The sequence below is a fragment of the Photobacterium sp. CCB-ST2H9 genome (assembly GCF_023151555.2).
Lineage (GTDB): Bacteria > Pseudomonadota > Gammaproteobacteria > Enterobacterales > Vibrionaceae > Photobacterium.
The window spans coordinates 2,188,985-2,304,327 of the sequence record NZ_CP100425.1; the positions used below are offsets into that span (position 1 = coordinate 2,188,985).

Genomic DNA, 115,343 nt, shown 5'->3' on the forward strand with positions numbered 1-115,343 from the left:
TTGGCTTTAACTGGGCATATCTGGTCTCTGCCATGGCTTCCAGTGCGGTGTTGGGTGTTTATGTTTCCGGTATCCTGAAACACAACCGGCATGGTGCAGTTTTCGCGGGGTGCATGCTGGTACTGTATGCCCTGCTGTTCGGACTGCTGCAGGCAGAAAGCTATGCTCTGCTGATGGGCACCCTGTTGTGCTTCGCCATTCTGAGTCTGGTGATGGTCATGACACGACACATCAACTGGTATGGCAAATCATCCATTCGTGAAGCCTCTGAGCCAGACAACGAGTCAAACACAGAACCCGATCCGACGGCTTAATCACACCACAATATCAACCGTTTCATCTCAGGAGCCGTTTACACAAAACGGTTCCTTTCCTCTGACCCGAATAAAACGAAGGATTCCGATGTTCCGATTTTCCCCTGCTCGCTGCCTGACCAGCGTCATATTGCTGGTTGTTCTGGTACTGATTGCCCTGTTTGTCCGTGACAGTTTTGTGCGCCCTTTCCTGGGTGATGTGCTGGTCGTAGTCTGGATCTATGCCTGCGTGACCTCGGTCATTCGCTGTCAGCCATGGCTCGCCAGCCTGGGCGTACTCGCATTCGCTTACGCCGTCGAACTGGCGCAGTATGTTCAGGTGCTTCAATGGCTGGGCTGGGAAGATCACACGGCCCTCCGGATCATTCTGGGCGCGACCTTCGACTGGCTCGACATTCTGGCTTACACCATCGGTTGCGGGATATGTCTGGTTGCTGAAATATCCTCCAAACCATCCCGGACTGACAGCTTGTCTGAGCAATAAACGCTGCAAACAAAAAGCCTCAGGCCAACTGCCTGAGGCTTTCAATGTCTGAAAAACTGAAGTCAGAAAACCAAACGAAACTTACAAACTGGCTTCCAGGTGATATTCACCCACCATGTCCCCGCTCTCGTTCAGGAAACGATCGTACAAGAACGGCGTGATATCGACGCTGGTCGGTTCGCCACGAACCAGTTCGTTCAGCAACTTACCGGTGATGGCTGAGGTCAGCATGCCGGTACGGAAATGTCCGCAGGCATTCATGTAACCTTCGATGCCGGGCATCGGACCGAGAATCGGCAGTTCATCCGGCGACCCCGGACGTAATCCGGCCCAGCAGCGTTTGATATTCATATCACGCAACTGAGGGATAGACTTCATCGCCCCCTGAGCCAGCTGCTTCAGCAGGGTCAGATCGGTGCTGGTGTCATAGCCCCGCTCTTCTGTCGTCGAGCCAATCAGGATCTCACCATTGTCTTTCTGCGCGATGTAGCAGTCACTGGTGGTAATACAGCCATTCAGGATCTTTGGCAGCTTTTCTGAAACCAGCACCTGGCCTTTCACCGGGAAGACCGGCATTTGCATGCCTGTCGCCCACAAGCTGATTTGTTCAGCCCAGGAGCCACCGGCATTCACGATCATCCCGCAGTCCAGTTTGCCCCGTGACGTCTGTACCGCCGTGACCCGGTTGCCCTGACGCTCAATGCCGGTCACCTTGGTATTGAGGTACAGGTCAACACCGTTCTGACGAGCCGCTTCAACATAAGCGTCGTTCAGCCGGTACGGGTTGATCTGATGATCCGTATCGAATTCCATGGCACCAATGGCTTCACGGGAAATGTTGGGTTCCTCACTGAGCAGGGTATCCCGGTCAAGCCAGCGAATATGCTGCTGGCGGTCGGGCACAGCCGAGGCAATGTGCTCAGCGTAAATCCGGTCATACTGATCGAACAGCACAAACTTCAGCCCGGTTTTTTCAAATTTCATATCGACGCCGTGCTTTTCCAGCAACTCCTGATTGAGCGCCGGATACATCGCGTTCGACATCATGGCCAGATCAAAAAACGGCTTTGGCATAATGTGCGGCTTCATGCCTTCGGCCTGCGAGACATCGGCGCCTTCCTGCAACTGCTTCGACAGAGTTTTAAACAAAATTACGCCGCAGCCCAGTCCGGTAGACTCGCCCATTGCCCATAAACCACCAGCGGAAGCCCGTGAGGCATTCCCCGGATTTTTATAATCGACTAAGGCGATCTTCAGGTCCTTATTCCGGCTGAGTGCATAGGCGACCGAACCGCCAATGACACCTCCTCCGCAGATCACCACATCATATTGACTCATGCTTCGTCCTCCATGGCTGAGAAAGGAATTGGATCGAGCGGGAAACGGGTCCTGAAATGTCCCTGCTCATTGTTGTAGCCCTCCTGGGCCAGCCGGTCATAACAATAGTGGCTGCAGGTTTTACCCTGACAGTCGCCCATGGTGACGCGGGTACGCATCTTCAGGCTCACGGTATCACGACAGCCTTCATTGATGGCTTTATCGATAGCTGAACGCTTCACCTGCTCACAGCGGCAAATCACGGTGTCCGACTCTGGCAGTTGCAGGAGCCCTTTTTTCCGCTGATTGGCGCGGTCAAATGCACCCCGGAAACGATAATAACGGCGCAGCGTTTTTTGCAGCTCGGGCAGTCTGGCTTTCACTTCGACCGCCTTCTCCGGCTGAAGTTCGGCCACCAGCGAGAGTGCAGCAATCTGCCCTTCAACGATGGCGACATCCGCGCCTGCAAACCGTGCTGAGTCACCGGCACAGTAAATATTCGGACGACTGCTGCGCTGATACTCATCCGTAACCGGAATCAGGCCGCTGAACTCATCCACACGAACTTCCAGCTCCATCAGTTGCGCCAGCTGAGAACGGGACGCAAAGCCGTACCCGACACCCAGCAGATCCGCGTCAATCCATTGAATATGCTGCTTATCGGCTTCCCAGTTGCGGTTATAAGGCGCCACTGCAACGCGCTCGAGGGCTTCGCCGCCTTCTGCTTTCACAATTCCCCAGCCATGTTTCACCGGGACATGATGCCGTTTGAGGTACGCCATCAGCGACATCCCCTCCAGCGCGACCTGCGGACGGTTCAGTAATGCCAGCACCTCTTTGCTGATCTCAGTGAATGGCGTCGCATCATAGACCCCTTTCACATCCACCCCGGCACGGTGGAGCTGGCAGGCCACCAGGATTAGCAGAGGTCCGGTTCCGGTCAGCACGGCCTGATGACCCGGGCGCACCAGCCCGCTTTTCAGCTGCAGCTGAATGCCCCCGGTCAGCATCACCCCCGGCAACTGCCATCCCGGAAATGGAATACTGCGCTCCTGACAGCCCGTCGCCAGAAACAAATAATCGAAATCCAATTGTGACAGCTTGTCCTGATGCGAAAGCAGCAGCTGATTTTGTGCCAGTGGCCCCAGCACCCGGGTTTCGGTCTGCAAATCAATGTTGTCCTGATGCTTCGCCACTAAAGCTTGCTGTAAATGAATCTTTTTCTGCAGGCTTTCATCCAGATGAGGCATGGATTGCGTCGTCCGCCAGGGACCACGGTAAATCACACCGCCAGCTTTAGGTGACTCATCCAGCACGGTTGAACGCACGCCATATTCAGACAAAGTCGCCGCAATCGACATCCCGGCAGGACCAGCACCAACAATCACAATTTTCTCAGACATTCTTATCCGCTCCCTCAACAACACGGTTACTGCATGTATTAATTTGCATGCCGGGCTGAACGATGGTCTGGCAGGCGCGTTTTTTGTGGCGCCCGTTAATTTTGACCATGCAGCAATGGCATACGCCCATGCCACAAAATGCCCCGGACGACTGGCCATAATCATTTTTCATTAATCGTCTGAATTCACTGGCCAGTAATGTACTCAGTACACTTTCACCCGGAACAGCGTCCACTTCGGTCTCGTTCACGCGTATCCGAAACGTCTCATCGATGATTGGTGTAATATCCTGCGTTCTTGTTATATGTGTCATTTATTATCTATCTCATGTAGGTATAGTAAGAAATATCACTGACAAAACACACAGCAGTGATACTGCATGCATATTGCGAACGCTATCATGTATTTTTTTTCAACGATTGTTTTCGATCAATCTTTCACGCAATTGTTACGTTTATTAACGAAAAATTCACAAAACTCTGAGCATACAATGCAAACGATTGCCAGTTTTGAGATCTAAAGATGGAATACGGCTTTACTTAGACAAGTCATACTTTTAGAATCGGTCGAATTTTTTTGGAGGGAGCTATTATGACGTCGATCACTATCACTCGTCCGGATGACTGGCACGTCCACCTTCGTGACGGAGATGTGCTAAAAGATACGGTTCGGGACATCAGTCGCTATATGGGACGGGCCATCGTCATGCCAAACCTGATTCCTCCCGTAACCGACACGCATGCTGCTCTGGCCTATCGTGATCGTATTCTGGCTGCCCAGCCAAGTGAAACATTCTCCCCTCTGATGGTTTTATACCTCACCGACAACACCACTCCTGATGAAATCCGCAAGGCCAAGGCAACCGGTCATGTTTATGCGGCAAAACTCTATCCGGCCGGCGCCACAACTAACTCCGATTCAGGGGTGACCGACATCAGCAAACTGCTGCCAACCATGGAAGCCATGCAGGAAGTCGGGATGCCGCTGCTGATTCACGGAGAAGTGACCCAGCACGATGTGGATATTTTCGACCGCGAGAAAGTGTTCCTGGAAACTGTCCTGGCACCGATTGTCGCCCAAATGCCGGACCTGAAAGTGGTGCTGGAACATATCACCACCAAAGATGCGGTCGATTTTGTGAACAACGCAGGACCGAACGTGGGCGCCACCATCACGGCACATCACCTGCTGTATAACCGGAACCATATGCTGGCCGGCGGTATTCGCCCGCACTTCTACTGCCTGCCGATCCTGAAGCGCAACACGCATCAGGAGGCCCTGATTGCAGCGGCTACCAGCGGCAGCAAAAAATTCTTCCTGGGCACCGACTCTGCACCGCATGCAAAAGGGAAGAAAGAAGCGGCCTGCGGTTGTGCCGGTTCTTATACCGCACATGCTGCCATTGAACTCTATGCGGAAGTCTTTGAGCAGGAGGACGCCCTGGACAAGCTGGAAGCGTTTGCCAGCCACAATGGTCCGGATTTCTATGGCCTGCCACGTAACAGCGACACCATCACCCTGACCAAACAAAGTTGGGATGTGCCGGAAACCATGGCATTCGGCGGCGATGTTGTGGTCCCGATCCGCGCCGGTGAACAAATCAGCTGGAAAGTGGAAAACTAAACCCCTCGTTTAGCCAGAATCATCTCTTTAAGGCTCCCTTGCGGAGCCTTTTGTTTGGGGCTTCGCGAATTCATGAAATTCGCTTGCTTCATTGCCCTTTCCGTTTAGAGTATAAAAATCAATCACTTTTCCGGAGAGACTTCAGTGACTGGCTACGAATCTATCCCCTCGCTGGTGATGTTTGCTGTGCTGGGCTGGATAGCACTCAACACGATTTTTTACTTTTCTCATCGCTGGCGGATGTTTTCCGATATTACCTGGATCCTCTTACTGGGTCTGACCTACGGTGCATTTTCCGCTATGCCGGACTCAAACCTGCCGGATCTGGTTCTGGAACCGCATGTCGTTCTGTATGTCTTCGTCCCGTTGCTGGTGTTTTCCTCAACGCAGTGCATGTGCCTGTTTCATTTCCGGCATGTACTGGTTCCGGCAACGCTGGCGGGGACACTGGGCATCGTCATCAGTATGGGGGTGATTGCCGCTGTGCTTCACTGGTTGCTTGGCATTCCATGGATGCCCGCGCTGCTGTTCGGCGTCATTATTTCTGCCACAGACCCGCTGGCAATCAGTGCCTTGTTTAAAGACAACCAGAGTGTCACGGAAGATCAGAAACTGCTGGTCGAAGGCGAATCTATTCTGAATGACGGCTTTGTCGTCACCGTTGCGGGGATACTCTCGCTGGTTCTTTTCAGCGAAACCGAGCTGGATCTGGCTATCAGCAGCCTGAGTTTCTTCACCCATATCGCCGGTGCACTGGCCGTTGGTGCCCTGCTGGGCAGAGCCGCACGCTGGCTGCTGGCCCTCTTGCATGAGCGGCATTATACCCTGACGACAAACATCACACTGGCACTGGCTTACGGCAGTTTTGTAGTTGCCGAAGAATTGCATTTCTCCGGAATTCTCGCTGTGTTCGCATCAGCCCTGGCCTATGGCTATAAGCCCTATGAAGATGATGCCGATCATCTGGCACATCAGGAAATCTGGGAGTATCTGGACTATGTCGCCAATGCCCTGCTGTTCTTCCTGCTGGGTTCCAGCGTGTTCACCCTGTTGTCACCCGACAACCTGTCCGTCAGCATTATCGTCCTGTCGATCACGCTGCTGTTTACCGCGCGGTTTATTTCTCTCTGGCTGATGCGCCCTATTCTGCATATTAACCACCGTAAACTGTCCCGGCTGGATTTCTGGCTGCTGAATTTCTCCGGCGCTCGCGGAGCAGTCTCAATTGCCCTGCTGCTGATGCTGCCGGCAGATTTCAGTTATAAGCCTCTGTTTCTGACCATGGCCGTGAGCATGATTTTATTCTCGCTCATTGTGTATCCGGTGATCACCAAATCAATGCTCGCCCGGCACACACCCGTCAACCAGCAGCCTTAAAAAAACAACCCGGCCAAAAGCCGGGTTGTTTCATCTGGTAGTCAAATCAGGCCTGCCTGGACGGCAAAGGAACACTGTGGAACAGACGGTAAAGCACCGGCACCACAACCAAAGTCAGCACGGTGGCAAACCCCAGACCGAACATGATGGTCACCGCCATTGGTTTAAAGAATACATCCGGCAACAACGGAAGCATCCCCAGAATCGTGGTAATCGCGGCCATACAGACCGGACGAACCCGGCTGACCGCCGCATCAACGACAGCCTCATATTTATCTTTCCCGCTGCTGATTTCGATCTCGATCTGATCAAGCAGTACGATCCCATTTTTAATCAGCATCCCCGACAGACTCAGGAAACCCAGCAATGCCATAAAGCCAAAAGGCGTATTCAGCAACAGCAGACCGGTTGCCACCCCAATCACCGCCAGCGGAACGGTCGCCCAGACAATCAGTGCCTCTTTCACTTTGTTAAACAGGAAGATGGTGATCAGAAACATCATCAGATACCCCATCGGCATTGAACTGAACAGCGAGGCTTTCGCATCACCGGACGATTCATATTCGCCGCCCCATTCCAGCGCATAACCTGGTGGCAGATCCAAAGCATCAATCGCAGGCTGAATTCGTTTCTGCACGGTCGCTGCTGTTTCATCCCCCAACGGATCCGGATCGGCCATCACCGTCAGTACCCGTTTTCTGTCTTTCCGGGCAATCAGCGGATCTTCCCAGCGAACATTGACTGCAGAAATCACCTGTTGCAAAGGCACATAACCCTGAACCGCGGGACTCCAGATTTTCATGCCCTCAATGGTACTGACATCAACCCGTTCCTGATCCGGCAAGCGCGCCACGATTGGCATCAGCGTGGTGCCTTCTCGGTAAATACCGACCGACAGACCTGAAAAAGCCATTTGCAGAAAGTCATCAACATCCTTCTTGGTAATCCCGTAACGCCGGGCCTGACTTTCATTGAACACCGGCTCCAGCACTTTGCTCCGTTCGCGCCAGTCATGACGGATATTGGCGGTTCCCGGGTCGGCTCGCATGATATCCACCACCTCTTTCGCGAGACCACGCAGCACTGTCGGATCCGGACCAATCAGTCGCGCTTCAATTTTCGCGCCGGAAGACGGGCCTAACATGATTTGCTTCAGCTTGTATTCCAGCTCCGGGAAGTCCTTCAGCATCACGGAATGCACCATCGACATGGTCGGAACAACATCTTCAAACTGTTTCACCCGGATAATCAGCTCACCATAAGCGGCATAACTCTTCTCCGGTGAATACGTCAGCATAAAGCGCTGTGAACCCTTGCCGGCACTGGTGCTGACAAACTCCACCATGTCGTCCTGCTCAATTTGCTGCTGCAAACGGTTCAGCGCATCATTGGTTGCGCGAATATCCGTTCCTTCCGGCATCCAGACATCCACCATGAACATCGGAGACGTTGAAGCCGGGAAGAATGACTGTTTAATCAGCGTGAAACCGTATAGGCTCGCCCCCAGCATCAGCACCAGTGCGACCACGGTCAGCCATGCCCGGCGCATACAGAATTCCAGGAACTTGCGATAAGCAACAAAGACAAAACCTTTGTACGGGTCATCCGCTTCACCGCCGTCCGAAATCTTCTGTGATTTGAAGAACAGATCGCCAAAGAAAGGCGTCAGGGAAATAGCGGTAAACCAGCTCAGCATCAGGGAGATCAGCAGGACGGTAAACAGGGTGCGGGTATACTCACCCGTTGAGTCCTGCGACAGTCCGATCGGTGCAAATGCCATCACTGCGATAACGGTCGCGCCCAACAGCGGCCATTTGGTTTGCGTGACAATATCAGACGCCGCCTGCAGCCGGGTTCGGCCTTTCTGCATCCCGATCAGGATGCCTTCCACCACGACAATGGCATTGTCCACCAGCATCCCGAGCGCAATGACCAGTGCCCCCAGCGAAATTCGCTGCAGATCGATTGCCATCCACTTCATGAACACGAAAGTCGCCAGAACCGTCAGCAGCAGGATCAGGCCGATCAAGAGTCCGGAACGCAGCCCCATGAAGAACAGCAGAACTACAATCACGATGACCACAGCCTGGCCCAGACTGATCACAAAACCACTGACTGACTTATCAACTTCCGAAGGCTGGCTGTACACCACGCCAATATCAATCCCGACAGGCTGCTGCTCTTTCAGCTCTGCCAGCCGGGCCATGACCCGTTTACCGCCGTCTACCACGTTGATCCCGGACACAAAGGAAACCCCGACATTCAATGCCTGCATCCCGTCATAGCTGACAAGATTGTCCGGAATTTCTTTAAAACCGCGTTTGATCGTGGCCACATCGCGCAGATAAATCAGTCCCTGAGAACCGGCATCTTTGATAATCAGATCACCCAGCGCATCCACATTCTGGAACTCACCTGTGGTCTGAACCCGGATATATTCGTCACCAACCCGGATACCACCAGCACTGGTCACCAGATTCTGCTGCTGAAGCGTGCCATAAATTGTTTGCGGTGAAATCCCCAGATTGCTCAGACGCTGCATGGAGATTTCAATGAAAACCTGCTCCTGCTGCGTTCCCGTCACCTGCACTTTGCCGACACCGTCAACCAGTTCAAGCTCGCGGCGCAGATAATCGACGTAGTCATTCAGTTCCCGATAGGAATACCCTTCACCGGTCACCGCCAGCAAAATACCGTACACATCACCAAAGTCGTCGATGACTTTGGGGGTGCCGACACCCGGCGGCAGACTCGGTTTGAGATCATTCACCTTACGGCGTAATTCATCCCAGATTTGCGGCAAGTCATTCGGACCATATTTGTTTTTCATGGTCACCGTGATTTGCGACAGATTCCGACTGGAAATCGAGTTGACCTCGTCAACGTAAGGCAACTGACCAATCGCTTTTTCAATCGGGTACGTGACTTCTTCCTCAACCTGCTGAGCCGTGGCCCCCGGGTAAGAAGTAACCACCATGGCATCCTTGATTGTAAACTCAGGATCTTCCAGCCGTCCCAGATCCAGAAATGACATCGAGCCCCCAATCAGAAAAATCAGGGTCAGCATCCAGCTGATAACTTTATTTTTAATAAAGTAGGTTGCGATATCCTGTTTCATGAGCTGGCTGCCTCCTGGTCGACAATATTCACTTGCTGACCATCACGGAGACGGTTCACGCCTTCAGTCACAATCACTTCACCTTCTTTTAAGCCGGAGACCAGACGCACGCCGTTCGGGACAACTTTATCGGTCACCACCTGGCGTTTAGTCACGGTATGATCCTCGTTTACAACCCAGACAAACTTATTCGCAGGGCCAATGTCATCTCCGTCTTCGTTAAACACGGCTTCCAGCGGGATCACCACTTCATCTGAGCGGTAAACCTGCACGCGCTGGGCATCCACTTTCACTTCCACGGCCGTCCCGTCCAGAATAAATTCGTCCTTCGGCATCGGCATGGTTAAGGTGACCTTGAACGACCCCAATTCAGGATCCGGTTCGGTGGTGTACTCTTTCAGGTAAGCGGTATATTCATGACCGGTATCCAGAACCACTTTGGTACCCGGATGTCGGTCCTGAACCTGTCTGGCCGTACTTTTGGAATAAATCATGTCCGGCGCCTGAATGAGAATATCGACATTTTTGGCACTGTGGATATTCATCACCGCTTCCCCGACCTGAACATTCTCAAATTGCTCCACAGGAACACGGGAAATAACGCCGCTAAACGGTGCATGCAGTTCGGTAAAGGTCAGCCGGAGTTTAGCCAGATTCAGCCTCGCCTTAGCGATTTGTCGCTGAGCCGCCAGCTCATCAAATTGTGACTGGGCAAGATATCCCTGCTTCACCAGCTTGGCAGAGCGGCGGTACTGGCTGTCGGCCACATTAAACTTGGCCTGCGCATCATTGACTTCAAGCTGGTAATCCGTCGGATCCAGTTGTGCCAGCAACTGGCCTTCCTTTACGAACTCCCCGGGCTTCACATTCACCTTGATGATTTCACCCGGCAGACGGAAAGACAAAACAGATTTATCGGCGGCGGCAGCAACAGCCGGAAAAGACAAAATGGGGGCGCTGTCTTCCATGGTTACGGTGTAAACCGCAACAGGCTGCGGCATTTTCGGTTCATGCTGCGCTTCCCGGCCGCATCCGGCCAGAACCAAAGCGAAAGCACAAGCGGACAAACGGACTAAAAAGGTACTCTTCATCTTAAAGACCCCGCTCCTTCACCCATTCCCGCACAACCTGACCTTCTTTCAACTCAGTCACGCCAGAAACGGCAATCGTCTCACCATCTTCCAGTCCCTCAAGAATCCGGTCATTGTCATCCAGCACAACTTCTACCTGACTGACTTTACCGTCTTCAGCAACCCGCCAGACATAGGTTTTATCATTCTGACGCAGGATCGCCCGCTCCGGCAGAGCACCAGAACCGGTAAACGGAAGCGCTACCTTCACCTGAGCCGCCATGCCCGGCAGCAGATTCTGGCCAATCGGTTTCTCCATGGTCAGCGTGACCTGATAGCTCGCTGTTTTGGTATCCGCTTCGGTGTCAATTTCCTTCAGCCTCGCCTCAAAAGCCTGATCAGGAATCGTATCGAAAATCACCTGTGCGGTGCGGTCATCACTGGCACTGAGGCGGGTCAGCAACTGTTGCGGCAGCTGAAACGAGACACTCAGCAACCCTTCACTCTGAATGTGCATCACCGGCTGTTTTGCCAAGACGTATTCATAATCATTTGCCATCGAAATGGAGACCGTGCCGTTGTAAGGGGCAATGAGCGTCGCATATTTCAGATTCGCCTGCTGTTTATCCAATTCAGCTTTGGCCTGATTTCTGGCCGCTTTCGACTGGTCAAAATCCAATTCAGACACCACATTGGTTTTCAGCAGTTCCGCATTTCGCTTGTACTGCACATTCGCCAGGCTGTAGTTTGCTTTAGCCTGATCAACCAACAGAGTCAGTTCATCCGTTTTCAGCTGAGCAAGCCGCTGGCCTTTTTTGACCTCTTCCCCATCACGCACATCCACACTTTCCAGCACTCCGGAAACCCGAAAGGCCAGTACAGCTTTATCCCCTGCCTCTACCTGAGCAGGAAAAGTTCGATAGGTCTGGCTTTCGCCAACCTCAACCACCATCAGCTTTACCGGCCTGGATGCCGGTTCCGGGGCGGATTGGTTCTTTTCGCTGCAACCGGTTAAACCAGCCGTCAGACACAGGGCCAACAAAGTGAGCCTCATTGATTGCTCTCCAATTCACGACGTCAAAATTTTTCAGCATGATGTATTTACATACACACTTTATAGCAAAAAAATGCCATTTTATTGGCTGATACCTTAATAAGAGATTAAACCAACATGAAAAAAAGGAGCCATACGGCTCCTTTGTTTTTCAAAATATTTCTGACTGAAAGTTATTTATTCGATCAGGCGTCCATTTCTGCAATTTTGACTTTCCAGATATCCGGACCTGTCTGGTGCGCATTCACACCGTCAGAATCTACAGCAACGGTGACTGGCATATCCTGAACGTCGAATTCATAGATGGCTTCCATCCCCAGATCTTCGAAGGCAACCACGCGGGATTTCTTAATCGCTTTGGCCACCAGATACGCAGCACCACCAACCGCCATCAGATAAACAGCTTTGTGATTCTTGATCGATTCAATGGCGATCGGACCACGTTCTGCTTTACCAATCATGCCGATCAGACCCGTGTCGGCCAGCATCATATCGGTAAACTTATCCATCCGGGTGGAGGTTGTCGGACCCGCAGGACCCACGACTTCATCACCAACAGCATCAACCGGACCAACGTAGTAGATAAAGCGATTGGTAAAATCAACGCCTTCCGGCAGACCCTGACCGCTTTTCAGCATCTCCTGAATACGCTTATGAGCCGCATCACGACCGGTCAGAATTTTACCGGACAGCAATACAGTTTCGCCGGACTTCCATTCCTGAATTTCTTCTTTGGTGATGTTGTCCAGATTTACACGGCGCGTATTCTGACCCACTTCCCAGGTCACTTCCGGCCAGTCTTCCAGCTTCGGCGGTGTCAGTTCAGCAGGTCCGTTACCGTCCAGTGTGAAGTGAACGTGACGGGTCGCTGCACAGTTCGGAATCATACACACCGGTTTTGACGCAGCATGGGTCGGCGCTGTCTTGATTTTCACATCCAGCACTGTGGTCAGGCCGCCCAGACCCTGAGCACCAATACCCAGCTTGTTCACGCGATTGAAGATATCCAGACGCAATTCTTCTTCCGCATTCTGCGGGCCGCGCTCCATCAGATCCTGAATATCAACGGATTCCATCAGCGATTCTTTCGCCAGTACCGCCGCTTTTTCTGCGGTACCACCGATACCAATGCCCAGCATGCCCGGCGGACACCAGCCAGCCCCCATCAGCGGAACAGTCTTCTCGACCCATTCTGCGATGTCGTCAGACGGGTTGAGCATCACCATTTTGGTTTTGTTTTCAGAGCCGCCACCTTTGGCCGCCAACTGAATTTCAACTTTGTCGCCCGGCACCATATCAATGTGCACAACAGCCGGTGCGTTGTCTTTGGTGTTGATGCGTTTACCCGCAGGATCAGCAACAACAGAAGCACGCAGCGGATTCACCGGGTTGTTATAAGCCTGACGCACACCCTCGTCGATCATTTCCTGCACGGTCAGATCGCTGTCCCACTGAACATTCATGCCGATCTTCACGAAACAGGTCACAATGCCTGTATCCTGACAGATCGGGCGATGGCCTTCAGCTGACATACGGGAGTTAATCAGGATCTGCGCCATGGCATCTTTTGCAGCCTGGCTCTGTTCTTTGTGATAAGCCTTTTCCAGGGCCTGAACAAAATCCAGCGGATGGTAGTAGGAAATGTATTGCAGCGCATCAGCTACGCTGCTAATCACATCGTCTTTACGGATGACGGTCATAGTTGCCCTCGTTGCTTATTGTCGTATTGCGCGCCTGCGATTTGACGGGTCTGACCCGGACTGGACAGTAGGGTGCCAGAGGCAGACCAGAGTCTTGAGCTGAATCATCAACAAACCGGAGAAAAGTCGCGGTGCAGGCGTCGCATTTTCATTTTTATGATACTCTTGCCCGCAATCTCGCGCTATGCGCCAATCGAACACCTGTCACAAAAAAGAAAATGAAATATTCTGCTGTCTCTCAACTTCAGGTTTTGCATCTGGACTATAGCAAGGATGCTATCCTGAGCTGGTTCGAACCCCTTTCTGCTTCGCCGTGGGCGATGTTGCTGCGTTCTGCGGCCGAAGGCCACCCGGACAACCGCTATGACATCCTGGTTGCCGATCCGCTGGCAACCCTCGAAACCCGCGGTGATACCAACACCATCACCTATGCCGACGGCACCCGGGAAATCAGACAGCAGGACCCGTTCGCCCTGCTGCAAACTCTGCAAGCGGATTTACTGCCCAATGCTGAACCTGTAGCCAATTTACCCTTCATTGGCGGTACACTGGGCTACTTCGCCTATGATCTGGGCCGTCAGGTTGAAAAAATGCCGTCGCTTGCCATACAGGATATCCATACGCCGGATATGGCTGTCGGTCTTTACGACTGGGCACTGATTGCAGACCATCAGACACAAACACTGACGCTAGTCGCGCCGGAAGTGGACTCTCGCCTTTCCTGGTTAGCGCAGCAACAGGCGCAGCAACAGCAGCAATCTGCCGGATTCCGGCTGACTTCTGAGTGGCAGGCCAATATGTCACCGGAAAGCTACCGAACCAAATTCGACCAGGTCCAGGCGTATCTGAAAGCCGGTGATTGCTATCAGATCAATCTGGCCCAACGTTTTCAGGCTGGCTACGAAGGCGATGCATGGCAGGCGTACCAAAAACTGGAACACAGTAATGGTGCGCCGTTCTCAGCCTTTATCCGTCTTGAGCAGGCCGCAGTATTGTCTGTATCACCGGAGCGCTTCCTGAAACTGGAAGCCAACCAGATTGAAACCAAACCCATTAAAGGTACCCGGCCGCGTTCTGAAGATCCGGCTCAGGATCAGGCCAATGCAGATGATCTGCGACATGCAGAGAAAGACCGTGCCGAAAACCTGATGATTGTCGACCTGCTTCGCAATGATATCGGACGGGTTGCGACACCGGGCTCTGTTCGTGTTCCCAGCCTGTTTGCCATAGAAAGTTTTCCGGCAGTCCACCATCTGGTCAGTACGGTCACTGCAACGCTGAACCCGGAACAGCATTCTGCCGCTGATCTGCTCCGGGCCTGCTTCCCCGGCGGTTCGATTACCGGTGCTCCGAAGGTACGGGCGATGGAAATTATTGAAGAGCTGGAACCTCATCGGCGCAGCGTTTATTGCGGCAGTATCGGTTATCTCAGCCGCTGTGGCCGTATGGACACCAGTATCACAATTCGGACGCTGATTACAGAAAACAGCCAGATCTATGCGTGGGCTGGCGGCGGTGTTGTCGCAGACAGTGAGGCAAACAGCGAATACCAGGAAACGCTGGACAAGTTGAGCAGGATTCTGCCAATCTTGTAACAGACCCTCAACATTTCGCCGGGAGGGGGCGCTGTCAGGATAGTTTCATGATCACTCAGCATCACATGCTCAGCCGTTTTCTGCTTGCCCAGCCCGGCCAGTATGACCGCAGCCACCACAGACGCATCAAACAACTTTTGCCTGACAGCAGCCGCTTCAAACCTGCGGCTGTGATGATTCCTCTGGTAGCCCGCAATGACGGTTATCATGTGATTCTCACCCGCCGTGCCCGTCATTTGAAACATCATCCCGGCCAGGTGGCCTTTCCGGGCGGCCGGTTTGAAATTGAAGACGGCGAACTGATGACCACAGCCATCCGGGAAACGCAGGAAGAAATTGGTATTCTCTGCGATAGAAAAGATATTCTCGGCCAGCTGCCTGCACTGCCGACGCTGAGCGGGTATATGGTGACCCCCTTCCTGTCAACCATCACTGCCGACTACCAGCCAGTTCTGGATCACAATGAAGTCGACAGCATCTTTGAAGTGCCCATCACCTTCCTCCTCGACCCGCGGAATATGCGCACGCAACATTTTATGTTCCGGGGACGATCACATACGATCTACGCGATCCCATACAAGGAATATGCCATTTGGGGTGCCACAGCGCAGATCGTCAAAGCTTTGTCACATCAAATATGGGTCGATATCCCAAAGTCAGTTCAGAATACAGACTCAAACTGCTGAACCTTTCGCCATCTGAAACAGATTTAAAAAAACTTTTGGTGATCAAACTCTCATTTCCTTGCAACAAATGTTAAATAGTGAGCCAGTTTTTTCACAGATCATTTTTTCATACGCCAAATAAGGGAAAATACGCCTGTTCCTGTTCCCTATCTAATTTGGATTTTCCTATGCAAACAAAAACTGCAACTGTATCTGCGGCGCCAAAAAGCCGCTGGACTGCGCAGGATACAACCTGGGTACTCTCGCTGTTTGGTACAGCGGTCGGTGCCGGTATCCTGTTCCTGCCAATTAATGCGGGTATGAGTGGTTTCTGGCCACTGGTCGCAATGACCATTCTGGTTGGCCCGATGACCTATTTTGCACACCGCGGTCTGGCCCGCTTCGTGCTGTCATCTTCCAAGCCGGGAAGCGACATTACTGAAGTTGTTGAAGAACATTTTGGCGTGAACGCCGGTAAACTCATCACACTCCTCTACTTCTTCGCGATTTATCCGATTGTGTTGATCTATGGCGTTGGTATCACCAATACCGTTGATTCTTTCATGGTCAATCAGCTGGGCATGGAATCCATGCCGCGCGCATTGCTGTCTATCATCCTGATTCTGGGCATGATGTCTGTGATGGTCGCTGGTGAGAAACTGATGCTGAAAGTGACCCAATTCCTGGTTTACCCGCTGGTCGGCATCCTGCTGTTCATGTCGGTCTACCTGATCCCGGAATGGAACCTGTCTGCCGTGAGCATGGACACCATGCCATCTCTGGGTGATTTTGCGGTGACCCTGTGGATCACCATCCCGGTTCTGGTCTTCTCGTTCAACCACAGCCCGATCATTTCTGCCTTCTCACAAGCGCAGGCTCGTGACCATGGTATCCATGCAGAAGAGAAAGCATCACGCATTCTGTCCCGTGCTGCACTGATGCTGTTGGGCTTTGTCATGTTCTTTGTATTCTCTTGCGTACTGAGCCTGTCTCCGGAAGATCTGGCTGCTGCGAAGAAAGCAAACCTGGCCATCCTGTCTTATCTGGCAAACAAACACGATAATCCGTTTATTTCATATCTCGGCCCGATCGTTGCGTTTGTTGCGATTGTATCGTCCTTTTTTGGTCACTACCTAGGTGCTCGCGAAGGCCTGAATGGATTGGTTTCTAAACAATTAAAGTCGTCTGGTAAGCAAGTTAACGAAAAGAAGATTGACAAATTTACTGTTGTCTTCATGATTGCAACTATCTGGTTGGTCGCGACAGTTAATCCTAGTATTCTGGGAATGATTGAAACATTAGGCGGCCCGATTATTGCGACTATTTTGTTCCTGATGCCAATGTATGCAGTGCATAAAGTCCCTGCAATGAAGCAGTACAAGGGCGCAATAAGCAACGTATTTGTCACGCTGATGGGCCTGATCGCTATATCAGCCATTCTGTACGGCCTGTTCTTCTAAGCGTCGCCTGTACAGCCTTACTGACAAAATACGTAAAAGAACCGATACTTAAGAGCAGGGGAGCTTTCATCGCCTGCTCTTTTGTTTTGACTATACTCGCCAAGGAAGGGGCGGGAGTTCATCAAAAAGATAACAGTCCTGGGCTGAAGCAAGACTGCTTCCCCGACTGAGGTACTACGCATGATCAGTATTTTTGATATCTTCAAAATTGGTGTGGGTCCTTCCAGTTCGCACACTGTAGGTCCAATGAAAGCAGGTAAAGAGTTTGTCGACGACCTGCGCGAGATGGGCACTATCAACGATGTCACCAAAATCACCGTTGATGTGTATGGCTCTCTGTCTCTGACAGGTAAAGGCCACCACACAGATATTGCCATCATCATGGGCCTGGCGGGCAACAGCCCCGAAACTGTGGATATCGACAGCATTCCTGGGTTTATCGCCAGTGTCGGCGAGACCGAACGTCTTCCAATTGCTGGTAACATTCACACGGTCGATTTCCCGCGTGACGGTGGCATGAATTTCCATAACACCAATCTGCCGCTGCATGAAAACGGTATGAGCATTCACGCCTGGGCGGGTGATGTAAAAGTTTACAGCAAGACTTATTACTCCATCGGTGGTGGTTTCATCGTCGATGAAGAACACTTCGGTAAAGATGAAGAATCTGAAGTTCAGGTTCCGTTCCCGTTTACGTCTGCACAAGAACTGGTGCAGCACTGTAAGGATCAGGGCCGCTCTATCAGTTCTGTGGTCATGGCAAACCAGCGCGCCATGCATACTGACGAAGAAATCAAAGACTACTTCTCCCGTATCTGGAAAACCATGCAGGAATGTATGGACCGCGGTATGAACGAAGAAGGTATTCTGCCTGGCCCGCTGCGTGTTCCGCGTCGTGCTGCGGCACTGCGTCAGCAGCTGATTACTTCTGAACGCACCAACAACGACCCGATGACTGTTGTTGACTGGGTGAACATGTATGCGTTTGCTGTAAACGAAGAAAACGCCGCTGGCGGTCGTGTTGTGACGGCACCAACCAACGGTGCCTGCGGTATCATTCCAGCGGTACTGGCGTACTACGACAAGTTCATTCAGCCTGTAGGCGAGAAAGAGTACCTGCGTTACTTCGCTGCTTCCGGCGCGATCGGCGGTCTGTACAAGCGCAACGCATCTATTTCTGGTGCAGAAGTTGGTTGTCAGGGTGAAGTGGGTGTGGCCTGTTCTATGGCTGCAGCTGGCCTGGCTGAGCTGATGGGCGCAAGTCCGGAGCAGGTCTGTATGGCTGCTGAAATTGCAATGGAACACAACCTGGGTCTGACGTGTGACCCGGTTGCCGGTCAGGTACAGGTGCCTTGTATCGAGCGTAACGGTATTGCTGCGGTGAAATCGATCAACGCATCCCGGATGGCTCTGCGTCGTGCCTCTGAGCCACGCGTGTCTCTGGACAAAGTGATCGAGACCATGCTGGAAACCGGTAAAGACATGAACGCCAAATACCGTGAAACTTCTCAGGGTGGTCTGGCGATTAAAGTGATCTGCTAAATCAGCAAATCATATAGATGAAGGGAGGCCATGCCTCCCTTTTTTTATTCTGAATTTCCCGGACAATTACGTTTTGGTCCAGATTCGGGTATTGAGCGCCAAATCTTCCACAATCCCGGTAATGAAATCCAAGTCCTGATAAATATCTTTCACGGCATCAAAATTGGCTGCAGACTGAAACAACTTGGGTTCAAAATACTCTTTTCGGGAAGGAATCCCGATATGTAAGCTGTCCCCAACGAAGGATAACGCGACACTTGCGTTGGCTTCTTTCCTGAAGGCAACCAGCCGCTGCATCAGTGAAGTCGAGATCAGATAACGTGCTTCAATCTGATCATCACTATACACCTCAAAATGACGTTCAAATTCAGGGTCCTCCATTGCAACACGTTCACCAAAACCACTCCCCCCCAACAGATTATTCAGCGATTTTCCAACCGATGACCAGAAGCCTTCACTGTCAGGCGTGATATAAGTTTTACCATTGAAGTGTTTATTGGCATCTGCAATAAATAACACCCCTTTGAAGATGGTGTGCCAGGTTGTCCGCCTCTTGCCTTTAGAGTCTGTCCTGGTCGTCTTATACTGGGTATGAAGCTCCGAAAACTCAATCGCGGTTTTTCCCACGACGCCCCGAACATAATCCTCCCCGTTGTAGCGGTGATAATGACGGCGATATAAGCCACTGGCTTTATACTTCTCAGGGGAAATATGATCGTTGGGTGAGTACTCAAAACTGTCGTTGAATGTTTTCAGCAGTTTTCCGACGACCTGTGTTTTGTAACCGTCCCGGTAGACATTCCATTTGAGGGAAACATAATAATACATCGCGAGTGACATCAGGCTGGGAAGCCAAAAGATGATCCACTCATTACTTTTTCCGCTAAACGCGAAATACATCGCTATCAATAGGCTGGTCAGGATAGGCACGGCTGACAAATAACAACGTTTCACAGCTTCTTTTCGGATCTTGTCCAAGTCCTCTAGCTGGTCTTTCAGCGTGGTGTCAAAGAGTGTTTTGAGTTCCACCAGATTCTCTCTGGTTTCCATTGAAGCTTCCATGACACTCCCGATTATTTGTGGAACAGTTGGCCAACATTGATATTTTGTCTTTCTTGCTCAGGAATTTCGAACAAGACACGCTGCTTCAGGTTCATTCGGCTGGCAAAAAGACTTGAAGGAAACATTTCGATCGCATTATTCAGGTCGGTCACCGAAGCATTGTAAGCGCGGCGCGCCGCTGAGATTTGCTCTTCAGCTTCATTGATCGAACGCTGCAGCATCACAAAATTTTCACTGGCTTTCAGATCCGGATAATTTTCAACAGCGATGTTGAAACGCGACATTGTGGCATTCAATTGCTTATCCAGCGTGACTTTTTGTTCGCGGGCCAAACCGTCGTGCTGCACCTGAGTCCGGAGTGTCGTCAGTTCCTGCAGCAATGAAGATTCATGCGCCATATAAGCTTTCACGCTCTCCACCATATTAGGAATCAGGTCAAAACGCTTTTTCAGCATCACATCAATCGATGCTTCAGCATTTTCCACCTGATTCTTCTTACCAATAAGGCCGTTGTAAACAGAAATCGCTGCGACGACAGCAACGAGCACAATACCCAGTATGATCCAGATTCCCAATTGAAGTCCTCCTGTCAGTTCAGATTCGTCGGTATGCTGCTCAAACATCAAACAGCATCCCTGTCTTTATTCTCAGACAAATCATCATAGCGACCAATTCGACGATTACCTGAACACAGGCCTATATTTCACGACCGAAGAGCCTTTTTTATGCGCCACAGAGCAAATCTGAACGCCCAGAGATGAGTAAAATTTCAGTCTGCGTCCGCGAATCAACTCACTGAAACATTGAGCGCATTGATGAAAACAACCAACGAGAGCCTGATCACCTCTCCTTATGGTCATGAACACGCATAAATGGCTCGCAAAAATGCAGTGCCTGACGTCATCTCTGCTGTCTGTCTACGCAAATCAGGATTTCCAGTTCAGGGACATTCACCGCGGGAAGATCTATCCGTCATCCTGTCGAAGCTGTCATCACATATCCGGCCCCTGCCTTCCCGCTTTATCTGCTGAGTTGCCTTGCAGAACCGGGATTCACAAACTTAAGCCACCCGACATCTGTCACCGTCCTGCCGATTCTCTGAGCGCAGATATAAAAAAGCCCCGCACATGCGTGCGGGGCAAATCGCAGTTATTCAACGATATCAAGAATTATGCAGCAGCTTTTAACGGCTCAGCAGCAACAACTTTACGCTCGCCAATTGGCAGGATCGTACGGCCGAACTCATTGTTCAGCACCTGAGCCATTGCAAAGTAAATTGCACTCGCACCACAGATGATGCCTTCAAAACCAGCGATCGTGCCGATCAGTTCGCTGCCTGTGAAATCACGCGCTGCCAGCAGGAAGAACAGAATCGTCAGCGAAGCAAAAACAAATTGTTTTGCACGCGGGTAGTTCAGAGAACCAATGAACAGGAAAGCCGTGAAGATGCCCCACAGCGTCAGGTACCAAGCCATGAATTTAGCTGGTGACGCTGGCAGACCCATTTTTGGCATCACAATCAGACCAACCAGAGTCAGCCAGAACAAACCATAAGAAGTGAATGACGTGGTACCGAAGGTATCGCCACGCTTAAAGCACATCAGGCCAACCAGGATTTGTGCCAGACCACCATAAAAGATCCCCATAGCCAGGATCATTGAATCGATCGGGAAAAAGCCTGCATTATGGATGTTCAGCAGAATGGTTGTCATACCAAAACCCATCAATCCCAATGGTGCCGGATTTGCAAAATTCGTAGACATTTTATTCCCCTACAGGAAAATTTAAATAAAAGTGATATGAATTAAAAAATTTGCGCAATATAGTGCGGCGCGAATTCTAATCCATGTCTGTAGGGAAAACAACGCTTTCTTTGTGCAAAAAACAACCTTTCAGGGAAAATAGCTGAAAAATCCGGATAAAAGTAAAGAACAAAAATATTCATTTACCGCGAAAGATGTTACCAAATGCATCTGAAGGCCGCCAAATCCCTGATGAAACCTGCATGTCAACCAACCTCTTTACGCTCGATGCATTCAGAGTGAAATACTGAGTTTTTGCAATAACCCAGCACCCTGAAAACCACATTTCCCTGAAAAAATCATAAAAAAACCGCTGCATAAGCAACGGTTTGAAAAGGACATCATGTTTTCAGTCATTTTCGCTGATTACTGAACCTGAGCTGGTGTTTCAGAAGACTGAGGCGACGCAGCCTGTGGTTCGGTTTCCGCTGCCATTTTCGTCTCCATCGGTGGTAGCGGAATTGGTGGCGCAACCTCGGTTTGTTCAGCCAGTTTACCTTTCAGCTGACTGATCTGACGCTGTTGCTGCATGACCAGTGCATTCAGTTCACGGATATATTTTTCCTTCCCTGCGAGCAGCTCTTCATCTGATGAGTTGTTCACAACCGCCAGCTTAACCTGCTCTGCATTGTCTTTAATCAGCCGCGCCTGTTCCTGGATCGGCTGGTCACGCCAGTCTTCATCCTTCAGCGCTTTGGAGATCCGCAGTAACTTATTCTCAAACTCAAGAATATAAGCTTCGTAATTGTCTTTGCTTAAATCCCGTAAGCGCTGCACTTCCAGTGAAATATGCTGAGCATGAGCCAGTTCGAAACGGATCACCCGAGTCGCCTGCTGAATGGCGTCAAAATCTCTGGGAGTGCGATCCACCAGCGCTTTCCCGGCTTCAATACTACGCTCGATTTGCGCATAGCTGGCAGGGGCATTGTCTCTGACATCCTGACGGCGCAATTCAATCATCATGGCTTCAAGCGGCGCAATGTAAATTCTCTTAATCGTTTTGACTTCCAGACTGTTGCTCCGGGAAAGGAACTCATCCTGGTCTTCCCGCGCTTCATTCAAGTCGCCGCTTTCAACAAGTGAGAACAGGCTCTCGTATAAACGATACAGTCTTGTGTATTCACTGCGGTAGTACTGTTTTGCGTCCAGCGACTCAAGATAATTCATCTGGGTAATCGCCGGCGACAACACCGTATCAGCGACTTTCTGTAATTTTTTCAGCTGATTCAAAGCACTTTCGGCATGTTCCAGCTCCAGTTCCAACTGCTGAAGATATGTCGTTGATGAAAACAGAGAATAACTCTTATAGGCCGTTGAAGGCGTTGCCGTAATTTCCTGATAGATCTGTGAGGCCTTCTCCCAGCTTGCACTCAGTACCTGATAATTATCCGGAGAGTAGATGGCCAGACTTTGCGACTTTTCTATCTTTTGCTGCCAATTGCGGTAAGCGGATGTAGCTCGCTGAAAGTCCCCTTGTTCCGAAATGACAGTCGTATCATCATTGTTTAATTCAGATGTACTCGAGCAAGCACTCAAAAATACAGCAGAGAGTAGCATCAGGGCTGAAAGGCCCGTTCTTTTCATAAATAATTCCGTAATGACTTGATTTGCCAGTAAAACCATTCAGACCTATGGATGGCTATATCAATAATGCGACAGAAGTCCAACCAGTATGAAATATCTGAATCCTGCGATTGGTGAGCGATTGGTATCCATCGTCTTCCATTAGAAGCAGATGGATGCCATTTCTTCAATCATGCAAAAACAAAAGTGAGTGAATGCTCAAATAGTTTAACTGAAGCTTAACGGGTACTAAAGCCTTTACTTGCAAGGAAATCCTTCATAAAGGGTCTCGCCTGTTTGGCCAGAGTCGCCGTAATTTGCTCAGACCAGCTCACCGCTTTATTTCCACCGGTGCGGGTCTGATAATAGCGGCGAACTTTCTCATCGTACTCCGCCAACAGCTGACGCGGCAGTTCATGCTGATAACTGTCCTGATGAACCACCAGCGACTGCGGTAAACGCGGTTTTAACTCCGGATTCTGATCAGGATGTCCAAGACAGAGTCCGAATAAAGGAATCACATGATCCGGCAGATCCAGCACCACCGAGACATCCGCCGGATGATTCCGGATCCCGCCAATGTACACCCCGCCCAACCCTAAAGACTCAGCTGCCAGTAAAGCGTTCTGCGCCATCAGAGCGGCATCAATCGAACCAATTAAGGTTTGCTCCGTAAAGCCAAGTTGCGCTTCGGGATGAATTTGCAGATGGCGATGGAAATCCGCACAGAACACCAGAAACTCAGCCGCAGCGGCGACATAAGGCTGATCGCCGGCCAAATGGGCAAGCTGCGCCCGCTTTTCTGTATCCACTACCCGAATAACACTGACGCACTGGATAAAACTCGAAGTCGAAGCAGCAATTGCACAATCCAATATCGTCGCCAGCATTTCTGCCTGAATCGGCTCAGAAGTAAAACGACGAATAGAGCGATGTGCGAGTATCGTTTCAATGGTCTGATTCATAATTCCTCTTCATCTGTTGGCATTGAATTGCAGACTCTATCATATGCCGAAAGTTCAGTCCCTTTTGACAGAGCGCTCAAATAATAATCAAAAGTTACACTTATCCCTTTGATTTGGCTGATGGAAATGTCACTAAAGTGACTTTTGAACAACATTTTTTTGTCATATTCCCCCTCTATTCTGCACCTCATCAAAACAGCCATAAAAGCACTCGTATATAAAGCAGGGAAATGACAATGAATAAAACAGTTTTAGCATCAGCGCTTCTGGTCGCGCTTGCATCGGGTACTGCCGCTGCCTCAACCACGGTGTATGAGAAAGATGGTCAGTCTGTCGAGATTAAAGGCCGTATGGTCGGTATGTACTACAGCTCTGACGACAAAGACGAAAAAGGCGATCAAAGTTATTTCCGCTTTGGCGCGAAAGGGAAAGCAGACATCAACAACGACCTGTACGGTGTTGGTGTTTACGAAACCGAAGTCAATGCATCTTCTAAGAAAGATGGCCTGCAAACGCGTCTGTCTTATGCCGGACTGGGCGGTAACTTTGGCGAAGCCACTTACGGCCGCCAGTATGGTGCATATACACTGATTTCAGACTATACCGATACTCTGGAAGAGTTCGGTGCTGATGCCAGTGGTACGGGCACAGACCGTTTCGGTACGGGTAAAGCCAGCTCTGTACTGAAGTACACCGGCGAGTTCAGCGGACTGGCAGTAGAAGCCAGCTACCAGTTGGACAACAACGAAGTGACCCAACCTGACGGCGATACAGCAACATCTTACGGCATCGCAGCTTCTTACTCGCTGCCAATGGGCTTTAAGGTAGGTGCCGGTTATAACCAGGGTGAAGGCGTTGACGGTTCTGACGATGCCAAAGTCGCTGCCGTGTCTGCTGCTTATGATGCCAACAACATCTACGCTGCTTTCCTTTACAGCACCGGTGAAAACTGGGAAGACAAAAAAGGAACTGAGTCAGACACAGACTATGATGGCTACGAAGTCGTTCTGGGTTATGACTTTGGAAATGGTTTCTCAGCACAGGCTGTCTATAACTTCCTGGAAGCTGATGCCGGTTCAAGTGTCGATGTAGAAGATTACTACGTTGTTGGTGCTTATTATAAGTTCAACAAACAACTGCGTACTTACGCAGAGTACAAAGCAGACCAGATCGACGGCAACGAAGACATTCTGGCACTGGCGATTCGCTACGATTTCTGATTTCGCTCTACCACTACTGCCACGCAAAGCCAGGCTGCCCAGTCTGGCTTTTTTCGTCTGTCTTGGAGGAAAGGTTGAGCACTTTGCTCCTCCCTGCTCTTCATCGGAATTTTCTATTGATGCAAATGATAATTCCGACTTTGACTGCTGACTGAGTCACGATATAGTAGCCCCACAAGACAAAGGAGAAGTTCTATGTTCGTCGTTATTTTTGGCCGCCCTGGGTGCCCTTACTGTGTTCGTGCAAAAGAGTTAGCAGACAAACTGAAAGAAGATCGTGACGATTTCAACTACCGTTATGTAGATATCCATGCCGAAGGCATTACAAAAGCGGATCTGGAAAAGACTGTCGGTAAACCAGTTGAAACCGTGCCTCAGATCTTTATTGATCAAGACCATATTGGCGGCTGTACCGAATTCGAAGCTTACGCGAAAGAAAACCTGGCTCTGTTTCAGTAATCACTGACGCAACCGGTCACCACATTGCGGGTTTTTACGTTTTTGTGAACCCCTGACAGAAAGGCTGTTTAATCAGCCTTTTTTGTGTCTCAAATCTCGAAAATCTATATCGCATTACATTTGTTTAAGATAAAATTCCGTCTCATATCTCTAGTAGAAAGCGCTGACTCCGGAAAAATTTGTTGTGAACATCGACGTTGCTGACCTGCTTCGCCAGAATGATATTCTGCTCCTCTTTGTAGTTCTTGCTGTGGGTCTTACGGTCGGAAAACTCCGAATAGCCCAGTTACAGATTGGGAACTCCATTGGTGTCTTACTCACCGCCCTCATCTTTGGAAATGCTGGTTTCATTTTTGATGCTGAAGCACTGAATATCGGCTTTATGCTGTTTATTTTCTGTGTCGGTATTCAGGCAGGCCCCAACTTTTTTGGCATTTTCTTCCGTGACGGAAAACACTATCTGCTGCTGGCATTAGTCGTCCTGATCTCAGCCATCACGATCACCATTACCATGTCGCACTATCTGGGTCTGGATCTGGGTCTGGCGACAGGTTTAATGGCCGGTTCACTGACCGCTACACCAGTTCTGGTCGGTGCGAAAGACGCTCTGAGCGGCGGCTTATCCAGCCTTTCTGACCCGTTAGTGATTCAGGAGCTGATTGACAGCCTGAGTGTCGGCTACGCAATGTCGTATCTCATCGGTCTGATCAGCCTGATTTTACTGGCAAAACTAATGCCAAAACTGCAGAAGCAGGATCTGGCCGAATCGTCGCAGCAAATTGCGAAAGAGCGCGGCATCGGCGAAGTTGCACAGCGAAAAGTCTATTTACCGATTATTCGTGCCTATCGCGTTGGTCCGGAGCTAATCGACTGGATTGACGGCCGGAATTTACGTGAGCTGGGTATTTACCGCCAGACAGGATGCTACATCGAACGCATTCGTCGCCACGGTATTCTCGCCAACCCTGATGGGGATGCCATCCTGCAGGAAGGGGATGAAATCGCACTGGTCGGTTACCCGGACAGCCATGCCCGTCTGGACCCGAGCTTCCGGAACGGGAAAGAAGTATTCGACCGTGATCTGCTGGATCTGCGCATCGTCGAAGAAGAAATCGTGGTCAAGAATGACAACATCGCCGGAAAACGCCTGTCAGAACTGAATCTGGCTGAGTATGGCTGTTTCCTGAACCGTGTGGTTCGCGCTCAGATTGAAATGCCGATGGATCACAGCACCCTGCTCAATAAAGGGGATATCCTTCAGGTCAGTGGCGAGAAAAGCCGGGTACTGGGACTGGCAGAACGTATCGGTTTTATCTCGATTCACAGCCAGATCGCCGATCTGCTGGCCTTCTGCTGCTTCTTTATCATGGGTCTGCTGTTTGGTTCGATCACGATGACATTCGGCCAGATCACCTTTGGCCTCGGAAGCGCCGCAGGCTTACTGCTGGCCGGGATCTCACTGGGTTTCCTGCGGGCAAACCACCCTACTTTCGGCTACGTTCCGCAAGGGGCGCTGAACATGGCAAAAGACCTGGGCCTGATGGTCTTCATGGTCGGGATTGGTCTGAGTGCAGGTTCCAACCTGTTTGAGTCCATTACTCAAATCGGTCCGAGCGTCTTTCTTGTCAGTATGATGGTCAGCGTCATTCCAGTCATGCTGGCTTACCTGTTTGGGGCCTATATCCTGAACATGAACCGCGCTCTGCTGTTCGGTGCCATTATCGGCGCCCGTACCTGTGCCCCGGCGATGGACATGATCAATGAACATGCCCGCAGTACCATTCCGGCTCTGGGGTATGCGGGCACTTACGCCATCGCAAACGTATTGCTCACCGTTGCCGGTACACTGATCATCATCCTCAGCTAGCGTGCTGATTGATAACCCGGCTGACTCGCTTTCCTCAGAGTCAGCCGAGATTCAGACGTTCAATGATATAATCCTTCACAATTTTCCGGATAGGTTTGTCCCCTGCAGTCCGCTTTGTTATCAATCGGACTTTCAGAGCCAAGCCACACGCTTTTATTGCCTCAGGTAACTAAATTATGATGCGCATCCTGATAGTCGAAGACGACCCAATTTTGTGCCACCATCTGAAAACTCAGCTCAGCGAACTGGGCAACCAGGTTCAATGTGCCAATACGGCTGAAGAAGGCCTGTTTTTTGCTGAAAACTACCCCAATGATGTGGCCATCGTCGATATCGGTCTGCCGGACCGTGATGGTATCACCCTGATTCGTGAGATCCGGGACAAGGGGCTGCGACTGCCAATCCTCATTCTGACTGCACGTTCAAACTGGCAGGACAAAGTCACCGGCCTGGAAGCTGGTGCCGATGATTATCTGGTGAAACCGTTCCAGAAAGAAGAGTTGGTTGCCCGCCTGAGTGCCCTGGTCCGCCGCAGTGCCGGCTTTATCAAACCGGAAATGATTGCGGGTGAAATCCGCGTCGACCTGCTCGCGAAACAGGTTTTTGTCAGCGAAAACTTGCTTGAACTGACGGCCTTTGAATACGAACTGCTTGAATACCTGATGCGCCACAGCCGTCAGGTTGTTTCAAAACAGCGTCTGCTGGATGTCCTGTATGAAGATCAGGAAGGCGATCCAAACACCATTGAGGTGATGATCAGCCGTCTGCGTAAGAAAATCAGCCAGACCGGACAAGAAAACCCAATCTCAACCATTCGGGGTCAGGGGTATATTTTTGAGATTGCCGCGCAATGAAGCTGGCCATCTTGCCCCGTCTGCGACACCGGGTCATGATTACTTCGATTGCAATCATTGCCCTGATCACTTCGGCCCTTGCCTGGGTGATCAATGAACTCTACAGCCAGAGTTACATGGCGGCCTATTCCACGGATCTGGTCGCCCAGATGCCGCTTGTCGTGGCCCAGCTGAACCGGGCCGGTCTGATTAAAGACGTCGATAAGTGGATTGACTCGCTGGATCCCTCTGCCACCGACTACATGTCTGTCCTTTGTGACCGGAGTGACAATACCATGTGGCTCTCGGATGAAGCGAAAGCCGCTGGCCTCAGCGAGATTTGCAGCAGCCTGCCGGATGCCATGCAAACCCCGACCCTGGTCAAAGCCGAGAACGATCAAAGCTATATCGCTTACGATATCAGCCGTGACCGTGAAAACGGCAATGCCTATCAGCTGATTGTGCTTCGCTCCGGGACGGCTTATGAGACATCATTAAGCCGGCTTCATCACCGCACGGCACTTTACCTCGGTCTCTTCGTACTGATCGCAATTGCATTTTTGATTGCCGCCTTTCACTGGAGCTTTCAGCCGCTGCGTAAACTGGCCCGGCAGCTCAATCAGGTCACTGATGCCAAGCGTGACCAGCTTGACAATAACTATCCGACAGAATTGCAGGACGTGACTCAGTCACTGAACCGGCTGATTCGGATCAGTAATGACAAAACATCCCGTTACCGGCATGCCATGGATGATCTGGCCCACAGCCTGAAAACCCGACTGGCTGCTGCAAATGCTCTGCTGGATGATCACTCTCTGCCCCGCTGCGATCTGAACTACCGGATGCTGGAGCAAATCAGCCAGATGGATGATTTAGTACAGTACCAGCTCAAGCGGGCGCTGATGGGCCAGCAGGGCCTTCAGAAAGACCGAACGCTGCTCAATCCGGTTGTCGAAAGCTTTGAAGGGATGCTGAAAAAGATTTACAGCAGCAAGGAAGTCACTCTGAAGCGACAGTTTGACGCAACCTTATGCCTGCCCGTTAACCGGACGGACCTGATGGAACTGCTCGGGAATCTGCTCGAAAACGCCTTTCGCTTCTGTATCAGCGAAATTCGTCTGAGTGCAACCCGGCATCAGGGCAAGCTCGTGATTCGACTGGAAGACGATGGTCCCGGCGTCAGTGATGATATGCGTGAAGCTATTTTCCAGCGGGGTATCCGGGCCGATCAACGCAATCCAGGTCAGGGAATTGGTTTGTCTGTCTGCCACGACATCGTGACCTGTTATGGCGGGCGCATCTATGTTGAGAAAGCCAGCATTGAAGGGGCTGCATTTGTCATTGAACTGCCGGAAGACAATAAAAGCTGAGGCAAAAAATGACTGACTGCTGATGAGCCTGTGACATTTCACCTCCAGAATCTCAACAGCAGTTATCTGCACCCATTGATCAATACCCATAAAAAAACCGCCTTTCACGGCGGTTTTTTCGTTTTGTTTCAGTGGCGCAATTATACGTCCTGAACGTCGAATTCAACAATTGGATTCACATCAGCGTCATAGTCCACGCCTTCAATGCCGAAACCGAACAGCTTCATGAATTCATCTTTGTACAGCTGATAATCAGTCAGCTCGAACAGGTTCTCATTGGTCACCTGTGGCCACAGCTTCGTACAATGCTCCTGAATGTCTTCACGCAGCTCCCAGTCATCCAGACGCAGACGGTTGTCGCTGTCCAGCTCTGCAGCAGTACCGTCAGCTTTGTACAGACGCTGTGAGAACATACGGAAGATCTGCTCAATACAACCCTCATGAACGCCTTCTTCGCGCATTTTCTTGAAGACCATCGCGATGTACAGAGGCATCACAGGAATTGCCGCACTGGCCTGAGTCACAACACTCTTCAGAACTGCCACGTTTGCAGTACCGTTAACAGCAGACAGTTTCTTGCTCAATTCATCCGCAGCACGGTCCAGGTCCATTTTGGCCTTGCCCAGTGCACCGTGCCAGTAAATCGGCCAGGTGATTTCTGTACCAATGTAGCTGTAAGCAACAGTCTTACAACCTTCAGCCAGAACACCAGCATCTGCCAGTGCATTGATCCACAGCTCCCAGTCCTGGCCGCCCATGACTTTCACTGTATCTTCAACTTCCTGCTCAGTTGCAGGCTCAACACTGGCTTCAATCAGTACATCTTTGTTGGTATCAACCGCGGTCGCCGTGTAGGTTTCACCCATAGGTTTCAGGCTGGAGCGGATCAGCTCACCACTGTCCGGCAATTTACGGACCGGAGAAGCCAGGGAGTATACAACCATATCAATCTGACCCAGATCTTCTTTGATCAGCTCGATAACTTTTTGCTTCATCTCGTGAGAGAACGCATCACCGTTCAGACTCTTGGAATACAGGCCTTCTTCTTTGGCGAATTTGTCGAATGCCGCAGAGTTATACCAGCCCGCAGAGCCTGGTTTTTTCTCGGTGCCCTGCTTTTCCAGGAAAACACCAATGGTTGCAGCACCGGAGCCGAAAGCAGCAGCGATGCGGGAAGCCAGACCGTAGCCAGTGGAAGAGCCAACCACCAGTACACGCTTCGGACCGTTCTCCAGTTTCGGCTGGGCCTTGGTGTACTCGATTTGCTCTTTGACGTTTGCTTCACAACCCACAGGATGAGTTGTTGTACAAATGAATCCACGAATTTTTGGTTTGATGATCATTTCGTTTTCTTCCTTTGTTCTGTTGCCCGTAGGATAAAAGGTTAGTCACTAATTCGCATCAGTTTTATGTTCGAAATCGACAAAATTAGCCAGTGGTTGGAGGTGTTGAGGCAGAATATTTGATATTGAGCCATGAGTTGCCGAAGAAAACCGCAGTCTGTCTGCATCTCATTTCCCCCGGAACAGAAGATATCATGGTCGATCGATAAAAAAATACCGCGCAAATGCGCGGTATATTTGACCACCAGGTTTATTCTTCGACTAAGCAATCAAATTGCTTATCAGGCGGCTTTCCCTGGCTGTAAGACGCCCTTTTTAAACGCTTCCGGTGCAAAGTGATCCACTTGGATCGCACGGGATCTCAATTGGTCAGCATTATGCACTTTCTCAACTTCAGCGTCTGTGATAACGCCCGCATCCAGAGCAATTTTCAGCTTCTCAGCCAGCGGCGCCTTGCGTGGCACGGTGCCAGCTTTCACTGCTTTCGCAATTTTACGCTCAACGTCACGCACACCATACATCGCAACAAATGCACGTTCCATAATCGCAACCGGATCGCCGTCTTTCTCACCGACGTAGCAATTGGTCGTCAGGCGATCACGCGCTACTCCCGGCGTCATCATGAGTTTTGAAATCGCCAGCTTCAGCTCATCCTTCGGCGCTTCATAATGAATCCCCAGCGGGAATGTCAGTGTACGCAGCACACGACCCACACCTTTACGCGGGAAGTTGTTGAAGACTTCATCGAAAGCAATACCACACTTGTGCAGGCAGTGTTGCAGCGCGTAATGCACCATAGGTAAGTCTTCCTGCTGACGCCCTTCCGTTTCAAAACGTTTCAGAACCGCAGAAGCCAGGTACAAATGACTTAAAACGTCACCCAGACGAGCCGAGACCATTTCACGGCGTTTCAGCTCACCACCCAGCGTCAGCATGGAGAAATCAGCTGCCACAGCCAGTGCACGGCTCATGCGGGACAGATGGCGGTAGTAGTAAGCCGTTTCACCTGCAACAGGTGCACGGTTGAGCTGAGAACCGGTAAACGCGTTCAACAGTGCCTTACTGACGTTACCCACGGCAAAACCAATGTGCTTGAACAGCAACTGGTCAAAATCTTTTGCCGCCTGATCGGCATCAGGATTCGCCGCAGCTTCCATTTCCTGCAGAACGTATGGATGACAACGCGTGGCCCCCTGACCGAAGATCATCAGGTTACGGGTCAGAATGTTCGCACCTTCCACGGTGATTGCCACCGGAATACCAATATACTGATTCGCCAGATAGTTCATCGGACCGGCCTGAATTCCGCGACCGGCATGAATATCCATCGCATCATTCAAAATGGTGCGGGCCATTTCTGTCATGTGGTATTTGGCAATCGCAGTCACAATCCCCGGCTTCTCTTTCATATCCAGTGAAGTCGTGGTCAGTGTGCGGGCGGCCTCCAGCATGTAGGTCATCCCGCCGATACGGCCCAGCGATTCTGCGACACCTTCAAAGTGACCAATCGACATGCCAAACTGCTTCCGGACATAAGCGTAAGCACCGGTAGTCCTTGAAGTCAGGTGGCCGACAGCAGTTCCCAGTGCAGGCAGAGAGATACCACGTCCTGCAGACAGACATTCCACCAGCATCCGCCAGCCGCGGCCAACGTAATCCTGACCACCGATGACCCATTCCATCGGAATGAACACATCTTCCCCCCGGGTCGGACCGTTCATGAATGCACCGCCCAGCGGGTCATGACGTTCGCCGATTTCAACTCCGGCATGATTTGCAGGAATCAGGGCACAGGTAATGCCGATATCTTTCTTGTCACCAATCAGGCCATCCGGATCCTGAAGTTTGAATGCCAGTCCCAGAACCGTAGCAACCGGTGCCAGCGTGATGTAACGCTTGTTCCAGCTCACACGGATACCCAGCACTTCTTCGCCTTCGTGTTCGCCGTAGCAAACAACACCCATATCCGGAATCCCACCGGCATCTGAACCCGCTTCCGGGCCAGTCAGGGCAAAACAAGGAATATCTGTGCCATCGGCCAGACGCGGCAGCCAGTAATTTTTCTGCGCTTCCGTACCATAATGAGTCAGCAGTTCGCCCGGACCCAGAGAGTTCGGCACCATCACAGACACCGCCGCACTCTGGCTGCGGGTCGCAATCCGAGTCACAATCGTTGAGTTCGCATGTGCCGAAAACTCACGACCACCATACTGCTTACCAATGATCAGTGAGAAGAACTTTTCTTTGCGCAGGTATGTCCATACCTCAGACGGCAAATCACGGTCTTCCCGAACAATCTGGTTGTCATCCAGCATCGCCAGCAAGGTTTCCAGCTCATTATCAATGAAATGCTGTTCTTCCTCGCTCAGCTTGGGGGTCGGATATTTCAGCAACGTGTTCCAGTCTGGTTTTCCGGCAAACAACTGGCCGTCCCACCAGACACTCCCCGCTTCCATTGCTTCTCGCTCTGTGTCGGATAGCGGCGGCAGTACTTTCTTAAAAACTTTGAAAGCCGGATCACTGATGTAGCGTTGTCTCAAGCTTTTGTTACTCATGGGTCACGTCCTTTTGTCTCTCTGCCTCATCTTGGCAACATTTATTGTTTTGCAGGGTTCAGTATGAGTTTTCTATTGCATTGCTGACTGGTGACGTCATCTCGATGGGGGCTGCAACTCCTGCAGCCAGATACGGCACCATACGATCAATTAAATCAGCAGTGGTGACTGTGCATTTGAAATCGTTCTCTGCAATTTCCCGCAGCGCGGTACTGGAAGCCATCGTGAATACTGAAGCGCCCAGGGTGAAATGCAGACGCCAGAAAAGTGTTTCCGGATCCAGAGAAGGGTTCGCACGGCAAACGGCTTTTGTGAACAGATTCAGCACCTGACTGTAGCGGGTGACAATAAACCAGCGCAGGTGCCCCTGAACATCTGTATAGCCACGGCCAATCAGAGACATAAAAATCGTCGCGCCATTCGGGCGGAAATCACTGAGCTTCAGCAGCGGCTGTTTAGTACAGCGAAAGACATCTTCCATCGAGAAATCATCGCGGGTCAGCAGCACTTCCAGCTCTTGCTTCAGGGCAGGCATGAACTCTTCCAGATAGCGGCTGAGCACTGCACGAATCAGGGTTTTCTTATCACCATAGTGATAGTTCACAGAGGCCAGGTTGACTCCCGCTTTGCTGGTAATAGTACGCAGCGAAGTTTCCTTAAAGCCATGCTCAGCAAACAGCAGCTCAGCGGCATCCAGAATTCGGCTTTTTGTATCAGCTTTGATTGCCATGTTAAGTCACCCGTATTAAACACATGTTTAAACTCTACACCCTGCTAACAGATTTAACAAGCGATGAACAGAGTCGTGAGATTGAATAACAGAAAAAAATATAAAAAATGAGAGATGAAATGGGAACCATGCTTTATTGACGTAGTCATACATAGTGCCACTGCTTTTTCTTAGAAGATTTTCTTCAAAGCCCGTTTCCATTTGGTTACGGGTTTTCTTTCATTTGAAGCCAGTGAACGCCACATCGCCAACCTTGAATGCATTCTTCAAACAAATATCAGTTTTATTCCCGCTTCGAAATCAGCCAGTTAGAAAAAAACATGAAAAAAGTAATGTGAATGCGGAACTAAGCCCATGCCCTCAGGTCATAACAAGTGACATTAAGATTAACGAATTGACTGATTCACCGGCCGCCCATGAATGGTTCATTGAACAGCTTTAATCGACAATGCCACTGCTGCTAAACTCCTAATTGTGTTAAGGATACATTCCTCCCGCTGACAATTCAGCGGGATTTTTTTATCTGCGTCACGAAGCAAAATTCAGTCTGCAAGTCGGCTGAAGTCAGTACTCCGGCGCCAGTGACAACAGATCCTCATGTTGCCAATCAAGTCCCAACTCGCGGGCAGTCCTTTCTGCATTGATCCATTTTCCGTTTTCACCTTCTTGCAGAAACTCAGGAACCGGTAACCCGGCCAGCCTTGCCATTTCACGGTAATAGAGCTCACGACTCGGATGCTGCGGTGCACATAAATGCAGGGTGGTCATTGTCGGCCAGCGTTTCAGCATTGCCATGACAGCACGAATGACGTCATCGAGATGTACCAGATTCACAGGCGCCCTGCCGTTGGCAATTGCCTGCCCGCCGGCCAGGTATTTAACCGGGTGGCGATGAGGGCCAATCAGACCGGCAAGCCGCAAGACGACCAGATCCTGTCCCCACATCTGACGCAGACTTTGCTCCAGATGGAAATGAGCCTGACCAGATATCGTCGTGGGAACAGGTATCTTGTCTTCAGTGACTTCCCCTTCTGCATCCCCATAAACAGATGTTGTGCTGATAAAAATCATCCGCTTGCAGCCCGCTTGTTTTGCAGCCTGCGACAAACCGGTAATTTTTTCGATATAAGAGGCAGCAGTCATGTTGCGGCGACCCGGCGGGACGTTCACGATGAGCACATCGGCCGACAAAAAATCTTCAAGGGGTGCAATATCAGCAGTACCTAACGGCAGCTGCAAGACAACACCATCGATCCCCGCTTGCCAAAGACTCTGAATACCTGCCTCACTCTGTTTTGTGCCTGTCACCGGAAAACCGGCCTGACTCAGAGATTTAGCAAGAGGCAGCCCCAGCCAGCCACAACCGCAAATACTGATACGCATTTTTGTTTTCATTGAGATATTCCTTGTCGTCAGCGGGCGTTGTATTTTTGTTGTACATTTAATTCAATCTGTAAATTAATTCCGCCACTTGAAAATTAATAACGCAAACCAGCGGAATACTCGGTATTTCATTCATTTTTCCCCTTTAAAATCATTTCAAAACTGAAAGGGAAAGTAGATCGTGATCAAACTATAATAAAAAGGAAAAGTGATTTTCAGAGATTTACTAGGAGGCGTGAAAAGAAAAGTAGTATAGTTTCATCATATTCGACATCGTTCCTACGATCTCGCCAATTTTGAAATTCAGTAACGAATCGCGGTTATCGCTATGAATACCCTTGAAAAAATACAAAACAATCTGGAAAACTTCAGTAAGTCCGAGCGTAAAGTTGCTGAAGTGATCATTGCTTCCCCGCAAACCGCTATTCATTCAAGCATCGCGACACTGGCCAAAATGGCCGATGTCAGTGAGCCAACGGTCAACCGTTTTTGTCGTCGCCTGGATACCAAAGGCTTCCCGGATTTCAAACTCCACCTTGCCCAAAGTCTGGCAAACGGTACACCTTATGTGAACCGTAATGTTGAAGAAGACGACAGTGCTGAAGCCTACACGGCAAAAATTTTCGAATCAACAATGGCTTGCCTTGATGTTGCGAAAAGTAGTCTGGATGCCATGCAGATAAACCGCGCTGTGGATCTGCTCACGCAAGCCAAGCGTATTTCTTTCTTCGGGCTGGGTGCTTCAGCGTCCGTCGCGCATGATGCCATGAACAAATTCTTCCGCTTTAACATCCCAATTGTCTGTTTTGACGATGTTGTGATGCAGCGGATGAGTGTCATCAACTGCAGTGATAACGATGTTGTGGTTCTCATTTCTCACACCGGCCGGACCAAAAACCTGGTAGAAATTGCTGCCATGGCCCGTGAAAATGGCGCCACCGTGATCGGGATTACCGCCAAGGACTCACCACTGGATCGTGAATGCTCGCTGTCTATCTGCCTGGATGTCCCGGAAGATACCGATATCTACATGCCGATGGCCAGCCGTGTCGTCCAGATGACTGTCATTGATGTGCTTGCCACAGGCTTTACCCTGCGCCGTGGCCCTGGCTTCAGAGAAAACCTCAAGCGCGTGAAAGAGTCGATCAAAGACTCCCGTATCGCGAAAGAAGGTCTGTTTTAAACGCAGAGCTCCGGCTACGGAAAAACAATCTCCGCAAGACCAATGCGCTGAAAATCCCTGAAAGCATGGCTTTATCGCCATGCTTTTCTTTTTTATACTCTCAGAGTTTGAAACAGAACATTCACATTCAATTTTCATGGATGAAAATGACGAACATGGACTGTTAAATTCATCAATTCATTGTCCTATGTCGCCTTTTCATCACAATCACCTGTAATAATATTACAGATAGTGATAACACTATATAGCCACGCATCCTCAGGATGCCTGGCTATTATAATTACCTCATCTCAACGTATCCTTTCGACTAGATGGAGAGCTTCATGTCTCAAAGGCTAAGACGTACCAAGATTGTAACCACACTCGGCCCTGCTACCGATCGCGACAACAACCTCGAAGCCATCATTGCGGCCGGTGCTAACGTGGTACGCATGAACTTTTCTCACGGCAGCCCTGAAGACCATATCCAGCGCACTAAAAAAGTACGTGAAATTGCCGCTAAACTTGGCCGCCACGTTGCCATTCTTGGCGACCTGCAAGGCCCGAAAATCCGGATTTCGACCTTTAAAGAAGGCAAAATTCACCTGGCTGTCGGTGACACCTTTACGCTCGACAGCGAGCTGCCAAAAGGCGAAGGCAGCAAACAGGCTGTAGGCCTGGACTATAAAGAATTACCCAAAGATGTCGGCCCTGCCGATGTTCTGTTGTTAGATGACGGCCGTGTTCAGCTTGAAGTCACTCAGGTCGAAGGAAACAAAGTTCACACCAAAGTGATTGTTGGTGGTCCGCTGTCAAACAACAAAGGAATCAACAAAAAAGGCGGCGGCCTGTCTGCCGAAGCCCTGACTGAAAAAGATAAAGCCGACATCATCACTGCTGCGGCAATGAATGTTGATTACCTGGCTGTCTCCTTCCCGCGTAACGGCGAAGACATGCACTACGCTCGCCGCCTTGCGACAGATGCAGGCCTGAATGCGCGTCTTGTAGCAAAAGTTGAACGTGCTGAAGCTGTGGCCAGTGAAGAAGCCATGGATGACATCATCCTGGCTTCCGATGCCGTTATGGTCGCCCGGGGTGATCTGGGTGTTGAAATTGGCGATCCGGAACTGATTGGCGTTCAGAAGAAACTGATTCGACGCGCGCGCAGCCTGAACCGTACGGTTATCACCGCCACACAGATGATGGAATCAATGATTACCAGCCCGATGCCAACCCGTGCCGAAGTCATGGACGTTGCTAACGCCGTGCTGGATGGTACTGATGCCGTAATGCTGTCTGCGGAGACAGCGGCTGGGGATTACCCGGTTGAAACGGTACAAGCCATGTCGAGCGTGTGTCTGGGTGCGGAAAAAGAGCACAGCGTCAATGTTTCTTCTCACCGTATGGACCGCACTTTTGATACGGCCGAAGAAACCATTGCGATGTCTACCATGTATGCCGCAAACCACATGGTGGGTGTGAAGGCTATGATTACCCTGACAGAGTCCGGCCGTACTCCGCTGATGATGTCACGCATCTCTTCTGGTCTGCCTATCTTTGCGCTGTCGCGTAATGAACAGACTCTGAATCGTGCGGCGCTGTATCGTGGCGTTACACCAGTGTATTTTGACCGTGAAGGTGATGCGGGTCTGGATGTTGCAAAACACGCCGTGAACGATCTGAAAGAACTGAATCTGCTCAAATCAGGTGATCTGGTCATTATCACGCAGGGCGACATCATGGATACAGTCGGCAGCACAAACAACATGCGAATTCTGACTGTAGAATAAAGCGCGCTGCATTCAGTAAAAGAAAAAAGCTTGCGTACACCGCAAGCTTTTTTTCTTTCAAACAGTCACGATTCTGGCTGTATCCAGTGCGGATTGATCCGGGCGGTCAGAATATGATCTTCCCATCGCCCATTAATCAGCAGATATTCTCTAGCCACACCTTCCTGTTCAAAGCCAGCTGATTTCAATACAGCTGCACTTCGCTGATTTCGAGGAATATACGCAGCCATCACCCGATGAAAATGCTGCTCCTCAAACATCCAGCGGATCGCGGCATTCAGGGCCCGTCGCATGATCCCCTTCCCCTGCAGCTTTTCATCCAGTGAATATCCCACATGGCAGGCATAAAAAGGATGACGGACCAGATTGCTGAAATTAATCACGCCGCAGACTTCGTCTGACCCTTCTCTGAAAATCACAAAATAATAGGCCAGATGATGCTTATGAAGCTCTGTCAGCTGTGCCAGCCGTCGCTCCCACCCCGCCACCGTGAAAAAAGCAGGATCCCGAAGCGGCTCCCAAGGCTGAAGAAAATTTTTATTGCGCTGATAATAAGCAGCAATCTGATGTGCATCTCTGTTGGTCACCAGACGAACTGTCAATTCATCGACTTTCAAAGAGGATGAGCGCTGAATAATTGAATGAAACAAGCTGACCTCTGCTTACTGCATCTATACTTTCTAGTTAACGCGACCGGCATTTTTTGTCGAGCGTTGAATGGCCTGACCCAGGCAGAATTTGTCGCTCTCTGACTATCTAAGGCAACTATGTACTATGATCTCATCCACACGGAGCTCGGCCTTATTTTTCTGCAAGCCGACCAAGAGGGGCTGAAATTACTCGCCTTTGCCAGTGACGGTTTCCAACCCTCTCCAAGCTGGATTCACCACCCTGAGAAAATGCACGAATATTCCAGTCAGGTAAAGGAATACCTCAGAGGCCAGCGCCAGCAGTTTTCTCTGTCCCTGGCACCAACAGGCACAGACTTTCAAAAGAAAGTGTGGCTGGCAATTCAGGAAATTCCTTACGGGCAAATCATGACCTGCCAGCAAATTGCTGCACAGCTGGGAAACAAAAAGGCACATCAGGCGGTCGCACTGGCAAAGAATGTGAATCCCATCCCTCTGGTCATCCCCTGCCACCGTGTGGCTTGTGACCATCCCAGATTAAGCTGTCGTTTCGGGCTGGATCTGATTCATCGCCTGCGAGAACTGGAAGCCGGTCATATTCAGCCTCAGCTCTTACCGCTCTGAACTGTCTTCAGTTACAGAGCGGTTCACAGGTTAAGGTTTATTAATACCGTACTCACGCAGTTTATTTGCGACTGCCGTGTGAGAAACACCCAGGCGTTTCGCCAGTTTGCGGGTTGACGGATAACTGCGGTACAGGTTTGACAGAATGCCGGACTCATACCGCTTCATGATGTCATCCAGTGTCCCGTCAAGCGTCTCTTCGTTGATCACGCTGGCAGACTCATGTTCCGGCAGATGAATATCATCCACCGTCATTTCATTACTTTCCAGCTGTGTCATCGCACGGAACAGCACATTGCGAAGCTGGCGGATGTTCCCCGGCCACGCATACTGACTCAGCATCTGAGACAATTTATCGGAAAGCGCAGGTTTCGGCTGCTGAAGTTCCTGAGCAAACTGAGACACAAAGAGCTCAGCCAAAGGCACGATATCCGCAGCACGCTCCCGCAATGGCGGTACAACCAACGACAGCACATTCAGACGATAGTAAAGGTCCTCACGGAACTGTCCCGCAGCCACCAGATCCGGCAAGCGTTTCTGTGTCGAGCAAATCACCCGGACGTCGACCTTCACTTCATGTTCTTCACCCACGCGGCGGAAAGTACCGTCTTGCAGGAATCGCAGCAGTTTCACCTGCAGATGAGAGGACATCTCACCAATTTCATACAGGAAAACGGTCCCGCCGCTGGCTTGCTCGAAAATCCCTTTTTTACCCGGTTCACCGCCAGTCCCGGCAACCCCGAACAATTCAGTTTCAGCGGCATTGTCTGGCATGGAGACACAGTTCACCAGCAAAAACGGTTTATCCCGTCTCAGAGAACGCTGATGACAGGCACGGGCAAGCATTTCTTTACCGGTACCGGTTTCACCCTGAATCAGCAGCGGAGCATCCAGCAGCGACAATTTCTTCGCCTGCGCTATCAGATGGCGGAAACGCGAAGACTGACCAACCAGATGTTCGAAACCGTTATCACCGCTAATCTGACGCATCGCCAGCGGCATTTTCGCTTCAGAAAGTGATTTCAGCAGAATCACAGCACTGGCCAGCACTTCATTTTCCGCATCATCCGTAACATAAACCGGCAGGACTTCCATCAGATAATCCAGCCCGGCCAGTACGACCATTTCGCTGTAATGTTTGGCGCCGTCTTTCTCCAGCCAACGGTTGAAGTTAAACCCCAGAACACTGTGTATGGTCTCACCGAGAACTGCTTCACGGGATTTCCCCAGAACCAGCTCCGCGGGCTGATTGGTCAGGTCAATTTTGCCGTGCAGGTTGACCGAGAAAAACGGATCCGGCAACGCTTCCAACAAAGCTTTCAACTCTTTGTGCTCACGCTCGCTGGGCATGAACTGTATTTTGCGAACATCTGTAACACCGTCCAGCTGACGGATTTGAGACATCAGCTGACGAAATTCTTCAAATTCGATTTCCGGACAATTGAGATAAATGATCCCGCTACGATCGATTTCGATACCGTGCAAATCCAATTCACGGCTGGCGAGAATATCCAGTAATTCGCGGGTCATTCCTAGCCGGTCGACACAAAAGACTTGTAGTCTCATAGCAATTGCCTATTCACTCCAGACTAACTGTCAACAATTCGTGACACGGAAGAAGTGTGCGCGGAAGTTTCCGGATCGTCAAGACAGTAAATGCACAAGGTGAGAGCTGTATCGTGATGATATGGCGGCAAAAAAGCCCAATTGATGATTCATGCCATAGATTGAATAAAAAACAACCAGCCTGAATCCCTGGCTGGTTGTCTGCAATATCCTGAATCAGGTCTTTGGTGTCTCTGATTGATCCGCCCCCAAGCGCCCGATTAAATCCCGGCGAATATCGCTTAATGCCGGTGCCTGATCCGGCTGCCAGGGCAATGGACGCATCAGATTCATCGCCTTCAGCCCCAGCCGACCGGTCAGCAGGCCAATCCCCAGTCCCTGTGCAGCTCTGGCGGACAAGCGCCCCGTCAGGTGGACAGATAACAGATCCATACTGCTGTCTGTGATTAACTCACTGGCCCCGGCGATCGCCATATTTTTCAGAACCAGTTTAAACAACTGAATTCGGGACCAGTAACCCAGTTCAATCCCATAGACGGCCGCAATCTGGTCAATCAAACGGAAATTACGCCAGGCCACCAGTAAAGCATCGGCAATCGCCAGCGGGCTGACTGCCACCATCAAAGCAGCTTCACGGGCATACTTCACCACCAGTTTTTTCGCCTGCTTATCCTGCTGACTGACCACCAAGTGATCGTACATCTGCATTACTTCCGCATCATTATGCGTGGCGGCAAGCGACGCCAGCCATCGGCTGTAACCGGCATTTTCATGCGTAATCCCGCCTTGTTTTGCCAATCGGGTACAGAACGCTTTCCCCTGGCCGATACCGTCTTCCGCCAGCAATTGCTCTGCCTGCTCACGCTCCGTCTGCCGTGCTTTCAGACGACGCAGACGCACCCATTCACGGCCAATCGCACCAATTCCCGTGGCAGCCACGGAAGCCACCAGCACACTCCAGCCCAGTGATAGCCAGTCGCCACTCTGATAAGCCGTGGCGACATAATCCACACTCTGCCAGACGGTCAGACCCACGCCCCCGAGCAGCAACGTCTTCAGCCAGCGTCCTTTTGAGCTGTGCTTGCCCAGTGTTTTCTGCAACTGCGCCTCAGCCTGCGTTTCCTGCTCATCTTCAGGTCCGGCGGGCAGAAAGCTCTTCTGTTCACCGGCAAATTCATAACGGGCTTTCAGCTCAGGCGAAGCCTGAGCCTGTTCTTGTTCGTCGAATACAATCTTGCTTTGATACGATTTCGTCATCGTAATTTATCTCCCAGCAAAAACGACAGGGTTTTGTCCATTCGGATATGCGGCAACGGCTCATCACTTTGCTGTGGCAACGGCCGGAAGCTGACAAAGTCAAAGCGCTGCGCTTGCCAGAAACTGTCATCCGGCAGTCGTCTCGGAACTTCTCCCGGAAACAGGGTTTGTGCCTGTCCGGATAACGTATGCCCCCGCAGCGCGGGCACCTGCGTTCCCTGATGCGTGACAAAACCCGGTTCAGTCGCCTGAATCGCCGCCAGACTGGTACAACTCATATTGATGCCTTCAAACGATGCGGTCTGCCAGGCTTCGTTAACCATTTGCTGGAGCAGACTGACCAGATTCGGGTGCTGTTCCGGGGTCACATGATCCGCTTTGGTGGCGGCAAACAGCACTTTATCAATCCGGGGCGAGAACAGACGACGCAACAACGAGCTGCGGCCATAATGAAAACTCTGCATCAGTTGATTGAGTGCGTGACGCATGTCGTTGAAAGACTCCGGCCCGGCATTCAGTGGCTGCAGACAATCAACCAGAATGATCTGCCGATCAAAACGAGAAAAATGCTCGCGGTAGAAACCTTTCACCACATGCTGCTGATAGTACTTATAGCGGCTGCGCAGCATGCCAAAGTTGGTGTTATCACCTGCATCCCTGAGCTGGCTTTCGCTGTAATTCTCCAGCCACATGAAAGGAAAGAACTGCAGCACCGGCGCACCGGCCAGTTCCCCCGGTAACACAAAACGCCCGGGCTGAACCCAGTGCAAACCCGCTTCAGCCTTACATTTATAGAGATATTCCGTAAATTGCGCGGCCAGTTTCGCCAATGCGCTTTCATCTGCAGCCGCCAGCGGGTCGAAGGCTTCTCCTGCGCTCAGCCAGCTCTTCGCCAGTACCTGACGACGTCCCGTCATCAGCCGGGTCTGCTGTTTTGACCACGCCAGATAGTCCATCTCCAGCAACGGTAAATCGAGCAGCCATTCTCCCGGATAGTCAATAATATCCAGATACAGGGTGGCGGTATCCTGCAACAATTTCAGCGGGCCTTTCTGCGGCTTGAATCGCAATGCCATTCGGATCTGGCTGACATCCCGGGTCGGCTCAGGCCAGTGCGGCGGAGTCGTCAGCAAAGCCTGCATCCCCTCTTCATAACTGAAAGCTGGTACATGCATGTCAATCTGAGGCACCCGGCGGGCCCCCAGCAGATAACCATCGCTGACGGCCGGAAATAAAGGCAGCCTCGGGTTGGTACTGACATGCTGTAACTGATTAACCAGCGAAGTAATAAATGCCGTTTTCCCTGCCCGGGATAATCCAGTCACGGCAAGCCTGACGTGCCTGTCCAGACCTCGGTTCACCAGCTTATTGAGCTCTTGCCCCAAATGAATCATATCCTGCCCTTTGAATTTGAGTTGTGATTGGCTGGAACAGAAAAGCAGGCCGCTGCCTGCTTTACTTCTGACACCTGAATTCATTCAGGTTCATTTTTACGGTTTAAAGCTGCTTAAAAGCTTTCTCGACATTGAAGGCAGAGGAAGTCACATAAGCTTCCATCTCCCGAAGCTTACTTTCCATCCCGTCCATCTCGGTCTCAAGATTATCAAGCACCTGTGATGGCGGTTGTCCCGACTGCCAGGGTTTCTGCTTCAGGGTATGCTCTTTATAAGCATTCTGCTGCATTTGTCGTTCCTCTGGCATCTTGTCCAGAAACAGGCAGGCTGCAACGTAAGCAAGGATGACAAAAAAACCTAACAGCAGAAACGCAGACACGGTGAGGATACGCACCACCCAGGCTTCCATACCGAAATACTCGGCAACCCCGGCACAGACACCCCCCAACTTACCGTTCTTCGGATCGCGATATAAGGTTTTTGTCATGACTTCTGCCTCCAGTGCGGTGCTTCAGCATCCAGTATTTTTTCCAGCGTGATAATCCGCTGCTGCATTTGCTCAGCCCGCTCAACCAGCGCCTGTAGTTTACTCGCCTCCTCACCGGAGAGACCCTGCGCGGAATGACGTTTACTGCGATAGTGCAGAATCAGCCACAAGGGGGCGACAAATACCAGAAAGACAATCAACGGCCCGATAATGAATCCCATAGACATGCTATTTCTCCTTCCTAGGCGTTATTCTTTGTCTTTCATACCAGCTTTCAGACGCTCAAGCTCCTTTTCAATCTCATCCTGCGCCTGAAGATCGGCAAACTCCTGTTCCAGGCTCTTGCCCCGGCCTAAATTATAGCTATCGGCTTCAGCTTCCATTTCATCAATACGACGCTCGTACTGTTCAAATTTAGACATCGCCTCATCAACTTTACTGGTGTCCAGCTGACGACGCACATCACGGCGGTTCCCCACAGCCTGATGACGCATCACCAGTGCCTGCTGACGGGCGCGGGTTTCCTGCAGCTTCCGCTCCAGCTCAGCCACTTCATTCGCCAGCTTATTGATGGTTTCATCCACCAGCTTATATTCTTCCTCCAGCGCCAGTACCACATCACTGATTTTCTGTTTTTCAATCAGCGCGGCACGGGCCAGATCTTCACGATTTTTCTGCAGTGCCAGCGTTGCTTTATTCTGCCAGTCTTCAGACTGTGCCTGCAGGCTGGAAATCCGGCGTTGCAGCTCTTTTTTGTCTGCCATCGCTTTGGCAGAAGAAGTACGGACTTCAACCAGCGTATCTTCCATCTCCTGAATGATCAGGCGGATCATTTTTTGCGGATCTTCTGCTTTATCCAGTAATGAATTGACGTTGGCGTTCACGATATCCGCAAAGCGAGAAAAAATACCCATAATTGTCTCTCCTTCATTGCCGTAACCGCGAAACCGGGTTACCAGCATTGTGATGTTTGATTTCACCAGACAGCCATCTGTCTATGACTCTGCGTTGTGTATTACAAAAGCCATGCCAACTTTCAAAAACATTGAATATCAGCAAGTTAGCTTTACAGACATTGAAAGGGGCTGCTATCTTATGAATGTTTCAGCCAAGTATTGGCGAAATTGACCACCCCAGTTGCTGTAACCCCCACTTTTTTGACTGAGACGGAAGAAATGATGCAAAAAACAGACAACCTGATTGGAGAATCAGAATCCTTTCTTGCAGCACTGGACCACGCTTCCCGCCTGGCGCCGCTGGAACGCCCGATTCTGATTCTGGGCGAACGGGGAACCGGTAAAGAGCTGATTGCCCAGCGTATCCATTACCTTTCCAAGCGCTGGGATCAGCCGCTGGTATCCCTCAATTGTGCCGCCCTGAGCGAAGGTGTGATTGATTCTGAACTCTTCGGCCATGAAGCCGGTTCATTTACGGGCGCCAAAGGCCGCCACCAGGGCCGCTTTGAGCGGGCTGAAGGCGGCACGCTGTTCCTTGATGAGCTTGCGACCTCACCGCTTGGCATACAGGAAAAATTGCTCCGGGTGATTGAGTATGGAGAATATGAACGGGTCGGCGGCAGCAAAACCTGCCAGGCTAACGTCAGACTGATCTGCGCCACCAATGCTGACTTACCCGCCATGGCAGACACCGGTAAATTCAGAGCCGACCTGCTTGACCGGTTAGCTTTTGACATCATTCACTTGCCGCCATTGCGAGAGCGTAAAGACGATATTCTGCCCCTGGCAGAGTACTACGCGGTCCGTATGTGCCGTGAAATGGGTTACGGCTACTTTGCCGGTTTCAGCCCAACCGCCCGACAATCCCTGCTACGTTATCAGTGGCCCGGTAATGTCCGCGAATTAAAAAATACTGTGGAGCGCTCCGTCTTCCGCCACAGCAGAGAAGACCAGCCTGTCTCCACGATCGTTCTGGATCCCTTCTCGCCCCCATGGCATGAAGCACCACAGACAAACAGCACAGAACCTGCTGTACAAAACGCAGAACAAGCTCAGCTCCGATTACCGCTCGATTTACGCGTATTTCAGGCAGAGCAGGAAGTTCAGCTCATCAATCAGGCACTGGAACAAGCCAAGTTCAACCAGCGAAAAGCCGCGCAACTGCTTGGATTAAGCTACCATCAACTCAGAGGCTTACTCCGTAAGCATGATATGGTCGGCAGCAACCAAGAAGAATAAGAAAACGACGAGATTTCAGAAAATCACTTTGGTAATTGAAGGAGATACCTTGGTGCTTGACGCGGAAAGTGGTAAATTTAGCTACTTGTTTTTACTCTACACCTTTTGATAAGAGCGTTGTTATGAACGCCTGTTTCCGATTGCTGCTCGTCTTTACCGGATTGCTGGGTTTGACCGCCTGTTCTCAGCCCCAAGAAGACAATACCATCCGTAAGTGGGGATTTATTTATTGTGGTCAGGATACCCCATGGACCTTCAATCCGCAGTTAACTGACGGCGGCCATACGGCAGACAGCCTGGCAGCCCAGATTTTTGATCGCCTGCTCCAGTTGGACCCGGTCAGTCATTTGCCGCAGCCCGCACTTGCCAGTCGCTGGGATGTCAGTGAAGACGGCCTCGAGTACACATTTACGCTCAGAGACGATGTGCGGTTTCAGCGGACTGCGAATTTTTCGCCGACACGGCGCTTTAATGCTGAAGACGTGCTGTTCAGTTTCAAGCGGATCATCGATCCCAAGCATCCGTATCATGCCGTCTCAGGTGGCCATTATCCCTGGTTTGAAAGTCAGTCGTTTGCCCGTTTAATCGATCGCATTCAGATCATCGACAAACACCAGATCAAATTTATCCTGACCCGGCCAGACAATGCGTTTCTTTCGACGCTGGCAAGCTCTTATGCGGCCATTCATTCCGCAGAATATGCTGACCAGCTGCTGCGTCAGGGACATCCGGATTATATCGATACCAGACCGGTCGGCACCGGCCCGTTCTATATGGATGAATATCAGCCACACGATCTGATCCGGCTGAAACGCCACCCTTATTACTGGCGCGGCGCACCTTTTATGCATCAGGTGGTCTTTGATATTTCTTCGCGCGGTACCGGCTCGCTGGCTAAATTACTCAACCACGAATGTGATGTGCTGTCTTCTCCGGTTGCCAGTCAGCTGCCTGTGATTAAAAACAATCCCAACTTCGAGCTCATTGCACAAACTGCCATGAATGTGGCATTCCTCGCGATCAATAACAGCATCCCGGCACTTCAGGATGTCCGCGTCCGTCAGGCGATTAATCTGGCGATCAATCGTGAAAACCTGCTCGATTCCGTCTATTACGGTACGGGAACCAAGGCCAAAACACTGCTGCCACCGATGTCCTGGGCGCACGCCTTTGATTTACCGGAAGTCCGTTATGATCCGGACTTGGCACTGAAATTACTGAAAGATGCCGGATACGACCATAACCTGCATCTGATCCTGGCTGTCCCGATGGAACCCAGACCCTACAATCCAAGCCCGCGCAAAACCGCAGAGCTGATTCAGGCCGATCTCCGTGCCGTCGGGATTGAAGTTACTTTACTGCTGCAGGACAGGCCGCTTCGTCCGGGTTCAGCTGCGCAAAAAAGTATCGACCTGACTCTCACGGGCTGGGTTGCAGATAATGGCGATCCGGATAACTTCCTGCGCCCTCTGCTCTCTTGCAGTGCCAAGCAAGCCGGACTGAATGTCGCGAACTGGTGCAATCTGCAATTTGATAACCTGCTTGAACTGGCTTCCCGTACCACTCAGTTGGATCAGCGGATGGACTATTACCAGTATGCGCAGGAAATATTACAGGATGAGGTCCCGGTGATCCCGCTGGCACATGGCATCCATTACCAGATCCACCATCACTCTTTGCACGGGCTGCACCTGAGTCCGTTTGGTACCCGCTCGTTTTCCAATGTGTACCGGAGCGAATAACTGAATGTTTATCTATACCATTCGCCGCCTGAACCTGTTTCTGATCACGCTTGTTATCCTGACCATGATTGGATTCAGTATTTTGCGGATTGAACCCACCAGCTACTGGAACCTGCATGAATTCTGGTCCGGCTGGCTCCTGTATCTCGAAAACCTGATGATTGGCAATCTGGGCCTGAATCAGAGCGGCAAACCCATTCTGGCGGAAATTCTTACGGTGTTTCCGGCAACGCTGGAGCTGTGTTTCTTCGCCTTCATTCTGTCGCTGATTGTGGGCATTCCGCTCGGGACACTGGCTGGTATTAAACGCGGTCGCTGGGTGGATACCTGCATTTCATCTCTGACACTGGTGGGATACTCCTTGCCCTTGTTCTGGCTGGCAATGCTGCTGATCATGCTGTTTTCACTCAAACTGGGCTGGCTGCCTGTCGCCGGACGCTACAATCTGCTGTATCAGATTGAGCCTGTGACAGGTTTCGCGCTGATCGATGCTTTCTTATCAGAAGCGTCCTATCGTTCGGCTGCACTGGTGGATGTTGCCCGGCACCTGATCTTGCCAACGCTGGTTCTGGCGATTTCTCCCACCACTGAAGTGATCCGCCTGACCCGGGCTTCTGTGGCAGATATCATGCAGCAAAACTTCATTAAAGTTGCCCAAACCAAAGGTTTGTCGATGGGTGAAATCATCATGCGGCATGTCATGAAAAATGCCATCCCGCCCATTATTCCCAAGCTGGGGATGCAGTTCTCCACCATGATGACATTCGCGATGCTGACCGAATCCATCTTCAACTGGCCCGGGATTGGCCGTTGGCTGCTGGACGCCATTGCCACACAAGACTACGTTGCCATCCAGGCTGGTGTCATTACGGTCGGCGGTTTTATTCTGTTTGCGAATATTTTGTCTGATCTGGCTGGTGCCATGGTGAACCCGCTGACCCGTAAGGAATGGTATGCCATCAAATAATATTTATCAGGAGCACAGGATTCCGACTCAGTGGGAACGATCCTGGCAGAATTATCAGGCAAACTCACTGGCCGTATTCGGACTCTGGTGCCTGGGCTTTCTGATGCTGACAACCATTTTTGCCCCCCTGCTGGTTTCCTACGGCCCCAGTGATCAGGTGGGAGAGTTTCTGATGCCCCCTTCCTGGGATGCCAGCGGTCATGTGGAATTCTTCTTTGGAACTGATGATCTTGGCCGGGATCTGTTTACCCGAATTCTGCTTGGCAGCCAGCTGACATTCGGCTATGCGCTGCTGGTGGCTTTCGCCTCTGCCATTCTGGGCATTGCCATCGGGGTGCTGGCGGGGATGACCCGGGGGCTGAAATCCAGCATCCTGAACCACGTCCTGGATACAGTGTTGTCTATCCCTTCCCTGCTGCTGGCGATTATCGTCATTGCCTACATGGGAACCGGAATCACCAGTATTCTGCTCGCGATCTGGCTGGCGCTGATCCCACGTTTTATCCGTGCCATCTACTCAGCCGTCCATGATGAAATGGAAAAAGAATACATCATTGCGGCCCGGCTGGACGGTGCAAACAGTTTTTATCTGTTGTATCACTCCATTCTGCCAAACATTCTGGTCGTGATTATCAGTGAGCTGACCCGTGCAATCTCAATCGCCATCATTGATATCGCGGCACTGGGTTTCCTGGGACTGGGCGCTCAGTCCCCTTCTCCGGAATGGGGAGCAATGCTGGGTGATTCAATTGAGCTGATTTATCTGGCCCCCTGGACAGTCACCCTGCCCGGTCTGGCCATCACGTTCAGTATCTTAGTGGTAAACTTAGTAGGAGAGGGTCTCCGCCAGGCAATCAATGCGGGGGTAGACTGATGCCATTACTCGATATCCGAAATCTCACCATCGAAATTGAAACGCCACAAGGCATGGTCAAAGCTGTAGAACGTATGAGCCTGACCCTGAATGAAGGCGAAATCCGCGGACTGGTCGGTGAGTCCGGTTCAGGAAAAAGTCTGGTCGCCAAAGCTATTGCCGGGGTGACCAAGGATAACTGGCGGGTCAGTGCAGACCGTTTGCGACTGGGCGACATCGATCTTCAGGCGCTGTCACCACGTGAACGCCGTAAAATCGTTGGCCGTGAAATCGCGATGATTTTTCAGGAGCCATCCTCTTGCCTTGATCCGTCGGAGCATGTCGGCCAGCAGCTGGAAGAAGCGATTCCGCGCAGCTCGTTCAGCGGCGCTTTCTGGCAGCGATTCCATTGGCGTCAGAAACAGGCAATCGCCCTGCTCCACAAAGTCGGCATCAAAGATCACAAACGGGTCATGAACAGCTATCCCTATGAGCTGACTGACGGTGAGTGCCAGAAAATCATGATTGCCATGGCGATCGCCAACCGCCCGCGCCTTCTGATTGCAGATGAGCCGACCAATGACCTTGACCCGATCACTCAAGCACAGATTTTCCGTCTGCTCAGCCGGATGAACCAGCTGAATAACACCACAATCCTGCTGGTCAGTCATGACCTGACGACAGTCACTCAGTGGGCAGACCGGATCACCGTCATGTATTGTGGTCAGGCGGTCGAATCCGGCAGCCGGAAACAACTTCTGACCGCACCGCATCATCCGTACACAGTCGCCCTGCTGCAAGCAATGCCTGACTTCAGTCAGGATATTCCGCACAAAAGCAAACTGACGACACTGCCTGGCTCCATTCCGCCGTTACAGCACCTGCCCATTGGTTGCCGGTTGGGGCCACGTTGCCCTTATGCCCAGCGCAAATGTGTTGAAGTGCCCAAACGCAAAAAGATCAAAAATCATAAATACAGCTGCCATTTCCCACTGAATATGCCGGAGCCAAAATCATGAGTGCCCTTTTGGAAGTTGAAAACCTGAGAAAGGAATACCATCATCGCTCTGGTCTCTTTCGTCGGCGCAGCACAGAAGCTGTCAAACCTGTCTCTTTCAAGCTGGAAGTTGGTGAAACTCTTGCATTGATCGGTGAAAACGGCTCAGGAAAATCGACTCTGGCAAAAATGCTGGCGGGTGTGGTTGAGCCGTCTGGCGGCGAAATCCGGGTCAACGATGAACCGCTGGCGTTTGAAGATTACCGGACCCGCTGCAAACTGATCCGGATGATTTTTCAGGATCCCAATACGTCTCTCAACCCTCGTATTCAGATTGGTCAGATTCTGGAAGGACCGCTGAAACGAAACACAAACATGACGCCGCAGGAGCGTGAAAATCGTATCAAAGCCACACTGCTTCGTGTCGGGCTGCTCCCGGAGCATGCGTATTTTTATCCGCAAATGCTCGCAACCGGTCAGAAACAACGTGTTTCACTGGCACGTGCGCTCATCCTTCAGCCCTGCATCATCGTGGCAGATGAAGCCCTGAACGGACTGGATATGTCTGTCCGTTCTCAGATCATCAACCTGCTGCTCGACCTGCAACAAGAAATGGGGCTGTCATACATTTATGTTTCCCAGCATATGGGAGTGATCAAGCATTTCAGTGATCAGCTGATGGTGATGCAGCACGGTGAAGTTGTGGAACAAGGCGCGACGCAGGAAATTTTCAGCGCCCCCCAGCACCCCCTGACACAAAAACTGCTCGACAGCCACTTTACGGCGCCTTCCCACGATCGCAGTACGCGTATCAGCAGCCGCTCAGCAAAAATTCACGTTTAACTGAGTACAATCCACGCCCACGCTACAGCAGCAACCACTGAAGTCATGACAGGCAGCACAACGTACATCCCGAGTGTACGGCTGCCGATAAACCAGGCCATCAGCATTTTCACCACGCTATTCACACAGGCAGCCAGCACAATTCCGATCGCAGCCGTCTGAATGCTGATCTGAAACTGACTCTGACGCCCCAGCGCCAATGTAATCGCATCCACATCAGTAATCCCGGAGACAGCTGAAAGCACATAAGTCCCCGTGTCACCGAACCATTCCTGCAATACATGAGACAGCACCACAATGACCATCAGCACCACGCCGAACATCAAGGCTGCAGGTAACGCCAGCGGATTTCGCTTCACGGCCGGAGGCTGATAATCTTCCATCGGATTACGTTTCCAAATCCACACCGCCGGTAAATAGAAACACGCCATCATGAGCAACATCGGTACGGAGACCATGGCGACCAAATTGGCATTGATCACGGAGCAAAGCAGGATAATCCGGGGGAACATCGTCCCACAGCTCAGCAGAATGCCCCCTCCCAGCAGCGGGGAGAGAAATTTATCCTGTTTCGACAAATTGGAGAACTGCAAAGTCAGTGCTGTCGACGAGCTGAGGCCGGCAAACAGACTGGTAAATAAAATCCCTTTACGCGGACCGCCGATGCGAATCGCGAAATAGCCCACAAAGGAAATCGTGGCAATCAGCACAACCAGCCACCAAATCTCAAAAGGGTTGATCGCTTTCCATGGGCCAAACCCTTCATTGGGTAACAGTGGCAACATGACAACTGAGATTAGCAACAGCCGAAACGCAGCATCGAGCTCATATTCTTCGATTTTTGCTATCGCAGTGTGGAGCTCTTCTTTCATATCCAGAATAATGGCCGTGACAACAGCAGCCGAAGCGGCAACGACCGGCTGACCGCTAACAGCAAGACAACCCAGTAAGAAAGTCATCAGAATTCCAATCACACTGGTGATACTCAGATCAGTCGTCAGCTGCAGCCGAAAAATATAAGCAATCCCAATTACGACACTGAGCGCGACTATGGCAAATCCCAGCACAATGGCCGAGTAGATTCCGGAAAGCAGCCCAATCAACCCCCCCATCAAACCAATCAGTGAGTAGGTCCGGATGCCCGCAACCCGCTGCCCTTCTTTTTGGTTTCGGGTAACCCAGCCACGCTGTAATCCAATAATTGCTCCCAGTAATAGGGCAATCCCCAGACGCCATAGCGGTGACTGCCAGTTCACGACCTGATCCATACTCAAATCCATTTGATTGTTTTCATTGAATTTTAGAGCGTGTTTGTCTTTCTTGCATAACAGACTCCAGAATCTGTTGTGCGAGGGAGAAAAAAACAAAAATCTGAGTGAACGGCCAGAGAAAAGAACCCCCGCACAGGGCGGGGGTGGAAGGCGTCAGGAAAATCAGCCCTGAAGGGAGCGGTTAATCTCAGCAAGGACCGCAGCCGGATCAGCCGCCTGCGTAATTGGCCGACCAATCACCAGATAGTCAGAACCGGCTTTCACAGCGTCAACCGGTGTCATCACACGACGCTGGTCGCCGGCAGCGCTGCCTGCAGGCCGGATCCCTGGTGTAACCAGTTTAAACTCAGTGCCCAGATGAGACTTAAGCATCGTCGCTTCCTGCGCAGAACATACCACACCGTCCAGACCGCTATTTTTCGTCAGGGTCGCGAGGCTGAGCACATGCTCCTGAGGCGTGCGGGTAATCCCGACACCCGCCAGATCCTGCGCTTCCATACTGGTCAGGACCGTCACCGCAATCAGCAGAGGACGATCTTTTCCGTAGGGTTCCAGGATTTCACGGGACGCCGTCATCATCCGTTCACCGCCGCTGGCATGGACATTCACCATCCACACGCCCAGATCTGCTGCAGCCTTGACTGCTCGCGAACAAGTATTCGGAATATCATGAAATTTCAGGTCCAGGAACACGGAATGACCTTTATCATGTAATTTGCGTACAAAGTCAGGACCAAACAGCGTGAACATTTCTTTGCCGACTTTCAGACGGCAGCTGCCCGGCTCGATTCGATCAACAAAGGCCAGTGCTTCATCCTGAGTCGGATAATCCAGCGCCACAATTACTTTTGGGTCTAACATGCTCTCTCCTAGACTTTGGTTCTGTCTTGCTTCTTTCAAAAGAAAGGGCCATCACCACAGGTGATCAGCCCTTTCAATAATACGTTTGCATTTCGCTTATTCCCCGTCCAGACCGCGGATGGGCTTGACGGCCCCCCACCCTTTACAGGACGGACACTGCCAGTACAGCGAATGGCTTTCAAACCCACATTTCCCGCAGCGGTAATGAGGCTTCATTTTTAACTGCTCGCCCACCAGGCCGCGCAATGTCGATAAACTGTCTTTTGCCCGGCCTTCTTCAGCTTCATCCAAATGGTAATCCATCAGCTGATAGAAACCTTTCATGGTTGGATTCTTGACGAGCTGGCGCGTCATAAAAGTCTGAGCCATCACGGCGCCTTCATGACGGGCAATTTCATCTGCCAGCATCAGTTCTGCGGTCGCACCAGCATTATTGTCAACACAGTGGCGCAGATACTGAATCCAGCCGCTTTCATTTTGAGTTGCTTCATAGCACTCAAGCAGCATAGGCAGGGTTTCACTGATGTAATCTACATCTTGCTCGGTCACCCGCTCCAGTTGCTGGGCAGCCGATTTATAATTTTTTTCTGCCATCAGAATTCGCGCCATGCTAATCGATGCGCGAACACAGTTTTTGTCAGCTGATAAGGCTTTCTTGAGTAATTGCTTTGCTTTATCCGGATTCTGAGTACTCAGCTCCAGCATCGCCTGTTCACACCAGAAGTGAGCGATATCATGACGGAGCTTATGTTTGCCCATTTTCACCAGCTGGGTCGCCATCTCAATAGCACGATCCCACTCACGGGTTTGCTGGTAAATCGTTAACAGTTGCTGCAAAGCACCTTCCCGATGATCGGGCTCATCCAGCAACTGCTCAAAGATTTTTTCTGCCCGGTCAAAAAAGCCGGCGGCCATATAGTCTTTGGCCAACTGCTGCAAAGCAAGGTTTCTCTGGTCAATAGTCAGGTTGGGGCGGGCAATCAGATTCTGGTGGATGCGTATCGCACGATCAACCTCGCCCCGGCTTCGGAACAAGTTCCCCAGGGCAAGATGTGTATCTATCGTTTCACTGTCAACCTGTAAAAGTTCAATGAACAGGTCGACAGCTTTATCAGATTGATCAGACAGCAGCAGGTTCAAACCGGTCACGTACTGACGTGACATATGATGTGACTTTTCCTGCCGCTTATTACTCGCGCTTCTGTTACCCATATACCAGCCATATGCTGCGGCAATCGGCAGTAACAGAAACAACAGCTCTAGCATGAAATAATTATTCCTTGGCGGTCTCTGCAGAACGCAGCTGTTCTAGTTCTTTTTCTTGCTTGGCGACTTTTTTCGTTAAGCGGTTTTTTGTAAAGCGGGCTTTCAGGTACATTGAACCACAAATCAGCCAGCCAATCGCAAAGCCGATTCCAAAGGTGACACCTAAAAGCGTAGATAACTGAAACTGTCCCTTGGCAATCAGAAAATCGAAGTCAACCATCACCTGATTCTGTGCACCTAATGCCAGCGTAATCAAAAAGCACGCTATCAGAATAATAATGCCTACTATTTTCATCGTGAATCCTCTCACTAGATCAAAAACTTGATGGCTAGATTATGCAGTAAAACGACTCATCAGACCATGATCAACAGACATAAAAAAACGGCATACTTACAGCATGCCGTTTTCTTGTGCTAAATACGATTATCCTGCATTCGGCGTATTCACGCGATCACGCAACTCTTTACCTGGTTTAAAGTGAGGAACGTACTTGCCGTCCAGCTCGACCTTATCCCCAGTTTTTGGATTACGGCCAACGCGCGGTGCGCGATAATGCAAAGAGAAACTACCAAAGCCACGGATTTCAATACGGTCCCCTTCAGCAAGGGTTGTGGCCATATGCTCAAGGATTTCCTTGATCGCATCTTCTACTTGTTTCGCAGAAAGATGTGTTTGTTGGCTGCAGAGCCTTTCGATCAATTCAGACTTCGTCATAATCACCCCGTTTTTTAGTATGTTTCTCAATAGTATAACCGTTAAGGGGGAAAATACTTCCCCCTTGGGGCAAATTATTCGCCTTTAGCAGCTTTGAACGCGTCAGCCATAGCGCTACCGAACGCAGCATCATCTTGCTGGTTCAGGCTAGCCATTGCTTCTTGCTCTTCATCTTCGTCTTTCGCACGTACAGACAGGTTGATTACGCGGTTCTTACGGTCAACACCGGTGAACTTCGCTTCAACCATATCACCTTCAGACAGGATCAGAGTCGCGTCTTCTACGCGGTCACGAGAAGCTTCAGATGCACGCAGGTAACCTTCTACGCCTTCAGCCAGCTCAATAGTTGCGCCTTTCGTGTCAACAGCAATTACTTTACCGTTAACCAGAGTGCCTTTCTTGTTCATTGCAACGAAGCCGTTGAACGGGTCTTCTTCGATTTGCTTGATGCCCAGAGAAATACGCTCACGCTCAGCGTCAACAGCCAGAACAACTGCAGAGATCTCGTCGCCTTTCTTGAAGTCACGAACTGCGTCTTCGCCTGCAACATTCCAAGAAATGTCAGACAGGTGAACCAGACCGTCGATGCCGCCGTCCAGACCGATGAAGATACCGAAGTCAGTGATAGACTTGATCTTACCAGTTACGCGGTCGCCTTTAGCTTGCGCTTCAGCGAACTGCTGCCATGGGTTAGATTTACATTGCTTCAGACCCAGGCTGATGCGACGACGCTCTTCGTCGATGTCCAGAACCATAACTTCAACTTCGTCACCCACGTTAACCACTTTAGATGGGTGGATGTTCTTGTTGGTCCAGTCCATTTCAGACACGTGTACCAGACCTTCAACGCCTTCTTCGATTTCAACGAAGCAGCCGTAGTCAGTCAGGTTAGTTACGCGACCAGACAGCTTAGTGCCTTCTGGGTAACGCTTAGCGATAGCAACCCATGGATCTTCACCCAGTTGCTTCAGACCCAGAGATACACGAGTACGCTCACGGTCGAACTTCAGAACTTTAACGTTGATTTCGTCACCAACATTAACGATTTCTGATGGATGCTTAACGCGTTTCCAAGCCATGTCAGTGATGTGCAGCAGGCCGTCAACACCGCCCAGATCTACGAATGCACCGTAGTCGGTCAGGTTCTTAACGATACCTTTAACTTCCATGCCTTCTTGCAGAGAAGCCAGCAGCTCATCACGCTCAACGCTGTTTTCAGACTCGATAACAGCACGACGAGAAACAACAACGTTGTTGCGCTTCTGGTCCAGCTTGATAACTTTGAACTCTAGCTCTTTGCCTTCCAGGTGAGCAGTGTCACGTACTGGACGAACGTCAACCAGAGAACCAGGCAGGAACGCACGAATGCCGTTCAGCTCAACAGTGAAGCCACCTTTAACTTTACCGTTGATGATACCAATAACGGTTTCAGCATCTTCGTAAGCTTTCTCAAGCTGGATCCAAGCTTCGTGACGCTTCGCTTTCTCACGAGAAAGTTGAGTTTCACCGAAACCGTCTTCAATCGCGTCCAGAGCTACGTCAACTTCAACGCCAACTTCGATTTCCAGCTCACCAGCAGCATTTTTGAACTGCTCAGCAGGAATAGCTGACTCAGATTTCAGGCCAGCGTCAACCAGAACGAAACCGTTCTCAATGGCAACTACAGTACCTTTAACGATCGCGCCAGGGCGTGTTTCGATTTCTTTCAGAGACTCTTCAAAGAGTTGAGCAAAAGATTCAGTCATTTAAATAATCTTCAGTATATGAACAACCATGGGTATCCTACCGCATGGGGTTGAAAATAAAGTCAGTTATCAATCCTTGACACCGACATACCATCAGGCTGATTTCGCAGCCGACAATTTTTCTTCAATATGAGCCAGGGCCTGTTGGGTCACCTGCTCAATCGACAGATGCGTAGAGTCTAGCACTAAAGCATCTGCTGCGGGACGCAATGGTGCTACCGCTCGGTTGCGGTCGCGATCATCACGTTCCTGAATTTCGCTTAAAAGACTATCAAAGTTAACACTTAAGCCTTTTTGTTGCAACTGGTTCATGCGACGCTTGGCGCGTTCCTCAGCGCTCGCATCCAGGAAAATTTTCACTTCGGCACCCGGAAAGACAACGGTCCCCATGTCCCGGCCGTCTGCGACCAGACCCGGTTCGCCACTGAATGCACGCTGACGACGAAGCAATGCTTCACGGACACGGGGTAAAGCCGCGACTTTTGATGCCGCATTTCCGACTTCTTCGGTACGCAAGGTTGATGAGACATCCTCACCTTCCAGAATCACCCTGACCAGTTCACCCTCAGCAAGAAACTGCACATCAAGATGAGCAGCCAGGGGAACTAAAACGTCTTCAGAGTCCAGTTCTACGCCATGATGAATTGCTGCCAGTGCCAGTACACGGTAGATAGCACCGGAGTCCAGTAAATTCCAGCCCAGCTTTTCTGCTAACAGCATGCAAAGTGTTCCTTTACCGGCTCCACTTGGCCCATCAACAGTGATCACTGGCGCGTTTGTAGACATAGAATTCTCCGAATTTGTTTAACCTTCAGCAAAGTTGCTGTTTTAACGCGGGCCGTATTATACGGTAATTTTGACTCAGAGGCACTTCAAGTCGCGGAAAAAATTCACCCGGCATTCAGGCCGGGTGAATCGTCAGCGCATCAATTATCAATTATTCGTGGCTGAGTGAGGCCAGTTTCTCGAAATAATCCGGGAAGGTTTTGGATGTACACTTCGGATCATTGATTGTGACTGGTGTATCCTGACTCATTGCCACCAGCGAGAAACACATCGCCATCCGGTGATCATCATAAGTATCGATAGCAGCATGCCGGAGCTGTGCCGGCGGGGTAATGATGATGTAATCCTCGCCTTCTTCGACGATCGCACCAACTTTACGCAATTCTGTCGCCATCGCGGACAGACGATCCGTTTCCTTCACGCGCCAGTTATAGACGTTGCGAATCGCCGTTGTTCCTTCAGCAAACAGCGCGGTGGTTGCAATCGTCATAGCTGCATCCGGGATATGGTTGAAGTCCATGTCTACGCCATGCAAACTGCCGCGGCGGGCAATGACGTAATCTTCACCCCATTCGATCTCAGCTCCCATTGCAGCCAGAGCTTCAGCAAACTGGGTATCTCCCTGAATACTGGATTTCCCAATTCCCGTCACTTTGACTTCACCGCCTTTAATCGCTGCAGCAGCCAGGAAGTAAGATGCTGAGGATGCATCCCCTTCCACCAGGAAATCGCCCGGTGATTGGTATTGCTGACCACCTTTCACGATAAAGCGTTGATAGTTATCGTTTTCAACCGAAACGCCAAACTGCGCCATGATGTGCAGCGTAATATCGATGTACGGCTTGGAAACCAGCTCACCTTTAATTTGAATCACAGTGTCGCCAGATGCCAAAGGTGCGCTCATCAGGAAAGCCGTCAGAAACTGACTGGAAATCGACCCGTCAATCTCAACTTCACCGCCTTTGAGGCCGGTTCCCTGGATGCGCAGCGGTGGGAAACCTTCATTTTCAAGATAAGTCACTTCCGCACCCGCACTCTGAAGTGCTTCGACCAGATGCCCGATCGGACGCTCTTTCATTCGCGGTTCGCCAGTCAGTACGTACTCACCCGCACCCAGGCACAATGCAGCAGCGAGGGGGCGCATCGCAGTGCCTGCGTTGCCTAAAAACAACTCAAGCGATTCTGGAGTATGGAAAGCCTGGCCTAATCCCTGCACTTCACATACGGTCTTGTCTTCTGAAAGCTGATAAGTCACGCCCAGTTTTGTGAGCGCATTGAGCATGTGACGAATATCATCACTGTCGAGCAGATTCGTGAGGCGAGTTGTGCCTTTCGCCAGCGCAGCCAGCAGCAATGCACGGTTCGACACACTTTTGGAACCAGGCAGGTTCACTTCTCCATCAATACGCTGAATTGGCTGTAAGGTTAAACTCTCCATTGGGTGTTTTATCTGTCCTGTTGTATTTGCGTTTTTGCAGAGTAGCGAATATTTCTGGGTGATGCCAGAGTAAAACACATCATCTCCACATCCAGCCTGCGCTGACACCCAATCCATCATGCTCTTACACAGCACTGGCAGCAGGTATTCCACTGTCTCTTCAGGCGCAGACTTCTCAATTCAGCTGGCCTGACAGGACATCCCGATGTCACATCCTACTGGTGAATAAAGCGATAATATCCCGCTACAACTTCTCCCAAAAACAGTCTTTTATTGCTAAAAAAACAAAAGCCGCCCCAAAAGGCGGCTTAGAGAGATTCAGACCTGGACACAATCAGGCATTTTCACGCTCAAATTCAGCCATAAAATCAACCAGAGCCTGGACACCTTGAATTGGCATCGCATTATAAATGGATGCTCGCATCCCCCCGACCACACGGTGACCCGCCAGCGCCTTCAGACCTACCGCATCCGCCTGCTGCAAAAATGCTTTGTCCAGCTCAGGGTTCTTCAACTGAAACGGCACATTCATCAAAGAACGGTTATCCGGGTGCACTTCGTTCCGATAGAAATCAGACTGGTCGATAAAGTCGTACAACACCTTTGCTTTGGCTTCATTCCGGGCCTGCATCGCTTCCACGCCACCAATGCCCTTCAGCCATTTGAATACTTCGCCAGCCAGATACCAGGCAAAGGTCGGTGGTGTATTAAACATCGAGTCTTTTTCCGCCAGAACTTTATAGTCCAGGATACTTGGCAAAATCTGTTTTGCTTTACCCAGCAAGTCATCACGTACGATTACAATCGTCAGACCGGCAGGACCAATATTTTTCTGAGCACCGGCGTAAATCACACCGTACTGGGACACATCAATCTTGCGCGAGAGAATGGTAGAAGACATATCTGCCACGATTGGCTTGTCCGTCTGAGGCAGGTCACGGATCTCAATACCATCGATTGTTTCATTCGGGCAGAAATGAACGTAAGCAGCATCGTCTGACAATGGCCACTCACCGGCTGGAAGGACAGCTGTCTTCCCGTCACGTTCACAAGCAATCGAAACGATGTTTGGCTGACAGTACTTTTTCGCTTCTTCAATCGCACTATGTGCCCAGTAACCGCCGTCGATATAATCTGCGCGCTCAGCATCTCCCAGCAGGTTCATTGGAACTGCCGCAAACTGCGCTCTTGCACCGCCATGGCAGAAAAGCACATGGTAGTTATCAGGAATGTTCAGCAAATCCCGCAAGTCGCGTTCGGATTGCTCAGCAACTGCGATAAAGTCTTTACTGCGATGGCTGATTTCCATGACGGAAGTTCCCAGACCATTCCAGTTCACCAATTCCTGTTGGGCTTTTTTCAAAACCTCTGCTGGCATCATTGCCGGACCGGCACAAAAGTTATAGACCTTATCCATGATGAGAAACATGCTCCTGCTTTGCAAAAATGACATGATCAGGTTGTTGGCAGCACCAATCATCCGATCTTCGTCCTGATTTTTTACACCTTTCGCCCTTTACTGAAAACCTTTTTTGTTGCGCAAACGACAAAAAAAGCCCGCTGAAGGCTGAATTAAGATGAAAGACCGTATTTTGCTAAAAAAATGTTATAAAAAAACGCAGCTCTGAGGCTGCGTTTTCTGTTCCGTCAGCGAAAATTAATCTTCGCTGCTTTCTTCCGCATCATCCTCAGATGCCGGTGGCGTTTCATCAGTTGCGGCATTCGCTTCACCTGATGCTTCACCTTCAGACATTTCACCTTCACTGAAAGGCAAATCATCTTCTTCTGGTTCTTCAATGCGTTGCAGACCAACAACCTGCTCGTCTTCCGCAGTACGAATCAGCGTCACACCCTGCGTATTACGGCCCACGCGGCTGACTTCAGCCACACGGGTACGAACCAGTGTGCCGGCATTGGTGATCATCATAAATTCATCACCATCCTGCACCTGAACAGCCCCAACCACAGAACCGTTTCGCTCAGAGACTTTGATTGAGACCACACCCTGTGTCGCACGGCTCTTCGCCGGATACTCTGCCAGATCGGTCCGCTTACCATAACCATTTTCAGTTACGGTCAGCACATCACCCTCATTGTGAGGCACAATCAGCGAAACAACTTTATCGTCTTCTGCCAGCTTGATACCGCGAACACCTGCCGCCGTACGGCCCATGCCACGTACCTGCTCTTCAGAGAAGCGAACAACTTTACCTGCTGCTGAGAACAGCATGATGTCGTTCTGGCTGTCAGTGATGTCCACACCAATCAGTGAGTCACCGTCACGCAGGTTCACGGCAATGATACCGGCACTGCGAGGACGACTGAAATCAGTCAGTGGTGTTTTCTTCACGGTTCCGTCAGCCGTTGCCATGAAGATGAACTTGTCTTCTTCATATTCTTTGACTGGCAGAATGGCGGTAATACGCTCGTTCTCTTCCAGCGGCAGAATGTTCACAATCGGCTTACCACGGGCTGTCCGGCTGGCCTGAGGCAGCTGATATACTTTCAGCCAGTACATCCGGCCACGACTTGAGAAACACAGAATCGTATCGTGCGTATTGGCAACCAGCAGACGCTCAATGAAGTCTTCATCTTTCATTCGCGTTGCCGCACGGCCTTTACCGCCACGACGCTGTGCTTCATAGTCAGCCAGCAGCTGATATTTCACATAACCATGGTGCGACAGAGTAACCACAACGTCTTCCTGACTGATCAGATCTTCCAGGTCGATATCATGGCTGGCTGCGGTAATTTCAGTCCGGCGTACATCGTTAAACTGCTCTCTCACCAGCTCCAGTTCTTCGCGGATGACTTCCATCAGACGCTCGGCACTGCTCAGGATCAGCATCAGTTCTTCGATCTGTGTCAGCAGACCTTTGTACTCGTCCAGAATCTTCTCGTGTTCCAGACCGGTCAGTTTGTGCAGACGCAGATCCAGAATCGCCTGAGCCTGCTGCTCAGTCAGATAGTACCGACCGTCGCGAACACCCAAATCCTCTGCTAACCACTCAGGACGTGCCGCATCAACACCAGCACGTTCCAGCATGGCTGCAACGTTACCCAGTTCCCATGAACGAGCCAGTAGACCTTCACGGGCAATCTGTGGCGTCGCGGCGTTCCGGACCAACTCGATAATCTCATCGATATTCACCAGCGCAATCGCCAGACCTTCCAGAATATGCGCGCGCTCACGGGCTTTACGCAGTTCGAAAATAGTCCGGCGGGTCACCACTTCACGACGGTGGTTAACGAAGCTTTCCAGCATTTCTTTCAGGTTAAACAGCTTCGGCTGGCCATTTTTATCCAGCGCCACCATGTTGATACCGAAAGTGGTCTGCAGCTGAGTCTGTGCGTACAGGTTATTCAGGACAACCTCGCCCACTGCATCACGACGGCACTCAATCACAATGCGCATCCCGTCTTTGTCAGACTCGTCACGCAGTGCACTGATGCCCTCGACTTTCTTCTCTTTTACCAGCTCGGCGATTTTCTCAATCAATCGCGCTTTATTGACCTGATACGGAATTTCGGTAACAACAATGGTCTCTTTACCATTCTTGTCAGTTTCAATGTCCGCCTTCGAGCGCATGTAGATTTTGCCGCGGCCGGTTTTATAGGCGTCAATGATTCCTTTACGACCACTGATCTGTGCCGCAGTCGGAAAATCCGGACCCGGAATGTAATCCAGCAGCTGGTCAATCGTGATCTGGTCGTTGTCCATGTAAGCCAGACAGCCGTCAATCACTTCACCCAAGTTATGCGGTGGAATGTTGGTCGCCATACCTACGGCAATACCGGACGCACCGTTGACCAGCAGGTTAGGAACTTTAGTCGGCAGAACCGCAGGAATACGCTCTGTACCGTCGTAGTTGTCAACATAGTCGACAGTTTCTTTATCCAGATCCGCCAGCAGTTCGTGAGCAATTTTGCTCATCCGCACTTCGGTATAACGCATTGCCGCAGCGGAGTCGCCGTCAATGGAACCGAAGTTGCCCTGGCCGTCGACCAGCATATAACGAAGGGAGAAAGGCTGCGCCATACGAACAATGGTGTCGTATACCGCACTATCACCATGAGGGTGATATTTACCGATCACGTCGCCCACAACACGGGCAGATTTTTTGTATGGTTTGTTCCAGTCATTGCCCAGTACATTCATCGCGAATAGTACGCGGCGATGCACCGGCTTCAGGCCATCACGCACATCAGGAAGAGCACGACCCACGATGACAGACATCGCGTAGTCGAGATATGAGCCTTTCAGCTCCTCTTCAATGTTTACCGGCGTGATCTCTTTTGCAAGATCGCTCATGGAGCCACTATCCCTCAGGTAGATTCTGTCGTATTTTTATACGTGCAAGGTGCGGGAATATAGCATATTTCCCACTTAATAGGCACACCTTTCGGCGCCTTTCTTGTGAGTAATTTTGCGAATTGAAGATAAACTTCCCCGTCTGCATCCTGACAACTGACGGATTCCCCACCCGAAATTGTTTGATTTTCACCCACACCAAACAACACCGGTGAAGAAGTCACCAATCCCTTCATCCACAACGAGTTCCGGGCTCAGGATTCATAATCAAGGATTTCAAGTCAGACGGCTTTCGTTATAATGCCCGCTCTGACATCAAAGGAAATGGCGAGCAATAATGACCAAGCAGTTAAATGTCGACCCGGCAGAAATCAGTAAATTCGAAGACATGGCATCCCGCTGGTGGGATCTGGAGGGCGAGTTTAAGCCCCTGCACCAGATTAACCCGCTGCGCCTCAACTATGTGATCGACCATGCCGGTGGTCTGTTTGGTAAGAAAGTGCTCGATGTCGGCTGTGGCGGCGGTATTCTGGCGGAAAGCATGGCCAGAGAAGGCGCTCTGGTGACCGGACTGGACATGGGCAAAGAACCACTGACTGTTGCCCGCCTGCATGCACTGGAAACCGGCACCAAGCTGGACTACATCCAGCAAACAGTTGAAGAACATGCAGAACAGAACGAAGGAACTTACGACGTCGTCACCTGCATGGAAATGCTGGAGCATGTCCCAGATCCGGCATCAGTGATCGCATCCTGCGCAAAACTGATCAAACCGGGCGGGCATGTGTTCTTTTCAACTCTGAACCGGAACATCAAGTCGTATCTGTTTGCGATTGTGGGTGCAGAGCAAGTGATGAAACTGGTGCCAAAAGGCACGCACGATCACAAAAAGTTTATTCGTCCGTCAGAGCTCATGGCGATGGTCGATCTGACCGAATTAGAGGACCGTCACATCACGGGTCTTCACTACAACCCGCTCACCGACACTTATAAGCTGGGTCGCAATGTCGATGTAAACTACATCCTGCACACCACCAAACCTGAATAAAACGCAGCAGCCATCAGCCAGCCGGGTAGACACTCGTCTGGCTGTTGATACCTGACTTTTCACACCTCACTCCATTTTCTGTACAACGGCTCAAATGATTCAGTTTCCTGATAAGCTTAAGTCATCTCTCTGATCATTCCGGAGCAAAGGAACCTGCCGATGCTGGACATTCAACTTCATGCCGTACTTTTTGATCTGGACGGAACGCTGCTTGATACGGCTCCGGATATGGCCCGTGCAGCCAACAGAGTTCTGGCTGATCACCAGATTCAGCCGCTGACACCAATGCAAATTCAGGCAAACACTAGCTATGGTGCGAATGGCTTACTCAAAGCAGGTTTCGGGGCAATCCCGGATCATCTTGATCCCTTGCATCTCCGGAAGTTATTTCTTGACTATTACCACAGTGAAATATGTCTTGAAACAAAAGCTTACGATGGGATCTTATTGCTTTTACGTTATCTGAATGAGAAAGAGATCCCATGGGGAATAATGACAAACAAACCTGGATTTCTCACCCAGCGCCTCCTGCCCTTTTTTCCGGAACTTTGCCAGACGGAAGTGATTGTCTGCGGTGACACCCTTGATAAAGCGAAGCCACACCCGGAACCCCTATGGCATGCATGCGAGCTTTTGAAGGTTCTGCCGGAAAACTGTCTGTACGTCGGTGATATCGAAAAGGACATGATTGCAGCCCGGGCTGCAGGGATGCCTGGCGCTGTCGCAGGCTGGGGCTACATTGGAGAAGAGCATGATCCCAGCCTATGGCAAGCCGACGTGATCCTGCCAGAACCTGAGTCTTTGATCCACCTCCTAGAGCAACAAAATTGTGACGGACGCGCCTTTTTTAATCAATCATACTGCCCCTGAAAATAGAGACGGAAATCGGGAAAAATCAAGGGAAAAAATTTTTTTCCTTCCGGAAAATTTACCCGATTTTGTTTGCATTTTTCTATGATACTGGCAAGTCTGATGAAATAGGTTAGTATGTACTGACTATTCATTTTACATCCCCACGTTATCCACAAGCGGTCAAAAAATACCAGCTTGCAAATTCGGATGCTCATCACTATCTTGTTTGCCTCATGGCTTAACACCCCAACATATAGTGTTTTGGTCTATTATTTTAACTGTAACGAAGATCACAAACTTTGTTTACTTTTTTAATAAAACCTTAAAAAAAGCACTATTAATCAGGGAAAACTGGGAAAACGATTAAAAATGAATCAACAGCTAACTGTTACCAAGCGTGATGGGCGCAAAGAACGCATCGATCTGGACAAGATCCACCGTGTCATTACCTGGGCTGCTGAAGGCCTGGAGAATGTTTCTGTGTCGCAGGTTGAGCTGAAGTCTCACATCCAGTTCTATGATGGGATTAAAACCGAAGACATTCATGAAACCATCATCAAAGCAGCGGCTGACCTGATTTCTGAAGAGTCGCCTGATTACCAGTACCTGGCAGCACGCCTGGCTATCTTCCACCTGCGTAAGAAAGCCTATGGCCAGTTTGAGCCACCAACACTGTTCAACCATGTCACAAACATGGTCGATAAAGGCAAGTACGATAAGCACCTGCTGGAAGACTACACCCCAGAAGAATTTGCAGTGATGGATGATTTTATCGATCACTGGCGTGACATGAATTTCTCTTACGCAGCTGTAAAACAGCTGGAAGGGAAATATCTGGTTCAGAACCGTGTCAGCGGCGAGATCTACGAAAGTGCCCAGTTCCTTTACGTCATGATCGCTGCCTGCCTGTTCAGTAAGTACCCGAAAGAATCGCGTCTGGACTACATCAAGCGCTTCTATGATGCCGTTTCTACGTTCAAGGTTTCACTGCCGACACCAATCATGTCTGGTGTGCGGACACCAACCCGTCAGTTCAGCTCTTGTGTTCTGATCGAGTGTGACGACAGCCTGGATTCTATCAACGCAACGGCCAGCGCCATTGTTCGTTACGTGTCTCAGCGTGCCGGTATCGGTATCAACGCAGGCCGTATTCGCGCCCTGGGTTCAGAAATTCGTGGCGGCGAAGCATTCCACACCGGTTGTATTCCGTTCTACAAGTATTTCCAGACCGCGGTCAAATGCTGCTCACAAGGCGGTGTTCGTGGCGGTGCGGCAACCCTGTTCTACCCAATCTGGCACCGTGAAGTCGAATCACTGCTGGTTCTGAAGAACAACCGTGGTGTTGAAGAGAACCGTGTCCGTCACATGGACTACGGCGTACAGATCAACAAACTGATGTACACCCGTCTGATCAAAGGCGACAACATCAGCCTGTTCTCTCCTTCTGACGTTCCGGGACTGTACGATGCATTCTTCGCCGATCAGGAAGAGTTCGAGCGCCTGTACGTGAAATACGAGCAGGACGACAGCATTAAGAAACAGACTGTGAAAGCCATTGATCTGTTCTCTCTGCTGATGCAGGAGCGTGCTTCAACGGGCCGTATCTACATCCAGAACGTGGACCACTGTAACACGCACAGCCCGTTTGATCCGGCAGTCGCGCCGATTCGCCAGTCAAACCTGTGTCTGGAAATCGCACTGCCGACCAAACCACTGAACAACGTTGAAGATGAAAACGGTGAGATCGCGCTGTGTACGCTGTCTGCTTTCAACCTGGGTGCAATTGAAAACCTGGATGAACTGGAAGGACTGGCCGATCTGACTGTTCGCGCACTGGATGCCCTGCTGGATTATCAGGACTACCCGCTGCCGGCAGCCCGTCGTTCGACCATGAACCGCCGTACACTGGGTGTGGGTGTGATTAACTTCGCTTACTATCTGGCGAAGCATGGTGTCCGTTACTCCGACGGCAGTGCGAACAACCTGACGCATCAGGCTTTCGAAGCCATTCAATATTACCTGCTGAAAGCTTCTGTCGGTCTGGCGAAAGAGCGTGGTGCATGCCCGGCGTTCAACGAAACCACCTATTCGAAAGGTATCCTGCCGATTGATACCTATAAGAAAGATCTGGATAAAATCTGTGCTCAGGAACTGCGTTATGACTGGGATGCGCTGCGTTCAGAGATCATGACTCACGGCCTGCGCAACTCCACCCTGTCTGCTCTGATGCCATCCGAGACATCGTCTCAGATCTCGAATGCGACCAATGGTATTGAACCACCACGTGGTTTCGTTTCCATCAAAGCATCCAAAGACGGCATCCTGAAGCAGGTGGTACCTGAGTACAACAAATACAAAGACAACTACGAGTTGCTTTGGAACATTGGCAGCAATGACGGCTACCTGCAACTGGTCGGTATCATGCAGAAATTCGTCGACCAGGCGATCTCTGCCAATACCAATTATGACCCGAGCATTCAGCCAGGCGGCAAAGTGCCAATGAAACTCTTGCTGAAGGACCTGCTGACAGCGTATAAACTCGGTGTCAAAACCCTGTACTATCACAACACCCGTGATGGCGCTTCTGATGCGCAGGGCGATGTCGCTGCAGACGACTGCACCAGCTGCAAGATTTAACACTAACAAAACAAATGGGAGCTTCGGCTCCCCTTTGATGTTGAGGACACAATGGCATACAGCACTTTCTGTAAAACCAATAATAACGCGCTGAAAGAACCCATGTTCTTCGGCCAGCCCGTGAACGTGGCGCGTTATGACCAGCAAAAATTCGAAATCTTCGAAAAACTGATCGAAAAGCAACTGTCTTTCTTCTGGCGCCCGGAAGAAGTCGACGTATCCAGCGATCGCATTAACTTCAATAATCTGCCGGATCACGAGCGCCATATTTTCATCAGCAACCTGAAATATCAGACGCTGCTCGACTCGATTCAGGGCCGCAGCCCGAACGTAGCGCTGTTGCCGCTGGTTTCGATCCCAGAGCTGGAAACCTGGATTGAAACCTGGTCATTTTCTGAGACCATTCACTCGCGCTCTTATACGCACATTATTCGCAATATCGTGAACGACCCGGCTGTGGTATTTGACGATATTGTTACCAATGAGCACATCATCAAACGTGCCGGTGACATTTCCCATTACTATGACCAGCTGATTCACAGTACCAATGATTATCACCGCCTAGGTGAAGGTGTTCATACCGTGAACGGCGAAACCGTAGAAGTCAGCCTGCACGAACTGAAGAAAAAGCTGTATCTGTGCCTGATGTCGGTCAACGCCCTGGAAGCAATTCGTTTTTACGTCAGCTTCGCGTGTTCATTCGCATTCGCCGAACGTGAGCTGATGGAAGGGAATGCAAAAATCATCAAGCTGATTGCCCGGGATGAAGCGCTGCACCTGACAGGAACCCAGCATATTCTGAACCTGATGCGTACAGGTCAGGATGACCCGGAAATGGCCGAAATTGCCAGTGAATGTGAAACGCAGTGCTTTAACATCTTTAAAGAAGCTGCGGAGCAGGAAAAAGAATGGGCTGAGTATCTGTTTAAAGACGGCTCTATGATTGGCCTGAACAAAGACATTCTGTGTCAGTATGTCGAGTACATTACGAACCTGCGCATGTCCGCCGTCGGTCTGAAGCCAGCCTACCCTGGCGCGACTCAGAATCCGATTCCATGGATCAATGCCTGGTTGTCTTCTGACAACGTTCAGGTGGCGCCTCAGGAAGCGGAAATCAGCTCTTACCTGGTTGGTCAGATTGACAATGACGTCAGCGCAGACGATCTGGGCGACTTCGAGCTATGACCCAACTGACCATTACGGTGAACGGACAACGGGTTCAGGGCAATAACTATGAGCCCCTGCTCCTTCAACTGGAACGTGCGGGATTACAGCCCGAGTTCCAGTGCCGCAATGGAATGTGTGGTGCCTGCCGGTGCAAACTGAAAGAAGGCAGCGTGGATCAGCATGAAGCGATGGCGTTTGTTGCGCCGGGTGAAATTCTTGCCTGCCGCGCTGTCCCGACATCAGATCTGGACCTGGAGTTTACGTACCAGTTACAGACGCCTTAAGTTCGGCAGACAGCAATCGGAAATTAAAAAAGCCAGTTTGAATGAATCAAGCTGGCTTTTTAATATCCGGAACAGACTTATTTGGATTCGGCCGGTAAAAACAGCTCACTAAGGGTTTCGAAAGTCACATAACTGCCGATGACCGGCTCTCCGGACTGCCAGCGACGCAGCATATCCAGCATCAGAGTCGCAACCAGCTTGCGATGTGTTTTATTGGCGTACTGACGCTTTGTGCTGACATGCTGTGCCCAGTCCCCTCCGGGGGTTGAAAGCGCAACAGCAACCGCACCGTCATGCAAAGGTCCGCAGACTAAGGCTAAGTCTGAACCGGTTTGATGCCGGGCAGCTGCCGCCATCGCCAGAGCGGCTCCCATCGGCTCAGCATCGCTCACGGAAGGCTCAACCTTCGTGGTCAGTAACCATCCCTGATTCAGCGCAGACTGGGTATGGGGATTATCCTGCAGCCAGTTCATCACATCCCCGCCGGTAAACTGCTCAGCAACCGTCAGGGTGTAAGGCTGCTGTTCTAAAACACGACCGATGCTGTCCAGCAGATTGGCTTCGACACCAACAATGTTGTCTCCCAGCCGGGTCTGTATCGCTTCAAGAACCGAGGCGGACTGAACATCTCCCTTCGGCGCAAATAATTTCACCTCGATGAATGGCATGGCTGAACGGTAACCAAGCTGGAAAGACGACGGCAGGTCCAGAGTCGAAAGTGTATCGTTAATCCCGGATTCTGACAGGCCAAAACAATACAGGCGATGACACGCCATCATAGACACTTCCGGATGAAGTTTTTTCAGGCGCGGCAAAATTTCATCTTCGACCATCTTTTTGAATTCGCTTGGAACACCCGGCGTGAAAAAGAGATGCGCACGATTGAGCTTCATCATGAAACCACAAGCCGTTCCCACCGGATTGTCCAGCAGCTCAGCCCCTTCAGGCAGCATGGCCTGCTTCAGGTTTGCCTGAGGCATTTCCCGGCCATACACCCGGAATTTTTCGATCATCTGCTCAACCCAGAATTCAGATTGCTCCAGACCAGCCCCTGCGGCAATGGCCGCCGCCTGCGCCGTCAGATCGTCCGTTGTAGGACCCAGCCCGCCATTTACGATAACGATATCTGCCGTCAGACTGCACTGTTCAATTTCAGAAGCCAGGCTTTCCAACTGGTCACCAACCGTCGTCCTGCGTGACAGCGCAAAGCCATGCTGAAAAAACAACCGGGAAAGCCATGCTGCATTGGTATCTACAATATCTCCATGCAGGACTTCTTCGCCGGTACTGATCATGACCACTTGCAACATGTTCTTCCTCTTCGGATTCAAAATTTTACTCACTGTAACACTTCGCTAACGGCGAGAAAATGCACATCATGCTTATTTAAATTATCCAGCACAGACAATATGTTGCATACAGTTTTCAATAAACGGACTGTAAATCTACATTTACACTCATTTAAACTTAAGTTGACAGTCCTTTTATCCAGGATTAAAGTAGCGGCTGAGAATTACAGCTGACAAAATGATTAATTGTTAGTCAAAAATACCGTATGTTGTACGAATGTTATGAGCAAACACTTCATGAAGACTTATTATCGTCGGCCACAATGGTCGACAGCGTTGTAAAGAAAGTTGAACAAATCAATTCCTTCCAACCCGTTACACCATTGTGGCTATATTTTTTCTTCGGAGAGAATCAGCCTGAACAGCCCCCTCTCCCATCAATTAAACCAATAAAAATACAGGGAGTTTTCCTCGATGAGCATGAACAAAACGTTCGGTAGTACATTGATAATTGCCGGCACAACCATTGGCGCCGGGATGCTAGCATTACCTCTGGCCTCCGCCGGGCTTGGGTTTACAACAGCGACGTTAACCATGGTAGGAATCTGGGCACTGATGGTGTACACCGCCCTGCTGATGCTGGAAGTCCACCAGCACGCCGAACAATCTGCGACCCTGCATACACTTGCCCGGGAACTGCTGGGGAAAAAAGGCCAGCTCGTGGCAAACTTTGCCATGATGTTTCTGTTTTACGCATTATGTTCCGCTTACATCGCCGGTGGCGGCGAGCAGCTGCATGACAAGCTGACCAACTGGCTGGGTCTGAATGTGATTCCTCAGGCTGGCACAATCATCTTTACACTGATCATTGCCACCATCGTGTCTATCGGTACTCACTCTGTTGACCTGGTCAACCGTATCCTGTTTGCTTTGAAAGTTATTGCGCTGACCGTCATGCTGAGCTTACTGCTGCCTCATATTCAGGGCGAGCATCTGGTCGACATGCCGGTTGAGAAAGGGCTGCTGATTTCCGCACTGCCGGTTGTCTTCACCTCTTTCGGATTCCACGGCAGTATTCCCTCGATCGTGCGTTACGTGGGGATTGATATGAAAGCACTGCGCAAGGTAATGATTATTGGCGCCTCTGTACCGCTGGTCATTTACCTGCTCTGGCAAATTGCCAGCCAGGGCATCCTGAGTCAGTCACAGCTGATTGACAACGCGAACCTGAGAAGCTTCATTTCGGCGCTCAGTACGCTGCTGCACAACCCGATGGTCAGTCATGCTGTCTCTGTCTTTGCAGATCTGGCGCTGGCGACCTCTTTCTTAGGCGTCAGTCTGGGCCTGTTCGACTTTTTGTCCGACACGCTCAACCGTCAGAGTTCGGCATCAGGCCGCCTGCAAACAGCTGTTTTTACCTTCGTACCGCCATTATGTTTCGCACTGTTCTACCCGCAGGGCTTTATCATGGCACTGGGTTACGCTGCGATTGCACTGGTTATCCTGGCTATCTTCCTGCCGGTTGCGATGGTTCATGTGCAGCGTCAGCAAAGAAAAGAGGGGTATCAGGTGATTGGCGGTCAGCCAGCCTTGTTCATGGCCGCAACAGCAGGTGTCGTGATTATCACAGCGCAGCTACTGCAGATGGTTGGCGTCATCCCGGCGGTCGGCTAATTGCTTCTGGAACATCGGGTCGCTCAAAGCGGCCCGACATTTTTTGATACGTGACCATTGAAAAATATGGGTAAGACAACGAGATAAATTGATAAGTTTAATTATTAGACAACAAACATCTGTAAATGCATAAAAACAAATAAAACCATCAGTAATTGCATATTTATAGATTACATTTCAATAAATTACACAAATATCACACACTGTTTTTGAACAAAGATCACGCTTTATGCCCTGGTACATATATGCGTAACGTATTTTAGGCTATCGTTGAGACATCGAACCTTTAAAGCCATCCCTTTATCTGGTATGAGCCAATCCTTTACGACCTTTGAGCATCTGCAATCCCCAGTATGGGTTTTCGATATCGAAAACAAAGCCATCGTCTGGGCTAATTCCGCTGCGCTGCCATTATGGGAAGCAGAGAGCCTTCATGAACTGACTACACGGGATCTTGGCCGTGATATGTCTGATGCCGTTGAGGCGACCCTGAATGATTATCTTCAGATGTTCAAACGGGGTGAAGCGCTCAAACTGTGGTGGAGCTACAGTCCCAAAAGCAAAGTTAAGAATGCATTATGTTACTTTTCCGGCATCCCTCTGACAGATGGCCGGATGGCGATGCTGGTGCATGTGATCGCCGAAGAAGCCAGCCTGAGACGGGAGCTGGCATTTTCCGACGGTTCCAATCTGGCATTGCTGTTTTCCTCAGAAGGCAAGTTGCTCAGTGCGAACCGTGCTTTTGTCCATGCGTTTGGCGAGCAGCTTGACAGCCTGGCGACCTTCGTCGGCGATATTAAACTGGCCCAAAAGTGGCTTCAGGAGGCCAGTGAAGGTGGCATCCTGAACCACAGAAAACTCTGCTGGACCGGACGCAATTACGACTGGTTCAACATTGACGGGAAATGGCTGGCAGACAAACAACAGCTGTTGCTCAGCCTGGTTAATATCAGCCAGGAAAAAGAGCAGTTGAAGCAAGCCAAATATCAGTCTGAGCATGATTATCTGACCGGCCTGCTCAACCGTCGTGGCATGATCAACGCCATTCATGCATCTCAGCATACCTCTCAGCCTTATACCCTGCTGTTTCTGGATATCGACGGCTTTAAGCTGATCAATGACAGCTACGGCCATGCCATTGGTGATAAGATGCTGCGTGCCATTGCGATTCGTCTGAGCGAAATTGTGAAGTTCAATGGATTGCTGGCGCGTTTTGGAGGCGATGAGTTCATTATTCAGCTTGATCAGCGCCAAATTGATGAGCCAGCCCAGTTTGCCCGTAAGTTGATCGCCAGCCTGAATAAACCATTCCACCTGAAAGAAGTCGGCGAGCTTTCCATTGGCTGCAGCATCGGGATGGCCAGTTTCCCGACCGATGCCAAGAAGATTGAAACCCTGATCACTCAGGCGGACATGGCCATGCATCGTGCGAAGCTGAGAGGCCGCAACCGCTGCCACCACTTCTCACCGGAAATGGCAGAAGATCTGTATCGTAAAATGACCCTGCGCCATCACCTGACACTGGCGATGGATGCGGAAGCATTCGAGCTTTATTATCAGCCGATTGTCGATTTGAAGAATCACCGGCTCGGTGGTTTTGAGGCGCTGATTCGCTGGTACGACGAAGATCTCGGTCAGGTTGCACCATCAGAATTTATCCCGCTGGCAGAAGAGACCGGCCAGATTGTTCCATTAGGCAAATGGACACTCAAACAAGCCTGCATGCAGTTGTCGAGCTGGAATAAGACATTCGGGAAGCGTTTTACAGTCAGTGTGAACCTGTCACGGGCACAGCTCCATGCCAGCCTGGCCACTTACATTTCAACGCTGCTGGTTCAATACGACATTGCCCCATCTCAGTTAGCGCTTGAGCTCACTGAGTCGGCCATGTTGCAGGAGTACGATGAAGCCAAGCAATGCCTGGTTGATTTGGCAGAGCTGGGCATCGAGCTGCACCTAGATGACTTCGGAACCGGTTATTCCTCATTGTCTCAACTGCAGAACCTGCCGATCACTCAGGTCAAACTGGATCAGAGTTTCGTGCAGGCGAATACGCAAAGCAGCCGGGCCATTGTGGAAGCAACCTGTGCAATTTGCGACAAGCTCAACTTGAAACTGGTTGCGGAAGGGGTTGAAACCCTGGAACAACTTGAGTTCATTCAAAGCTGCCAGTTTGATTACTGTCAGGGGTACTACCTGGGTAAACCTATGCCAGCCCATGAACTTGAACGACGCCAGTTCAATCTGTTCAACGCCATCCCGATCGCCAGCTGATGAAAACACAAGGCAGAAGAAAGTTAACGTAAGGTTCAGCCTTCTTCTGCCCTGTTCTTGGCGATTTTTCTCTGATCATGCCCACATTGGGCTCAATCCCTGCCACATCGCGGCCATCCCCGCAAAAGTACAGAGGACCAGCAGCGCATACCGCAACCATTCTGTCTTCACCAGATGCTGGACTTTATAAGCCAGTAAGGTCGTGATGATCGGTGCCGGTAAAATGAGTAATGCATACTTCAGGTGCCAGACACTGAAATGATCCGTTGCCGACAGCGCTATCAGAGACAAAACACAACTAAACGCAAAATACAGAGCCAGGTTCGCTCTGAGTTTCCCGGCTTCTGCATGCTGCAGGACCAGCGCCATCGGCGGGCCGCCAATACTGGTGGTCGTTCCCATCAGTCCGGATGTAAACCCAGCAATAAAAAGCGCTTTCGGCGTGGGTTTAAACCGCACCTTCATCAGACTAATCAATACAGCCAGCAACACCCCGCCGCCGAGAATCAACGCCAGATGCTCAGCACTGATATAAAGCAGTATCCAGCCCGCAACCATAGTACCGGGGACACGACCAATAAACGCCGCACTCATCCCCTGAAACGAAATCTGTTGCCTGTATTGCCACATGTTGATCAACGCAAGCACCAGACCAACAAAAGTGACCACACCCGGAACAAAACGCGGCTCGAAGAAATAAACAACCGGCGCTGCGACAATTGCCATCCCAAAGCCGACGGTACTTTGCACGAAACAACCAGCCGACAAGGCCAGCGCACAATAAATCAGGGTACTGAGTTCCATTCATTCTCCAGTTGCGCGTGAATCAAAATATTTCGCGGCGTGACAGGCTTTTCACAAAAAGTCCCGACCCGCACCTGATAACCGGCACTTTCCATAAAGATTGTCCGATCATAAACCAGCCACAACTCCAGTGGTCGCCGGAACACCTGCCGCACCAATTCCATGCGTTCGATTTGATAAAAACGTTTTTCACCGGCCTGCTGCCAATGCTGATAGTCCACACCGTCTGGTAAGACAATCCCTTTTTTCTCTGCAGCCCAACGGCAAAAAGCCTCGAACCCTTCATTCAAGAGGGCTTTCTGGACATTTGGAACCGGCAAATAGGTCTCGCTGCCGGCCAGCGTCTGCTGCAAGGCATCAAACCCCAACCGGTAACTGACTTCCACAAAGCGCTGGTTGCGTACCCGCTGACCTGCCGTTACCGTCTCCTGCAATGGCATTTTCAAGTCGTGCTTAGACAGCGTTAGTCGGCTTGATTTCGCATCCGCTGATAAGGGCTGGTATACCGCATTGCGGATCAAGTGATAGCAGCAGGGTGAAACACTGACAGCCTGCCCTTTTCGGGCCTCAACCTGTTTGAGCAACGTGACATGCAGGTCGCCACAGGCATGTAAGGCAACCGCATGCTGCTTTGGCTGAATCAGTTGTACACTTTCCGGTGAAAAAGCGTCACCCTGAACAAACGTCATGGGCAGTGAAAGCTGTGCCGCCATCTGTTGTCCGTCGTCACATAACGCTTGCTGCCACTCCAGACTGGTCACCGGAGTCTGATGAGCTGCAGCCAGCACTCGTCCCAAATGTCCTTTTCCGGCACACCACTCCAGCCACGGCAGCCCATGTCGCGGTAATACACTCTGAAAAGCCTGAATCTGATGCCACTTACGCCCGGGAACGCCTGTATCCAATCCTCTCGGCAAAGAAGACATCGCATCAGACACTCTGGGCAAAACCGGTAAAGAGGTCAGTTCAAAAAGCGCTGCCGCATCGGGTAAAAACGGTCGGATTGCATCTCTGAGTTTTTCCGCGTCCTGCAACAGACAAGAAATTTCGTCATCAGAAAGCTGATTCAGCCAGTCTGACAGCGCAGGCAGGTCTTCTTGCCAGGGGTAATCCCTGCAGGCAAAAGGCATAAACTGCCAGAGCGCACGATGCTTGGTCAGCAGAACATCCAGCTGACGGAAAACTTCTGAATAAGCAGACATGGTAAACCAGTGACGAAGAACAGACAGAAAGCCGGTATTTTATCTCATACTCAGCTGCAGAAGTAAGGGACAGAAAAAGAAAAAGCCGCGTCTCGCGGCTTTTGATGATCATGGTCCGATAAATATGATTAACGGACGGGCAGCTTGATATTGGCAAACATCGCTTCAATTTCTTCATTGCTTTTCAGGGCCAGCGCCTGATCAACAACATTCCGGGTCAGATGCGGTGCAAACCGTTCCATGAAATCGTACATGTATGTGCGCAGGAAAGTCCCTTTCTTAAAGCCAATCGTCGTGGTACTGGCTTCGAAAATATGGCTGGCATCAATGGCCACCAGATCCTGATCCGTTGCAGGGTCAATCGCCATACTGGCCATAACCCCCACCCCGATGCCCAAACGCACATAAGTTTTAATGACATCAGCATCCGTCGCTGTGAAGACAATACGTGGTGTCAGACCCGAACGGTTAAAGGCATCATCCAGTTCAGAGCGGCCGGTAAAGCCAAACACATAAGTTACCAGCGGGTAAGCCGCCAGATCATGGATGGTCACATCGCGCTTCTGCGCCAGCGGGTGATCAGCCCGGACCACAATGGAGCGATTCCAGTGATAGCACGGCAACATAATCATGTCCTGATATAAATGCAGGGCCTCTGTTGCTATGGCAAAAACAGTGGTTCCTTTAGAAACAGCGTCGGCAATCTGAGACGGCGTTCCCTGATGCATATGCAGTGAAACTTTCGGATAACGCTCAATAAACCCCTGAATGACCTGAGGTAAAGCATAGCGGGCCTGAGTATGAGTCGTCGCAATGTGCAGCGTCCCCATTTCCGGATGCGTATATTCACCGGCGACCGATTTAATGCTTTCGACTCGCGAAAGGATATCCCGGGAAATACGGACAATGTTTTCACCCGCCGGAGTCACTTTGGTCAGGTGCTTGCCACTGCGCTCAAAAATTTGAATACCCAGTTCATCTTCAAGTAATCGGACTTGCTTACTGATGCCGGGCTGAGAGGTGTACAGGCTTTCAGCTGTAGAGGACACATTGAGATTATGATTCACCACCTCAACGATATAACGTAATTGTTGTAGTTTCATGCTACCGCCCCAAATATAGTCCGTTACATTCTAACAAAGCGTTGTTCTATTTCACTATGTTATATGCACTATCATAGTGCTTCAACGCCGCTTGTACAGTCGTACGACGGTTTGAATCAATTCAAACCATCATAATTGGACAATCGTCGGAAATCTAGACAGAGTGGCGTCTGACAGGCCATCATCGTCACACTACATCAGGCAGAAGAAATATACACACTGCGAATGTGAGGCTATGAGCAAAAATCCCCGCAATGCTATGACCTCTTTGCCAGATGGTGTATCTTATTGCTTCGTTTTTATGTGGATTATCTGATCGAGTTTTATGAGTATTCCTTTAGTGATCGGTCTGGTCGGCCTGCTGTTAGTCCTGGTTGTCGGTTATAACGTTATCATTCAGTATCGCCAGCAGCTGGAAAGCCAGAAACAGCAGGAACTGGCGAAACACATCGCCGTCATCGACTCCAGCGAAGACCTGATCAGCCATGCTCATCACCTGCCTTACAGTAAAGACTTACTTGTCTGTCTGAATCACCGGATTCTTTCAGCGCTGGAAAGTATGTACGAAATTGATCAGACGGATCGCTCCATGCCCCAGCGAATTCACAACGTCCGTGAACAGATCAAACAGCTTCAGCAGCACTATACGCCCAACGAAATGTCTGGCTTCAAAGTCCCGACAACAGACCGTCAGGCCATTGCCATGCTGCAGCTCGTGAAACGCCTGAAACAAGTGGTTAAAAGTGAACACAGTAAGGGCCGCCTGGGTACCCAAGCTTTTGTCACCGAAAACGCGCGTCTGGAAGGTCTCCAGCTGCGTATCAATATTGAAAACGTCGTCAAACGTGCCAACGATGCACGAATGAAGCGTCAGATTGGTACCGCGAAGCAATTACTTCGTAAAGGTCTGGATGCACTGTCCACCAAGAACCACAATTACGCCAATCAGGCCCGTGAAAAACTTCAGGCCATGCTGGAGGAAATCGACAGCTCTCAGAACCAGACGCATGCAAAACAGCGTCAGGAAATGATCGAAAAAGAGCAGGACGAACTGGACGTACTCTTCCAGCCCAAGAAAAAGTGGTAATCCACGCAATCAAACACAACACAGGCCGCATTTCGCGGCCTGTGTTCTTTCTGCGGCAATCTTATCACCCTGATTCCGCTGTCATATGCTCACTGAATACCTTCGCCAGCGTCGCACGTGAGAGACTGCCCCGTAAGTTCCCCAGACTGTCCAGCACAGGTAACGGCAATTCATTTTCCAGAGTCAGCGGCAGCACGGCTTCCAGTGGTTGTGCACAATGAATCGAAGGCAGCGCAATCAGCATCGAAGGTTCAAGACTCGAATCAGGGCGTTCAAGAGCAATGTTTTCCAGTGCATCTCGCGTGATCACGCCCAGACAACCCTGCGTATCATCCCAGACATAAGCAAAGTTCATCTGGCACTCGCGCAGAGACTGCAGCGCCTCTGCAACCGTCCCCGGCTCAATACAGGGAGCCGGTGTCGTCATCACAGCTTCAACGCTCAGCGCTTTTGAACGGTTCACATCCCGGACGAAAGCTTCGATATAATCGTCCGCAGGCCGAAGCAGAATATCGACCGGTTTTCCCTGCTGAATCAACTGACCGTCACGTAATATCGCGATCCTGTCTCCCAGTCGCAGGGCTTCGTCCAGATCGTGGGTAATAAAGATAATGGTCTTTCCCAGTTTTGCCTGTAACGCCATCAGCTGCGCCTGCATTTCACTGCGAATCAGCGGGTCCAGCGCAGAAAACGCTTCATCCATCAGCAAAATATCAGCATCCATGCACAGCGCACGGGCCAGCCCTACCCTTTGCTGCTGCCCACCAGAGAGGCTGGCGGGGTAATGTCCGCCATAGCCGTCAAGACCAACGGTCTCAAGCCAGTACTGAGCTTTGTCCTGCCATTCTCTCGCCGGCAAACCCTGTATCTGTAAACCATAACCGATATTTTGCAGTACAGTGCGGTGCGGCAGCAAAGCAAAACGCTGAAAAACCATTGCCAGTCGCTTGCGCCTGAATGCCTGTAATACCGAAGGATTCAATGCGGTCACATTGACGCCGTCGATTTCGACCTGCCCGGCAGAAGGTTCAATCAGGCGATTGAAATGGCGGATCAGAGTCGACTTGCCGGAGCCGGATAATCCCATCACCACAAAGATCTCTCCCGGATATACGGAGAGATTGATATTGTTCAGGCCGACGGTGTGGCCGGTTTGCGCCAGAATTTCTTCTTTACTCATTCCTGTCTGAAGCAATTCGAGTGCCTGCTCAGATTTCGGCCCGAACACTTTATACAGATTACGCACGTGAATCAGCGGCGTCCTTTGGTCTGCCGCAGCCTTTGATGAATCAGTCATGATGCTTTCCTGAAAGGTGCTGTTGCGTCCGGCGGGCATAGCTTTGTGATATCCGGTCAAAAATGATTGCCAGGGCAACAATCGCCAGCCCGTTCAGCAGCCCCAGGGTAAAGTACTGATTGGTGATCGACTTCAGCACGGGTTGCCCCAGCCCTTTCACCCCAATCATCGAGGCAATCACCACCATCGCCAAAGCCATCATGATGGTCTGATTGATCCCGGCCATGATGGTTGGCATGGCCAGCGGCAGCTGGACCCCGGTTAAGCGCTGCCAGCTGCTCGCACCATAAGCTTCAGCGGCTTCCAGTACTTCTTTGTCAACCAGCCGGATCCCGAGATTGGTCAATCGGATGACCGGGGGAATGGCATAAATCACCACAGCAATCAGCCCCGGAATTTTACCGATCCCCAACAGCATCACCACGGGGATCAGATACACAAATGCAGGCATGGTCTGCATAATATCCAGCATTGGAGTGATCACAGTTTGCGCCCGATCAGAGCGGCCCATCCAGACACCCAAAGGAATTCCCGCAACGATCGCCATCAACGCAGAAGCAATAATAATACTCATGGTCCGCATGGTATCTTCCCACATCCCGAACAGACCAATCAGGACAAAGGCAATGATGACACCGCAAACCAGCTTCCAGGAGCGGCTGGCATAGAAAGCCAGTGAGGCTAGGATTGCGATCATCAGCCACCAGGGCGTTGCTAACAAAAGCTTTTCAAACCCAATCAACACAGAGAGCAGCGGGTCAAAAAACGCTTCAATACTGTCACCGTATTCACGGGAAAACGTTCGGTATGCACCATCAAGCGTTTTACGAATCGCAAGTAACTGGTGACGATCAAGCTGGGGAAAATCGGAAAACCAGGAAAAATCAGACATCTTTGGTATTGCCATGGATTGCTAAAAAACACAGGCCCGGCGATAAACCGGGCCTGACTGGATCAGCGTGCAGACATCGCTTTCTTGATGCGTTTCGCAGCTTCAGGAGATACCCATTGAGTCCACATGGATTCATTCTGCTGCAGGAAATAATCCGTCGCGGACTCACCATCGGCCTGATTGTCTTCCATCCACGCCAGCATCTTATTCATCTGTGCATTGGTAAATGCGCGCTTGGACAAATACGCCAGTGCCTCAGGCGCCCGCCGGGCGAATTTCTCTGTGACGACTGTATCTACCGGAGAAGGCGGGTACATGGTCGGTTTGGGATCCAGACAATCCGCCTGCGTAATACAGGACTGATAGTGCTCGACATCCACCCCGGTCCCGAAGTCAACTTTCACCATCTCGTACTTACCCAGAACCGCCGTCGGTGCCCAGTAATAACCGAACCACGGTGCTTTACGCTCATATGCTTTTGCAATCGATGCAGCCAGACCGGCGCCAGAGCCGGGATCCACCAGCTCGAACCCTGCATCTGCCAGTTTCAGCGCCTCAAATAAATGTTCTGTCGTGATCTGACAGGTCCAGCCCGCCGGACACCCCATCATCGCAGACCGTTCCGGATCTTCAGGATGACGGAATAATTGCGCTTTCGCCTTCACGCCCGCAAGTGTTTTCAGGCTGGGATCGTCTTCCACCATATACGCCGGTACCCAAAATCCTTCTTCGCCGCCGTCAGACAGGGTGACACCGGCATAACGCAGCCGCCCTTCGTTGACGCCAAGATCCAGTGCCTCCCGCATGGTATTGCTCCACATTTCCGGGGCAATATCCGGCTCACTCTTCTCTATCATGGACGTGGTGGTCGGAATGCTGTCGCCGGGCACCAGCTCTGCATCACAGCCATAGCCATGCTGAAGGATAAATTGATCCAGGTGCGCAAGCATCGTCGCTGAGTTCCAGTTCATGTCAGCAATCGTGACATGCCCGCATTCCTCCGCAGAAACAGTCAGACTCAGGGGCAGTGTGGCGGCGGCCAGTAACCAGGGGGCTATCTGGGGTAAACGCATAACAAATCCTTTCGTTGAGATATCCGGGTGTCCTTCGCCAGAAGCTGGTCTTGTCACCCGCCACTGATGAATTCCTTTTCAGTATATGCATACCCGAGAGCGATTGACGAGGACACAGACCCGGTTTTTGACCTTAAGTGATTCATTTTTGAGTTCTTTCAGCCGTCAGTGGCCGCCGAAACAGAGCTTTGTTATAATCCGCCCGCTTTTCGTCAACTCAGCCATAAGACCTCTCATGACAGACACACAACACATGATCAACACGCTTCTTTCACCCGTTCATCAGTTTCTGCATTGCGAAACACCGGACAGCTGGATTGAGGAAGCACGTAAGCCGGAAAACCTGAACGATTTACTGGTTGATCACTGTAACTGTGAGTTGAAAGCCAGCCAGACTGCGATTTATCTGATCCGAAAATATGCCGTCGATGAACAAAGCGGTCAGGCATTGCTGGACTGGGCGAAACCGTATGAAAACTTTGTCTATGGCAAGGCCAGAGATAAAAACACCTTTCATGGGAAGAAAAACGGACTCATTGCCGAGCTGACCGCCAGAGCCGATTGTCCTTACGGACAAAATTTGATCGACAAAATGGTCCGTCTGATCAAAGAAGAGTTTCACCACTTTGAACAGGTGCTGGAGATCATGGAAAAGCGCGGCATTGAATACTCCAGCCTGAATGCAGGCCGCTATGCGCGCGGTCTGATGAAAGCCGTACGTACCCATGAACCCGCAACATTAATCGACAAACTGATTATCGGTGCCTACATTGAAGCCCGCTCCTGCGAGCGCTTTGCCAAGCTGGCACCTTATCTGGATGACGAACTGAAAAAGTTCTACATTTCTCTGCTGCGTTCAGAAGCCCGTCATTATCAGGACTACCTGAAACTGGCGGAGCAGATTGCCGGCGAAGATATCAGTGAGCGTATTCAGTTCATTGGTCAGCGTGAAGCTGAACTGATCAGCAGCCCGGATGAACGGTTCCGCTTCCACAGCGGTGTTCCTGCAGAAGTCGCCGTTAGCTGAAAACCACGCGGCTGAAATCTATCCAGCCATTTGCCAGCAGTGAAACCCCATTGAGATGCGATCGCACATTCAGCTGCTGGCGGTTCTGCCACAAGGGCTGATACATCCCGAGCGCCACGAGCCAGCGTTCAATCGCTTCAAATTGAGCCACTCTTTCTTCCCGGCAGGAATGCGAAAACACCGTCTCAATTTTTCGCATTAACTGTGACTGAGTGTCTGCACTGAGACAAGCCGACAGGGCTGTATTTGCTTTCAGCCATTCCATCCAGTCCAGTTCAGGATCCTCCCCGAAAACTTCACCAGAAATCATAATATCGGCCTGAGACAAACGTGCCATCCGGTTAAAATCGGGAAAGGTTTCAATACAACAGCTCGCTGGAATTCCGGCGTTGTTCAGCGCATGTGTGAGTTGCTCCGCCAGCGCGATATGCTCTGTCAGCTGATAAGTTACAACGTTCAGCGGACGTTCCGGCTGAGGCAGTGACTTGAGATCGACGATTTCAGAAAGACCGGCTGGATGCAGCTCCGCTTGCAGCATGCCCTCAGCGTACCGGTAATTGTCCGGCTGCAAACAATCCGGTAACGGCAACTGACGAATAAAGGCGGCCAGTCTCCTCCGGTGTTTTGCCACCGCCATCCAGCGGGTCCGATTTTCATTCAGCAAGGCATACTCACAGCCCTTTTCCCAGTTTTCCAGCCGCGAGAATTGCTGTGTACGTCCCGGCACAAGCCAGGGGTGAACCACATCACTGTTCATGTCAAAATCCATGGCTTGATCACCGATATTCCAGATTTCGACCGCATCCAGCCACGGGCGGCAACCATGATAATGATCAAATGCGACCAACCGGGTCAGCCATTCGGTCTGTTCATCCAGCATAAAAGCCCCTGAGCCGATAATTCGGCCATCACCCGCTTGTTTCGCGATTCCGGCTGCCTTTTGTGTCAGTAACGTCGGTATAAAACCCGGCGTCATCTTTGCGATCATCCTGAAGCGCAGAGGAGTCAGTACTTCCACACCCGCAATACAGTCAAACAGCTGCCGATTGCAGCTGTCTGAAGTGCTGAGCCGCTCAAAATGCTCCCTGACAGATTGCGAAGTCAATGGCGTGCCATCATGAAACATCAGCCCTTTCCTCAGGGTAAAGAGCCAGTCATTGCCTTGTTGCTCCCAGTGAATGGCGAGGTTGCCCTGAATGTCACCCGTCTGCTCATTTTTGCTCAGCAAGCCGGCATAAAGGTAAGAGCCCAGATGAAGTTCCGTTCGACGGGAAAGCTGAACCACATCCAGATCATGAATACCGCGGTAGAAAGGGATCCGCAGGACATCCCGGGTATCAGCCCGTTTGGCTGATCGAAACCCGGCCAGATAATCCGCCAGAAATCCTTCCCGCGCATGTGCTGGCATCAGTGTCAGTGCCTGTTCTACCTGATTCCGCTCCAGTAAGGCGACTGCCTGCTGCGTCACAACAGCGTCTGTCGGTTTCAGCAACATAAGCGTCGGCAGATTGCCGCGCCCGACGCCGGGAAACCACTGTATCCACCCCTCACTGACCAGCCTTTTGATCAGCATTTGTGCATTTCGCCGGGTACAGGCCAGTTTTTCTGCCACGGTATCGAGCGACACGACCCATGTCTGCCCAACGTCCAGCTCATCTCTGAGTAACGCCAGTAATCGCCAGTAACGCATAAAAGATGAAATCCTTCTCTAATCTCTGCACTTTTTCTTCCACTTTTCCTGTCGATAATAGCGAAAGTTTTTGATGTGAAAAGGAATTTATGATGACAACTTTTGCGCAATCCCGTTTGGGGATCTGGAAAGAACCGACATTTCTAGTGCTGTTTACCAGTGCATTCTTCACGGCCTTTGGTGCCAAAATTTACAGCCTCGCGTTACCGCTGCTGGTTTATGACCTGACGGCTTCGCCGGAATGGATGGGTTGGATGCGGGCGGTAGAGTTTCTGCCCAATCTGCTGCTGGCCTTGTTTATCGGCGTATGGGTCGACCGAGTTAACCGTAAGCACTGGTCACAGGCCATGCTCATCGGGCAGAGCTTCTGTTTATTCCTGGCTTATTCTGCCGTCGAATGGATGGCTAACCCTTTATGGGCGCTCTTTCCGGCCGCTTTCATGATGATGGCCTTCGATTACGGTTATCACAATGCCCGTCTTGGCATGATGAAAACGGCATTGCCGCAACATCTCCAGAATACGGCCACAGCACGTTTCAGCACTATGTACAGTTTTCTGGAAACCGTTGGGCCTGTGTTGTCGGGGGTACTCCTGCTGATGTCCGCTATCCATCAGATCTTTCTGCTGCTGATCCTGTTTTATCTGCTCGCATTTATACAGTTGCAACGGCTGTCATTTGCCCCTTCCGAAACAGTGCAGCACCCTCCTGTCTTTTCTGCACTCAAGGAAGGCTGGCACGCCCTGAAGGCGGATCAAACGATGTGTTTGATCACTGCTGCTGTTGTCGTGATTAATACCACGGGTGCTGTATTTCATGTTCAGGCCATTTATTTTGCCAAGGCCGAGCTGATGCTCTCCAACCTGGAAGTCAGCTATCTGATTGCAGCCTCGGGTATCGGCGGCATGGTCGGCGGTATGGTTGCCGACAAGGTCAGACGCCGAATCGGACTGGGCAAGCTGCTCATTTTATCCATTGCACTGGAATCCTTCGGCTTTGTCATGCCTGCTGTTTCTCCGAATGCCGGGGTACTGGCAGCCGCTTTTTTCGTCATCAGCAGCATCGGGCTCATGAGTTCAATTTGCATCTGGAGTTACCGTCAGGAAGCTTTCAGTGACAAACTGCTGGGCCGTGTAGCTGGTATCACAGGTTCACTATTTAAACTGGGAATGCCGTTTGGACTGGCAGCTTCCGGTTATCTGGTCGCACTCCTGGGGACTGCACCGCTCTTTCTGCTCTGTTTTGCTGTTCAGCTGGCCGTAGCGCTGATGCTGTGGTGCACCCAAGTCCGGCGGACGGCATAAAATCATCCTCTCCTGAATCAATTCAGGGCGGTTATCCCGATTGCTCATTCCAATCGATTGAGGCCTCATCATTTCTTAAAGGGATCATGAAGTTAACTATACCGCAGTCACTTTGATGTGAGGTGGCTGGGCTGCTCACCCGTGAAAAACTGTCAGGATAAAAAAACCGCCTTTCGGCGGTTTCTTGATTACTTCTCTTTCTTGGCGTTTTTACGCTTGTCCGTAATGATCCACTTCCCGGCATCATACAGTGCGGTATAACCGGTAGGCTTTCCGTCAACCTCAGAACGAACATAGTTCTCTTTGGTTTTACGGCTGAAACGAACGACTGTTTTCACACCATCCGGATCTTCTGTCGGAGCCTCGGTCAGGTACAGGAACTTCGGCGACAGTCTGTCTTTAAAGCGAACCAGTTCTTCCACCAGCGGCGCACGGGTTTCGCGCGATTTCGGGAAAGTGCTGGCGGCCATAAACAGACCGGAAGCACCGTCACGCAGCACAAAATATGCGTCAGGATCCTGAGTACATGGCAGCTCCGGCAGATGCACCGGATCTTCCTTCGGTGGCGCAACTTCGCCGTTCTTCAGGATTTTCCGGGTATTCTTACAGCTCTCGTTGGTACAACCCATGTACTTTCCGAAACGACCGTTCTTCAGCTCCATGTCTGAGCCGCACTTGTCGCACTCAATCACAGGACCTTCATAGCCTTTCAGTTTAAACTCACCTTTTTCTACCACGTAGCCATCACAGCTTGGGTTGTTACCACACACATGCAGTTTACGACCCTGGTCAATCAGGTAAGCATCCATCGCGGTGCCACATTTCGGGCAACGTTTCTTGGCACGAAGCGCAGCGGTTTCCACATCCTCTTCCAGGACGTTCACAACACCTTCTTCATCACCCAGATTAATGGTGGTTTTACAGCGTTCTTTCGGTGGCAGCGCGTAGCCGGAACAACCCAGGAATACACCAGTTGAAGCCGTGCGAATGCCCATCGGACGCGAACAGGTCGGACACTCAATATCCGTCAGGACGATTTTGTTCGGCTTCATGCCGCCTTCGTCTTCCTCACGCTCGGCTTTTTCCAGTTCATCCGTAAAATCGCTGAAGAATTTGTCCAGAACCGATTTCCAGTTCGCTTCGCCTTCCGCAATCTTATCGAGATTACCTTCCATTCGCGCGGTAAAGTCGTAGTCCATCAGATCTGAGAAGCTGTCTTCCAGACGATCGGACACAATTTCACCCATCTTCTCTGCGTAGAAACGACGTTGGTCCACTTTCACATAACCGCGATCCTGGATCGTGGAAATAATAGACGCATAGGTCGACGGGCGGCCGATACCGCGTTTTTCCAGTTCTTTAACCAGTGCTGCTTCGGTAAAACGTGCAGGCGGTTTGGTGAAATGCTGTTTTGGCTCCAGATTCTCAAGCGCCAGAACATCTCCCACCTGAACCGTTGGCAATGTGGTGTCTTCATTTTTACCTGAAGGGCGCTGAACCTTGGTCCAACCGGCGAAACGTAACGTTCGGCCTTTGGCTTTCAGAGTAAAGTCCCCGGCCTGAACCGTGATCGTACTGGAATCGTATTGAGCCGCAGTCATCTGACAGGCCACAAACTGACGCCAGATCAGGTCATACAGTTTAACGGCGTCCTGATCCATGCCTTCCAGGTTTGCCGGCAGTATTTCAACGTTGGACGGTCGAATCGCTTCGTGCGCTTCCTGAGCATTTTCTTTGCTGCCGTAAACCACAGGTTTCGCCGGCAGGTAGCTCTCACCGTATTCCGTTGTAATATAGTCACGTACAGCTTCAACGGCTTCTTTCGACAGATTGGTCGAGTCGGTACGCATATAGGTAATATAGCCGGCTTCATACAAGCGCTGAGCCAGACCCATGGTACGTTTTACGCCATATCCCAGGCGTGTACTCGCTGCCTGTTGCAGCGTTGACGTAATATAAGGCGCTGAAGGCTTACTGGTCGTCGGCTTATCTTCACGCTCTGCGACTTTGAAACTGGCCTTCTCCAGCAGCGACACTGCTGCATCGGTTTCAGTCTGATTCACTGGCCGGAAAGCTTTCCCCGCCTGCTGAGCAACCATCAGACGCAGCGCATCTTTTTCACCGGTCAGAGTGTTGGCGTGAATGTCCCAGTACTCTTCCGGTACGAATGCCTTAATTTCACGTTCACGTTCAACAATCAGCTTCACAGCGACCGACTGAACACGACCGGCAGACAAACCGCGCGCGACTTTTTTCCACAGCAGCGGCGAGACCATGAAGCCGACAACACGGTCGAGAAAACGGCGTGCCTGCTGAGCATTTACGCCATCAAGGTTCAGTTCACCCGGATGCTCGAACGCCTGTTGAATGGCATTCTTCGTAATTTCGTTAAAAACAACACGTTTATAGCGTTCTTCATCACCACCGATGAGCTCACGAAGATGCCACGCAATTGCTTCTCCTTCGCGGTCCAAATCGGTTGCGAGATATACATAGTCGGCGTCTTCAGCCAGTTTCTGAAGCTCTTGGACAACCTTCTCTTTACCGGGCAGCACGGCGTAATGTGCTTCCCAATCTTTATATGGGTTCACACCCATCTTATTGATCAGCGCATTCAGCTCTTTTTCTTTTTTGATTCGTGCTTTCTCTTCAACGCTCAGTCCTTTGGCGGACGATGCAGCGGCTTTTTTACCGGTACTGCTACTGCCACCCGTCGACAGGTCTCGGACATGCCCAACGCTGGACTTTACGATGAAATCCTTACCAAGGTACTTATTAATCGTTTTTGCCTTAGCAGGGGACTCCACAATAACGAGAGATTTACCCATATGACTCTATTACGTCCTCGTGCTCGCGAAATTCTCAAATATAAACATGTAGTTGCACGCTAAAAGTTACAGTGTAGGCACGGCAACGCTATTACAATATTGGGCTACTATACAAGAAGGTCAACCTGTTTTTAATAAATCCAGATTGATTGGTCGCCCCTTCTACACTTGTAAACACGGTGTTAAGTGTCCCAATTTTTTCAAATCATCCCTGATAATTCTTATATCAAAGCCAGTAAATTGACTGGGCGCAGATCATTACCACCTCAACGACACTTTGACTATTCCCAGCCCGGTTTATTTGTGTCAGCTCACACAAATATGCTCTTACTGATAATGAAATCGTGAAGAATGATTATTTTATATGCATCAAATTGGACAAATTGATTCAATGATCTTCAGCACAGTCAAATAAGCGACAAGGCAAAAGAAATAAAAAATAAATATCGGTAAAAACAGCTGTCAGTCACACTGGAAATATATGGAGATAACCCGCATTGCTGCGGGTTATCTGTTTCATCAGGCTTACATAATCGGCCGCTGACCGCGACCAATCCACTTCAATAGCAAACTGTCAGCAGCTTCACTGCCGGCACCAGCCAGACGCTCTGCCAGCTTTTTACGCTGAACATAGCGCACTTGCAGGACTTCACGCTCTTTGCAGGCCGCCATGATGTAGTCATCACTGGTGCCAATCTGATCAACCAGACCCAGCGCAAACGCCTGTTTTCCGAACCAATGTTCTCCGGTTGCCACTTTTTCCAGATCCAATGACGGACGGTGTTCGGCAATAAAGTCTTTGAACAGGCCATGCGTTTCTTCGATTTCACTCTGAAACTTCTCGCGCGCCTTATCCGTATTTTCACCAAACATCGTCAGCGTTCGTTTAAACTCACCTGCCGTGATCTGTTCAAATTCAATATCGTGTTTTTTCAACACTTTACTAAAGTTCGGCAGTTGTGCGATCACACCAATTGAACCAACCACAGCAAACGGTGCGGAGATGATCTGATCCGCCACACAAGCCATCATGTAGCCACCGCTGGCAGCAACTTTATCGACAGCAATCGTGAGCTTCACCCCCGCCTGTTTCAGGCGATCAAGCTGTGAAGATGCCAGACCATAGCCGTGCACCATTCCACCGCCGGTTTCCAGACGCAGCAAGACTTCATCACCTTCCGCAGCTACAGCCAGAATCGCTGAAATTTCTTCACGCAAACCCGCCACTTCTTTCGCATCAATACTGCCGTGGAAATCCAGCACAAAGAGCCTCGGCTCACGGGCAGTTGAAAGTTCGCCGGATTTTGCAGCCGTTTTGATTTCATTCTGACGCGCTTTGTTTTTTTCCTTTTCTGCTTTTTTCTCAGCTTTTTCACGAGCTTTCAGCAGTGGTTTATCGAACAGATGAGACTCCAGATGGTGGATCGTCTCTTTGTACTGCTCAGTCAAATCGTTCACTTCGAGTGAACCTTTACGCGCTCCGTGACGACCGCCTGTGCTTTTAACAATGACCAGGATGCTTACAATCGCTACGACCACCGTCGCGATCTTGGCCAGAAAAAGACCGTAATCAAACAAAAAATCCAAGAGAAATTCCTCATATTCTGGTTTTGTTTCATTGTAATACCAATCCAATCAAGCCTCTAGGGGCTATTCACATCAATCTCTTCGAGCTACCCTATGCTTTTTTGTCTTCAGGTTGTCACTCTGACAGTGATGCGCCTACAATAGCGGCACAAAATGCCCGACTTAGAAGGAAATCAAGTGAATTATCAAACTGCGGCTGACTCTCTGAAAGATCGTATCATTCTGGTGACTGGTGCCGGTGATGGTATTGGCCGTCAGGCTGCGATCAGTTATGCAGCTCATGGCGCTACCGTCATTCTGCTGGGCCGGACTGTCGCCAAACTTGAAGCCGTTTATGATGAAATTGAAGCGCTGGGTTATCCTCAAGCGGCCATCATTCCTCTGGACATGAAAGGCGCGACCAAACAAAACTACGTGGATATGGCTGATACCATCAAGGATCAGTTTGGCCGTCTTGACGGCGTACTGCACAACGCCAGCCTGCTGGGCGTTTTGAGCCCGTTTGATCAACTGGGTGAAGACACTTACGACGACGTGATGCAAGTCAACGTGAAAGCACAGTTTCTGCTGACTCAGGCCATCATGCCACTGCTTAAGAATTCAGAAGATGGCCGCATCATCTTTACGACCTCTACCGTCGGCCATGTCGGCCGTGCATTCTGGGGCGCTTACTCGATTTCTAAGTTTGCCACGGAAGGGATGATGCAGATTGTGGCTGAAGAGCTCAGTAATACCAATGTCCGTGTCAACGCAATTAATCCGGGTGGTACCCGTACCGGTATGCGTGCCAAAGCCTTCCCGGGTGAAGACCCGAAAACGCTGAAAACACCGGCGGATATCATGCCGCTGTATCTGTACCTGATGGGACCGGAAAGCCGGGATGTCAACGGCCAGTGCATTGACGCACAGCCTAAAGACTGAATCCAGTTTCCAGCACGAACAATAAAGCAGATGCAAAAAAGCCGACCCTTGGGCCGGCTTTTTTCATATTCCTGAACCACTTACCTTACTTACGGGTACGTGGTTTCGCAGGTTTATTTTTCAACGGATTTCGGCGGTTTGCCGCATTGCCGGTTGGCTTACGCTTTTGACCTGCCGGACGCTCAGAAACTTCCGCTGCCTGATTACGCGTTGAAGTCCGGCGACTATCACGACGGCGGCCACGTGATTCATCATTCACGCGCTCTTCATGACGACGGACAGCACGACGGATCTTACGAACCCCTTTCTTACGCTTCTGGCCTTCAACTGTCAGATGAGTCTGGGTCTCTGGCGACAGCTCAACAACATTTCGCAGATAGTTCACTTCCTGGAGCTCCAGCTCCATCCAGCCGCCGCGCGGCAAATCTTTGGTCAGGAAGATATCACCATAACGAACACGCTTCAGACGGCTGACCGTCACGCCCTGAGAATCCCACAGACGACGGACTTCACGATTACGGCCTTCAGTGATCACTACGTAAAAGGTGTGGTTCATTCCCTCACCACCGGCATAAACCACGTCTTCAAAACGGGCCATGCCATCTTCCAGCTCAACACCGTTGACCAGGTTTCTCACCATCTGCTCGGTGACTTCCCCGAATACACGCACCATGTATTCACGCTCAACACAACGGCTTGGGTGCATCAGGCGGTTTGCAAGTTCGCCATCCGTTGTAAAAAGAAGCAGGCCTGATGTATTCGCATCCAAACGACCGACGGAGACCCAGCGGCCTTCCTTAAGACGAGGCAGGCGATCAAATACCGTTCTCCGTCCTTCCGGATCGTGTCGGGTACACAGCTCACCTTCAGGTTTGTTATAAGCAAGCACGCGGCACACTTCTTCAGAAGGCTTAACCAGCTCCACTTTATGGCCGTCAATACAGACCAGCGCATCCAGATTTTCCAGGCGATCACCCAGCTGAGCGACTTTCCCGTCAATGCTGACACGCCTTTCCTGAATCATTAGCTCCACTTCACGACGTGAGCCATGGCCGGAACGTGCAAGAATCTTCTGTATTTTTTCACTCATCAGACAAACCTTTGTCGCCTTCACAGGCGTCGAAACATTCTAAAAACATCGTCGTACCTCTGATACAGCCCGTCCAGAAAGTACGAGATACCCGCCATTTATCTCTGATGAGATAAAGGCGTCAATCCTTAAATAAGACAGCCGGGAATTATGCCAAACTCTTCGGTTTGATACCACTGAAAAAGCAGGGTGAGCAGGATTGTTTCCGCCTGCGCTTCCCTGCATTTCAAACCCGATCAGCGCCTCAGTGAGGGCTTATTCAAACGGGGTAATATCCCCTGCCCCTTGCCGGACGATTTCAATCGTGTCGTTACTGAAGTCCACAACTGTGGTGGGCTGCTCACCCAGAACACCGCCATGAATAATCAAATCAACCGCATGAGCCAGATCGTCCCGGATATATTCCGGATCGGATTCAGCCGTTTCTTTTCCGGGCAGAATCAGACTGGTTGACATCATCGGCTCACCCAAAGCTTCAAGCAAAGCCAGCGCCACTTCATTATCAGGCACACGGATGCCAATGGTCTTCCGCTTTGGATTCATCAAACGACGCGGCACTTCCTTGGTTCCTTTGAAGATAAAGGTGTAAGCACCGGGCGTGTTATTCCGCAGCAGACGATACGCATCATTTTCTACCCGGGCATACAAAGACAGCTCTGACAAATCCCGGCACAGCAGGGTAAAATTATGCTTCTCATCCAGTTTACGAATCCGGCAGATACGCTCCAGCGCCTGCTTGTTCGACAACTGGCACCCCAGCGCGTATCCCGAGTCAGTCGGATACACAATGACTCCGCCGTTTCGGATAATCGCCACCGCCTGACTGATCAGTCTGGCCTGAGGATTATCCGGATGAATATAGAAAAATTGACTCATCATTCCTCCTGGCCTGTACCCGCTTCAGGGCACAGGCGTACATCATAACTTACTCCAAACCCCAGTCCTGCCAGACGGGTACCGAGACTTTTGGTAACCAAAGATTCCGGCCCAGCTCTGTCCAGGGGGACGGATAGTGAAAATCAGACCCTTGAGACGACAACAGACCAAACTGCTGAGCATAGTCGGCCAGATTGCGCCGTTCCTGCTGTGCCTGCTGAGGTTGCGCGACTTCCATCGCATCCCCCCCCGCTCCGACAAAGACGGTCAGCAGACGTTTCAGCCATTTGGCTGTCATGTTATACCGTCCCGGATGCGCCAGGACTGCCTGTCCGCCCGCTTCATGAATAACACTGACAGCTTCAGCAATACTGCACCAGTTCGGTGGCACATAACCCGGATTGCCCCGCGTCAGATATTTTTTGAATACCGCCTGCATGGTTTTGGCGTGCCCGTTTTCGACCAGCCATTTGGCAAAGTGAGCACGGGTTAATGTTGCTTCACCCGCTATCGCCTTTGCTCCGGCATACGCACCAAAAATTTTGTTTTTTTCCAGCCGCTCTCCCATCAGTACGGCACGGGCTTCACGTCGTTCAGCCTGAGCTGTAATCAAACGGGTGAGCGCCGGGCTTTCCGGATCGATGTTTAAACCGACAATGTGAATATCAAAATTATTCCAGACTGTCGATATTTCAATACCTTTGACCAGTTTTAAGGCCAGATTTTGTCCAACGATTGCCTGCTGGGCAGCATCCAGCCCGGCGACCGTATCGTGATCCGTAATCGCAAGTACATCGACCCGGAATTCAGCGGCCCGCTGAACGAGTTCTGCCGGAGCTAACCGGCCATCAGAGGCCGTGGTATGACTGTGAAGATCAAACAACATAAAAAGAAAGTCTTGACATAATATTCTTGAACTAGTTTACTAGTACGTAATTACCCAACAACGTATGACTCAGGTTCTGTTTATGTTACAGCAAAAACAACATCATCTTCGCGCTTTCTTCACCTGGTGGTGGCACAACCTATAACGGGTCGTGAGTTTTGCTGTGCCAGCCGCACAGAGCCATGAACCCGCCGACTGCGGGTTTTTTTGTACCTGACCATTGAAAACAAACAATTTCCACATTTGGCTAGCAAGGACAACAGCATGATTATCGTACTGAAACCAAACGCAACTGAAGCTCAGGCAAAAGATATTCTGACCCGTATCGAACAAGCTGGTCTGAAACCCCTGTATATGCCTGGTGTAGAACGTATTGTTCTGGGCGCACTGGGTGATGAGCGTGTACTGCAAAAACTCAACTTAGATGCCAACCCTTGTGTGGAAAATATCAAACCGATTCTGACCAAATACAAAATGGTCAGCCGTGAAGTCCAGGCCCATGACACCGTTGTCCGGTTTGGGAATGCGGCTGTTGGCGGCAACAAATTCGCGGTCATCGCCGGACCTTGCTCGGTGGAATCAGAACAACAGCTGCTGTCCGTTGCCGAAGTGGTCAAACAACACGGTGCGGTTGCGCTCCGTGGCGGTGCTTACAAGCCTCGCACCAGCCCGTATGACTTCCAGGGCATGGGGATCGAAGGTCTGAAACTGCTGAAACAGGCCAGTGAGATGCTGAACATGCCGACTGTTTCCGAAGTCATGGAAGTGGGTCAGATGGAAGCAATGTGTGAATACATCGACTGCCTGCAAATCGGCGCTCGCAACATGCAAAACTATGCTTTGCTTAAAGCAGTGGGTGAGAGCAAAAAGCCCGTGCTGCTCAAGCGTGGCCTGTCTGCCACCATTGAAGAGCTGCTGCTGGCGGCGGAATACATCTATGATGCCGGCAACCCAAACATCATCCTGTGCGAGCGTGGTATCCGCACATTCGAAACGGCTACCCGTAACACGCTTGATCTGAACGCTGTTGCCTTCCTGAAACAGAAAACCCACCTGCCGGTTGTGGTCGACCCAAGCCATGGAACCGGTGTCCGTGAGCTGGTGATTCCGCTATCCCGTGCCGCTGCGGCTGTCGGTGCGGACGGCATTATCGTTGAATCTCACCTCAAGCCGAGCGAAGCCCTGTCTGACGGCCATCAGGCACTGACCGGACCGATGTTCCAGCAACTGATGCAGGAACTGAAACCCTTTGTTGAAGCTGCAGGTAAAACATTATGAAAACAACGCCTTTAGCTGTCGGTGAACTGGACGTCCTGAGTCTGGACGTCCCTTACGTCTCGGAGCCCACCGAACTGTATTACGCCATCTGTGGCAATCGTCCGCATAATTTGCTGCTGGAGTCCGCAGAAATTGATTCCAAGGAAGATTTAAAAAGCCTGATGCTGATCGACGCGGCAGTCCGCATCGTCTGCCGTGGCCGCGAAGTCCGCCTGGAAGCACTGACAGATAATGGCCTGAACGTGCTTCAGGCGGTTGAAGCACAACTCCCTGCCAATGTGTCGCTGACCTCAGACAGCAACGCACTGATCCTGACTTTTGAAGAAAGCGGCAGAGCTATGGATGAAGACAGCCGCCTGCGTCAGTCTTCACCGTTTGATGCACTGCGTCTGATCCAGCAGATTTTCCATCGTCCGGGACAAGCACGTGAGGCCTTATTCCTTGGCGGACTGTTTGCCTACGACCTGGTCGCCAGCTTCGAACCCCTGCCGGGTGTTGAACAAGGAAACCGCTGTCCGGACTATCTGTTCTATGTCGCGGAAACCCTGCTGGTTATTGACCACCAGCGCCGCAAAGGCACGCTTCAGGCCACCTTATTTGGCGGTGACTACTGCACCACCAGCTATTACGAGCTGAGCCGTCGTCTGCAACATATCAAAGAAGTCTGCCTGGAACCTGTGGCGCTGCCTGCTGCTCAGCTGCTGGACCGCTGTGAACCGGAAGTCAGCATCAGCGATGAAGATTTCTGCACGACAGTCGAGCAGTTGAAAGAGTTTGTCGTCAGTGGCGATGTCTTTCAGGTTGTTCCTTCGCGTCAGTTCAAAATGCCGTGCCCTTCTCCGCTCAATGCCTATAAGGCTCTGAAAATCGGGAACCCAAGTCCGTACATGTTCTATCTGCAGGATGCTGATTTCACCCTGTTCGGTGCCTCCCCGGAAAGTGCGCTGAAGTACTGTACGGACAGCAATCAGGTTGAAATCTACCCAATTGCCGGCACCCGCCCGCGCGGCAAAAAAGCCGACGGCAGCATCGATCTGGATTTAGACGGCCGGATTGAGCTTGAGCTGCGCTGTGACAAAAAAGAAAACGCCGAGCACATGATGCTGGTCGATCTGGCCCGCAATGACGTCGCCCGTATCAGCCAGCCCGGCACCCGCTACGTTGCAGACCTGCTGAAAGTCGACCGTTACAGTCACGTGATGCATCTGGTCTCCCGGGTCGTCGGACAATTACGCGGTGATCTGGATGCCCTGCACGCTTATCAGGCGTGTATGAATATGGGCACACTGACCGGCGCACCGAAAATCCGTGCCATGCAGCTGATCCGTGATGTTGAACAACAGCGCCGGGGCAGCTACGGCGGTGCCGTCGGCTACCTGACCGGTCAGGGCGACATGGACACCTGCATTGTGATCCGTTCTGCCTACGTTGAAGACGGTTTTGCAACGGTTCAGGCCGGTGCCGGAGTGGTTTACGACTCGGTGCCTCAGGCCGAGGCCGATGAAACCCGCAGCAAAGCCCAGGCCGTCATTACGGCAATCCGCCAAGCCCACAGTGTGTCATAAGGAGCCGAACATGACTCAACCTCAAGTAGATATCGTCCTGCTGGATAACTTCGACTCCTTTACTTACAACCTGGTCGATCAGTTCCGAGCCATGGGTTACCCGGTCACAATTTTCCGCAACAGCCTGAGCGCAGCGCAGGTCGAACAAGCGCTGAGCGAAAAGCGCAATCCGGTGCTGGTCCTTTCTCCGGGCCCGGGTGCGCCGTCAGAAGCGGGGTGTATGCCTGAGCTGATCAAGCGGGTCGCAGGCAACGTGCCAATGATAGGCATTTGTCTGGGACATCAGGCGATCGTCGAAGCTTACGGCGGTAAAGTCGAAGGTGCCGGTGACATCGTTCATGGTAAAGCCGCACAGATGTATCACGGCCAGCATGCGGTGTTCGGGCAGTTACCCAGCCCGCTGACCATTGCCCGTTATCACTCTCTGGTCGCAACTCAGGTCCCGGAAACGCTGAACGTTATCGCTGAGGTAGATGGCCTGGTAATGGCTGTCACCCATGAACAGGACAAAGTATGCGGATTTCAGTTTCACCCTGAGTCCATCCTGACTGCACAAGGCGCCCAGCTGCTGGCAAACACCCTTCACTGGGTCACGACCCCATCCGCCACTGTACCGAATTTTTAAGCTATGGGAGACGCTCAGATGAACAGCACTATTTACCCAATCACCGAAAAACTGTACGACCAGCAAACACTGACCAAAGATGAAAGTCAGACCTTATTCGATGCCATCATCAAAGGTGACGTTGAACCTGCGATGCTGGCTGCTATTCTGACGGCTCTGAAAATCAAAGGGGAAACCCCGGATGAGATTGCTGGTGCCGCGACCGCGATGCTGGCTAATGCCGCGCACTTCCCGCGCCCGGATTACGACTTTGCCGATATCGTCGGCACCGGCGGAGATGGTGCAAACACAATCAACATTTCGACCACATCGGCCTTTGTTGCCGCCGCGTGCGGTGTCAAAATCGCGAAACACGGCAATCGTGGCGTCTCGAGCAAATCCGGTTCTTCTGATCTGCTGGATAAATTTGGTATCAACCTGGCAATGAGCGCCCATGAAGCCCGCGCGGCTCTGGACGAACAAGGCGTCTGTTTCCTGTTCGCGCCTCAATACCATAGCGGTGTCCGCCATGCGATGCCTGCCCGCCAGGCGATGAAAACCCGGACCATTTTCAACCTGCTGGGCCCGCTGATTAATCCGGCCCGCCCGACCATTGAACTCATGGGCGTTTATGATGCAGCACTGGTCCGCCCGATTGCCGAAACCATGATTGCCCTGGGTATGAAACGTGCAGCGGTCGTCCATGGCAGCGGATTGGACGAAGTCGCCATTCACGGCCCGACGCTGGTGGCAGAAATCATCAACGGTGATATTCGCGAATATACGGTCACGCCGGAAGATTTTGGCTTGCAAACCCATCCGTTAGATGCGATTAAAGGGGGAGACCCTGAAGAAAACCGTGCCATTATCAAAAACATCCTGACAGGAAAAGGGACAGTTGCACAGCAAGACGCTGTTGCCGTCAATGTTGCACTGCTGCTTCGCTTGTTTGGTCAGGAAGATCTCAAAGTGAATGCCCAGCAGGCAATTGAAGTCATGCAATCCGGCAAAGCCTACCAGTTGGTAGAGCAACTGGCCGCACGAGGTTAAGAATGGAAACTGTACTCGCCAAAATCGTCGCCGATAAAAAAATCTGGGTGGAAGCACGCAAGGCGACACAGCCACTGGAAGATTTTATTGCAGATGTGACCCCGAGTGACCGGGATTTTTATCAGGCACTGACCGGAGAAGGCGCAGCATTCATTCTGGAATGTAAGAAAGCCTCCCCTTCAAAAGGGCTGATCCGGAAAGATTTCGATCTGGACCATATCGCCCGGGTGTACAGCCGCTATGCCAGCGCAATTTCCGTCCTGACTGACGAGAAATATTTTCAGGGGAATTTTGATTTCCTGCCGCAGGTCCGCCAGCACGTGACACAACCTGTACTCTGCAAAGACTTCATGATTGACCCTTATCAGGTGTATCTGGCCCGCTTTTATCAGGCTGACGCCATCCTGCTGATGCTGTCGGTCCTGAACGATGATGAATACCGAGAACTGGCCACCCTGGCTGAGCAGCTGAATCTGGGCATTCTGACCGAAGTCAGTAATGAAGAAGAACTGGAACGCGCCATTGCACTGAACGCCAAGGTCGTCGGCATCAATAACCGCAATTTGCGTGATCTCAGCATTGACCTGAACCGGACCAAACAACTGGCGCCACGACTGCCTGAAGATACGCTGGTGATTTCAGAATCCGGAATTTATACCAACCAGCAGATACGCGACTTATCACAATTCGCCAATGGATTCCTGATTGGCAGCTCACTGATGAGTAAAGCGAATCTGGAACTGGCCGTACGCAGTGTCCTGCTTGGAGAACACAAAGTCTGTGGCCTGACCCATCCGGACGATGCCTGTGCGGCATACCAGAGCGGTGCCGTGTACGGTGGCCTGATTTTCGTAGAGGACTCACCTCGCGCCGTTGACCAAGAGTTGGCAAGACTGGTGATGAGCGGCGCGCCACTCAAGTACGTCGGGGTATTCCGCAATGCCGATGTCGATGCCGTCGCCAAACATGCCCATGCTTTAAAGCTGGCCGCAGTTCAGCTACATGGCAACGAGTCACCTGAATACATCGAGACACTCAAGCCTCAGTTGCCTGAAGATTGTGAAATCTGGAAAGCCCACGGAGTCAGCGATGCACTGCCTGACTTATCTGCCTGGCCTGCTGACCGGCATTTACTGGATACTCAGGTTGGTCAGCAAAGCGGTGGCACGGGTCAGCAATTTGACTGGTCGCTGTTAGATCAGTGCGACGCAAAAGAACGCATTATGCTTGCCGGCGGACTCGGACCGGATAACGCCAGAGAAGCCGTCAGCAAAGGCTGCCGCGGCCTTGATTTTAACTCTGGCGTGGAAAGCAAACCCGGCAAAAAAGACAGACAAAAATTACTCTCGGTGTTCAAAGCACTGAAGCCTTAAAGACTGAATCGGCTGTCACCGACAGCGATCAATTCAGACACCGAGAACGATCAGGACAGGAATAGGACAGCACACACATGAGCAAACTCGACCCGTATTTTGGTGAATTTGGCGGCCAGTTCGTGCCGCAGATTCTGGTCCCTGCACTGGACCAATTAGAAGAAGCCTTTATTGATGCACAGAAAGACCCTGCCTTTGAGCAGGAGTTTCTTGCCCTGCTCAAAGAGTATGCCGGTCGTCCGACCGCACTGACGCTGTGCCAGAATCTGACCAAAGGCACCAAAACCAAGCTTTATCTGAAACGTGAAGATCTGCTGCACGGCGGCGCACATAAGACCAATCAGGTACTGGGACAAGCCCTGCTGGCCAAACGCATGGGCAAAAAAGAAATCATCGCTGAAACCGGGGCCGGCCAGCACGGTGTTGCAACAGCGCTGGCCTGCGCCCTGCTGGGCCTGAAATGCCGTGTTTACATGGGTGCCAAAGACGTTGAGCGCCAAAGCCCGAATGTCTTTCGCATGAAACTGATGGGCGCTGAAGTCATTCCGGTTCATTCCGGCTCTGCGACTCTCAAAGATGCCTGTAATGAGGCCATGCGTGACTGGTCTGCCACTTATGATAAAGCACATTATTTGCTGGGCACAGCCGCCGGCCCGCACCCGTTCCCGACCATTGTGCGTGAATTCCAGCGCATTATCGGGGAAGAAACCAAAGCACAGATCCTGGAAAAAGAAGGCCGCCTGCCAGATGCCGTGATCGCCTGTGTGGGCGGAGGATCCAATGCCATTGGGATGTTTGCCGACTTCATTGAGGAAACCAGTGTCAAACTGATTGGTGTGGAACCTGCGGGGAAAGGCCTGGACACCCACATGCATGGTGCGCCGCTAAAACACGGCAAACTGGGCATTTTCTTCGGCATGAAAGCACCGCTGATGCAGGATGAACATGGTCAGGTGGAAGAGTCATACTCAATCTCTGCCGGTCTCGACTTTCCGTCCGTCGGCCCGCAGCATGCCTATCTGAATGCGACCGGTCGCGCGGAATACGGCTCTGTCACTGATGACGAAGCCCTGGATGCCTTCCAGGCGCTGGCACGCAACGAAGGGATTATTCCGGCACTGGAATCGGCCCATGCACTGGCCTATGCCCTCCAGCTAATCAAAGAAGCTCCTGAAAAAGAACAACTGCTGGTGGTGAACCTCTCCGGCCGGGGCGACAAAGACATCTTCACCGTACATAAAATTCTGGACGAAAAGGGAGCGCTGTAATGGACCGTTATCAAGCTTTATTCAGCCGTTTAGCGGCCAAACAGGAAGGCGCTTTTGTTCCTTTCGTGACGCTGGGCGACCCGAGTCCTGAACTGTCTCTGCAGATTATTGATACGCTCGTCGAATCCGGAGCTGACGCGCTGGAGCTGGGGATTCCGTTTTCCGACCCGCTTGCCGACGGTCCGACCATTCAGGGAGCGACCATTCGTGCGCTGGATGCCGGCACCACGCCGGATGTCTGTTTCGACATGCTGAAAAAAGTCCGGGCCAAATATCCGGAACTGCCCATCGGGCTGCTGATGTATGCCAACCTGGTCTTCGCCGGTGGCATCGAACACTTCTATCAGCGTTGTCAGGCGGCTGGCGTCGACTCGGTGCTGGTCGCGGATGTGCCTGTCGGAGAATCCGCGGAGTTCAGGGCTGCAGCGGAAAAATACGGGATCCACCCTATTTTCATTGCGCCGCCAAATGCAAATGAAAGCACACTGAAAACCGTGGCTGAGTTCGGCGGTGGCTACACCTATTTGCTGTCTCGTGCCGGTGTAACCGGTGCGGAAACCAAAGCAGGAATGCCGGTAGACCATTTGCTTGCCTCACTGGCTCAATTCAATGCGCCGCCGTCTTTGCTGGGCTTTGGCATCTCCGAACCCGCTCAGGTTACTGCAGCCATTCAGTCGGGGGCAGCCGGAGCCATTTCGGGCTCAGCCGTGGTGAAAATTATCGAACAGCATCTGGGCAACCCTTCAGAAATGCTCAACGCACTCGGCCAGTTCATACATCGCATGAAGCAAGCGACGAAACGCTGATTTCGAACTGAACCGAAAATGCCCCGGGGTCGCATGCGTTCCCGGGGCATTTTTTTAACAAGGCATTCACACCCAAGATCAACAAATAATCACCACGGTGCATAGCCATCCACAAGGTTCGGTGAAAATCTGCGCCAATTTATCAACAGAAGTGGAAAGTATCGAAATGCATCATTGATTATCGCATTATTCTGCTGTAAAACCTCACTTCGCAAAATATTGACTCAAAGTCGGTAACATTTACGAAACATAAGACTTTCACAACTTAACAACTTCCAAAATAAGGTATTCAAGGTGCTTAAACGACAAGGACTACTTGGCAACATTGGGGTACAGGTTGTCATCGCCATGTGCTTGGGGGCGCTGGCCGGTGCAGTGATGGGACATTCTGCAAGCATGTTCGCGCCACTGGGTAGCATTTTCATCCACCTGATTAAAATGCTGGTGATCCCGCTGGTTGCGGTTGCCATTATCTCCGGTGCTGCTGGTCTGGGTAACAGTCAGTCTGCCGGTAAGATCGGTCTGATCACGCTGGGCTTCTTTGGCCTGACTTCCGCGGTTGCTGTGGCACTGGCCCTGTTTATGGGTGAAGTGTTCCAGCCGGGTATGGGTGTTGACCTGGCAGGTGTTCAGGGCATGTTTGCCAATACCTATGCTGATAAAGGTGAACTGCCTTCATTCTGGGCAACTATTCTGGGTATGATCCCAACGAACATTTTCCAGTCTCTGAATGAAGCAAACATCCTGCAGATTCTGGTGTTCTGCCTGTTCTTTGGTGTTGCGGTCTCCAAACTGGAGAAAGAACGCCGTGATCCACTGTTGAACGGTGTGAATGCTGTTGTTGACGCCATGGTATGGATGATCAACATTGTGATGAAAATCGCTCCGATTGGTGTATTCGGCCTGATGGCTGATGCAGTCGGTACCTTCGGTTTTGATGCCCTGATGGTGGTCTTCAAACTGTTTGTGGTCTACATCGCCGCGATCCTGGTTTATGGTTTCGTATTCTACCCGCTGATGATCAAGTGCTTCAGCAAAACTTCACCGCTGAAATTCCTGTCAGCCATGAAGAAACCTCAGGCTGTTGCACTGTCGACTGCTTCTTCTATGGCAACCCTACCGGTGACCATGGAAACCTGTGAAGAAGAGCTGAACGTCAAGAACAGCACAGCTTCCTTCGTGCTGCCGCTGGGCGCCACCATCAACATGAGCGGTAACGCCATTTACTACGGTCTGGTTGCCATCTTCTTCGCACAACTGTTCAATATTGAACTTGGTATGAGCGCCTACATCGCGATTATTGTGACCTCAACGCTGGGTGCTGTGGGTCAGGCCGGTGTACCGGGGCCTTCGTTCCTGGTTGTTGCTGTCCTGTTGTCTGCGGGTATTCCGATTGAAGGTCTGCCGCTGCTGTTTGCTCTGGACCGTATCTTCGACATGATCCGTACTGCGCTGAACATCACGGGTGATGCTGCCTGTGCCGTGATTGTCGACAGCCTGGTGGGTGAAGAAAAAGCAAAAGACGCCCCAATGGCGACACAGCAAAAAGCATAAGACTGACGTGCTTTTCTGAATTTCAGGCTGCCGGATCCGGCAGCCTTTTTTATTTCTGCATGACTCATCCAATTTTCGTTCAAACTTCCATCAGATCTGGGTCAGACCAGGTGCATTCTGCTTGCAAGCCAATGCATTATTGATGACCATATAAATACCTGTTCCCAAAAACCTGATTAATGATGAATTCAGAAAATAATGTTCCTCGCGGCCAGTTATTACTGCGCACGCTAGCTATGCCTGCTGATACAAACGCCAATGGCGATATTTTCGGTGGATGGATTATGTCGCAGCTGGATTTAGCCGGCGCAATTCTGGCCAAAGAAATTTCCCACGGCAAAGTCGTGACGGTCTCAGTCGATAATATTGTCTTCAAAGCCCCGGTCGGTGTGGGCGATGTGGTGTGTTGCTACGGTGAATGTAAACGTATTGGTAATACGTCCCTGTCGGTCGCGATGGAAGTCTGGGTAAAACCTGTCGGTAATGACGGCATCGGCGAGCGATACAAGGTCAGCGAAGCAACCTTCAATTATGTTGCGATTGATGCCAACGGCAGACCGCGTCCGATTCAAAAAGGATAAAATATGAGCCCTGACCGCTGGTTGGGGCTTTTTCATTCCGTTATGATAACGGCTGCATTCCACCACAATACAGGGAGACAGAACGCATGTGGTACGTCATTTTTTCTCAAGATGTTGAAAACAGTCTGGAGCGCCGCCTGAGCGTTCGTGAAAAACACCTGGCTCGCCTGAAAGCATTACAAGACGAAGGCCGTCTGCTCGTGGCCGGTCCGATGCCTGCAATCGACAGTGAGAATCCGGGAGAAGCCGGTTTCACAGGCTCAACGGTAATTGCTGAGTTTGATTCACTGGAAGCAGCAAAAAGCTGGGCCGACGCAGACCCGTATATTGAAGCCGGCGTTTATGAAAACGTAATTGTCAAACCATTCAAAAAAGTACTGCCGGCCTGAATGATGATTCGAACTTCCCTCAAAACCTGGTTTGCTGCTGCTGTGGCTGCAGTCATCGTGACCGGCTGCGCAAAATCGCCGGATGAACTCAATAACGAACTGGCAGAGCGCAGGGCGGCCGTGATTAACGCAAAAGCCCCCTACCCGAAAGTTGGCCAGTACCAGATTATGAAAGCCAAAGCCCATCAGAGCATTGTTGAAATCACAATCCTCTATGGCGGCGGTGGTAAAGTGCCGCCATCTAAGGCCGCACAGGCTGCCGCTGTGAACTTCTGCAACGATCCGGAACTGACCCCCATGGTCAGCGAAGGTCTGGGATACATGATCAGCATTCTGGATATGCGGGGCCGCCCTATGGTTCAGCAGCCAATCAATGAACAGTACTGCAAACAAATCTCAGCTCAGGGAGCGTCGTAAGGCAGCCTCCTGGCAAAAGGGCCGGATAGTGATCCGGCCCTTTTGTTTTTCATTTATGACGTATACTGATGGCGTCACCACGGCTGCATTCATGCTGCCTTGAGAACACCATGACTTTTAAGGCACTGTCATGATCCCGGTCGGCAAACTCCGGCGGGTTATCCAGTCGTTCGATGAAACTCAGCTCCGGCGCTTCCTGTGCCATCCCGTCTATCAGGAACTGAGGCGAAACCGCAGGCGAATTGACACAAGCCAGCACTTTACCCTGCTCACTCAGCATATCCGGTAAACGACGCAAAATTTTGGCGTAGTCCTTCGTCAGAGCAAAGCTTCCCTTCTGAAACGAAGGCGGGTCGATCACAATCAGATCATAGGGACCGGACTTCTTCAGCTTGCCCCACGACTTAAAAATATCGTGTCCCAGAAAACTCACCTGATTTAAATCATGACCATTCAGTCTGTGGTTCTCCCGGCCGCGGCTCAACGCTGCCTTGGCCATATCCAGGTTCACCACATGACTGGCACCACCGGCAATTGCAGCCAAAGAAAAACCACAGGTGTAGGCGAACAGGTTCAGAACCCGCTTGTCATTCGACTGCTCCTGAACCCAGCGTCGACCATATCGCATATCGAGGAACAAGCCATTGTTTTGCTTCTGGCCCAGATCAAGTTCGAAGCGAAGTCCGTTTTCGCTGATTTGCTGAAACGTTTTCAGCTCTCCCCAGATGACCTCCATCGGCGAACCCGGTCTGTCTCTATGCTGCAGGAGCAATGAACTGGCACCAGACAGCTGCCAAACCTGCGATTGCGCCAGCGCCTGCAGTTCATTGTTCAGTGCATCAAGAAATGCGGTATCCGGTTCTTTGAATAACGAGACCAGTACCTGACCGCCCAGCCAGTCAACCGTCAGTTGCTCCAGTCCTTCCCAGCAACGTCCCCGGCCGTGAAATAAACGGCGGGCTTCTTCCGGCGGTGACGCCAGTTGAGTCCGCAGGTGTTGAAAAAATTGGGAGAGAGCAGAAGCGTCCATGAATCACCGTACAAAGAAAAATGAAAAAAGATTAAATATCAGCCGTTCTCAAAGCTGCTCAGTCATGAGCAGATTTCAGCAGACCCGACGGAAGTGACGGCCAGTCCAGTGTCCAGGGGGATGACCAGTCTTGCAGTGCCGACTGTACCTCTGTCGTCTGCCAGAGATCACCCTGTTCAGGCGGGCAAAGAAAGCGATAGGTTGTTCCCAGATAGATAAACTGAAGCCCGTAGGCGTGAAGATAGCCGCGATCCGATGCCTCGTGACCATAAATATCATCGCCGGTAATCCCTGAACCGACACTTTTCAGCGCCACACGGATCTGATGGGTTTTACCGGTATAAGGCTTGCACAGAAACAGTCTCCGCCCTTCCCCGGCCGCCGTGGAAATAAACTGAGTCACCGCCGGGTTCTGCCGGCTGGTTTCCAGCTTCCAGCTCCGTCGGCGCGAACGGCTCATGTCGCCCATCACTGTCCCCTGTTTTTTCTTCGGCTTTTTACTGCCGATCGCCAGGTAGTACTTCTCCACTTCCCGGCGGGCAAAGCTCCCCGACAGCGCCGATGCAGCATCCGCATGGCGACCAAGCAACAGGATACCGGAGGTCATCTTATCCAGACGATGTATCAGGTACAGCTGTGCATCACCCGTCGCTGCCGCGATCTCTGCCAGCAGGGGCTGATCATTGTCATCTTTGTGGACACTGACATTCGCATGCTTGCAAATGACCAGAAAATCGGGAGTTTGGTGAAGCAGTGTAAACATGGCTCAGTGCTATTTCGATCAGGAAAGCGGCAGTATACCGACTCTTCCGGACAGTGCCAGTTTTCTGCGCCCCGCCACCGCGCTACTGCAGAAAAAAGACCAGCAACATCAGCACCGGACAGACAATCCGGACATACCAGGGCCAGATCCGCCAGAACAGGCTGGCTTCCAGTTCCGGATATCCCGCTTTAATTTCGTTCAGAACCTTATCCCGATGCCATATCCAACCCACCAGAATGGCAAAAATCATCCCGATGATCGGCTGTGCATAAGCCGTCGTCATGGTAATCACAAAGCCAAATAACGACTCAAAATTAAAAACAATCACCGTAGAAACGACACTGATCACCCCGCCAATCCACCATACGGCCCAGTGCCTGGTATGATTCAGCTCTTCAATCACACAGGAAACCGGCACCTCCAGCATGGAAATTGACGACGTCAGTGCGGCAATGACCATCAGGATAAAAAACAGGGTACTGACGAGGATGCCTACACCTCCCATCGTCTCAAACATCGATGGCAGCACACTGAACACCAGAGTATCCGACGCCAGCAAAGCACCGGTATCGTCATAAATCACCACACCATGATTCTGCGCGACAAACATGGCTGGCAGAATGAGCATCCCCGCAAGAAACGCAACACCGGTATCCAGTAAAGCCACCTGCGCTGCAGTCTTCGGCAGGTTGGCTGATTTGTCCAGATAAGAGCCATAAACCATCATGGTGCAAACACCCAGCGACAGAGAAAAGAATGCCTGCCCCATCGCACTCACAATCAGTTTGGGCGATAAATGGCTGGCATCCGGCACCAGATACACACGCAGCCCTTCCCAGGCACCATCCTGCGTCAGGATATAAATCACCATCACCACAAAAAGCAGCAGCAATACCGGCATCAGGCGGGTCGACCATTTTTCAATGCCGTCCGTGACCCCGCTTCTGACCACCATCACCGTCAGCCACATAAACACCAGCATGAGGATCAGGTTTCTCTCCACACCAAATTCTTCCAGCCACTGGGCCTGAGCTGTCAGTCCCAGTAAATCCAGAACCGGGGCAACCAGATAACCCAGCAGCCAGCCGGCAACAATCGCATAAAAACTGAGAATCAGCGAAACGGCAATCATCCCGGCTAACCCGACGAATCCCATCAGAGCCCGTTGCTGAGGCCAGACCTTGCGCAGAGAAGTGATCGGGTCGGCATTTCCGTAACGACCTATCGTCAGCTCTGCCACCAGCAAAGGGTAAGCCAGTGCAAACACCATGAGCAGATAAACGATTAAAAAGACCGCCCCGCCATTGCTGGCTGCCTGTGTCGGAAATCCCCAGATGTTGCCTAAGCCAACGGCCGAACCCGCAGCTGCCAGAATAAAACCAATACGTGAACTAAAATGCGCTCTGGTTGCCATAGTGACTACTCGGTAAAGGCATGATGCTTACAAGATAAGACACTCTGCCCGGCCCCGCACCTTCACTACTGATACACAATGAACATTTAACGCAGCCAACTTTTTCTTAAACCTATGTTTTACAGAGATTCCGGTGCAGAATAGACCCCGGGTATGCAATAGAGAGACAAGCAACATTTATGGACCACATTTATCAAGTTTTAGCCTGGCTCAGCCTGTTCGCTTACTGGATGGCTATCGCCGCCGTAACCATGCGTGTCGTATTCAAACGGCGCGTTGTCGGCGTTTCTCTGGCTTGGCTGATGATCATTTACATCATTCCCATCGGCGGTATTGTTGCCTATCTGATGTTTGGGGAGCTGAATCTTGGTAAAAAGCGGGCGCTACGGGCAAAAGAAATGTTCGACCCCTTTGCGAACTGGTTCCGGCAGCTTTATACCTGCCCCGGCCATCAGCCTCAGTTACTGAACCATCATGCCAAGCCCATACACGATCTGTGCGAAAACCGGCTGGGTATCCCGGCACTGGTCGGGAACACAATGACACTGCAGGATAAACCGCATGATATTTTACGCGCGCTGATCCGGGATATTCACCAGGCACACCGTTCTATTCATCTGGAGTTCTATATCTGGCACCCGGGCGGATTAGCGGATGAAGTTGCGACAGCACTCATTCTGGCGGCAAAACGCGGGGTGAAGGTCAGGCTTCTGCTCGATTCCGCCGGCAGCATGCGATTTTTCCGTTCCCACTGGCCACGGCTTATGCAGCATGCCGGAATCGAAATAACCGAGGCACTGGCGGTGACGCCATTCCGGATGTTCCTGCGCAGGCTGGATTTGCGGCAGCACCGTAAAATCGTCGTGATCGATGCTGAAATTGCGTATACCGGTTCGATGAATATGGTTGACCCGGCGTTTTTCAAAACCGACGCCGGTGTGGGCCAGTGGATTGATGTGATGGTCCGGGTCACAGGGCCGACCGTTGCCGTGCTGAACTGTATTCAGGCCTGGGACTGGGAAGTCGAAACCGGACAGCGCTTTTTACCACCGGTTCCGGAATGCAGTCTGTCCCATCCTGCAACGGACAATGACATGATTCAGGTGATTCCATCCGGGCCCGGGATGCCTGATGAAATCATCCATCAGGTCCTGCTGATCAGCATTTATCAGGCCCGTGAAAGTGTGGTCATTACCACCCCGTACTTTGTGCCCAGCGAACACTTACTGCATGCTTTAATCAGCGCCGCGGAACGTGGCATAGACGTGCATATTGTTATCCCGGCCAAGAATGACTCTGTAATGGTGGAATGGGCCAGCCGTTCATTTTTCGCGGAGCTGCTGAACGCAGGCGTTACGATTCACCGCTTCAGCGGCGGCCTGCTGCACACCAAATCAGTGGTCGTGGATGGCGCTCACTGCTTAATCGGCACCGTCAACCTGGACATGCGAAGCCTGTGGCTCAACTTCGAAGTGACTCTGTCAGTCGATAATCCGGAGTTCACCCAGCAAGTTTCAGGTTTACAGCAGGAATATATGAAACAATCTACCCAAATCGATCCCCAGACATGGCAGCAACGCTCATTGGGACATAAATTTCTTGAGCAGTGTTTTTATATGTTCAGCCCGCTGCTCTAGAGAACTCTGAAATTCTGCCGGACATTTGATTGACCTCTGATCCTGACGGTATTTCCGTCAGGATCAAAATGCCCAGAAATACGGCTTATATGGACGGAATCGCATATATCAGTAAAAACTGAAACACCATTACTGATATGCAACCTGAGGAGCTTTTCGGAAATTGGAATTAGGATCACCTGAAACCCATATAAATAAAATCCTACCAAGCCTGTTCAGGCCATTCAAAAATCCACAAATATTTCATAAATATAAATTATTGTAAGGAATAATACTTACATACCAATCATTCTTCTGCTCACAATCATGCGATAAAAGTATTGCTTTGCTTCTTTATGTGACTATCTTTGTATTTAAGCGTTAAACACACAAAAGCTGAGGGAAGCGTGAGTCTTGGGAAGTTTTTATCATTTGCAGTCGATACCCTCAGATTCAGCTTGCCGCTGGTATGTTGCCTGATTGTATTTCCTGCATTTTCGCTCACACTGCCTCCCATCGTGATCACGGGTTTATCACAGGAAAACCATCCTGTTGAAATTGAGCTGACGCGGGAAGATATTGCCAGCTTTCAGCAAGATACCATTGTCACAACGTTGCCCTGGATAAACGGCAGCGCACGTTTTTCCGGCGTCAAACTTCAGTCACTGCTTACTCATTACCAATTAAAACCCGGCACAATTCATTTGTCTGCCCTGAATCAATACAGCGCCGAATTAAAATGGCAAGACATGGAAAAATATCAGCCTTTACTGGCAGTTCGCCGCGACAATGATTGGATGAAAGTCCGGGACTATGGTCCCTTCTGGCTCATTTTTTCTCTGGACAATTATCCGGAACTGGCCAATAGCGGTTTTCTGGACAAAATGGTCTGGCAATTAAACAAAATCAGCGTGGTGCCGTAACGTGGTCTATTTCAAATCGCTCAGGATGTTTCATTTGTCCGGAATGCCATGGATGAAAAAGCTGCTATTTGTCGCAGCGCCCCTGCTTATTCTGTTCACCTTTGTCTCGGTCAGCTCACTGGAGTCCAATGCCGAATCTGTCAGTAAGGATCAGAATCTTGCCAGCTGGTTCATGATGCAATTGAGTGATGAATACAGTGAACTGATTTTTCAGCTTCAGGAATATGAGGCCGGACGTGCCGACCGAAATACTGTACTGCTGCAGTACGAAATTCTGCTCAGCCGCTTTAACTCCATCAACGTCAGCAGTCAGGTCAAACGGCTTCATGATATCTTCGGTTCCCTGCAAACCTTCAATGAACACTATCTGCTGGTCAAAAGCTACGAATCTTCGCTGCGTCATCTGAGCGAAAGAGATCAGGCTCATGGGTTACTGATAACTCTGAAGACCAACTACGACAACATGATGGGCTATGCACTCAAAACTTTTCTCTACTCCAACAACACATTACGTTCAAAATTAGATGGTTTTATTTCCCTGCGCTGGCTCATACATGCTTTGCTGCTGTCTACGATCCTGATCGGCGTGATGATGATTTACCTGCTCAAAAAAGAGTCAGAAACACACCACAAACTGGCGATGTATGACTCGCTGACAGGCATTCACAACCGGCTCTGGCTGAACCGAAAACTGAAAGATCTGGAGAAAAACGGCACCGAGTTTGCGTTTTTCCTGATTGATTTGAACGGATTTAAGGAAGTGAATGACACCCTGGGACATGGTGCAGGCGATCAGTTGCTCAAAACCGTTGCCCGCCGTTTGGATAACCTGACTCACGATGGCATGGATGTAGCCAGAATGGGGGGAGATGAATTTGCCGTCATTCAGGTTTTTCCTCATGCCGTAAACAAAGAATATGTCTCCCAATTCCTGATCAATACGCTGGATCACGTCTTGCGGATTCCCATTCTGTTAAGCCATCGCGAAATCACCGTGTCTGCCAGCATCGGGCTGAGCGTGTTCACGCCCGGCAGTAAAAGTATCTCTGATTTACTGCAAGAGGCTGATTTCTCAATGTATGAAATGAAGCAGCAACTGAAGGTTGAACACACCTTTCCCCTCAGCCCGTTGCATCAGCCCAATGCAGACATGATGTCTGAGTATATCGAACGCCGGCCTTCTTAATTAGCCGCCCAGATATCATTGTCCATCACTTTACCGGTCTCCAGTAAGGTTTTGAGGTTACTGATCACGGCAGGCCAGCCTTCACTGACATCCTGATAACTCAGCGAGCCAGACTGAAGATCGCTGTGAATGACTGTCAGTCGTGTATCTGTGCCCAAACTTTCAAGCGCAATACTCACTTGCGATGAATGCACAGCCCCATGATGACTGTCAGCCTCTTGCCAGCTCAGGACCAGATGGTGAGGCGGGTGAACAAGGAGCACTTTCCCCGTCACATCTTCAATTTCAGATCCATCTGCACGAATATGTGCCCACCGGCTGCCCACTTTCCAGTCAGACTCATTCACATGTCCCCAATACTGCTGGGTCATTTTCGGATCCAGAAGTGCGTTCCAGACCTCAGTATCTTTCGCTGCGATATAACTGACGTATTTAAATTGTTGCAGGCTCATAGTCACTCCTTTCCACAAGACAGCGAATCAGGCAAAGACAGCAAAATGGTCAACAAGATACAACCCACATCATCGTGCACCGTTTCATCTTCTCTATTGAGAGTAGCACTCCGTTGCCCGACCAGCCTGAACCTGCAACTACTTTTAATTACAGCTGTTTTCTCATCTGCAGCAAAGTCCAGGGCTGCCCTTCAAATACGCGGATTGCCTGATCAGCCTGATAGATATCAAAGCCCGCTCCCCGGTAGCAACTGACGGCAGAAAAATTATGTTCAAAAACGGCCAGCGAGACCTCTTCCGCACCAAACTCAACACGTGCTTTTTCGAGTGCAGCTTCAACCAATGCCCGGCCATAACCTTTACCGCGGTCAGACTCATTCACAATCAGCACACGGCAAAGCCTGCAACGTTTGGGATGCTTCTGGTTCAGTTCAACATAGCCTTTCACCTGGCCGGCAACGTGAAATAAAAAAGGATGGATTTCTGGGCGGGAAACGTGGTGTTCGATTTGATCAACTGTCAGGGGAAACTGGTAAACCGGACCTCCCCATAATAAATTGAATTCTTCATCTGCTATCCAATCGATAAGCAATGAGTAATCCTGCGGGGTAAAAGGTTCAAGCTGATAACGGGATTTGAGCCGTTCGGTGAACATGTTCTTCCTTATCACTAACTGACTGACGTATAGGTACTTTTTAATAATATGTCGCCGCGCAAACCGTTTCATTCAACGAAAGAAAAAAATCGTGTTGGCTAACAAAATCATCTTCTGTTTCCAGAGATGAATACGAGGATGACTCCACGTAGTGAAGTGAATCCAGTTGCACAGCGTACGCATAGCTTCTCTATAATTGCGTTTCAGGTCAATACCTGTATGCATATTGATGAGAATAAACCACGTTTTTGAAGCCCGGGGACAAAAAAAGGAAGCAATCAATTGCTTCCTTTGAGATATTGATACCCGCCGAAATTTATCACGAGGGGAAAATGTCAGTCCTGCTGTCCTGTCAGTCAGCAATCTCGAAGATCGAATCAATAATGATCGGCAGGTTGCCCCGAACCGACATAGCTCCGAAGACAGATCGGGCATGCAGACCTTTTTCTCCGAAAACTTCTGCCATCAGATCAGAACAGCCATCCAGAACTTTCGGATGCTGTTCGAAAGTCTCAGTCGTATTGATGAACCCCTGCAGCTTCACAACCCGACTGACGTTATCCAGACTGCCAACCGCTGATTTCACTGCAGCCAGAATATCCAGACCTGCTTCGCGGGCAAATGCATAACCTTGTTCGACGTTATATTCGCGTCCCAGCTTCCCTTTCGGTACCTCGGGAAAACCGGTCACCGGGCCTTTCCCGGATACGTACAGCAAATTGCCGGTTCGCACACAGTTCACATAGTTTCCTT

The 115,343-nt window shown here is 50.9% G+C and carries 99 protein-coding genes (2 of these 99 running past the window's edge); 47 read left to right on the plus strand and 52 right to left on the minus strand.

Annotated features, from left to right (window positions below; all coding sequences use genetic code 11):
* Positions 1–314: the end of a cell envelope integrity protein CreD gene (gene creD, locus L4174_RS10235; RefSeq protein WP_248141677.1), read on the plus strand. It extends 1,042 nt beyond the left edge of the window; the window shows 314 of its 1,356 coding nt (coding positions 1,043–1,356); its start codon lies beyond the left edge, outside the window; the stop codon is at positions 312–314.
* A gap of 88 nt (positions 315–402) precedes the next feature.
* Positions 403–798, plus strand: a complete 396-nt coding sequence (locus L4174_RS10240; RefSeq protein ID WP_248140665.1) for a DUF2809 domain-containing protein — start codon at positions 403–405, stop codon at positions 796–798.
* Positions 799–879: 81 nt separating this feature from the next.
* Here L4174_RS10240 and L4174_RS10245 read toward each other — a convergent pair whose 3' ends face one another.
* The 3 genes from L4174_RS10245 to L4174_RS10255 are packed head-to-tail and all read right to left on the minus strand — an operon-like array spanning position 880 to position 3,831.
* Complete coding sequence (locus tag L4174_RS10245) at positions 880–2,136, minus strand: FAD-binding oxidoreductase (RefSeq protein ID WP_248140666.1); 1,257 nt, start codon at positions 2,134–2,136, stop codon at positions 880–882.
* Positions 2,133–3,518: an NAD(P)/FAD-dependent oxidoreductase gene (locus tag L4174_RS10250; protein ID WP_248140667.1), complete on the minus strand. Its 1,386-nt coding sequence runs from the start codon at positions 3,516–3,518 to the stop codon at positions 2,133–2,135. Before L4174_RS10250 ends, L4174_RS10245 begins: the two co-directional genes overlap by 4 nt.
* Complete coding sequence (locus tag L4174_RS10255; protein ID WP_256549289.1) at positions 3,511–3,831, minus strand: 2Fe-2S iron-sulfur cluster-binding protein; 321 nt, start codon at positions 3,829–3,831, stop codon at positions 3,511–3,513. Before L4174_RS10255 ends, L4174_RS10250 begins: the two co-directional genes overlap by 8 nt.
* Positions 3,832–4,109: 278 nt before the next feature.
* On the opposite strand from L4174_RS10255, the gene pyrC reads away from it, so the two are divergent.
* Positions 4,110–5,141 carry a dihydroorotase gene (gene pyrC / locus L4174_RS10260; RefSeq protein WP_248140668.1) on the plus strand — a complete coding sequence of 344 codons (1,032 nt, stop codon included), beginning with the start codon at positions 4,110–4,112 and terminating at the stop codon, positions 5,139–5,141.
* A 144-nt stretch (positions 5,142–5,285) separates the two neighbouring features.
* On the plus strand, positions 5,286–6,518 hold the full coding sequence (locus L4174_RS10265) for a sodium:proton antiporter (protein ID WP_248140669.1): 1,233 nt from the start codon (positions 5,286–5,288) through the stop codon (positions 6,516–6,518).
* Positions 6,519–6,564: 46 nt separating this feature from the next.
* Here the strand turns inward: L4174_RS10265 and L4174_RS10270 are convergent, their stop codons facing one another.
* The 4 genes from L4174_RS10270 to L4174_RS10285 all read right to left on the minus strand — a co-directional run bounded on the left by L4174_RS10270 (position 6,565) and on the right by L4174_RS10285 (position 13,460).
* Positions 6,565–9,636, minus strand: coding sequence for an efflux RND transporter permease subunit (locus L4174_RS10270; RefSeq protein WP_248140670.1), 3,072 nt, complete (start codon positions 9,634–9,636; stop codon positions 6,565–6,567).
* The gene (locus tag L4174_RS10275) at positions 9,633–10,727 is read right to left on the minus strand and encodes an efflux RND transporter periplasmic adaptor subunit (protein ID WP_248140671.1); all 1,095 of its coding nucleotides are present in this window, start codon (positions 10,725–10,727) and stop codon (positions 9,633–9,635) included. Before L4174_RS10275 ends, L4174_RS10270 begins: the two co-directional genes overlap by 4 nt.
* Position 10,728: 1 nt before the next feature.
* Positions 10,729–11,760, minus strand: coding sequence for an efflux RND transporter periplasmic adaptor subunit (locus L4174_RS10280; protein ID WP_248140672.1), 1,032 nt, complete (start codon positions 11,758–11,760; stop codon positions 10,729–10,731).
* 185 nt (positions 11,761–11,945) lie between these two features.
* Complete coding sequence (locus L4174_RS10285) at positions 11,946–13,460, minus strand: fumarate hydratase (RefSeq protein ID WP_248140673.1); 1,515 nt, start codon at positions 13,458–13,460, stop codon at positions 11,946–11,948.
* A gap of 218 nt (positions 13,461–13,678) precedes the next feature.
* Between L4174_RS10285 and pabB the strand changes: the two genes are divergently transcribed.
* The 4 genes from pabB to L4174_RS10305 all read left to right on the plus strand — a co-directional run bounded on the left by pabB (position 13,679) and on the right by L4174_RS10305 (position 18,722).
* Positions 13,679–15,055, plus strand: a complete 1,377-nt coding sequence (gene pabB, locus L4174_RS10290) for an aminodeoxychorismate synthase component 1 (RefSeq protein ID WP_248140674.1) — start codon at positions 13,679–13,681, stop codon at positions 15,053–15,055.
* Between the two features lie 47 nt (positions 15,056–15,102).
* Positions 15,103–15,741, plus strand: coding sequence for a CoA pyrophosphatase (locus L4174_RS10295; protein ID WP_248140675.1), 639 nt, complete (start codon positions 15,103–15,105; stop codon positions 15,739–15,741).
* 167 nt (positions 15,742–15,908) lie between these two features.
* Complete coding sequence (locus tag L4174_RS10300; protein WP_248140676.1) at positions 15,909–17,180, plus strand: serine/threonine transporter; 1,272 nt, start codon at positions 15,909–15,911, stop codon at positions 17,178–17,180.
* A gap of 180 nt (positions 17,181–17,360) precedes the next feature.
* Positions 17,361–18,722 carry an L-serine ammonia-lyase gene (locus L4174_RS10305; RefSeq protein ID WP_248140677.1) on the plus strand — a complete coding sequence of 454 codons (1,362 nt, stop codon included), beginning with the start codon at positions 17,361–17,363 and terminating at the stop codon, positions 18,720–18,722.
* Positions 18,723–18,788: 66 nt separating this feature from the next.
* Here the strand turns inward: L4174_RS10305 and L4174_RS10310 are convergent, their stop codons facing one another.
* The 5 genes from L4174_RS10310 to nfsA all read right to left on the minus strand — a co-directional run bounded on the left by L4174_RS10310 (position 18,789) and on the right by nfsA (position 24,114).
* Positions 18,789–19,772, minus strand: a complete 984-nt coding sequence (locus tag L4174_RS10310) for a DUF3137 domain-containing protein (protein ID WP_248140678.1) — start codon at positions 19,770–19,772, stop codon at positions 18,789–18,791.
* Between the two features lie 23 nt (positions 19,773–19,795).
* Positions 19,796–20,407: a LemA family protein gene (locus L4174_RS10315; protein ID WP_248140679.1), complete on the minus strand. Its 612-nt coding sequence runs from the start codon at positions 20,405–20,407 to the stop codon at positions 19,796–19,798.
* A 546-nt stretch (positions 20,408–20,953) separates the two neighbouring features.
* On the minus strand, positions 20,954–21,547 hold the full coding sequence (locus L4174_RS10320) for an acetate uptake transporter (RefSeq protein ID WP_248140680.1): 594 nt from the start codon (positions 21,545–21,547) through the stop codon (positions 20,954–20,956).
* Between the two features lie 405 nt (positions 21,548–21,952).
* Positions 21,953–23,170: a hypothetical protein gene (locus tag L4174_RS10325; protein WP_248140681.1), complete on the minus strand. Its 1,218-nt coding sequence runs from the start codon at positions 23,168–23,170 to the stop codon at positions 21,953–21,955.
* A 218-nt stretch (positions 23,171–23,388) separates the two neighbouring features.
* Positions 23,389–24,114 (minus strand): oxygen-insensitive NADPH nitroreductase, encoded by a 726-nt coding sequence (nfsA, locus tag L4174_RS10330; RefSeq protein ID WP_248140682.1) that lies wholly within the window; start codon positions 24,112–24,114, stop codon positions 23,389–23,391.
* Between the two features lie 236 nt (positions 24,115–24,350).
* Between nfsA and L4174_RS10335 the strand changes: the two genes are divergently transcribed.
* From L4174_RS10335 to L4174_RS10355, 5 genes are all read left to right on the plus strand, one after another.
* Complete coding sequence (locus tag L4174_RS10335; protein ID WP_248140683.1) at positions 24,351–25,334, plus strand: porin; 984 nt, start codon at positions 24,351–24,353, stop codon at positions 25,332–25,334.
* Between the two features lie 195 nt (positions 25,335–25,529).
* Entirely contained in the window at positions 25,530–25,793 is a 264-nt protein-coding gene (locus L4174_RS10340) for a GrxA family glutaredoxin (RefSeq protein ID WP_248140684.1), read from the plus strand.
* 184 nt (positions 25,794–25,977) lie between these two features.
* Complete coding sequence (locus L4174_RS10345) at positions 25,978–27,660, plus strand: aspartate:alanine antiporter (RefSeq protein ID WP_248140685.1); 1,683 nt, start codon at positions 25,978–25,980, stop codon at positions 27,658–27,660.
* 179 nt (positions 27,661–27,839) lie between these two features.
* A complete protein-coding gene (locus L4174_RS10350; RefSeq protein ID WP_248141678.1) occupies positions 27,840–28,514 on the plus strand; it encodes a response regulator in 675 nt (224 codons plus the stop codon).
* Complete coding sequence (locus tag L4174_RS10355; RefSeq protein ID WP_248140686.1) at positions 28,511–29,863, plus strand: ATP-binding protein; 1,353 nt, start codon at positions 28,511–28,513, stop codon at positions 29,861–29,863. The genes L4174_RS10350 and L4174_RS10355 overlap by 4 nt, the downstream gene beginning before the upstream one ends.
* A gap of 140 nt (positions 29,864–30,003) precedes the next feature.
* Here L4174_RS10355 and fabV read toward each other — a convergent pair whose 3' ends face one another.
* The 4 genes from fabV to L4174_RS10375 form a co-directional block, all read right to left on the minus strand.
* Positions 30,004–31,206 (minus strand): enoyl-ACP reductase FabV, encoded by a 1,203-nt coding sequence (gene fabV / locus L4174_RS10360; protein WP_248140687.1) that lies wholly within the window; start codon positions 31,204–31,206, stop codon positions 30,004–30,006.
* A gap of 281 nt (positions 31,207–31,487) precedes the next feature.
* Positions 31,488–33,761 (minus strand): acyl-CoA dehydrogenase, encoded by a 2,274-nt coding sequence (locus L4174_RS10365; RefSeq protein ID WP_248140688.1) that lies wholly within the window; start codon positions 33,759–33,761, stop codon positions 31,488–31,490.
* 58 nt (positions 33,762–33,819) lie between these two features.
* Positions 33,820–34,491 (minus strand): TetR/AcrR family transcriptional regulator, encoded by a 672-nt coding sequence (locus L4174_RS10370; protein ID WP_248140689.1) that lies wholly within the window; start codon positions 34,489–34,491, stop codon positions 33,820–33,822.
* A gap of 564 nt (positions 34,492–35,055) precedes the next feature.
* A complete protein-coding gene (locus tag L4174_RS10375; RefSeq protein WP_248140690.1) occupies positions 35,056–35,886 on the minus strand; it encodes an NAD-dependent epimerase/dehydratase family protein in 831 nt (276 codons plus the stop codon).
* A 316-nt stretch (positions 35,887–36,202) separates the two neighbouring features.
* Here L4174_RS10375 and L4174_RS10380 point away from each other — a divergent pair, with 316 nt between their 5' ends.
* Together L4174_RS10380 and pyk are read left to right on the plus strand one after the other, a co-directional pair.
* Positions 36,203–37,057, plus strand: a complete 855-nt coding sequence (locus L4174_RS10380; RefSeq protein WP_248140691.1) for a MurR/RpiR family transcriptional regulator — start codon at positions 36,203–36,205, stop codon at positions 37,055–37,057.
* Positions 37,058–37,380: 323 nt separating this feature from the next.
* Entirely contained in the window at positions 37,381–38,826 is a 1,446-nt protein-coding gene (gene pyk, locus L4174_RS10385) for a pyruvate kinase (protein WP_248140692.1), read from the plus strand.
* 65 nt (positions 38,827–38,891) lie between these two features.
* Here pyk and rimJ read toward each other — a convergent pair whose 3' ends face one another.
* The gene (gene rimJ, locus L4174_RS10390) at positions 38,892–39,476 is read right to left on the minus strand and encodes a ribosomal protein S5-alanine N-acetyltransferase (RefSeq protein WP_248140693.1); all 585 of its coding nucleotides are present in this window, start codon (positions 39,474–39,476) and stop codon (positions 38,892–38,894) included.
* A gap of 117 nt (positions 39,477–39,593) precedes the next feature.
* On the opposite strand from rimJ, the gene L4174_RS10395 reads away from it, so the two are divergent.
* A complete protein-coding gene (locus L4174_RS10395; protein WP_248140694.1) occupies positions 39,594–40,079 on the plus strand; it encodes a methylated-DNA--[protein]-cysteine S-methyltransferase in 486 nt (161 codons plus the stop codon).
* Between the two features lie 30 nt (positions 40,080–40,109).
* On the opposite strand, the gene tyrR is transcribed toward L4174_RS10395, so the two are convergent.
* The 6 genes from tyrR to pspA form a co-directional block, all read right to left on the minus strand.
* The gene (tyrR, locus tag L4174_RS10400; RefSeq protein WP_248140695.1) at positions 40,110–41,645 is read right to left on the minus strand and encodes a transcriptional regulator TyrR; all 1,536 of its coding nucleotides are present in this window, start codon (positions 41,643–41,645) and stop codon (positions 40,110–40,112) included.
* A gap of 216 nt (positions 41,646–41,861) precedes the next feature.
* Positions 41,862–42,902 (minus strand): YcjF family protein, encoded by a 1,041-nt coding sequence (locus L4174_RS10405; RefSeq protein ID WP_248140697.1) that lies wholly within the window; start codon positions 42,900–42,902, stop codon positions 41,862–41,864.
* Positions 42,899–44,296: a YcjX family protein gene (locus tag L4174_RS10410; RefSeq protein ID WP_248141679.1), complete on the minus strand. Its 1,398-nt coding sequence runs from the start codon at positions 44,294–44,296 to the stop codon at positions 42,899–42,901. Before L4174_RS10410 ends, L4174_RS10405 begins: the two co-directional genes overlap by 4 nt.
* A gap of 103 nt (positions 44,297–44,399) precedes the next feature.
* A complete protein-coding gene (pspC, locus tag L4174_RS10415) occupies positions 44,400–44,783 on the minus strand; it encodes an envelope stress response membrane protein PspC (protein ID WP_248140699.1) in 384 nt (127 codons plus the stop codon).
* The gene (gene pspB / locus L4174_RS10420) at positions 44,780–45,010 is read right to left on the minus strand and encodes an envelope stress response membrane protein PspB (RefSeq protein WP_248140702.1); all 231 of its coding nucleotides are present in this window, start codon (positions 45,008–45,010) and stop codon (positions 44,780–44,782) included. The genes pspC and pspB overlap by 4 nt, the downstream gene beginning before the upstream one ends.
* 21 nt (positions 45,011–45,031) lie before the next feature.
* Positions 45,032–45,697 (minus strand): phage shock protein PspA, encoded by a 666-nt coding sequence (pspA, locus tag L4174_RS10425; protein ID WP_248140704.1) that lies wholly within the window; start codon positions 45,695–45,697, stop codon positions 45,032–45,034.
* Between the two features lie 264 nt (positions 45,698–45,961).
* On the opposite strand from pspA, the gene pspF reads away from it, so the two are divergent.
* From pspF to L4174_RS10455, 6 genes are all read left to right on the plus strand, one after another.
* Positions 45,962–46,978, plus strand: coding sequence for a phage shock protein operon transcriptional activator (gene pspF / locus L4174_RS10430; RefSeq protein WP_248141680.1), 1,017 nt, complete (start codon positions 45,962–45,964; stop codon positions 46,976–46,978).
* Positions 46,979–47,100: 122 nt separating this feature from the next.
* Entirely contained in the window at positions 47,101–48,720 is a 1,620-nt protein-coding gene (gene sapA / locus L4174_RS10435; protein WP_248140706.1) for an ABC transporter substrate-binding protein SapA, read from the plus strand.
* A 4-nt stretch (positions 48,721–48,724) separates the two neighbouring features.
* Entirely contained in the window at positions 48,725–49,687 is a 963-nt protein-coding gene (locus L4174_RS10440; RefSeq protein WP_248140708.1) for an ABC transporter permease subunit, read from the plus strand.
* Positions 49,674–50,561, plus strand: coding sequence for a putrescine export ABC transporter permease SapC (sapC, locus tag L4174_RS10445; RefSeq protein ID WP_248140710.1), 888 nt, complete (start codon positions 49,674–49,676; stop codon positions 50,559–50,561). The genes L4174_RS10440 and sapC overlap by 14 nt, the downstream gene beginning before the upstream one ends.
* Positions 50,561–51,559: an oligopeptide/dipeptide ABC transporter ATP-binding protein gene (locus L4174_RS10450; protein ID WP_248140712.1), complete on the plus strand. Its 999-nt coding sequence runs from the start codon at positions 50,561–50,563 to the stop codon at positions 51,557–51,559. Before sapC ends, L4174_RS10450 begins: the two co-directional genes overlap by 1 nt.
* Complete coding sequence (locus L4174_RS10455) at positions 51,556–52,380, plus strand: ATP-binding cassette domain-containing protein (RefSeq protein WP_248140714.1); 825 nt, start codon at positions 51,556–51,558, stop codon at positions 52,378–52,380. The genes L4174_RS10450 and L4174_RS10455 overlap by 4 nt, the downstream gene beginning before the upstream one ends.
* Here the strand turns inward: L4174_RS10455 and L4174_RS10460 are convergent.
* The 10 genes from L4174_RS10460 to gyrA all read right to left on the minus strand — a co-directional run bounded on the left by L4174_RS10460 (position 52,377) and on the right by gyrA (position 64,774).
* On the minus strand, positions 52,377–53,654 hold the full coding sequence (locus L4174_RS10460; RefSeq protein WP_248141681.1) for an MgtC/SapB family protein: 1,278 nt from the start codon (positions 53,652–53,654) through the stop codon (positions 52,377–52,379). The two genes, L4174_RS10455 and L4174_RS10460, sit on opposite strands and share 4 nt — an antisense overlap.
* A gap of 159 nt (positions 53,655–53,813) precedes the next feature.
* On the minus strand, positions 53,814–54,512 hold the full coding sequence (gene pyrF / locus L4174_RS10465) for an orotidine-5'-phosphate decarboxylase (protein WP_248140716.1): 699 nt from the start codon (positions 54,510–54,512) through the stop codon (positions 53,814–53,816).
* Positions 54,513–54,608: 96 nt separating this feature from the next.
* Positions 54,609–55,778: a lipopolysaccharide assembly protein LapB gene (lapB, locus tag L4174_RS10470; protein ID WP_248140719.1), complete on the minus strand. Its 1,170-nt coding sequence runs from the start codon at positions 55,776–55,778 to the stop codon at positions 54,609–54,611.
* A gap of 7 nt (positions 55,779–55,785) precedes the next feature.
* Positions 55,786–56,073 carry a LapA family protein gene (locus tag L4174_RS10475; RefSeq protein ID WP_248140721.1) on the minus strand — a complete coding sequence of 96 codons (288 nt, stop codon included), beginning with the start codon at positions 56,071–56,073 and terminating at the stop codon, positions 55,786–55,788.
* A gap of 129 nt (positions 56,074–56,202) precedes the next feature.
* Positions 56,203–56,493, minus strand: coding sequence for an integration host factor subunit beta (gene ihfB / locus L4174_RS10480; RefSeq protein ID WP_248140723.1), 291 nt, complete (start codon positions 56,491–56,493; stop codon positions 56,203–56,205).
* 74 nt (positions 56,494–56,567) lie between these two features.
* A complete protein-coding gene (gene rpsA, locus L4174_RS10485; protein ID WP_248140725.1) occupies positions 56,568–58,238 on the minus strand; it encodes a 30S ribosomal protein S1 in 1,671 nt (556 codons plus the stop codon).
* A gap of 93 nt (positions 58,239–58,331) precedes the next feature.
* Complete coding sequence (cmk, locus tag L4174_RS10490; protein WP_248140728.1) at positions 58,332–59,024, minus strand: (d)CMP kinase; 693 nt, start codon at positions 59,022–59,024, stop codon at positions 58,332–58,334.
* A 151-nt stretch (positions 59,025–59,175) separates the two neighbouring features.
* Positions 59,176–60,462, minus strand: a complete 1,287-nt coding sequence (gene aroA / locus L4174_RS10495; protein ID WP_248140730.1) for a 3-phosphoshikimate 1-carboxyvinyltransferase — start codon at positions 60,460–60,462, stop codon at positions 59,176–59,178.
* A gap of 334 nt (positions 60,463–60,796) precedes the next feature.
* The gene (serC, locus tag L4174_RS10500) at positions 60,797–61,879 is read right to left on the minus strand and encodes a 3-phosphoserine/phosphohydroxythreonine transaminase (protein WP_248140732.1); all 1,083 of its coding nucleotides are present in this window, start codon (positions 61,877–61,879) and stop codon (positions 60,797–60,799) included.
* Positions 61,880–62,119: 240 nt separating this feature from the next.
* On the minus strand, positions 62,120–64,774 hold the full coding sequence (gene gyrA / locus L4174_RS10505) for a DNA topoisomerase (ATP-hydrolyzing) subunit A (RefSeq protein WP_248140734.1): 2,655 nt from the start codon (positions 64,772–64,774) through the stop codon (positions 62,120–62,122).
* A 337-nt stretch (positions 64,775–65,111) separates the two neighbouring features.
* Between gyrA and ubiG the strand changes: the two genes are divergently transcribed.
* From ubiG to L4174_RS10530, 5 genes are all read left to right on the plus strand, one after another.
* Positions 65,112–65,822, plus strand: a complete 711-nt coding sequence (gene ubiG, locus L4174_RS10510; RefSeq protein WP_248140736.1) for a bifunctional 2-polyprenyl-6-hydroxyphenol methylase/3-demethylubiquinol 3-O-methyltransferase UbiG — start codon at positions 65,112–65,114, stop codon at positions 65,820–65,822.
* A gap of 162 nt (positions 65,823–65,984) precedes the next feature.
* Positions 65,985–66,692: an HAD family hydrolase gene (locus tag L4174_RS10515; RefSeq protein WP_248141682.1), complete on the plus strand. Its 708-nt coding sequence runs from the start codon at positions 65,985–65,987 to the stop codon at positions 66,690–66,692.
* Positions 66,693–67,043: 351 nt separating this feature from the next.
* On the plus strand, positions 67,044–69,311 hold the full coding sequence (gene nrdA / locus L4174_RS10520; protein ID WP_248140738.1) for a class 1a ribonucleoside-diphosphate reductase subunit alpha: 2,268 nt from the start codon (positions 67,044–67,046) through the stop codon (positions 69,309–69,311).
* Positions 69,312–69,362: 51 nt separating this feature from the next.
* On the plus strand, positions 69,363–70,496 hold the full coding sequence (gene nrdB / locus L4174_RS10525; protein WP_248140739.1) for a class Ia ribonucleoside-diphosphate reductase subunit beta: 1,134 nt from the start codon (positions 69,363–69,365) through the stop codon (positions 70,494–70,496).
* Positions 70,493–70,762 carry a 2Fe-2S iron-sulfur cluster-binding protein gene (locus L4174_RS10530; RefSeq protein WP_248140742.1) on the plus strand — a complete coding sequence of 90 codons (270 nt, stop codon included), beginning with the start codon at positions 70,493–70,495 and terminating at the stop codon, positions 70,760–70,762. The genes nrdB and L4174_RS10530 overlap by 4 nt, the downstream gene beginning before the upstream one ends.
* 77 nt (positions 70,763–70,839) lie before the next feature.
* On the opposite strand, the gene L4174_RS10535 is transcribed toward L4174_RS10530, so the two are convergent.
* Positions 70,840–72,072 (minus strand): CinA family nicotinamide mononucleotide deamidase-related protein, encoded by a 1,233-nt coding sequence (locus L4174_RS10535; protein ID WP_248140744.1) that lies wholly within the window; start codon positions 72,070–72,072, stop codon positions 70,840–70,842.
* Between the two features lie 453 nt (positions 72,073–72,525).
* On the opposite strand from L4174_RS10535, the gene tyrP reads away from it, so the two are divergent.
* Together tyrP and L4174_RS10545 are read left to right on the plus strand one after the other, a co-directional pair.
* The gene (gene tyrP, locus L4174_RS10540) at positions 72,526–73,725 is read left to right on the plus strand and encodes a tyrosine transporter TyrP (RefSeq protein ID WP_248140746.1); all 1,200 of its coding nucleotides are present in this window, start codon (positions 72,526–72,528) and stop codon (positions 73,723–73,725) included.
* Between the two features lie 309 nt (positions 73,726–74,034).
* Positions 74,035–75,999, plus strand: coding sequence for a bifunctional diguanylate cyclase/phosphodiesterase (locus L4174_RS10545; protein ID WP_248140748.1), 1,965 nt, complete (start codon positions 74,035–74,037; stop codon positions 75,997–75,999).
* 75 nt (positions 76,000–76,074) lie between these two features.
* Here the strand turns inward: L4174_RS10545 and L4174_RS10550 are convergent, their stop codons facing one another.
* From L4174_RS10550 to cysB, 3 genes are all read right to left on the minus strand, one after another.
* On the minus strand, positions 76,075–76,803 hold the full coding sequence (locus tag L4174_RS10550) for a sulfite exporter TauE/SafE family protein (RefSeq protein WP_248140750.1): 729 nt from the start codon (positions 76,801–76,803) through the stop codon (positions 76,075–76,077).
* A complete protein-coding gene (locus L4174_RS10555) occupies positions 76,785–78,005 on the minus strand; it encodes a methyltransferase (protein ID WP_248140752.1) in 1,221 nt (406 codons plus the stop codon). Before L4174_RS10555 ends, L4174_RS10550 begins: the two co-directional genes overlap by 19 nt.
* 128 nt (positions 78,006–78,133) lie before the next feature.
* Positions 78,134–79,108, minus strand: a complete 975-nt coding sequence (cysB, locus tag L4174_RS10560) for an HTH-type transcriptional regulator CysB (protein ID WP_248140754.1) — start codon at positions 79,106–79,108, stop codon at positions 78,134–78,136.
* A 325-nt stretch (positions 79,109–79,433) separates the two neighbouring features.
* On the opposite strand from cysB, the gene L4174_RS10565 reads away from it, so the two are divergent.
* On the plus strand, positions 79,434–80,195 hold the full coding sequence (locus L4174_RS10565; RefSeq protein WP_248140756.1) for a DNA repair protein: 762 nt from the start codon (positions 79,434–79,436) through the stop codon (positions 80,193–80,195).
* Between the two features lie 64 nt (positions 80,196–80,259).
* Here the strand turns inward: L4174_RS10565 and L4174_RS10570 are convergent, their stop codons facing one another.
* The 3 genes from L4174_RS10570 to L4174_RS10580 all read right to left on the minus strand — a co-directional run bounded on the left by L4174_RS10570 (position 80,260) and on the right by L4174_RS10580 (position 83,457).
* Entirely contained in the window at positions 80,260–81,492 is a 1,233-nt protein-coding gene (locus L4174_RS10570) for a glycine betaine/L-proline ABC transporter ATP-binding protein (RefSeq protein WP_248140758.1), read from the minus strand.
* Complete coding sequence (locus L4174_RS10575) at positions 81,485–82,384, minus strand: proline/glycine betaine ABC transporter permease (protein WP_248140760.1); 900 nt, start codon at positions 82,382–82,384, stop codon at positions 81,485–81,487. The genes L4174_RS10570 and L4174_RS10575 overlap by 8 nt, the downstream gene beginning before the upstream one ends.
* 62 nt (positions 82,385–82,446) lie before the next feature.
* Positions 82,447–83,457 (minus strand): ABC transporter substrate-binding protein, encoded by a 1,011-nt coding sequence (locus L4174_RS10580; RefSeq protein ID WP_248140762.1) that lies wholly within the window; start codon positions 83,455–83,457, stop codon positions 82,447–82,449.
* Between the two features lie 235 nt (positions 83,458–83,692).
* Here L4174_RS10580 and L4174_RS10585 point away from each other — a divergent pair, with 235 nt between their 5' ends.
* The gene (locus L4174_RS10585) at positions 83,693–84,484 is read left to right on the plus strand and encodes a tRNA isopentenyl-2-thiomethyl-A-37 hydroxylase MiaE (RefSeq protein ID WP_248140764.1); all 792 of its coding nucleotides are present in this window, start codon (positions 83,693–83,695) and stop codon (positions 84,482–84,484) included.
* Here L4174_RS10585 and L4174_RS10590 read toward each other — a convergent pair.
* Complete coding sequence (locus L4174_RS10590) at positions 84,477–86,174, minus strand: SgrR family transcriptional regulator (protein WP_248140765.1); 1,698 nt, start codon at positions 86,172–86,174, stop codon at positions 84,477–84,479. The two genes, L4174_RS10585 and L4174_RS10590, sit on opposite strands and share 8 nt — an antisense overlap.
* Before the next feature lie 92 nt (positions 86,175–86,266).
* On the opposite strand from L4174_RS10590, the gene L4174_RS10595 reads away from it, so the two are divergent.
* Entirely contained in the window at positions 86,267–87,478 is a 1,212-nt protein-coding gene (locus L4174_RS10595) for an MFS transporter (protein WP_248141683.1), read from the plus strand.
* Between the two features lie 188 nt (positions 87,479–87,666).
* Here the strand turns inward: L4174_RS10595 and topA are convergent, their stop codons facing one another.
* Positions 87,667–90,306, minus strand: coding sequence for a type I DNA topoisomerase (gene topA, locus L4174_RS10600; RefSeq protein ID WP_248140766.1), 2,640 nt, complete (start codon positions 90,304–90,306; stop codon positions 87,667–87,669).
* Between the two features lie 525 nt (positions 90,307–90,831).
* The gene (sohB, locus tag L4174_RS10605; RefSeq protein WP_248140767.1) at positions 90,832–91,893 is read right to left on the minus strand and encodes a protease SohB; all 1,062 of its coding nucleotides are present in this window, start codon (positions 91,891–91,893) and stop codon (positions 90,832–90,834) included.
* Positions 91,894–92,070: 177 nt separating this feature from the next.
* On the opposite strand from sohB, the gene L4174_RS10610 reads away from it, so the two are divergent.
* Positions 92,071–92,814: a YciK family oxidoreductase gene (locus L4174_RS10610; protein WP_248140768.1), complete on the plus strand. Its 744-nt coding sequence runs from the start codon at positions 92,071–92,073 to the stop codon at positions 92,812–92,814.
* A gap of 85 nt (positions 92,815–92,899) precedes the next feature.
* Here L4174_RS10610 and rluB read toward each other — a convergent pair whose 3' ends face one another.
* The 3 genes from rluB to L4174_RS10625 form a co-directional block, all read right to left on the minus strand.
* On the minus strand, positions 92,900–93,904 hold the full coding sequence (rluB, locus tag L4174_RS10615; protein ID WP_248140769.1) for a 23S rRNA pseudouridine(2605) synthase RluB: 1,005 nt from the start codon (positions 93,902–93,904) through the stop codon (positions 92,900–92,902).
* Between the two features lie 255 nt (positions 93,905–94,159).
* Entirely contained in the window at positions 94,160–94,780 is a 621-nt protein-coding gene (locus tag L4174_RS10620) for an L-threonylcarbamoyladenylate synthase (RefSeq protein ID WP_248141684.1), read from the minus strand.
* Between the two features lie 49 nt (positions 94,781–94,829).
* Entirely contained in the window at positions 94,830–95,666 is an 837-nt protein-coding gene (locus L4174_RS10625; RefSeq protein ID WP_248140770.1) for a PHP domain-containing protein, read from the minus strand.
* 264 nt (positions 95,667–95,930) lie between these two features.
* Here L4174_RS10625 and L4174_RS10630 point away from each other — a divergent pair, with 264 nt between their 5' ends.
* From L4174_RS10630 to gspS2, 11 genes are all read left to right on the plus strand, one after another.
* Entirely contained in the window at positions 95,931–96,944 is a 1,014-nt protein-coding gene (locus L4174_RS10630) for a bifunctional 3-deoxy-7-phosphoheptulonate synthase/chorismate mutase (RefSeq protein WP_248140771.1), read from the plus strand.
* Positions 96,941–98,509 carry an anthranilate synthase component 1 gene (locus L4174_RS10635; protein WP_248140772.1) on the plus strand — a complete coding sequence of 523 codons (1,569 nt, stop codon included), beginning with the start codon at positions 96,941–96,943 and terminating at the stop codon, positions 98,507–98,509. The genes L4174_RS10630 and L4174_RS10635 overlap by 4 nt, the downstream gene beginning before the upstream one ends.
* Positions 98,510–98,519: 10 nt before the next feature.
* Complete coding sequence (locus L4174_RS10640; RefSeq protein ID WP_248140774.1) at positions 98,520–99,134, plus strand: aminodeoxychorismate/anthranilate synthase component II; 615 nt, start codon at positions 98,520–98,522, stop codon at positions 99,132–99,134.
* 18 nt (positions 99,135–99,152) lie between these two features.
* Entirely contained in the window at positions 99,153–100,163 is a 1,011-nt protein-coding gene (gene trpD, locus L4174_RS10645; RefSeq protein WP_248140776.1) for an anthranilate phosphoribosyltransferase, read from the plus strand.
* A 2-nt stretch (positions 100,164–100,165) separates the two neighbouring features.
* The gene (gene trpCF, locus L4174_RS10650; RefSeq protein ID WP_248140778.1) at positions 100,166–101,536 is read left to right on the plus strand and encodes a bifunctional indole-3-glycerol-phosphate synthase TrpC/phosphoribosylanthranilate isomerase TrpF; all 1,371 of its coding nucleotides are present in this window, start codon (positions 100,166–100,168) and stop codon (positions 101,534–101,536) included.
* 77 nt (positions 101,537–101,613) lie between these two features.
* Positions 101,614–102,804, plus strand: coding sequence for a tryptophan synthase subunit beta (gene trpB / locus L4174_RS10655; RefSeq protein WP_248140780.1), 1,191 nt, complete (start codon positions 101,614–101,616; stop codon positions 102,802–102,804).
* The gene (gene trpA, locus L4174_RS10660; RefSeq protein WP_248140782.1) at positions 102,804–103,610 is read left to right on the plus strand and encodes a tryptophan synthase subunit alpha; all 807 of its coding nucleotides are present in this window, start codon (positions 102,804–102,806) and stop codon (positions 103,608–103,610) included. The genes trpB and trpA overlap by 1 nt, the downstream gene beginning before the upstream one ends.
* Positions 103,611–103,859: 249 nt before the next feature.
* Positions 103,860–105,164: a dicarboxylate/amino acid:cation symporter gene (locus tag L4174_RS10665; RefSeq protein ID WP_256549382.1), complete on the plus strand. Its 1,305-nt coding sequence runs from the start codon at positions 103,860–103,862 to the stop codon at positions 105,162–105,164.
* Between the two features lie 182 nt (positions 105,165–105,346).
* Complete coding sequence (yciA, locus tag L4174_RS10670) at positions 105,347–105,745, plus strand: acyl-CoA thioester hydrolase YciA (RefSeq protein ID WP_248141686.1); 399 nt, start codon at positions 105,347–105,349, stop codon at positions 105,743–105,745.
* Between the two features lie 86 nt (positions 105,746–105,831).
* Entirely contained in the window at positions 105,832–106,134 is a 303-nt protein-coding gene (locus L4174_RS10675) for a YciI family protein (RefSeq protein ID WP_248140784.1), read from the plus strand.
* Positions 106,135–106,551: a type II secretion system pilot lipoprotein GspS-beta gene (gspS2, locus tag L4174_RS10680; protein WP_248140786.1), complete on the plus strand. Its 417-nt coding sequence runs from the start codon at positions 106,135–106,137 to the stop codon at positions 106,549–106,551.
* Positions 106,552–106,600: 49 nt separating this feature from the next.
* On the opposite strand, the gene L4174_RS10685 is transcribed toward gspS2, so the two are convergent.
* From L4174_RS10685 to L4174_RS10695, 3 genes are all read right to left on the minus strand, one after another.
* Positions 106,601–107,581 carry a class I SAM-dependent methyltransferase gene (locus tag L4174_RS10685; RefSeq protein ID WP_248140788.1) on the minus strand — a complete coding sequence of 327 codons (981 nt, stop codon included), beginning with the start codon at positions 107,579–107,581 and terminating at the stop codon, positions 106,601–106,603.
* Positions 107,582–107,639: 58 nt separating this feature from the next.
* Positions 107,640–108,344: a TIGR01621 family pseudouridine synthase gene (locus L4174_RS10690; protein ID WP_248140790.1), complete on the minus strand. Its 705-nt coding sequence runs from the start codon at positions 108,342–108,344 to the stop codon at positions 107,640–107,642.
* Positions 108,345–108,426: 82 nt separating this feature from the next.
* Entirely contained in the window at positions 108,427–109,758 is a 1,332-nt protein-coding gene (locus L4174_RS10695) for a sodium-dependent transporter (protein ID WP_248140792.1), read from the minus strand.
* Between the two features lie 179 nt (positions 109,759–109,937).
* Here L4174_RS10695 and cls point away from each other — a divergent pair, with 179 nt between their 5' ends.
* The 3 genes from cls (at position 109,938) to L4174_RS10710 (ending at position 113,483) form a co-directional block, all read left to right on the plus strand.
* Entirely contained in the window at positions 109,938–111,395 is a 1,458-nt protein-coding gene (gene cls, locus L4174_RS10700; protein WP_248140794.1) for a cardiolipin synthase, read from the plus strand.
* Positions 111,396–111,781: 386 nt separating this feature from the next.
* Positions 111,782–112,297, plus strand: a complete 516-nt coding sequence (locus tag L4174_RS10705; RefSeq protein ID WP_248140796.1) for an oxidoreductase — start codon at positions 111,782–111,784, stop codon at positions 112,295–112,297.
* A gap of 52 nt (positions 112,298–112,349) precedes the next feature.
* The gene (locus L4174_RS10710; protein WP_248140798.1) at positions 112,350–113,483 is read left to right on the plus strand and encodes a GGDEF domain-containing protein; all 1,134 of its coding nucleotides are present in this window, start codon (positions 112,350–112,352) and stop codon (positions 113,481–113,483) included.
* Here L4174_RS10710 and L4174_RS10715 read toward each other — a convergent pair.
* The 3 genes from L4174_RS10715 to L4174_RS10725 all read right to left on the minus strand — a co-directional run.
* Entirely contained in the window at positions 113,480–113,935 is a 456-nt protein-coding gene (locus tag L4174_RS10715) for an SRPBCC domain-containing protein (RefSeq protein WP_248140800.1), read from the minus strand. The two genes, L4174_RS10710 and L4174_RS10715, sit on opposite strands and share 4 nt — an antisense overlap.
* Positions 113,936–114,083: 148 nt before the next feature.
* Positions 114,084–114,590 carry a GNAT family N-acetyltransferase gene (locus L4174_RS10720; protein WP_248140802.1) on the minus strand — a complete coding sequence of 169 codons (507 nt, stop codon included), beginning with the start codon at positions 114,588–114,590 and terminating at the stop codon, positions 114,084–114,086.
* 352 nt (positions 114,591–114,942) lie between these two features.
* Positions 114,943–115,343, minus strand: partial view of a RidA family protein gene (locus L4174_RS10725; RefSeq protein ID WP_248140803.1) — the 3' portion only. Its footprint extends 61 nt past the window's final position; 401 of the gene's 462 nt are visible here — the last part of the coding sequence; the start codon falls outside the window, past its right edge — the gene reads right to left on this strand; its stop codon occupies positions 114,943–114,945.

Excerpts from the sequence above, each read along its gene's own strand:
- L4174_RS10450 (WP_248140712.1), top strand. The coding sequence starts at position 50,561 with ATGCCATTACTCGATATCCGAAATCTCACCATCGAAATTGAAACGCCA.
- L4174_RS10720 (WP_248140802.1), bottom strand. The coding sequence starts at position 114,590 with ATGTTCACCGAACGGCTCAAATCCCGTTATCAGCTTGAACCTTTTACC.
- pspF (WP_248141680.1), top strand. The coding sequence starts at position 45,962 with ATGCAAAAAACAGACAACCTGATTGGAGAATCAGAATCCTTTCTTGCA.
- L4174_RS10565 (WP_248140756.1), top strand. The coding sequence starts at position 79,434 with ATGAGTATTCCTTTAGTGATCGGTCTGGTCGGCCTGCTGTTAGTCCTG.
- L4174_RS10255 (WP_256549289.1), bottom strand. The coding sequence starts at position 3,831 with ATGACACATATAACAAGAACGCAGGATATTACACCAATCATCGATGAG.
- L4174_RS10575 (WP_248140760.1), bottom strand. The coding sequence starts at position 82,384 with ATGTCTGATTTTTCCTGGTTTTCCGATTTTCCCCAGCTTGATCGTCAC.
- trpCF (WP_248140778.1), top strand. The coding sequence starts at position 100,166 with ATGGAAACTGTACTCGCCAAAATCGTCGCCGATAAAAAAATCTGGGTG.
- L4174_RS10640 (WP_248140774.1), top strand. The coding sequence starts at position 98,520 with ATGACTCAACCTCAAGTAGATATCGTCCTGCTGGATAACTTCGACTCC.
- tyrR (WP_248140695.1), bottom strand. The coding sequence starts at position 41,645 with ATGAGACTACAAGTCTTTTGTGTCGACCGGCTAGGAATGACCCGCGAA.
- pspA (WP_248140704.1), bottom strand. The coding sequence starts at position 45,697 with ATGGGTATTTTTTCTCGCTTTGCGGATATCGTGAACGCCAACGTCAAT.
- L4174_RS10395 (WP_248140694.1), top strand. The coding sequence starts at position 39,594 with ATGTACTATGATCTCATCCACACGGAGCTCGGCCTTATTTTTCTGCAA.
- L4174_RS10695 (WP_248140792.1), bottom strand. The coding sequence starts at position 109,758 with ATGGCAACCAGAGCGCATTTTAGTTCACGTATTGGTTTTATTCTGGCA.
- pyk (WP_248140692.1), top strand. The coding sequence starts at position 37,381 with ATGTCTCAAAGGCTAAGACGTACCAAGATTGTAACCACACTCGGCCCT.
- L4174_RS10335 (WP_248140683.1), top strand. The coding sequence starts at position 24,351 with ATGAATAAAACAGTTTTAGCATCAGCGCTTCTGGTCGCGCTTGCATCG.
- L4174_RS10630 (WP_248140771.1), top strand. The coding sequence starts at position 95,931 with ATGATTATCGTACTGAAACCAAACGCAACTGAAGCTCAGGCAAAAGAT.
- nrdA (WP_248140738.1), top strand. The coding sequence starts at position 67,044 with ATGAATCAACAGCTAACTGTTACCAAGCGTGATGGGCGCAAAGAACGC.
- L4174_RS10690 (WP_248140790.1), bottom strand. The coding sequence starts at position 108,344 with ATGTTTACACTGCTTCACCAAACTCCCGATTTTCTGGTCATTTGCAAG.
- fabV (WP_248140687.1), bottom strand. The coding sequence starts at position 31,206 with ATGATCATCAAACCAAAAATTCGTGGATTCATTTGTACAACAACTCAT.
- L4174_RS10245 (WP_248140666.1), bottom strand. The coding sequence starts at position 2,136 with ATGAGTCAATATGATGTGGTGATCTGCGGAGGAGGTGTCATTGGCGGT.
- L4174_RS10275 (WP_248140671.1), bottom strand. The coding sequence starts at position 10,727 with ATGAAGAGTACCTTTTTAGTCCGTTTGTCCGCTTGTGCTTTCGCTTTG.
- L4174_RS10595 (WP_248141683.1), top strand. The coding sequence starts at position 86,267 with ATGACAACTTTTGCGCAATCCCGTTTGGGGATCTGGAAAGAACCGACA.
- L4174_RS10375 (WP_248140690.1), bottom strand. The coding sequence starts at position 35,886 with ATGAAAACAAAAATGCGTATCAGTATTTGCGGTTGTGGCTGGCTGGGG.
- yciA (WP_248141686.1), top strand. The coding sequence starts at position 105,347 with ATGAATTCAGAAAATAATGTTCCTCGCGGCCAGTTATTACTGCGCACG.
- L4174_RS10270 (WP_248140670.1), bottom strand. The coding sequence starts at position 9,636 with ATGAAACAGGATATCGCAACCTACTTTATTAAAAATAAAGTTATCAGC.
- L4174_RS10365 (WP_248140688.1), bottom strand. The coding sequence starts at position 33,761 with ATGAGTAACAAAAGCTTGAGACAACGCTACATCAGTGATCCGGCTTTC.
- L4174_RS10675 (WP_248140784.1), top strand. The coding sequence starts at position 105,832 with ATGTGGTACGTCATTTTTTCTCAAGATGTTGAAAACAGTCTGGAGCGC.
- L4174_RS10370 (WP_248140689.1), bottom strand. The coding sequence starts at position 34,491 with ATGGCAATCAAAGCTGATACAAAAAGCCGAATTCTGGATGCCGCTGAG.
- L4174_RS10545 (WP_248140748.1), top strand. The coding sequence starts at position 74,035 with ATGAGCCAATCCTTTACGACCTTTGAGCATCTGCAATCCCCAGTATGG.
- rpsA (WP_248140725.1), bottom strand. The coding sequence starts at position 58,238 with ATGACTGAATCTTTTGCTCAACTCTTTGAAGAGTCTCTGAAAGAAATC.
- gyrA (WP_248140734.1), bottom strand. The coding sequence starts at position 64,774 with ATGAGCGATCTTGCAAAAGAGATCACGCCGGTAAACATTGAAGAGGAG.
- L4174_RS10405 (WP_248140697.1), bottom strand. The coding sequence starts at position 42,902 with ATGACGAAATCGTATCAAAGCAAGATTGTATTCGACGAACAAGAACAG.
- L4174_RS10620 (WP_248141684.1), bottom strand. The coding sequence starts at position 94,780 with ATGAGTCAATTTTTCTATATTCATCCGGATAATCCTCAGGCCAGACTG.
- L4174_RS10590 (WP_248140765.1), bottom strand. The coding sequence starts at position 86,174 with ATGCGTTACTGGCGATTACTGGCGTTACTCAGAGATGAGCTGGACGTT.
- L4174_RS10285 (WP_248140673.1), bottom strand. The coding sequence starts at position 13,460 with ATGACCGTCATCCGTAAAGACGATGTGATTAGCAGCGTAGCTGATGCG.
- trpD (WP_248140776.1), top strand. The coding sequence starts at position 99,153 with ATGAACAGCACTATTTACCCAATCACCGAAAAACTGTACGACCAGCAA.
- L4174_RS10475 (WP_248140721.1), bottom strand. The coding sequence starts at position 56,073 with ATGAAAATAGTAGGCATTATTATTCTGATAGCGTGCTTTTTGATTACG.
- L4174_RS10570 (WP_248140758.1), bottom strand. The coding sequence starts at position 81,492 with ATGACTGATTCATCAAAGGCTGCGGCAGACCAAAGGACGCCGCTGATT.
- trpB (WP_248140780.1), top strand. The coding sequence starts at position 101,614 with ATGAGCAAACTCGACCCGTATTTTGGTGAATTTGGCGGCCAGTTCGTG.
- L4174_RS10585 (WP_248140764.1), top strand. The coding sequence starts at position 83,693 with ATGACAGACACACAACACATGATCAACACGCTTCTTTCACCCGTTCAT.
- sapC (WP_248140710.1), top strand. The coding sequence starts at position 49,674 with ATGCCATCAAATAATATTTATCAGGAGCACAGGATTCCGACTCAGTGG.
- L4174_RS10440 (WP_248140708.1), top strand. The coding sequence starts at position 48,725 with ATGTTTATCTATACCATTCGCCGCCTGAACCTGTTTCTGATCACGCTT.
- L4174_RS10625 (WP_248140770.1), bottom strand. The coding sequence starts at position 95,666 with ATGTTGTTTGATCTTCACAGTCATACCACGGCCTCTGATGGCCGGTTA.
- pspC (WP_248140699.1), bottom strand. The coding sequence starts at position 44,783 with ATGACAAAAACCTTATATCGCGATCCGAAGAACGGTAAGTTGGGGGGT.
- pspB (WP_248140702.1), bottom strand. The coding sequence starts at position 45,010 with ATGTCTATGGGATTCATTATCGGGCCGTTGATTGTCTTTCTGGTATTT.
- L4174_RS10355 (WP_248140686.1), top strand. The coding sequence starts at position 28,511 with ATGAAGCTGGCCATCTTGCCCCGTCTGCGACACCGGGTCATGATTACT.
- L4174_RS10685 (WP_248140788.1), bottom strand. The coding sequence starts at position 107,581 with ATGGACGCTTCTGCTCTCTCCCAATTTTTTCAACACCTGCGGACTCAA.
- serC (WP_248140732.1), bottom strand. The coding sequence starts at position 61,879 with ATGGATAAGGTCTATAACTTTTGTGCCGGTCCGGCAATGATGCCAGCA.
- L4174_RS10530 (WP_248140742.1), top strand. The coding sequence starts at position 70,493 with ATGACCCAACTGACCATTACGGTGAACGGACAACGGGTTCAGGGCAAT.
- L4174_RS10250 (WP_248140667.1), bottom strand. The coding sequence starts at position 3,518 with ATGTCTGAGAAAATTGTGATTGTTGGTGCTGGTCCTGCCGGGATGTCG.
- L4174_RS10340 (WP_248140684.1), top strand. The coding sequence starts at position 25,530 with ATGTTCGTCGTTATTTTTGGCCGCCCTGGGTGCCCTTACTGTGTTCGT.
- L4174_RS10380 (WP_248140691.1), top strand. The coding sequence starts at position 36,203 with ATGAATACCCTTGAAAAAATACAAAACAATCTGGAAAACTTCAGTAAG.
- L4174_RS10240 (WP_248140665.1), top strand. The coding sequence starts at position 403 with ATGTTCCGATTTTCCCCTGCTCGCTGCCTGACCAGCGTCATATTGCTG.
- ihfB (WP_248140723.1), bottom strand. The coding sequence starts at position 56,493 with ATGACGAAGTCTGAATTGATCGAAAGGCTCTGCAGCCAACAAACACAT.
- L4174_RS10305 (WP_248140677.1), top strand. The coding sequence starts at position 17,361 with ATGATCAGTATTTTTGATATCTTCAAAATTGGTGTGGGTCCTTCCAGT.
- nrdB (WP_248140739.1), top strand. The coding sequence starts at position 69,363 with ATGGCATACAGCACTTTCTGTAAAACCAATAATAACGCGCTGAAAGAA.
- aroA (WP_248140730.1), bottom strand. The coding sequence starts at position 60,462 with ATGGAGAGTTTAACCTTACAGCCAATTCAGCGTATTGATGGAGAAGTG.
- gspS2 (WP_248140786.1), top strand. The coding sequence starts at position 106,135 with ATGATGATTCGAACTTCCCTCAAAACCTGGTTTGCTGCTGCTGTGGCT.
- L4174_RS10550 (WP_248140750.1), bottom strand. The coding sequence starts at position 76,803 with ATGGAACTCAGTACCCTGATTTATTGTGCGCTGGCCTTGTCGGCTGGT.
- L4174_RS10320 (WP_248140680.1), bottom strand. The coding sequence starts at position 21,547 with ATGTCTACGAATTTTGCAAATCCGGCACCATTGGGATTGATGGGTTTT.
- L4174_RS10295 (WP_248140675.1), top strand. The coding sequence starts at position 15,103 with ATGATCACTCAGCATCACATGCTCAGCCGTTTTCTGCTTGCCCAGCCC.
- tyrP (WP_248140746.1), top strand. The coding sequence starts at position 72,526 with ATGAGCATGAACAAAACGTTCGGTAGTACATTGATAATTGCCGGCACA.
- L4174_RS10315 (WP_248140679.1), bottom strand. The coding sequence starts at position 20,407 with ATGTTTGAGCAGCATACCGACGAATCTGAACTGACAGGAGGACTTCAA.
- L4174_RS10310 (WP_248140678.1), bottom strand. The coding sequence starts at position 19,772 with ATGGAAACCAGAGAGAATCTGGTGGAACTCAAAACACTCTTTGACACC.
- pyrC (WP_248140668.1), top strand. The coding sequence starts at position 4,110 with ATGACGTCGATCACTATCACTCGTCCGGATGACTGGCACGTCCACCTT.
- sapA (WP_248140706.1), top strand. The coding sequence starts at position 47,101 with ATGAACGCCTGTTTCCGATTGCTGCTCGTCTTTACCGGATTGCTGGGT.
- L4174_RS10350 (WP_248141678.1), top strand. The coding sequence starts at position 27,840 with ATGCGCATCCTGATAGTCGAAGACGACCCAATTTTGTGCCACCATCTG.
- L4174_RS10280 (WP_248140672.1), bottom strand. The coding sequence starts at position 11,760 with ATGAGGCTCACTTTGTTGGCCCTGTGTCTGACGGCTGGTTTAACCGGT.
- pabB (WP_248140674.1), top strand. The coding sequence starts at position 13,679 with ATGAAATATTCTGCTGTCTCTCAACTTCAGGTTTTGCATCTGGACTAT.
- nfsA (WP_248140682.1), bottom strand. The coding sequence starts at position 24,114 with ATGAATCAGACCATTGAAACGATACTCGCACATCGCTCTATTCGTCGT.
- pyrF (WP_248140716.1), bottom strand. The coding sequence starts at position 54,512 with ATGTTAGACCCAAAAGTAATTGTGGCGCTGGATTATCCGACTCAGGAT.
- ubiG (WP_248140736.1), top strand. The coding sequence starts at position 65,112 with ATGACCAAGCAGTTAAATGTCGACCCGGCAGAAATCAGTAAATTCGAA.
- cmk (WP_248140728.1), bottom strand. The coding sequence starts at position 59,024 with ATGTCTACAAACGCGCCAGTGATCACTGTTGATGGGCCAAGTGGAGCC.
- L4174_RS10555 (WP_248140752.1), bottom strand. The coding sequence starts at position 78,005 with ATGTCTGCTTATTCAGAAGTTTTCCGTCAGCTGGATGTTCTGCTGACC.
- L4174_RS10580 (WP_248140762.1), bottom strand. The coding sequence starts at position 83,457 with ATGCGTTTACCCCAGATAGCCCCCTGGTTACTGGCCGCCGCCACACTG.
- L4174_RS10635 (WP_248140772.1), top strand. The coding sequence starts at position 96,941 with ATGAAAACAACGCCTTTAGCTGTCGGTGAACTGGACGTCCTGAGTCTG.
- L4174_RS10455 (WP_248140714.1), top strand. The coding sequence starts at position 51,556 with ATGAGTGCCCTTTTGGAAGTTGAAAACCTGAGAAAGGAATACCATCAT.
- trpA (WP_248140782.1), top strand. The coding sequence starts at position 102,804 with ATGGACCGTTATCAAGCTTTATTCAGCCGTTTAGCGGCCAAACAGGAA.
- L4174_RS10300 (WP_248140676.1), top strand. The coding sequence starts at position 15,909 with ATGCAAACAAAAACTGCAACTGTATCTGCGGCGCCAAAAAGCCGCTGG.
- lapB (WP_248140719.1), bottom strand. The coding sequence starts at position 55,778 with ATGCTAGAGCTGTTGTTTCTGTTACTGCCGATTGCCGCAGCATATGGC.
- L4174_RS10715 (WP_248140800.1), bottom strand. The coding sequence starts at position 113,935 with ATGAGCCTGCAACAATTTAAATACGTCAGTTATATCGCAGCGAAAGAT.
- L4174_RS10535 (WP_248140744.1), bottom strand. The coding sequence starts at position 72,072 with ATGTTGCAAGTGGTCATGATCAGTACCGGCGAAGAAGTCCTGCATGGA.
- topA (WP_248140766.1), bottom strand. The coding sequence starts at position 90,306 with ATGGGTAAATCTCTCGTTATTGTGGAGTCCCCTGCTAAGGCAAAAACG.
- L4174_RS10325 (WP_248140681.1), bottom strand. The coding sequence starts at position 23,170 with ATGAAAAGAACGGGCCTTTCAGCCCTGATGCTACTCTCTGCTGTATTT.
- cysB (WP_248140754.1), bottom strand. The coding sequence starts at position 79,108 with ATGAAACTACAACAATTACGTTATATCGTTGAGGTGGTGAATCATAAT.
- cls (WP_248140794.1), top strand. The coding sequence starts at position 109,938 with ATGGACCACATTTATCAAGTTTTAGCCTGGCTCAGCCTGTTCGCTTAC.
- L4174_RS10710 (WP_248140798.1), top strand. The coding sequence starts at position 112,350 with ATGAAAAAGCTGCTATTTGTCGCAGCGCCCCTGCTTATTCTGTTCACC.
- L4174_RS10410 (WP_248141679.1), bottom strand. The coding sequence starts at position 44,296 with ATGATTCATTTGGGGCAAGAGCTCAATAAGCTGGTGAACCGAGGTCTG.
- rluB (WP_248140769.1), bottom strand. The coding sequence starts at position 93,904 with ATGAGTGAAAAAATACAGAAGATTCTTGCACGTTCCGGCCATGGCTCA.